Genomic DNA, 115,343 nt, shown 5'->3' with positions numbered 1-115,343 from the left:
GTCGGCCACACCGAGCAAATCCTCGTTCACCTGGAACGGCCGGAACGGCCGGACCCTGTCGAGCCCGTCATTCTCCTGCCCCATCGAGGTCCACGCATCGGTGACGAGCACATCGGCACCGGCGGAGGCGGCCCGCGGGTCAGCGCTCACCGTCACCGAAGCGCCGGTGTTCGCGGCGATCCGCTCGGCCTCGCTGACGTACTTGACATGCGGCGCAAACCCATCGGGCGCCGCGATCGTCACGTGGATGCCGGCGGTGACTCCACCGACCATCAGTGAATGCGCCATGTTGTTCGCGCCGTCACCCAGATACGTCAGTCGCAACCCGGCCAGCGAACCTTTGCGCTCGGCCAGTGTCTGCAGATCCGCGAGCACCTGGCATGGATGAAAATCGTCAGACAGGGCGTTCACGATCGGCACCGTGGATCCGGAGGCCATGGCCGTCAAGCGTTCCTGTGCGTAGGTGCGCCACACGATGGCTTCCACGTAGCGGGACAGCACCTGCCCGGTGTCCTTGAGGGTCTCCTCGCGGCCCAACTGGGTGGTACGGCTGTCAACCACCACGGCGTGCCCGCCCAGCTGCGCGATGCCCATCTCGAAAGAGAAGCGGGTTCGGGTGGAGTTCTTCTCGAAGATGACGGCGACCCCATGCGGTCCCTCAAGCGGCCGCCGCGAAAACGGTGCCTTCTTGAGCTCGGCGGCCAACGTGAGGACTTCTGCCTGCTCGGCCGGCGACAGATCGTCGTCCCGCAGGAAATGGCGAATTGACCTCGAATTACTCATGCCAGCTCCTGTCTTGCTGCGGTGTCGAGGATCCCGGGCAGCGCGGCGACGAACTCCTCGATCTGTTCGTCGCTGATGATCAGCGGTGGTGCCAGACGCAGCACATCGGGTGCGGCGGCGTTCAGAAGGAACCCGGCCTCGCGTGCGGCGGTCTCGGCGGCCTTGGCGCGTTCTTCCTTGAGCACAATGCCCAGGAGCAGACCGGCCCCACGGACTCCCGCGACCAAGGGATGGTTCAAACCTTCGATGGCGTGGCTGAACGTTTTTCCTGCCGCGGCTGCGTGGTCGATGAGGTTCTGCTCATCGAGGACCCGCAAGACCGCCAGGGCCGCCGCGGCACAGACGGGATTGCCGCCGAACGTGCTGCCGTGCAGACCCGGAGTGAGCAGCTCCGCCGCTGCCCCGGTCGCGATGCAGGCCCCGATGGGTAGTCCGCCGCCCAGTCCCTTGGCCAGTGTGACGATATCGGGCGTGATACCCGCTTGTTGGTGCGCGAAAAACGTTCCGGTACGACCAATTCCGGTTTGCACCTCGTCAAGTACCAGTAGCGCGCCGTGGCGGGCGGTGATCTCGCGCACTCGGGCGAGGTAGCCCTCCGGTGGAACAACCACTCCGCCTTCGCCCATGATCGGCTCCAGGAAGACCGCGGCGGTCTCACCATCGACCACTGCCTCGACGGCGGCCAGGTCGCCGTAGGGTACGTGAACCACCCCCGCCGGCAACGGCTCGAACGGGGCCCGCTTGGTCGGCTGGCCGGTGAGCGCGAGCGATCCCATGGTGCGGCCGTGGAATGCGCCTTCGGCCGCTATGACTTTCGTGCGTCCGGTGAGCCGGGTCAGCTTGAACGCGGCCTCGTTGGCTTCGGTGCCCGAGTTGCAAAGAAACACTCTGCCAGGAACGCCCAGTCGTGCGACGAGCGCTTCGGAGAGTTCGATGCCGGGGCCCGTCGCGTACAGATTCGAGGTGTGGCCGAGTGTGGAGAGCTGGTGTGTGACGGCGTCGATGACGGTCTGGTTGCGGTGGCCCAATACGTTGACGGCAATGCCGCCCAACAGATCCAGGTACCGCTTGCCGTCGACATCGGTGACGACGGCACCGTCGCCCTCGGCGAGGACGACCGGCGGTGTGCCGTAGTTGTTCATCATGACGTGTTCCCAGCGCTGCTGAGTCTCACTGGTGTTGCTCATGATTGGCTCCTGACGATTGTCCCGACGCCCTCGTCGGTGAATAGTTCGACCAAGACACAATGCTCGACGCGTCCGTCGATGATGTGGGCGCTGGGCACTCCACCGTCCACCGCGCGCAGACATGCCTCGACCTTGGGAATCATGCCCGACTCCAGCGTGGGAAGGAGCCCGCGCAGATCCTCGGCCGCTATGGCGGTGACCAGCGACTCCCGATTCGGCCAGTCGGTGTACAGACCTTCGATATCGGTGAGCATCAGGAGACGCTCTGCGCCAAGGGCTTCGGCAAGCGCGCCCGCCGCGGTGTCGGCATTGAGGTTGTGCACCACGCCGTCTGAGTCGGGAGCAAGGGTGGACACCACCGGGATGCGTCCGGCATCGATCAGGTCAAGGATCGCTTCCGGATTTACCTGTGCCACGTCACCGACCAGTCCGATATCGGTCTCGACGCCATCTACGGTCGCGGTGCGCCGCACGGCCGTGAACAGCCGCGCGTCCTCGCCGGTGATCCCCACTGCGTACGGCCCGTGGCTGTTGATCAACCCGACGAGCTCACGGCCGACCTGGCCGAACAGCACCATGCGTGCGATGTCCAGTACTTCCGGCGTGGTAACCCGGAAACCGCCCTTGAACTCGCCGGACACGCCAAGCTTTTTCAGCATCGAGGTGATCTGCGGGCCGCCGCCGTGCACGACGACGGGATGGACACCGCAGTTGCGCAGGAACACCATGTCTTCGGCGAAGGCCGTCTTGAGCGCGTCGTCGGTCATGGCGTTACCGCCGTACTTGATCACGACAATGGCGCCGTGCAGCTTCTTGAGCCATGGCAGTGCCTCGGCCAGTACGCGCGCCTTTTTCGGGGCCTTCATGCGGCTGCCTTCATGAGCTGTACGCCGAATTCTCTTCGACGTAGGCATGGGAGAGATCAGTGGTCCGGATGGTTGCCGTCTGATCCCCGTCGCCGAGGTCTATGAGCACTTCGACATCCGGGCCGGACAAATCGATATCGCGGGCGCCTGGGACGCCAGTGCCGTTGGCGCATACCAGGTTTCCGTTGAACGATACGGTGACGCGATCGGGGTCGAGGTCTATCGGCGCCATCCCCACCGCTGCGAGCACCCGGCCCCAGTTGGGGTCGGAGCCGAACAGGGCAGTCTTGACAAGGCTGTCGCGAGCGACCGTCCGGGCGGTGGCGACAGCGTCGTCCTCGCTGGCAGCGCCGGTGACGGTGATCAGGATCCGTTTGGTGACACCCTCGGCATCGGACTGCAGCTGCGCGGCCAGGTCATCACAGACCCGGATCACCGCGGCGGCGAACTCCTGCGCATCGGGCGTGATCTCGCTTGCTCCGGAGGCCAGGAGGAGCACCGTGTCGTTGGTGGAACAGCTGCCATCGACGTCGAGCCGGTCGAAGGTGCGTGCGCTCGCCGCCCGCAACGCGGAATCCAGCTGAGCGGCGGGCACCGCGGCGTCGGTCGTGACGACCACAAGCATGGTCGCCAGCGAGGGCGCCAGCATGCCCGCGCCTTTGGCCATGCCACCCACTGTCCAGCCGTCTTTGTGGTGCAGCGCAGCCTCTTTGGGCACGGTATCGGTGGTCATGATGGCGTGCGCGGCATCGGTGCCGCCGCCCAGCCCCCCGGCCAGCTCATGCACGATTTCCCGTACCCCGGCCAGTACCTTGTCCATGGGCAACCGGTCGCCGATAAGCCCGGTGGAGCACACGGCGACCTCAATTGCCCCGGTGTCGGTGCCCCAGTCGCTGAGAGTCTTTGCAACCTCTTCTGCAGTGGCGTGGCTGTCCTGAAATCCGAGTGGTCCGGTGCAAGCATTCGCTCCGCCGGAATTGAGAATGACGGCGCGCAGACGGCCCGTAGTGAGCACCTGCTGTGACCAAAGCACCGGTGCGGCCTTCACCTTATTGCGGGTGAATACTCCCGCCGCGGCGTAATCGGGTCCCTCATTGAAAACCAGGGCAAGATCTCGCCTACCGGACGCCTTGATACCGGCGGCGATTCCGGCCGCCTTGAAACCTGCGGGTGCGGTGACGCCCTGCGTGCGCACCAGTGGTGACGTCGCATCGGGCGTGGATGAGCCGCTTGCGCGAAGACCATCGGTCACGGTGCCACCCCCACGATGGTCAGGCCATCGCCCTCGGGCCAACCGAGGGCCAGGTTCATGGATTGAATCGCCGCACCGGCGGTGCCCTTCACCAGGTTGTCGATGGCTGCGATTGCCACCAGCACGCCCGCATCGGCGTCGACTGCGAGGCCGATGTGTGCGGCGTTGCTTCCCGATACCGCCTTGGTGGTGGGCAGCTGCCCTTCGGGGAGTACATGGATGAACGGCTCGTCGCGATATGCCTCCTCGTACGCCTCTCGGATCTCAGCCAGGGTTGCCGTGGTCGGCGCCGTGCATGTGGCAAGAATGCCGCGGGGCATGGGGATGAGCACGGGGGTGAAGGAGACCGTCACCGGCCTGCCCGACGGATGATTCAGTCCCTGAGCGATTTCCGGGGTGTGCCGATGCGCACCGGCGATGTTGTACGCGCGTGCGGATCCCATGACCTCGGAGGCCAACAGGTCGGCCTTGGCGGCGCGTCCGGCGCCCGTGGTGCCGCTCACCGCCACCACGTTGATCGTGGGCTCCACGAGGCCCGCCGCCACCGCAGGGGACAACGCCAACAATGCTGCCGTCGGATAGCAGCCCGGAACTGCCACGCGCTTTGTGCCGTGCAGAGCATCACGCTTGCCTGGAAGCTCGGGCAACCCATACGGCCAGCTACCGGCATGCTTTGAGCCGTAGTAGCGCTGCCATGCGGCAGCGTCGGTCAGCCGAAAGTCTGCACCGCAGTCGATGATGATGGTGTGCGCCCCCAGTTCGTCGGCGATTTTGGCGGAGGAGCCGTGTGGCAGCGCGAGGAACACCACGTCATGCCCTCGCAACAGCTTGGGGTCGGTGGGCTGTAGTTTGTGGTCAGCCAAAGGTGTCAGATTCGGGTGGTGCTCGATGAGGCCGCTGCCGGCATTCGAACCGGCGGTCAGTACACCGATACGCAGGCGGCCCGCAGCGTATGCCGGATGCGAGAGCAGCAGGCGCAAGATTTCACCGCCGGCGTATCCGCTGGCACCGGCAACCGCGACCGAGAACCCAGTAGTCATGAAGCCAATTCTGTATCATTATGCAGGCAAGCGCAAATGTATTCGACGAATCGTGGTGGACTCGTGGTCAACCTCAACTTGAGCTAAACGGTGTAATACCCGGTTCCCACAGCTACGGTGGAAGTAGCTGGCGAATAGCGCCAGCGGTCGATAACGAGCGAGAACGAATACGAGAAGGGAGCCTTCCATGTCGGATCGTGCCGATCGTCAGCGCCAGGAGCAGCACCGCGAGCAGGCTGACCAGCGCCGGGGACAGTAAGACCTGCTAGGCGCGTTGGGTTGCCCCGACGCGCTCGGCCGCAGAGGCCACCGCCGTGATCCGTGCGGCGGTGGCCTCGTCTTCTGTGAGGGTGCGGTCAGCCGCCCGGAAGCGTAGCCGGAAGTTCAACGATTTGTTGCCCTCGCCAACTTGCGGTCCGGTGTAGACCTCCACGAGCCGCACATCTTCGATCAGGTCACCCGCCCCGTCGCGCAATGCCTCCGTCACCGCATCGGCGGGCACCGTCTCGGCGACTACCAACGACACATCCTGGAGAACCGCCGGAAACGGCGAAATCCTTGGCGCAGGCAGCGGATTAGTGACGGGAAGTGCGTCGAGGCTCAATTCCAGAGCGCACGTGCGCTTGGGCAGTCCCAGGCGTTCGATCACCGCCGGATGCAGCTCACCGGCATGTCCGACAACCTGGCCGTCGGCCACGATCTCTGCGCAACGCCCTGGGTGCCAAGGCAATTCGTTGCCGGCACGCAGGGAAAGGTCCACATAAGCGGCCCGCCCGATGATCCTTGCCGCCTCCAGCGCATCGGTGGCATCTGCGGCGCGTCCACGCCCCCACGGCCCACTGGGTTCGCGCGCGCCGGTCAGTACCAGTGCCACATGGACCGGCTGCGCGGGCAAGGATTCGAGCAGTGCCTCCAGCTCGGCCTCGGAGGGGCGATTAGTCACGTCGAGCAGCGGGATCGCCCGGGTCGCCTCCGTTGGCCGTACGACCTGACCAATGGTGAACAGTGCGACATCGTGGGTTCCGCGAGAAATATTGCGCGACAACGCCTCGAGCACACCAGGTAAGAGGGTGCTGGCCAGCTCGGGTCGATCGGATTCCAGCGGGTTGAGAACCTTTGTGGTACGTCGTCGCGCATCGTCGCCATCCAGGCCCCATGCGTCGAATACCCCTGCAGGCAGGAAGGGCATCGGCAAGATTTCGGTATATCCGCTGAGTGCCAACGACTTCCCCACCGCGCGGCGCCGGCGTTGCGTTGGTGTGAGACCGCCGCCCTGCGGCGCTGCCGGCAGAATCGACGGGATGTCCTCCAAGCCTTCGAGTCGCAGCACCTCCTCAACCAGGTCTGCACCCTCAACAATGTCGGGGCGCCAGCTCGGCGGTATCACCCGCAGTGTGTCGCCCTCCGCAACCACCTCGGCGCCGATCTGACGGAGCCGGTGCTCTACCACCCCGTCGGCGTAGTCGACTCCGGCGAGGCGTGCGGGCAGGTCAGTGGCAATGACAATCTCTGGCTTAGCCTCGCTGTCGGCGGACCAGTCCGTGAGTTCGGCGGGCGTGCTGCCGCCGGCGATGTCGCGCAGCAGAGATGCGCAACGGTCAAGCGCAGCAATAGATATCGCAGGATCCACGGAACGCTCGTAACGGCGCCCCGCTTCGCTGTGCAGGTGCAGCCGTCGTTGGGTCCGCAGCACCGCGGCCGGATCCCAGACCGCCGCTTCCAGGAGCACGTCAGTGGAGTCGTCTCGCATCTCGGTGCTGCCGGCGCCCATCACTCCGCCGATGGCGGTGACACCAGCGTCGTCCGTGATCAGGACGTCGCCGGGTTCAAGTTTGCGTTCTACGTCGTCGAGGGTGAGTACCGTTTCGCCGGGCGTGGCGAACCGCACCCGGAAATCCCCGCTGATCCGGCCGTTATCGTGCGCGTGCATGGGATGCCCGATTTCGAGCATCACGTAGTTGGTGGCGTCAACCGCCGGCGAGATGGCCCGGATTCCGCAGAGCATCAGCCGTCGCTGCAGCCACCATGGCGATACCGCCGTCGGATCGATGCCGACTACCGGACGCAACCCGAAGCGCTTGACTCCGGTCCCGGCATCGATATGCACGGGCAGCGACGGCCCATCGGCCGGAAGTGGCTGAACTGCAGCGGGGTCCACGAATTCCAGGTCGTACGCACAGGCGAGATCGCGTGCTAGCCCGCGAACGGATAGACAGTATCCGCGATCGGGAGTAATCGACAGATCGAAGATGGCATCGTCCAGTCCGACCACCTCGATGGCATCGGCCCCGGGCTCGGCGGTCCCCGGTGGCAGCACCAGAATGCCTGCTGATTCCGAACCGAGACCGAGCTCGGCCGTCGAGCAGATCATCCCGTCGGAGGTGTGCCCGTAGGTCTTTCGTGTCGCGATGGTGAAGTCACCGGGCAGCGTGACGCCTGGAAGTGCCACCACCACGAGGTCATCGACTGCGAAGTTAGCGGCGCCACAGACGATTTCACGAGGCTCGGCTTCGCCAACATCGACCAGGCAGAAACGGATCGGCTTCTTGAACTCGGTGAGTTCGGTGATCTGGGCGACTTTTCCGATCACGAGCGGCCCCGTAACCGGGCCCGGCACAACGACTTCCTCCACCTCGTGGCCAATGCGGATGAGAGTCTCCTCGATACCCGCAGGAGTGGCGGAGAATTCCGGCGCACCAGTGCGTAGGACCTCGAGAAGCCAGCTGTAGGGAACGCGCATCAGGCACTCACCCCGAACGGAAGGCTGAAGCGCACGTCGCCCTCGATCATGTCGCGCATATCGGGTAGGCCGTTGCGGAACTGCAGCGTGCGTTCCAGCCCCATGCCGAACGCGAAACCGCTGTATTCGTCCGGGTCAATACCGCTGGCTCGCAGGACATTCGGATTTACCATGCCGCAGCCGCCCCATTCGACCCAGCCGGCGCCACCCTTCTTGTTCTCGAACCAGACGTCCACCTCGGCGGAGGGTTCGGTGAATGGGAAGAAGTGCGGCCGCATCCGGGTGTGTGCCTGCGCCCCGAACATTGCCCGGGCGAATGCATCAAGGATGCCCTTGAGGTTGGCCAGGGTGAGCCCGCGGTCCACGGCGAGCCCTTCGACCTGATGGAAGGCGGGCAGATGGGTTGCATCGATCTCGTCGGTGCGGAAGGCGCGCCCCAGCGAGATCACGTAGACGGGCAGTTCGCGCGCCAATAGGGTTCGGACCTGAACTGGTGAGGTGTGTGTGCGCAGCACCTGGCGGGAGTCCTCGGGAGCGATGTAGAAGGTGTCCTGTGTGCTGCGCGCCGGGTGGTCGGGCAGGAAGTTGAGGGCATCGAAGTTGAAGTGCTCGGTTTCCACCTCGGGGCCATCGGCCACCTCCCACCCCATCGCGACGAAGGTGTCCGCGATGTGTTCGGAGAGAATCGTGATCGGATGCCGCGCGCCGATGGCCTGCCGTGTCGAGGGCAACGTCACATCGATGCGTTCGGCTACGAGTACCGCGGCGTCACGCTCGGCGCGCAGTACGTCCAGCCTGACGTCATACGCCTGTTGTGCCTGCGTACGCGCCGCGTTGACGAGCTTTCCGGCCTCGGCCCGTTGATCCTTCGGCAGCCCGCCGAGCGCCTGACGTGCCAGCGCCAAGGGCGACTTCTCCCCCAAATGGTCGATCTTCGCCTGCGCGAGCGCGTCCAGGTCGCGCGCGGCGTCGAATGCCACGCGAGCAGCATCGACGGCGCTCGTCAGAGTTCTCTCTGATGGATCCTGCGAGTGATCGGCCACGGATGCCGATCATAGGGTAAGCCGGGTTAACCACCTTCCGGTCATGCCCGGCGGGCGTCACCGTAGCCGCTTAGTGTCGACAGCGTGAATGGCGAAGCAGTGCGCCGCTGGATCTTCGAAAAACATTGCCACCCGGTGAGTGCGTGGTCGCGTTGGGCGACTACACCGCTGTTGCTCGTTCCGGTCTGGGCCCGGCAGTGGCGGTGGGCAATCCCGATCGGTATCTGGCTCGCGATCAACCCCGTCGTGACGTCGCCACCCCGAGACGACAGGTCGTTCGCCACGCGCGCCATCCGCGGCGAAGAGATCTGGATGACCTACCTCGGATACCGCCCTCACCGCGCTGAGCCTCCTCGGCAGCGCCGCGCTGGTTTCGGGGCTGGCGGCCGCCTGGCGGCGTTCGTGGGCCGGGGCGGCAGCGGGCACTTCGATATCGATGGTGATCACGCTGCTGGCCTGGCATCGCTACGCCCGGATTTGGGAGACAACGCCGACCCGACGGTAATGTCCGATTTCCGCTAGCGCGGTGGCGAGGACGCGGGCATGCTCGGATACATGGAACTTCACGCGGAGGCTTGTTACCGGGCCGTACAGTCCCGCGACACGCGATTCGACGGACAGTTCTACACGGCGGTTCGCACCACGGGAATCTACTGCCGGCCATCCTGCCCGGCCATCACACCGAAACGACAGAATGTCTCGTTCCATCCCACCGCTGCCTCCGCGCAGGCTGCGGGCTATCGGGCCTGCCGGCGGTGTCTGCCGGACGCGGCGCCGGGATCGCCATTGTGGAACATCAAGTCCGACTTAGCTGTCCGCGCGATGCGCTTGATCGGTGACGGTGTGGTCGAGCGCGAAGGGGTGGACGGGCTGTCTCGTGCCCTTGGGTACTCGAGCCGCCAACTCAACAGGGTTCTGCTGGCCGAGCTCGGCGCGAGCCCACTGGCCCTGGCACGGGCGAACCGGGCCACCACCGCGCGTCTGCTGATTCAGCGGACCGAGCTCGCGATGTCCGATATTGCCTTTGCAGCAGGGTTTTCCAGTATCCGGCAGTTCAACGACACGATCGCGGCGGTGTTCGCGACGACGCCATCAAAGCTGCGGACCGAGCTGCCGCGCCGAGATAACGTCGCGTCGGCCCCGATACCTGGCGGGGTCAGCCTCAAACTCCCTCTGCGGCAACCCCATAACGTCGCATGGTCTATCTGGCTGCTGGAGCATCACTGCGCACGCGGTGTCGAAGACTTTTCCGAAGGACGGTATACCCGGGCACTACGGATGCCTCATGGTCCGGTCGTCGCGACCCTGACGGTGGCCGCAGACCAGGTGCGGGCGGACCTGCAGCTCACGGATATGCGCGACCTGGCACCCGCCGTGGCGCGCCTGCGTCACCTTCTTGACCTCGACGCCGATCCCGCGGCGGTCGACGACGCCTTACGGTCGCATCCGGCGCTGGCTCCCCTCGTCGCTGAGGCTCCTGGGATCAGGGTGCCCGGGACGGTGGACGGGGCAGAGCTGCTGTTGCGCACCATGATCGGTCAGCAGATCTCAGTTTCCGCGGCCAACACGGCGACGGCAAACCTGGTCGCCGCGCTCGGCGAGGAAGTGACCGACACGACGGGGCGGGTGACTCACCTCTTTCCCACGGCCGAATCTGTTGCTGCGGCGGGCGCAGGCGTCATGGTCGGCCCCGCAGCGCGGATCGGCGCAATCGTCGGAGCTGCGGACAGACTTGCCACGGGCAAATTGGAGTTGCATCAGGGCATGACCGCCACCGACATGCGCCGGCAGCTGTTGGAAATCAAGGGAATCGGACCCTGGACCGCAGACTATGTGGTGATGCGTCGGCTCGCTGATCCCGATGTCCTACTCGAGCACGACCTCGTGCTACGCCGCGGCGCGTTGACCGAAGGCATCGACCTCGCGGTTGCCCGCGGCTGCTCGCCATGGCGTTCCTATGTATCTATGCACCTGTGGCGCAAGGGAATCGCCGCGCAGACACGTCCCCACACCCGCAAGCGAAAAGGAACCTCATGAGCGACTACACGACTCTGGCCACCCCGGTAGGACCATTCACCGCCATCGTCGACGGATCGGGCGCGGTCCTGGCATCGGGCTGGACAGACTCCCCCGACATGCTGCGCTCGCTGATTCATCCGGCTTTACGACCGCAGATACTCAGCCGCAAACGTGACCTTGGGAAAGTCAGCCAAGCTGTCACGGACTACCACGCGGGCGATCTGGCTGCGATCGACTCGATCCCCGTCACTCAGCAGTCCGGAGACTTCCTGATGCATGCCTGGGACGTGCTGCGCGACGTCGGCCCGGACGTGCCCATCACCTACAGCGAGTTCGCCGCGCGCGCTGGGCGACCGGCCGCCATCCGCGCGGCCGCCAGCGCATGTGCGCGTAACGCGGCGGCGCTGTTCGTCCCGTGTCACCGGGTGTATCGGGTCGGCGGCGCGCTGGGAGGCTTCCGCTATGGGCTTCCCATCAAGCGATGGCTACTTGATCATGAGGCTCCCGCCGCAACCTGACCCACTGGGTGACGAGTACGGCCGCTAGCGCGGTGGGCACCGCCACGGCAAGGGTCTGGCCATCTTCGGAGAACATCACGAGGGCGAAGAGTCCGCCGAATCCTAGGAGCACCGACCGAAGCACGGACCAGCGCGGCGCGCGCAGGGAAAGCGTGTGCGCGGCGAGGATGCCGAGTAGAAGTGCGGTGAGGTGCCCCACCTCGGTGAAGGTCTGGTTGCACGCGATGGACACGGCGCCCACCGAGATCCAACCTGCCGTCCACGAGCTGCGCCAACGCGGCGGGATCGATGCCGTGAGCGCCCCGACAACGGCGGCCGTTCCATAACTCATCCCCACGTCGCTGGCTCTTGCGATGGATATCGGGGCCCAGTGCATCCAGATTGCCAGCGCCGTTCCGACTCCGACGATGAGGGTGGCGCCTATATGTCCGAGTGCGAAGGTCAACGCCAAACGCCCGCTGCGCCATTGAAGCTCAGCCAGGGCGAGGATGCAGATCAAACCGGGAAGCCATAAATAGATCGGCCCCGCATCGGTGACAAAGGCGCTACCGATGAGCGTCCCCAACCGCCCCTGATGCAGGTTGTGCAGATTGGTACTCGCATGCGCGACGACTCGATCTTGCATGCGTGGCCCCTCCACAACCAGCACGGTGGCCACCGCGACCAGCGCGACCGCATAAGCGATCGTCACTCGTAGCCGGACTAGCGCGGCCCAGACGCTCCGCATGACCCATGATCGCACCGTCTAGATGCGACCGTCATCCCCCGCGGCTGGCAGTTCCCTGCGAGTTTCGAGCAGATACATCTTCATGTTCTCGGGGACGCCCGCGGGTCTACTGGAGAAGAGCGGTCGACGGACGGGCGTGGGTGTAAGGCCAAGGTGATCGAGAAGCACCAGGGGCACCTGGGCAAGGGCGGGTTGCGAGATCGCGAGACCGCCCTTGGTGGCGCTCTCCATGACGCGGGCCGCGATGTTCACGTCGACGCCGAGCCAGTCCGATCCGATGCGCTGGGGCGTCCCGGTGTGGATACCGATCCGCATCAGCGGCGTATATCCCTGGATTTCAACGTTTCTCAATGCCTCGCGGGCAGGAAGGACAGCACGTAGGGCCGTCACCGGGTCGTCGAAGACAGCCATGATGCCGTCGCCCATCCGCTTGACCACCTGGCCTCCCGCGTTGAGCATGGGTGGCTCAGCGACCGACGCCACGCGGCGCAGCAGTTTCAGGGTTGCCTCGTCGCCGGCTTCCAGTGCCCACCCCGAGAATCCGACGAGGTCGGTGAAGACCAGCGTGACCTCGCGATTGGCCGGTTGCTTGCTGACCTTCTCGGTGAAGGCCTGCCAGATCTGCAAGGCGCCGAACCCGAATTCGCGGAACGCGGTGTCCCTGTCGGTCACCAACCGATCGGCCGCACGTGCCACTGCGCTCGCTCCACCAAAACCGCTCGTTGACAACGGATCACCGAAAAATGGGTCGCCGGGCAGTGAGCGCCGTGCGCGGCGTACCGCCGCCACGACGGTCGGATCCCGATCCATCTTGCGAAACCAGCTACCGGCTGTGCGTGACGCGCGGGCGATGTGGCGAGACGCGGGCTCGGTGGGATCGGAGTCTTCCGCCGGCGCAGCGTTCTCTGACGACTCCAGGGCGGGGTCATGCCGCACGGGCCCACGGGTGCGGCCTCGCCTGCGCTTACGGAATCCAGAGTCGTGCTCACGGTCCGGTTCGGCATCGAGGCCTGACGGCTCGACATCCACCGCATCAGCCTATGTGCTGGGGTGTGCGGCGGCAATCTTGTCGTTGCCAGTGTCGGTATGACCGGGCTCGTCTCCTCAACTGCCTGGTCGCATTCGGTCGGTGCTGGTAGCGGCGGCGTGGAGCTGTGGACACGGCTGGCAAACGGTTCTCAACCCCCTGGACGCGCTCGTGGAAACGTTGGTTGTGGCATTATCGTGCGTGATAGGCGCCACATCGGAGGGGTGCCGATGACATCCGCCACTGCTCGTCGAGGTGCTCGCCAGTCTGCACACGAGTGCTCGTCGCAAGGCCGACCTCTCGCCGAACGCCAGCATGAAATCGATCGGGACGACGCACCGCGACCCCTGGGCCCAGATTCGCTGACATCGAATTACTTCGAAGTGCTTCGCCGATCTGCGCACCGGACTGCTCGGTGTGTGGATCGGCTACATCCAAAACACGTACCCGGAGTTGGGCGCCGGTGTCGAGGATCATCCGATCCTGCTGCGCGAACGGCCCGGACATTCCAGAAGTGCTCCTGCGACTGTTTGGCAAAGTGGTGCAGTTTGTGTTCAGTCCCCTGCCGGACGACATCCGGTTACATCCGCGCGCGGCATCGGCGTACAAACGCGCGCGGGGAAAGTCGCCGCCCGACGCACCCTTTGTCGACGCGCCGAAGATCATTGCTCCACCCAGAGACAGGCGCGGGCTGCCCATGCATTACGTACCGCCGATCCCGCCGAAGTCACTGACCGCTCCTGAGGGTGATCCGGGCCGGCCGCGAGGTCGCGTAACACCTGTTTACGCAGCTTTTACAGGGCATTTCTATGGCGTAGGCCACATTTTCGGGCATGGAGTTTCTGTCGACTGACAGACGAAATCGGGTCGTCCGGACAACGGGTTTACCCCGCTGTGAGCGGCTCGACATGCGGTGTTCACCAGGTGATTAGCCAGCGCACCAACCTGTTCGGACAGCCTGTCTTTTGTTGATGGTTGGCGTCCAGCAACGCGGCATCAACTCACCGTGAACGAAACCCGGGAGTGAGCACTCTTGTCCCACAAGGCGATTCCTGGGAACAACCTGTGAGTTTTAATCTGCGGCGGGGTTTTTGCAGGCGTATCTTTCCGTCAGCCCAGATAACGGACTTATCACACCGACCGGTAATCGACGACGCCGCTATAGCTCCCAAACTCAGATACATGTTCACCACCATTCACATCCGCAAGAGGAAACGAGGCACTCAGATGGCAGTACGTAAGCGAGTCGGCGCGGTCGTGGCGCTGTTCACCGCGATCTGTACCTTGGCTACGGCTCCGGCTCAGGCCGATCCCGTCACCATGGCGCCGCAGACGTACACCAAGGTAAGTCGTGACGGGTGGACTCTGATGATCCGAATCGACCACGAAACCATCAACTCGGTACCCAACCTGGCCGAGGCCTCCAACTCCCGGGAGGCGTTCGTGACCTTCGACGCGACGGCCATCGCCACCGGAGGATCCGCGCCCATTACCGACAGCTTGTTCATCGCGGGATATCAACTGGGTTGTCAGACAGATGTTTCCAGCGGTCTGCAGATCGGTGGCACCGGCGGTCTGGCGGGATCTGTCGGCTACAGTGGCGGTCCGTCCGTCGGCGGTTCGGGCGGTCTGGCCGGGTTTGTGCAGACCATCCTCCAGCCCGGTGTGATCACCGACCTCCCCCTGGCCAACATGGCATTGAGTGACAGCGGAAAGGCGATGCTCGATGTCGACAATCTGCACATCAAGGCCGACGCGTGCGGTGGCGATGTCACCATCCGCTCGTATGTCTATCTGCGGATCTCGACCGCTTCGGCGCATACTGAGTTCGCCATCTACGGCGACCCGATGAAGATCTAAGAAGGAGGTCCCGATGCCGAAGAGAAAGATCGCTGTCACGGTGGCCGGAGTGGCGGGAGCCCTGGCTCTTGGTGGGTTCGCCGCCCCCACGGCCGCCGCCGACCCGCCCGGTATCCCCTTCGTGCCTGGCGTTCCCGCGCCGCTGCCCGCGACCCCGGGAAGTTACACGTACATCTACAACAACTTCCCGGCGGTAGCGCCGGCCACGGTGGATGCGCGCGGCGTGAAGATCGCCGCCAACGCCGATCCCGCGGCCGGTGCTGCCGGACTACCGGGCAGCAAGTTGGGCAATGCGGCTCATCCCGCCAACGTGCTGACCTCGTCCAGTACGCGATATGGCATTCAGGGCGGCGCGACGCCCGCCGCTCCCGCCAGCACTACCGGTGTGCAGTTCGGTGCGGGGAACGAGAATCCCGCGCTGGAGGATCCACATGGGGAGCCGCCGCAGAGCGCGGCCGGAATCGAGGCGACCGCCCCGACGGTGATGCCGGGAGCGCCTACGCCTCCGGTTCTGGAGTCGCCGGATGGTCAACCGCCGAAACCGGCGGAGGAGCCGGCCGCCGGTTAGCCCTGGATCAATATCAACAGATCAACGTCAACAATGAGCCCCCCTGCCCGCAGGGGGGCTCATTGTTGACGACTTCTTGTTGACACGGTCGCTTGACGAAACAGAGCGAGTGACGGGACTCGAACCCGTGTGAACGGCTTTGCAGGCCGGTGCCTAGCCTCTCAGCCACACCCGCGTCGAGCACCGATGATGCCGAACAGCGGTGCGCGACACGAGTGTTGGACTCAGGCTGATCTCAGCACAGGCTATCCGGCGAGGCCGGAGTAGTTCGCACCGGTGAGCTCCACCGACTTCTCCCACAACCGGGCGGCCAGCTGCGGATCGCGGGCCTCTTTGTTACGCGGCGCACGCTTCACCGGACCGCGCATACCTTGCAGCTGGGTGGGCCCGAGGTAATCATCGGGCTGTACATCGGGCATGGTTGCCGCGTACAGCTCGCCTTCGGCCCCCTGGCGCTCGTCCTGCAGCACCAGGCCCATCCCGAAGTAGAAGGCCTTCTGCAGCCCGGGCAGATTCGGGATCATCGAATCGAACAGGTTTGTGGCGGCCACGCCCGGGTGCACATTGACCGACAACAGTGGGGATCCGGCTGCGGCCGCCTTGCGGGCCAGCTCCGAGCCGAACAGCATGCACGCGAGCTTCGAGGCCCGGTAGGCGGTCAGACGGTTGTACGGGCGCCGCGTGAAGTTCAGATCGTCGACGTCCAGGTTGTTGCGCCCCTGCGCATGCGCAATGCTGCCCAGCGAGATGACTCGCGGTGCGTCGGCGGCGAGCAAGGAGGGCAGCAGGGCGTCGGTAAGCACGAAGTGGCCCAGATGGTTGACGCCAATCTGCGTCTCGAACCCTTCGGCGGTGCGCCGCAGTGGGATTGCCATCAGACCCGCGTTGTTGAGCAGCACGTCGACCTTGGGTGCCTGAGTGCGGATGGCGTCCGCGGCGGATCGCACGGAGGCGAGGCTGGTGAGGTCGAGCTCCACGAGCGCATGGTCGGCCTTCGGTCCGAGTGAGCGCACCTTGTCCAGCGCCGCCCGCCCCGTCTCCTGGTTGCGGCAGGCCAGCACGACGCGTGCGCCCGCGCGGGCTAGAGCCTCGGCGGCGACGAGGCCCAGGCCATTGTTCGCGCCGGTGATGACGTGTGTCTTACTGGTCTGGTCGGGAACATCCGACTCACGAAAGTGCCTGATCTGCAGGGGTGCGGGCATTAGGTTCCTCGATCCGTGGAAGTTACTAGTACTCGTCGTTACGGCTTTGTCGGATAGTACTGGAGGCTATTGACCGCGATGCATCCGCGCCGTGGCGTACAGACAAATCGACGCGGCGCTGGCCAGATTGAGGCTTTCGGCTCCCCCGCGCATCGGGATGCTGATCCGGTGTGTCGCCAGGGCAGCCGTGGCGCGGTCGAGGCCGTGCGCTTCGTTTCCGAAGATCCAGGCGCAGGCACCCGCGAGTACCGGATCGGCATCGTCGAGCAGCAGCTCGCCGTCGAGCGTGGTGGCTAGCACCGCCCCACCTCGCGTGGTGAGGTCCTCGGCGATCGCCGCCGCGTCTCCCTCGGGAACGACCGGGACATTGAAGATGCTGCCTGCCGAGGCGCGCAGGCTCTTGCCGTTGAACGGGTCGACGCTGTTTCCTGCTAGTACGACGGCATCGGCGCCCATCGCGTCGGCGACGCGGATCAGGGTGCCCGCGTTGCCCGGTTCCGAGATATCAACGGCGACAACGACAAACCGTGGTGAAAGCGCGACGATCCGAGACCACTCTGCCGCAATGGAACGGCACTCGGCTACCAGTCCGACCGGAGTCACGGTGTCGGACAATGCCTTCGCGGCCCGCTCGGTCACCAGGCGGACGGGAGCGTCAACCAACAGGTCGGCATATCGCTCCACTGCGGCCTCGGTGGCGAAGATGCGTTCTACCGTGTCGGACCGCAGCGCGGCCTCGACCAGATTGGCACCTTCCGCCAGAAAAAGACCGGCCCGCCGACGGGCGGCGGGCCGGTGCAGTTTGACCGCATCGATCACTGTTTGTGATCGCTCAGTCAGGGCCGAGATGCTCAGGCGGCTTCCCCGGCCGGAGCATTGACGTCCTCAGGCAACGCGGCCTTGGCGACCTCGACCAGCGCGGTGAACGCGGCCGCATCGCTGACGGCCAGCTCGGCGAGGTTCTTGCGGTCGACCTCGACTCCCGCGATCTTCAGGCCCTGGATGAGGCGGTTGTAGGTGATGTCGTTGGCGCGAGCAGCGGCGTTGATACGCGAGATCCACAGCTTGCGGAACTCGCCCTTACGGGCGCGACGGTCCCGGTATGCGTAGGTCAGCGAGTGCAGCTGCTGCTCCTTGGCCTTGCGGTACAGGCGCGACCGCTGACCGCGGTAGCCCTTCGAGGCCTTCAGGATTGTCCGGCGCTTCTTCTGGGCGTTGACGGCCCTTTTCACGCGTGCCATAAGTCTTCCTTATTAGTGATTTCTAGTGATGCAGTGTGGTGCTCTGTATTGGGGTGGTCGTGAACGCGGCTGCTAGCCGGTCAGCATCTTCTTGACGCGCTTGGTGTCGTTCTCTGCAACCACCGCGCGGCCGTCGAGACGACGGGTCCGACTGGTGGGCTTGTGCTCCAGGAGGTGACGACGGTTCGCCTTCTGGCGCACGATCTTTCCGCTTCCGGTGGTGCGGAAGCGCTTCGACGCACCGCTGTGGGTCTTGGCCTTGGGCATCTTGGTGTTCCCTGTTCCTTTGTTTTCCGGTACTAGGTCTGTTCGGTGGGCGCTTGCTCGGCCGGTGGGGCCGCTTGGGCTGGGGCCGGCCCTGCAGGAGTCTCTGCCTGCTGAGCTGCCTTGGCCCGGGTCTTCGCACCCCGGTGCGGCGCCAGCACCATCGTCATATTGCGGCCGTCCTGCTTCGCGGAGGTCTCCACGAAGCCGAATTCGGCGACGTCCGCGCCGAGCCGCTGCAACAGCCGGTAGCCCAGTTCAGGCCTCGACTGTTCGCGTCCGCGGAACATGATCGTCACCTTGACCTTGGATCCGGCTTCCAAGAAGCGCACTACGTGGCCCTTCTTGGTTTCGTAGTCGTGATCGTCGATCTTCGGCCGAAGCTTTTGTTCCTTGACAACGGTCTGCTGCTGGTTCTTGCGAGACTCGCGCTCCTTCAGAGCCGTCTCGTATTTGAACTTGCCGTAGTCCATGATTTTGCAGACCGGAGGCCTGGCATCTGGGGCTACCTCGACAAGGTCGAGATCGGCGTCTGCGGCGACGCGAAGCGCATCTTCGATCCGCACGATGCCGACCTGCTCGCCTTTCGGGCCGATCAAGCGGACTTCGGGTACGCGGATGCGTTCGTTGATGCGGGTCTCAGTGCTGATGTGGCCTCCCTGGCTCGTCCTCTACTGTCGTGACCGCAACACGGATCGACAGGGACACAAGCGGGGTCCATCAGCGCTCTGCTCATTACGAACAGAAAAGCCCTGCTCATGGCAGGGCCCGTAGCCGACCGGTCACGACGACATGCGCCGTTCTGCAGATCGCAGAACAACCACCCGAAGGTGGCTGGACCGGACCGCTGTACCGATTGGCCAGCGGTGGGAGCGGGACTCCACTTGATGTCCCCGACGGAGCCGGGAACGGTCGCGCATGAAAGTCTAGCAGCCGTGACCGATGACCTTGACCATGATCATCACGACGAGCCCCTGACGGAGTCGATCCGCGAGCTCGCCGATATCCCGGCGATCGAGGTGATTACCAAGGCCATCGTGATGCTGATGAGTTCTAGCGCCGAAAAACTTGGCCTGTCCTCCCCCGATCCCGAGGAAAGCCCGCATCGCGACCTGGACGAGGCACGTCGGCTGATCACCGCACTGGCAGGTCTGGTGGCGGCCTCCGTGGAATACCTGGGGCCGCACGCCGCACCGATCCGTGACGGATTGCAGAGTCTGCAGAAGGCATTCCGCGAAGCCAGCGCGGTCCCGGATGAACCCGGCCAGGGGCCCGGCGAGAAGTACTTGCGCTGAGCGTCAGTGAACTCCCAGGTGCACGGCCTATCCTCGCTAGGTGACATCTGAGGTTTCTGTCTCACCGCCACTAGCCGGCCCGGGAATTGGCAAGACTCCCAAGCCAATTCCCTCGCCCACCTCGACACTGCACTGGGTGCCGACCTTCTTCGGGTGGCTTGTCGGGGTCTTCGCGGCGATGATCTTCCTGTCGAGCATCTCGCCGACCATCCGGCACCTGACGCAGGTTCCCCGAGCGTTTATCGATGAGTATCTGTTCGACTGGCCGGATACCAGCCTCGCCTGGGCCTTCGTACTGTCACTGCTGGCGGCGGCACTTGCGGTGCGCAAGAGCATCGCGTGGTGGATCCTACTGATCAACCTGACGGTGCTGTCGGCGCTCAACATCGGCGGCTTCATCCAGCACCGCGACGCCGTCGAGATCCTGGGGCTGGTGCTCCACGGCGGCACGATCATCCTGCTCATCCTCGCGCGTCGTGAGTTCTATGCCAAGGTGCGCCGCGGTGCGACGGTGAAGGCCGTTGCCGTGCTCATCGGCGGTTTAGCCTTCGGAACACTCATTGCCTGGAGCCTCACCGAGATGTTCCCGGGGACCTTGGCACGATCCGATCGTTTTTGGTGGGCGCTCAACCGTGTGGCCGGGTTCTCCCTTGCGGGCCATGAGTTCTTCGATGGGCACCCGCATCTGTTCCTCAACTGGCTCTTCGGTCTGTTTGGGGCGCTGGCACTGATGTCCGCCGCGGTGGTGCTGTTCCGCTCCCAGCGTGCGGTCAACGCGCTGACTGGCGATGACGAATCCCTGATTCGTGGGCTGCTGGATCGGTACGGGCAAGACGATTCCCTCGGATACTTCGCGACACGCCGCGACAAGGCGGTGATCTTCGCGCCCAATGGCCGTGCGGCCGTGACATATCGCGTGGAGGTCGGCGTCTGCCTGGTCAGCGCGGACCCGATCGGGGACAAAACGGCATGGGGTCAGGCCATTGCGGCGTGGCTGCAGGTATGCCAGGCATACGGCTGGGCACCTGCGGTGATGGGCGCGAGCGCCGAAGGAGCGCTCGCCTATCGCGAACACGGCTTGAATGCACTCGAGCTCGGCGACGAGGCCATCCTGTATCCCCGCTCGTTCTCCATATCGGGTCCGCACATGGCGGCGGTCCGCCAAGCGGTCAACCGTGCCCGGCGTTCTGGGCTGTCGGTGCGCATCCGCCGCCATCGCGAACTAACGCCCGAGGAGATGAAACAGATCATCGCCAACGCCGATATGTGGCGTGACGGCGACACCGAGCGTGGATTCTCCATGGCCCTCGGCCGGTTGGGGGATTCCACCGACGGCGATTGCCTGTTGGTGGAGGCGGTCGACTCCGACGGCAACGCCGTCGCCATGCTGTCGTTGGTGCCCTGGGGAACCAATGGCGTTTCCCTCGAACTCATGCGCCGTTCGCGCCAATCACCCAATGGCACCATCGAATTGATGGTCACCGAGCTCCTGTTGCGGGCCGAGGCCATGGGTATTGCCCGGGTTTCTCTCAATTTCGTGATGTTCCGCTCGGTGTACTCGGACGGCTCCCGTATCGGCGCGGGCCCGGTGCTGAGGCTGTGGCGCTCGGTGTTGGTGTTCTTCTCCCGGTGGTGGCAGCTGGAAACGCTGTACCGATCCAATGTGAAGTACCAGCCCGAATGGGTGCCCCGGTTCGCCTGCTACGAGGATGCCCGGCTCATCCCCCGGATCGGCATCGCCTCGGTGATCGCCGAGGGATTCCTGGTCTTGCCGTTCGGAAATCGCGACAAGCCAAGGCATACCGGCCAATACAGCGCCGTGCCGCAGGCCATCGTGGCTACTGGACTACTGCACCATGATGGCACTGCCCCAGACTCGCCACCACAGCCGACGGTGCAGCAGCGGGTGCCCGAGCAGGTCAAGGTGCGACTCGGCAAGCTTGCCGCCTTGCGGGAGCGGGGAATCGACGCATACCCGGTCGGCTCGCCGCCCACCCACACCGTGGCCGAGGCGCTGGCCGCCGTGGACGGTACCGAGGTGGTCGTCAGCGGTCGTCTGCTGCGGATCCGCGACTACGGCGGTGTGCTCTTCGCGCAACTGCGCGACTGGTCGGCAGGGGTGCAGCTGCTCATCGACGATCCGCTCCTGCATGAAGAGTTCACCGCCGCCCTCGACCTGGGCGACCTGGTGGAGGCCACCGGTGTCATGGGTAAGTCGCACAACGGCACTCGCTCTGTGCTGGTGCGGTCGTGGCGAATCATCGGCAAGTGCCTGCACCCCCTGCCCGATAAGCGCAAGGGCCTTACCGACCCCGAGGCAAGGGTGCGTGCGCGATACCTTGACCTAGCAGTCAACCCAGAGGCCCGAGACCAGATCGTGGCGCGGAGTGCGATCGTCACCTCGTTGCGCAACACCCTGCTGTCACAGGGGTTCCTGGAGGTCGAGACCCCCATCTTGCAGCAGGTGCACGGTGGAGCCAACGCTCGTCCGTTTCTGACGCATATCAACGCCTACAACTTGGACCTGTATCTGCGCATTGCGCCGGAGCTCTATCTCAAGCGACTCTGCGTGGGCGGCGTGGAAAGGGTCTTCGAGCTGGGCCGGGCCTTCCGCAATGAGGGTGTGGACTTCAGCCACAATCCCGAATTCACCCTGCTGGAGGCGTACCAGGCCCATGCCGATTATCTGACCTGGGCCGGCACCACCCAACAGCTGATCCAGAATGCCGCGAAGGCAGCGCACGGCAGCGAAGTGGTGATGCGGGCGGGTGGAGAAGGCGGGGAAGGGAAGCTGGCCCCCGTTGACATCAGCGGCGAGTGGCCGATCATTCCGGTGCACCAGGCAGTCTCGCAGGCTCTCGGCGAACAGATCGATGCGACAACGGAAGTGCCTACGCTGCAACGGTTCTGCCGATCGGCGGAGGTACAGTTCAATCCGAGGTGGGATTCCGGACACCTGGTGCTAGAGCTCTACGAACGGCTTGTCGAGAAGCGCACCACCACACCCACGTTCTACAGCGACTTCCCGGTCTCGGTGTCGCCGCTGACCCGCCCGCACCGAAGCACCGACGGGCTCGCCGAGCGGTGGGACCTGGTGGCCTGGGGTGTCGAGCTCGGCACCGCCTACACCGAGTTGACCGACCCGGTGGAGCAGCGTCGACGCCTGTACGAACAGTCGCTTCTCGCGGCGGGTGGTGACGCCGAGGCGATGGAACTCGACGAGGACTTCCTGCGTGCGATGGAGTACGCGATGGCGCCGACCGGAGGTATGGGTCTGGGAGTCGACCGCGTGGTCATGCTCATCACCGGGCGCAGCATTCGCGAGACGTTGCCGTTCCCGCTGGCCAAGCCCCGGTAACCACGGTGAAGCTGTTCGGATTCCGTGGCCGGACACGTCGGAAACCTGACAGACAATTCACAGGTAACTAGGCCATCATAGGTGCCGTGTCCGGTCATGACATCTCGTTGTTACATGGAAGCTTTCCTGTCTCCATGCAGGTCATTGCCGGTTTTGCACTAGTCATCGCGATAGGGATGCGCACGCGCCGGTGGTTTCAGCGCTGGTTACCCGTCGCGGTAGCCGTCGGTGCCACCCTCGCCACGTGGGCCTATTGGTACATCAGCTCCGAGGGCTGGGCCGACAGAGGAAACCCCGCACCGCTCATGCTGTGGGTGTGGATCGCGCTCATCGGTGTGGCCACCACGGTTCTGGTGGTGGGCTGGGGCACGGCGCAGTGGTGGCGTCGCGCGGTGGCGATCACCGCGGTGCCGCTCACCGTCCTTTCCGGATCACTGATGCTGAATCAGTGGACGGGATACGTGCGCAGCGTCCAGTCCGGGTGGGCACAACTGACCGCCGGCCCGCTGCCCAACCAGGCCGATATGGCCACGGTCACCGCCGCTCGTGAGGAGCGCCGCGGACCGACGATGACCAAGGGCAAGCTCGTACCGGTGGATGTCCCAGCCGATGCCAGCGGATTTCGCCACCGCCAGGAGATCGTCTACCTGCCGCCGGCCTGGTTCGACTCCACCCGCACCCAGCTACCGGCGATCATGATGATCGGCGGAGAGTTCAACACTCCGAGTGATTGGGTCCGCAGCGGGAACGCGGTCGAGGCGGCGGATGCCTTCGCCAGCCAGCACGGCGGGAACGCGCCGGTCATGGTGTTCGTCGACGCGGGCGGCTCGTTCAACAATGACACCGAATGTGTGAACGGTCCGCGCGGTAACTCCGCCGACCATCTCACGAAGGACGTCGTCCCGTTCATGGTGTCTCGCTTCGGCGTCAGCCCGCGGCCACAGAACTGGGGGGTGGTGGGCTGGTCTATGGGTGGTACGTGCGCGGTAACGCTTGCCGTCAAACACCCCGAATTGTTCAGCGCCTTCGAGGACATCGCCGGCGATATGTCGCCGAACACCGGGAACAAGACACAGACCATCGCTCGTCTTTTCGGGGGTGATACCTCGGCATGGGAGCAGTTCGATCCGGCAACCGTGATGTCCCGTCATGGACGGTATGTGAACACCGCCGGATGGTTCGACGTCAACGGATTACACCGAGCAGGATCCGGGGCGATCACCAGTGCCGGAGCGGTCCCGGGAGCCTCGGCATCCGTTCCGCTGAGCGATCAGGATCGCGCCGCCCACCGCCTGTGCGAGATCGGTGCGGCGCAAGGGATCTCATGCACTGTGCAGCACAAGCCCGGCGAACACAAGTGGCCCTTCGCACAGACTGCGTTCACATCGGCACTCCCCTGGATGGCGGGCCGGATCGGCACACCGACGGTGCCCGATGTGCCGTTGCCACGCTAGCCCCGCAGAGTAGCGTCGAGCGGTATGTCCGATACTCCTGATCCGGGATACACCGACAGCGGCGTGCCGACCTTTGAGTCGGTGCGCGAAAAGATCGAAACCCGATCCGGCACGGCTGCGGGGTCCGCAGAGTTGGACGCCGAAAGCGATGAGGGCCGTGCGGTGGAGCAGCAATTCGAGGCCCGGGCCCGGGCGGCCGCCGAGCGGCTCGAGGAAATCCGTAGGTCGATGCGTGAGGAAGCTAGCCCGTCGCGGCCCGACGGGCAATCGCCTGCTCACGAATGAGGCTGCGCCGGACCTTGCCTGAGTCCTCACGCAGCGGCTCCGCGACAAATTCAATGGTGCGTGGAACCTTGTACCGGACAATCTCGTCGAGCAGATAGTCGCGCAGCTGGTCTTCGGTCACACTGCCCTCGGCGTGTACCACCGCGTGCACGATCTGCCCGAGGTCGTCGTCGGGTAGGCCTACGACGACGCTGTCGACCACTCCGGGGTAGCCGTTCATGATGGATTCCACTTCCGCGGGAAACACATTCGCTCCGCCTGTCACGATCAGGTCGGTACGGCGATCACTCATATAGAGGTAGCCATCGTCATCAAGCCACCCGAGATCACCGATGGATTCCCAGGTCCCGACCCGCTTGATCTCAGCGCCAAGGTACTTATAGGGCGTGGGCGTGCCCTCCCACGGGCGCATGAAGATCTCCCCCACTTCCCCGGCCGGCAGCGGGTTCCCCTCCTCGTCCAGGATCGTCAGTTCGCCCAGTGCAGGCTTACCGACGGAGCCGCGATGGGCCAGCCATTCCTGTCCGGTGATGATGGTTCCGCCGATGGCCTCGGTGCCCGCATACAGCTCCCAAATCACCTCGGGGCCCAGCAGGTCGATCCATGCCTGTTTCAGCCATACCGGGCACGGAGCTGCCATGTGCCACAGCACCCGAATGGTGGACAAGTCGAATCGACCGGGGTGCTCACGTACCTCACGCAATATCCGCGACATCATCGTGGGCACCACCTGCAACCAGGTGACTTTGTGGGTGTCGATCAGTTCGAGCGCCCGCAGCGCGTCGAACTTCGGCTGCACGATCAGATGATGCCCCAGGAGCAGACCGTATGACGAAAACATCAGCGGCGCATTGTGATACAGCGGACCAGCGACGAGCTGGACATCTCCCGGCAGCATGCCCATGATCTCACCTGCGGCCGGGCCGGTGATGGCCGCGGGACTGGGAGCGAGGATGATCTTGGGTCGGCCGGTACTGCCTCCGGACGTGGGTGCCTTCCAGGCCGGCGATACCACCTCCGGCAATGGCCCACCGGTGCGGTCTTCGGCCAGGGGTTCGAATCCCGCTGGCACACAGACTCGATCGGGATGATCGGCCGGATCGACCCCCACCACCAGAGCGGAGTCGGCAAGCTCGACGATTGCCCGGCGTTCTGCGAGCGGCAACCGCCAAGACACCGGTTGTGGGGTGGCACCGAGCTTCCACACTGCGATTTGGGCCGCGAAGAACTCCACCGAGTTGGGCAACCCGATGGTGACGAGGTCGCCCTGCCGAACACCGAGACGTTGATACGCGTACGCCAACGCGGTGGCACGCCGCTCCAATTCCGCCCTGCTGACCGATTCGGTACCGCAGGTGATCGCCGGGGCATCGGGCGACGCTTCCGCAAGGTTGGTGAGGATGCGAACGAACGGTTCACCAACTGCCGCGTCAGTCATGAATGCCACCCTAGACCGGCGTGACAACCTTCCTGGTACGCGGTTTGGCAGGCGGCTTTCCGGCGGTCTTGGACGGGGCCTTCGCCGGAGTCCTACCGTTCCGGACGGGCTTGGGCAACAGGTCCGCCAAGAACTCGCCGGTATAGCTGCCCGCGGTCTGTGCCACCGACTCGGGTGCGCCCTGTGCCACCACAGTGCCGCCGCCGGACCCGCCCTCGGGACCCATGTCGATGACCCAGTCCGACGTCTTGACCACATCGAGGTTGTGCTCGATCACGATGACGGTGTTGCCCTTGTCCACCAAGCCGTTGATCACGGTGAGCAGCTTGCGGATGTCCTCGAAATGAAGGCCGGTGGTGGGCTCGTCGAGGATGTACACGGTCTTGCCCGTCGAGCGCTTCTGCAGCTCGGCGGCCAGCTTGACGCGCTGCGCCTCGCCGCCGGAGAGCGTCGGAGCCGGCTGCCCCAGCCGCACATAACCCAGGCCGACCTCCACCAGCGTGTTCAGATACCGGTGGATAGAGGTGATGGGCTCGAAGAATTCGGCGGCTTCCTCGATGGGCATGTCCAGCACCTGAGCGATGGTCTTGCCCTTGTAGTGGACCTCGAGCGTTTCCCGGTTGTAGCGCGCGCCGTGGCACACCTCGCACGGCACGTACACATCGGGCAGAAAGTTCATCTCGATCTTGATGGTGCCGTCGCCCGTGCAGGCCTCGCAGCGACCGCCCTTGACGTTGAAGGAGAACCGGCCTGGTTGATAACCACGCACCTTGGCCTCGGTGGTCGCCGCGAACAGCGTGCGAATCTTGTCGAAGACCCCGGTATAGGTCGCCGGATTGGAGCGGGGTGTACGCCCGATCGGCGATTGGTCGACTCGCACGAGCTTGTCGACTTGGTCCAAACCAGTCACTCGCGTGTGCCGCCCGGGCACCTGGCGTGCACCGTTGAGCTTATTGGCCAACACGGTGGCGAGGATGTCGTTGACCAGTGTCGACTTCCCCGAACCCGACACGCCGGTAACCGAGGTCAGCACCCCGAGTGGGAAGGAGACGTCTATGTCCTTGAGGTTGTGCTCGCGCGCGCCGACCACGGTGACCTGACGCTTGGAGTCGATGGCGCGGCGCATCAGCGGCAGCGGAATGCTTTCCGCACCAGAAAGATACGAGCCGGTGACGGAATTCTTGTTCTTCAGCAGCTCGGCATAGGTGCCGCTGTGGACTACCTGCCCCCCGTGCTCCCCTGCGGCCGGGCCGATGTCGACGATCCAGTCGGCATGTTTGATGGTGTCCTCGTCGTGCTCCACGACGATCAACGTGTTGCCGAGATCCCTGAGACGCGTGAGCGTTTCGATGAGTCGTCGGTTATCGCGCTGGTGCAGACCGATCGACGGCTCGTCGAGTACATAAAGCACACCCACCAGCCCGGAGCCGATCTGAGTAGCCAGACGGATGCGCTGTGCCTCGCCACCGGACAACGTGCCCGCAGCGCGTGACAACGACAAGTACTGAAGGCCCACGTCCAGCAGAAATCCCAACCGGAACTGTACTTCCTTGAGAACCTGCCCGGCGATGGCTTGTTCACGGTGCCCGAGTGTCAATGTGTTGAGGAACTGCGCGCATTCGGCGATGGACAGGTCACAGACCTGTGCGATCGATTTGGCCCCGTGCTCACCGGCGGTCAAGGTGACGGAGAGGATCTCCGGCTTCAGGCGGGTGCCGTTGCACTCGGGGCACGGAATGTCGCGCATGAAACCCTCATAGCGTTCCTTCGCCCATTCCGACTCGGTCTGCTCCATGCGCCGCTGAAGAAACGCCAGTACGCCTTCGAATTCCGCGTAGTAGGAACGCGTGCGGCCGTACCGGTTCTTGTATCTGACATGGACCTGCTCGGAAGAGCCATCCAGAAGCGCCTTCTTGGCCGCTGCCGGAAGTTTCTTCCAGGGGGTGTTCACGTCGAACCCGAGGGCGTCGCCGAGCCCCGCCATGAGCCGGACGAAGTAGTCGGCGTTCTGCCCCATCGACCAGGGTGCGATGGCACCCTCGGCGAGGGTCATGTCCGGGTCGGGCACCACCAGGTCGGGGTCGACTTCCTTCTTGATCCCCAGGCCCGTGCACTCGGGGCAGGCGCCGTAGGGCGAGTTAAAGGAAAACGATCGTGGCTCAAGATCGTCCACGGCGAGCGGGTGGCCATTGGGGCAGGCGAGTTTCTCGGAGAACCTGCGCTCGCGCTGCGGCGAGTCCTCGTCGGCATCGGGAAACTCAAGCACCACGATGCCATCGGCAAGGCGCAGGGCGGTCTCCACCGAGTCCGTCAGGCGCTGCTTGGCGCTGTTCTTGACGGCAAGACGGTCGATGACCACCTCGATGTCGTGCTTCTCCTGCTTCTTGAGCTTGGGCGGATCGGTCAGCGAATGCACCACGCCGTCAACCCGAATACGGCTGTATCCCTGGGAGTTCAGCTGCTCGAAAAGGTCGACGAACTCGCCTTTGCGCGTGCGCACCACGGGAGCGAGCACCTGGAACCGCAGGCCCTCCTCCATATCGAGCACCTGATCGACGATCTGCTGCGGGGTCTGCTTGGCAATCTTCTCCCCGCATACCGGGCAATGCGGTGTGCCGGCCCGCGCGTACAGCAGGCGTAGGTAGTCATAGACCTCGGTGATCGTGCCCACGGTGGATCGCGGGTTGCGGTTGGTGGACTTCTGGTCGATGGATACCGCGGGAGAGAGCCCCTCGATGAAATCGACATCGGGCTTGTCCATCTGTCCCAGGAACTGGCGGGCGTACGCGGACAGCGATTCGACGTACCTGCGTTGCCCCTCGGCGAAGATGGTGTCGAAGGCCAGGCTCGACTTCCCGGATCCGGAGAGACCCGTGAAGACGATGAGGCTGTCCCGGGGTAGGTCAAGGTCAATACCGCGCAGGTTGTGTTCACGCGCGCCCCGCACGATCAGACGGTCGGCCACCTGTCTCCTTTCACACTGCCCCATGTGCAGGTGTTTTCGCATAGCTCAGCGGCTGTCATCCCATGTGGAATCGGAGCCGGCTGAGTCGTCGACTCCATGCTAGGACGAGGCACCGACAACCCTCGCCCCGCTGGGGGCCACTACGGTAAAACCATGACCTCCATCACCATCGATGACGACTATTCCGGCCACATTGCGCCGGGCTCCGGCGTGGCTCGTCGCACCGTGGACGGCGCAACCATCATCAAGGCCTCGGTGGGGCCGATGGACAACAACGCATACATCGTCACATGCACAAACACCGGCAAGTCACTGCTGATCGACGCGGCCAATGATGCCGAACGGTTGGCCACCCTGCTGGACGAGAACGCCCCGAACATCGAGCTCATCGTCACCACGCATCAACACTTTGATCATTGGCAGGCCCTCGAGGCGATTGTCGACAAGACCCAATCCCCCAGCGCCGCGCATGATTTAGATGCTGGACCGCTTCCTGTGCCGCCGACGACGCTACTGGCGGGGGGCGATAGCTTCGACATCGGCGACCTGCACTTCGACGTGATTCACCTGCGCGGACACACGCCGGGCTCGGTGGCGCTGGCGTTCACCGCCGCCGGTGTGACCCACCTGTTCACCGGGGATTCGCTCTTCCCAGGGGGTGTCGGAAAGACCTTCAGTCCCGAAGACTTCAACCAGCTGCTCGACGATGTCGGTGAGCGTCTCTTCGGCGCGTACACCGATTCCACGGTCGTCTACCCCGGACATGGAGACGACACCACCTTGGGTGCGGAGCGTGGATCACTCGGCGAATGGCGCGAACGAGGCTGGTAGACCCGCCCCGTTCGCGCGCGCCGGATCTCAGGTGGTGTGAACGATCAGCACGTCGCACTTGGAGCGGCGCGCCACATCCGAGGGAACCGAACCCAGCAGGCGTCCGGCGATGGTGTTCAGACCGACATTGCCGACGACCAGCAGATCAGCCTTGGAATCCAGCACCAGGTCCAGCAGCGCATCCACCGGCGCTCCCTCGATCGAGCGCTCTTCCACGCTCGTCGCGCCCGCCGCTCCGGCACGCTCGCGGGCGGTGCGCAGGATGTCGTAGACGGGTGCCTTGCCGGTCACCTTGTACGCGTCATCCTTGAGTACGTCGGCCGAGTGGGGGTTGTTCTCCGGGAAGTACGCGGTCGCGACGATGAGCTTGGCACCGGCAGCGCCCGCGATGGCTCCAGCGCGGTCGACCGCCCGGTACGACGAATCCGATCCGTCGGTACCGACAACGACAGTGCTGTATGCACTCATGAAAGGTCCTCCAGTTCCATTTGACCAGGCCAGATGAGATTAGCCGGGAAGAGCCCCGGCCATGCGCCATTTGGCTGATTGTGTCGGGCTATGCGCGTGATTTTCCCTCGCCGGATGCGCGTGCAGGTATGGCCTGCGCCTCAATCCGGCTATGAGGACGATCACGCGTCATTACGTCACGCGGTCATGCGCCGTTGGAGTAGAGCCTGATGACTTGATAGAGAAATGCCCGCCCGTCGTACAGGGATTTCACCTGGATTCGTTCATCCAGGCCGTGCGCGTGGGTCTCCCCGGGCTGGGCGAATATGCCGCTGAGGCCGTATACCGGGGTTTCCCCGAAGTAGATGGCATCGGTTGCCCCGGTAGACATGGTCGGGACCAGCGGCACGCCTGGCCACATGGATCCGGCGACGGCTTTGATGGGATCGAGGATCTGCGGCGTCAGCGGCGGAACACTCGCGACATTGGTGCGGAACGCCTCGGTGGGCTTCACCGTGATCTTGGGGTCGTTGACGGCCTTCACGATGGCACCTTGAACGGCCTCTTGAACGGACCCGGTGCCGCTGCCGGGCAGTATCCGGCAGTTCACATTCGCGGTGGCGCGTTGCGGTAGCGCATTGTTGGCGTGTCCGCCTTCGATTTTCGTGGGGACGCAGGTGGTGCGCAGCATCGCGTTGTACAGCGGGTTTCTGGACAGCACCGATGCCGCCGCCGGATCGTGCGGATTGGCGACAATTGCCGACATCGCTCGACCGACCTCACCCGGTTGCAGCGCTGCCTGTGCCGTGAAATACGCCCGGGTCACGTCGTTGAGCTGGACCGGAAATGCCGCGGTGGCGAGCCGGCCCAGGCCGGCGCTGAGTGCCTGTATCGCGTTGAACGGTCGGGGCTGGCTACTGTGTCCCCCCTCGTCGGTGACCTCAAGGGTGAAGTCCTGGTAGATCTTCTGGCCCGCCTGGATTTCCAGCAGGATGGGCTGGTTGGCCTCGTCGAGGTCGCCGCCCGCGCCTTCGTTGACGACAAATTCGGCGTCAACGAGTTCGGGCCGATTTTGATGGAGCCATTCAGCACCGTTGACCTGCCCACCACCTTCTTCACCGCAGGTGAGTGCCACGCGAATCGGGCGTTTCGGCACGAAGTTCTCTGCGCGGTAACGCATGAGGCTGTCCACGAAGATCGCGGCCATGGCCTTGTCGTCCTCGGCGCCGCGCGCATAGAAGTATCCGTTCTCCTCCACGAGGGTGAACGGATCACGCTTCCAGTCCTCACGTTTGGCTTCGACGACATCGATATGCGCCAGCAACAGAATGGGTTTGGCGCCCGTATCGGACCCGGCGAGCGTGGCGACCAATCCGCCGTCCTTGGGGTGATCGGGCGGGCTGAAGAGCACCAGGTCCTTGTCGGCGTATCCAGCGGACTTGAGACGATCGGCCATCTTTTGTGCGGCCGCGGTGCAACTCCCCTGCGATGCGGTCGTATTGGTCTCGATCAACTCCCGGTACAGATTGCGAAACGCGCCGCGATCGTCCGTGGTGGATGGAGCGCTACTTGCCGGTGAGCTCTGATTCTGCGATGTACCGCAGGAGGCCAGGGTGAGCACGGCGGCCGTGAGGGCGAGAATCCGATGCATGGCTTCGTTCATACACCCGTGCCGCTTACCGAGGGGCGCGAACCGTCGCCTCTTCTCGTTTATCTGTCACATCGGCCGTCCCTGCGGGATCGGTGCGGGAGCCAAAAACCCTGGAGGACAACGCAAGACCCGAGATCGCGATTGCCGCGAACCCTAGGAATAGCAGGTGGGCACCGCGCGTGGCCGATCCACCCACATTGACGAGCACTCCGGCCAACCCGGCACCGAAGGCTCCGGCGATCAGCTGCACGGTGCTGATGGCGGCTGCGGCCGCCCCACTTTCGGCCGGATCGAATGACACCGCCATCGCAGCGGCCGCCAGGTGCGGCCAGGCCATGCCAATACCGGCACCGGTCATCGCGAAACCGAGTGCCCACAGCGCGATCTCCCGGGCGCCGGCACCGTCACGCTGAAGCGCACCGGCCAGCACCAGCCCCGCGGCAACCACGAAGGGAGCGAACGTCACCACGCGTGCGACGGTCCTTGCCGTGGCCGACGCGCTGATCATTTCGCCGACGGTCCACCCGAATGCCAAGGTGGCGCCGAGGAATCCGGCGGCGACCGGGAGCAGGTGGCCGATACGCTGGCCAAAGAACGGAATGTATGTCTCGACCATCGAGGCCACCGCCAGCACTGCAATCGTCAGGTAGATCCACTTAAGCGGGTTGCGTGCGAAGACCGCTTTGGGGAGTACCCATGCCGTGGAGCGGCGATCGAGTGTAACGAACAGGATCACCAGAGCGGCTGCGGCGGCGATCAACCCCACCATCGTCGGCGGCGACGATTGGAGCCCAGCCACGGCCACCAGGCTGGCCGCTGACGTGAGCACGACCAGGGACCGTACCGGAATGCCGTGCCGGATAGCCTCGGTGTTCGCGCACTCCGATCGGGGCAACACGTAGGGCACCAAGGCTGCGATGCTCAGCGTGATCACCGTCAACGATGCGAACGCCCACCGCCACAACCCGAATTGGGCGAACAGCCCGCCGGCCGCGGGCCCCACGAAGGTGCCAATGCCCCACATGGCCGAAGTGAGCGCCGAGGCGCGTGTCCATAACCGCTGTGGCAGTGAAAGATTGATGACAGCATAGGCAAGCCCGGCCAATAGTCCACCCGCTGCACCCTGGACCGCGCGCCCGCCAAGCATGACCGGCATTCCGGGTGCCACCGCACATATGACGGTGCCGAGGGCGAACGCACCGAACGCGAGGAGATATGCGCCGCGCGGACCGGCCCAGCCGAGAAGTGGGCTCACCACGGTGGCGGCACTTACCGAGGCGATCAGATACAGCGTTGTCACCCACGCGTAGAAACGTTCTCCGCCGATATCGGCGACGGCACTCGGTAGCAGGCTGGTGGTGAGGTAAACGTTGGTTGCGTATAGCGCCACTCCACCGGCGAGTACTGTCACGATGCCGAGTTGCCGCCCGCACAACAGATCCCGCCAGCTGCCGGTCGCCAGGTCGTGGGTCATGCCGACACGCTATGGGCTAAAGTGCACTTGAGATCAAGGAGGCCCGATGAAGGACAAGGCCGAGCTGTTGCCAATCGGAGAGGTGGCCAGGCGTTCCGGAATCGCGGTATCCGCGGTGCGGTACTACGCCGATATCGGCCTGATCCCGGCCGAGCGCACGTCCGGCAACGCACGGGTGTTCCGCCGCCACGCGTTGCGCCGTATCTCACTGATCCGGGTCGCGACCGGATTCGGGATCCCGTTGTCGGAGGTTGCCGATGTGCTGTCGAGCCTGCCGGATGACCGGGCACCGAGTACCCGTGACTGGCAACGAATCTCGCGCCAGTGGCACACACATCTGGAAGAGCGCAAGAACGCCATCGCGGATATGCAAGAGAAGCTCACCGGGTGTATCGGCTGTGGGTGTTTGTCCATGACGAAGTGCACACTGTTCAATCCCGCCGATGTCCTTGCCGAGGACGGGTCGACCGGCGCACTCCTGCTTGCCGATCCGGGCTGATTACTTCAGGCCCGCTGCGTCCATACCGCGTAATTCCTTCTTCAGATCGGCGATCTCGTCGCGGAATCGCGCCGCCAGCTCGAACTGCAGATCGCGTGCGGCCGTCATCATCTGCTCGGTCATGTCCTTGATCAGATCGGCCAACTCCGCGCGGGGCATACTCTTGGTATCGCGGCCTTCGAATACCCCGGCACTCACCGCGCGACCGGGCTCGCCCTGTGCCCGCCGGCCGCGGCTGGAGTTGCGACCTGATCCCCCCACCGCCACTTCCTCGGTGTCTTCGGCTTCGCGGTACACCTGGTCGAGAATGTCAGCGATCTTCTTGCGTAACGGCTGTGGGTCTATCCCGTTTGCCTCGTTGTAGGCGACTTGCTTGGCACGTCGCCGATCGGTCTCGTCGATGGCTTCCTTCATCGAGTCCGTCATGGTGTCGGCGTACATGTGCACCTCACCGGACACGTTGCGCGCGGCGCGCCCGATGGTCTGAATCAGACTCCTGCTGGACCGCAGGAATCCCTCCTTGTCGGCGTCGAGAATGGCGACCAGTGACACTTCGGGCAGGTCCAGACCTTCCCTCAGGAGGTTGATACCGACGAGGACGTCGTACTCGCCGAGCCGGAGTTGACGCAGCAATTCCACCCGTCGCAGGGTGTCGACCTCCGAATGCAGGTAACGCACCCGAATACCCATCTCCAGCAGATAGTCGGTGAGGTCCTCGGCCATCTTCTTCGTCAGCGTCGTCACCAGCACGCGCTCATCGGCCTCGGTGCGTTGACGGATCGAGGCGATGAGATCGTCTATCTGCCCCTTGGTCGGTTTAACGACCACCTTCGGATCTACCAGTCCGGTGGGCCGGATCACCTGCTCGACGAACTCGCCGCCCGCGGCGCTGCGCTCGTAGTTCCCGGGCGTCGCAGACAGATATACGGTCTGTCCGATTCGCTGGGCGAATTCCTCCCAGGTAAGAGGACGGTTGTCCACCGCCGACGGCAACCGGAAGCCGAAGTCGACCAGATTCCGTTTACGCGACATGTCGCCCTCGTACATGGCGCCGATCTGCGGAACCGTCACATGCGACTCGTCGATGACCAGCAGAAAGTCGTCCGGAAAGTAGTCCAGCAGCGTGGCGGGCGGCGTGCCGGCGCCGCGCCCGTCGATATGACGCGAGTAGTTTTCGATACCCGAGCAGAAGCCAACATTGCGCATCATCTCGATGTCGTAGTTGGTGCGCATCCTCAGTCGCTGGGCCTCCAGCAGCTTGCCCTGGCCCTCCAGCTCGGACAAGCGCTCCTCGAGCTCCCGCTCGACACTAACCAGCGCCTTCTCCATCCGGTCCGGACCCGCCACATAATGTGTGGCCGGAAAGATCCGTAACGAATTGGTTTGACGCACAACGTCTCCGGTCAGCGGATGCAGATAGTAGAGCGCCTCCACCTCGTCACCGAAAAACTCGATGCGCACCGCCAGCTCCTCATACGAGGGAATGATCTCGACGGTATCGCCGCGGACCCGGAAGGTGCCGCGAGTGAATGCCACGTCATTGCGGTTGTACTGCATGTCGACCAGTAACCGCAGCAGCGCGTCCCGGGGCACTTCGAGCCCGATATCCAATTGCACAGAGCGATCCAAATAGGACTGCGGGGTACCCAGACCATAGATGCACGACACCGAGGCCACCACCACGACATCTCGCCGGGACAGCAGATTGGACGTTGCGGAGTGCCGCAAGCGCTCCACATCGTCGTTGATGGAGCTGTCCTTCTCGATATAGGTGTCGGTCTGAGCGATATACGCTTCCGGCTGGTAGTAGTCGTAGTACGACACGAAGTACTCGACCGCGTTGTGCGGCAGCATCTCCCGGAGCTCATTGGCCAGCTGCGCGGCGAGCGTCTTGTTCGGCGCCATGACGAGCGTCGGCCGTTGCAACCGCTCGATGAGCCAGGCCGTCGTCGCCGACTTGCCGGTACCCGTGGCACCCAGCAGCACCACATCCTTCTCCCCCGCCCGAACTCTGCGTTCAAGCTCGGCGATGGCGCCCGGCTGGTCACCCGCAGGCTCATACTCACTGACGACCTCGAATCGCGCATCGGCACGCAGGACGTCCGTGACCGGGCGGTACTCGGAATGCGCAACGATGGGGTGTTCTGTTGCGAAAGCCATGAGCCCAGAGTAAGCCGAGGGTCCGACATCCCTTCGCATACCAGTAAGGAAGGCAGGGAGGAAACCAGCGTGCACCCACCGAAACACGAGGTCTTCGACCTCGATGCGATGACGAACACCGACCCCAAGGGCATCGTGCGGTCGGTGGACGAGTACCGGGTGGAGCCGTGGGGGCTCTTCATGGCCCGCCCAACGCCCGGTCGCGCGCAGTTTCATTATCTGGAATCTTGGCTGCTCCCGACGCTGGGACTACGTGCGAACATCTTCCACTTCAGCCCGGGCCACGAGCGCGATCAGGACTTCTACCTCGATATCGGCGACTTCACCCCGGGGCCGTCACAATGGGTGGCCGTCGACCACTATCTTGACCTCGTGGTGCGCTGCGGACGCGAAACAGAATTGACGGATGTGGACGAGCTGCTCGAGGCCCATAAGGCAGGATTGTTATCCACTGCCACAACAGAACTCGCCGTCCGCCGGGCGGCCGCGGCCATCAGCGACCTGGCCAGGCATGGGCATGATCTAAACACATGGCTCGCCGCGGCCGGAATGCCGTTGACCTGGCGCGACCCGAACGGAGACGTCCATGTCTGAGAACATCCGCTGGGGAATCATCGGACCGGGCCGTATCGCGGGAAATGTGGCACGAGACTTCCCGCTGACGCCGGGAGCAGAGCTGGTGGCCGTTGCCTCCCGGTCGGCCCAGCGTGCCCGGGTCTTCGCTGAAGCACACCGAATTCCGCGGGCCCTCGGCTCCTATCGCGAGCTGCTCGCCGACCCCGATGTGGACGCCGTGTATATCGCCACCCCACATCCCCAACATCGGCAGGTCGCCATCGCGGCGCTCACCGCAGGTAAAGCGATCCTGGTCGAGAAGACCTTCACCGCCACCGTCTCCGGAGCGCAAGAGATCATCGATATCGCAAGGGCTCGTGGCGTTTTTGCGATGGAGGCGATGTGGACACGATTTCAGCCGGCGATCGTGGCGGCCAAGAACCTCGTCGATGACGGGGCCATCGGTGAGGTTCGGCAGGTCCAGGCGGACCTCGGGGTCGATCGCCCGTTCGATCCAGACGACCGATTGTTCAATCCCGCTCTGGGCGGCGGAGCACTCTTGGATCTCGGCGTTTACGTGGTCTCGCTGGCCCAGTACTTCCTCGGCGACCCGGCGGCAGTCGTGGCACACGGTTCGTTGTTCCCCACCGGGGTGGACGCCGAGGCCGGTCTGTTGCTGCGCTATGACGACGGACGCACCGCGACATTGCTGTGCTCACTCCTGCATCCCACGCCCGGCCAAGCACGCATCTTCGGTACCGAGGGCTGGATAGATATCCTCCCCCGTTTTCATCATCCGCGTGAGATTGTGTTGCACCGCAAGGGATCTGGCCCTGAACCCATCGTGAAACCGCCGGTTGGCGGCGGTTACAGTCACGAGCTCGCCGAGGTTACCGGGTGCCTGCTCGACGGCAGAGCGCAGAGCACGGTGATGCCGCTGGCCGACACGTTGGCGGTGCAGCGGGTCCTGAACACGGCCTGCGAACAACTCGGAGTGCATCACACCGAAGACCCTGCTGACCTGGAGTGATCGCGTTGCCGCGGCGTCTTGAGCGCCGGTAGGATGCCGGTATGCGTCCCCTCCTCCGAGGGCTGGGCGCTGCCGGGGCAGCGGCGGTCACGCTCGCGCTCACGTCAGTACCAGCCTCCGCCGCCGAGCTGCACAACATCAGCTACATCGCCCGTGTCGACGGGCTCGGCCGCGGTATCTCCGTGACGTTCAAGACCGACCCGGTGGACCGGCGGACCGAGCAACCCCGGCTGGGGCCGGGCGAGACCTGGGAGGTGAACCTGGTGATGGATGACCCCGCGCAGGCCGGGATGACCGTTCGGGTGCTGCCTCCCTATGGCGTCGGGTTGCACTGTGAAGTGCAGGTCGACGATGTGGTAGTCGATTCCCAGGACCTGACGGTGCCCCCCGCGCTGGGGATTTTCAACGGGCCCGTCAACGACACCGTCACCTGCGGTCACTTCAACGCGTAACCCCGAGTCGAATGAGTCACTTTCGCACCCCGGACCTGCACAAAAACCGCTACAATGGCGCCATGCGCCTGAACTCCATTCGTAGCAATATTCGCGGTCCGTTCCGCGCTGCCGGAATTGCGATAGTCACCGCGGGAATCGCCGCGAGCACATTCCCCGCGATTGCGTCGGCAGACTCGACCGATGACTACCCAATTCCCCGCCGAATGCTGAAGACCACGTGTACAGCCGAACAGTATCTGGCCGCCGTCCGCGATTACGACCCGATCTACTACACGCGGTACATGATCGACAAGAACAACAAACCCGATTATGTGCAGCAGGCGACGATCGACCGGATTCATGAGTTCTTCGCGAAGGATTACACGGGCCGCCGTGCCGAGTCCGAAGTCTTCGCGGTGAACTACCCGCCCGAGGCTCTCACCTCTCAGTGGCCCAACTGGGGCAAGATCTTCTTCAACAACAAGGGTGTCGTTGCCAAGGGCACCGAGAATTGCAGCAAATACCCCTCCGACATGTCTGTGTGGGACGGACCCTAACCAGACGCGCAGAAGACAAAACGCCCCGCGGTGGTCACGCCGTCGGGGCGTTTTTCTGTCTGTGTGTCGATGCTGTATGGACACCCGCAAACAGTTCGGCCCCCATGCGCGGAGCATGGGGGCCGAACTGTACTAGCCGTTAGACCGGAGGTCTTGGGAACTCCGTGGTGACCGCATCGTCATGTGCGGAGCGCGGACCAACCGGAACCGGAGCCGGCGGTGGCGGAACCTGCTGTTCGACTGGCACCGGCGGCGGTGGCGGATCGGTTGCGTACTTGCTCACCTTCATGGGCCACCAGAACCACCGTCCCATCAGGGCGGCGATCGCGGGTGTCATGAATGCCCGGATGATGAAGGTGTCGAAGAGCAGCCCGAGACAGATTGCCGATCCCGCTTGGCCGATCGCAATCAGATCACTGGTGATCATCGAACCCATGGTGAACGCGAATACCAGACCGGCCTGGGTGGCCACACTTCCCGATCCACCGACACCTCGAAGGATCGCCGTGTTCAGCCCGCCATGCAGCTCTTCCTTGAATCTGGACACGAGTAGCAGGTTGTAGTCCGATCCGACCGCCAACAAGATGATGACGGTGAACGGCAGCACGAACCAGTGCAGTTGCAACCCAAGGATGTGCTGCCACAGCAACACCGACAAACCAAAGGATGCACCGAGCGATACCGCGATGGTCCCGACGATCGTGAACGCCGCCACCATGCTTCGCGTGATGACCAGCATGATGACGAAGATCAGGCACAGCGACGCGATGACCGCGATCATCAGGTCGTACTTCACCATCTCGCCGATGTCGTGATACGTCGGCGCCGTACCCCCCAGATAGAGCTTGGCCTCGTCCAGCGGGGTGCCCTTGATGGCGTTCTTGGCAGCCTTGAGTTCGACTTCCGTGTTGGCCAGCGACTCGTTGCTGGCGTAGTCGCCCTCGTGCGTGATGATGAACTGCGCAGCCTTACCGTCGGGTGACATCATCAGCTTGACGCCCTTCTTGAAGTCTTCGTTATCGAAGGCTTCCGGCGGCAAGTAGAAGAAGTCGTCATTCTTCGCCTCGTCGAACGCTTGACCCATCACCGTCGCGGTGTCGGTCATGCGATCCATTTGGGTGATCATGCCGTTCATCGTGCTGTACATGGTCAGCATGGTGTTTCGCATGTTCTTGGTGATGGCGATCATCGGCGGCAGCTGTTCCACCATCTGTGGCATCAGCCTGTCCATATTGGTTATGTCCTTGAGCAATCCCTGCATGCTCTCGGCGAGTTTATCGATGCCATCAATGGTGTCGAATAGCGAGCGCATGGACCAGCACATTGGGATGTCGAAGCAATGCTTATCCCAGTAGAAATAGTTGCGCAACGGACGGAATTGATCGTCGAAATTGGCAATGTTGTCCCGCATTTGATTGGTAACGCTGATCATGTCAGGAGTGGTCACGGTCGCCATATTGTGCGTGACACCGACCAGCTCTTTCATAATGCTGTACATGCGTTCCATGATGGCGATCATCGAACCCATATCGTCGGCCATCTTCAACATGTCCGACATGCTGTTCTTCAGGTAATTCATGTTCTCGGTCATCGATACCGATTGCATACTCACCTGGAACGGCACGGAACTGTGGTCGATGGGCGCACCCATCGGTCGCGTCATGCTCTGCACCTTGTTGATGCCCTCGGTGCGGAAGACGTTCTTGGCGATCCTGTCCAGCACCAACATATTGGCGGGGGTCCGAAGATCCTTGTCGGCCTCCACGATCAGGATGTCCGGGTTCATTCTCGCCTTCGAGAAGTGCCGGTCAGAAGCCTGGAACCCTTGAATCGACGGCAGGCCGGTCGGGATGTAATACCGGTCGTTGTAGTTCACCGAGTACGTCGGCAGGATGCCCAATCCGACGATCGCAATGATCATCGTGACCGCCAGGATGGGGCCGGGCCAGCGCACGATGGCGGTGCCGATCTTGCGCCATCCCCGGCTCTTGATGGTGCGCTTGGACTCGAGCAGTCCGAACTTTGTCGCTATCAGGATCACCGCGGGTCCGATGGTGAGCGACGCGGCCACTACCACCAGCATGCCGATCGCACACGGCACGCCCAGCGACTCAAAGTACGGAAGCCGGGTGAACTTCAGGCAGAACGTTGCGCCGGCGATGGTGAGACCGGAACCCAAGATCACATGCGAGACACTGTGATACATGATGTAGAAGGATTCGAGGCGATCCTTACCCTCGGCCCGCAGCTCGTGATAGCGCCCGATTTGGAAGATCGCATAGTCGGTCCCGGCCGCGATGGCCAACGAGGTCAGCAAGTTCACCGCGAACGTCGATAGGCCAATGATTTCGGCATTGCCGAGGATCGCGACCACGCCACGAGCAGCGCCCAGTTCGACGAACACCATGAACAAGATGAGCAGCACCGTCGTAATGGACCGGTAGATGAGCAGCAGCATTACCGCAATGACGATGAAGGTGATACCCGTCATCTTGAGCATGCTCTTGTCGCCGGCGTCGTTCATATCCATCGTCAGTGCGGCCTGACCGGTGACGAAGACCTTGAGCCCGTCGGGATACGTGCCGTTCTTCTTGCTCTCGTCGATGAGCTTGGCGACGATGTCCTGGACCGCCGTGACGGATTCCTTGCCGTCCGTCGTGCCTTGGTCCCCACGGAGATTCAGCTGAACGTAAGCGGATTTCTCATCGACGCTCTGCGCGCCACCTGCGGTGATGCGGTCACCCCAGAAGTCCTGGGCGTATTCCACATGCTTGGTATCGGCACGTAGCCGTTTGACCAACTCGCGGTAGAACGTGTGCGCCTTGTCGTTCATATCGGTAGAGAACTTGGTATCGCTCTCCAGCAGGACCATGACCATGCTGTCGTCCTTGAACTGCTGGAACAGCTCACCTTGGCGCTTGATGGCCTGATATGACGGTGCGTCCTTGGACGCCAACGACACCGAGTGCTCTTTGCCGACCTCTTCGAGCTGCGGCACGACCACGTTGACGATGACGGTCAATACCAGCCAGGCAAGAATGATCGGCACCGAGAAGGTGTGAATGAACCGCGCTATGCGCGAAGGCTTTTGGGTTGCGCCAGTCGTGGTAGCGCTATGTGTGCTCATGCGGATTTCACCATGCAGAAGACTTGGGCATTGCGGTTGGACACCGTCTGTTCGTCCTTAACCTCGCCGTTGGACAGGATGCGGCAGCCGATTTCATCGCTATCCCCCATCGCGACGACATTGGCGAAGACAGAAGTCATCGTCGTCGTGATGGTCAGCGTCCACGGCAGTGTGGTGAATTGGGCGCGCTGCGGCTGCGCCCGGTCATCGAGATAGTTGACCTCGCCCTTTGTTCCCGCGGGACCGAAGATTTCGTAGACGATGTCCTTCGGGATGATGTTCTTCGAATCATCCTTGATACCGATCGCCGAATTGATGTTGGTCGAGCCGAATATGCCGTGAAGCCGGTAGACGCCGAACGCGGCAGCCGAGATCACCACCAGAACGACGAGCGGGACCCATACCCGCGCCAATACCTTGAAAATGGTTCAATCCCCTTCACCCGTGTGGCCCGGGGGCCAACAACTCGACTTTGCCTATCGCGTCCGGCTGTGCAGTGTCCGCGATTCGCGCGCAAATAGTTACCAGCCAGTACGACACCGTGTTGTTTTTGCGGGGACAGCGAGCATCCGGGGTGCCCGGTCACAACATCCGTTCATCCCACTCGGCTCCGCTCATGCCCGTTTTCTCAGTAATTCGTAAGGGATACTACATACGTTTGTCAGGGAACTGTACATGTGTCATCAGTCACAACTTGCACATTTCCTCCCCTGAGCACCCGAAATAGCTTAGTTAGCTACAAGCGGATGTCAACAACCGGTGACACGGATCTATTCCCCGCTTCTTTTCGTCGATGTTACGAAAGCGCCAGCTCGCACATTCACATCGGTGACTGACCTGAGAATCGCACCAGCTGATAGACCTAGCCAGTGTTTGCCATCGCTATCATTGCGCGGACCGCCCGGCGCGGGCTCGCGTGCCCTAAACGAACACACGCCCCGCTCGTGTCGCGACGGGTCAACGTGATCAATACTCACCGGATCGGGCGGGCGTGTCCTTCGCCACACTGTGAGACATTTGTCCACTAGCAACGCGGTGCGCGCCGCCACGAGCCATCGACAGCAGCGAATACAGCAAATAAATTTGGCGCCTCGTAGGCCGCCCGGCGCCCCACGGCGATAATTCGGGAGATCAGACCATTCACCAGCGCGAGTTACCGCGCCCCGACACCAACTCTGGTGACACACCTGTCCATGCGCGACACGTGCCTCACCGCAGGCAATGCACCGGCTAGCGAACGACCGTGCGGTTAGACCGAGGGCCTCGGGAATTCGGTCGTCACCGGGTCATCCTCGTGTCCCGAACCGACCGGTGCCGGTTGCGGAGGTGGCGGCGCGGCCGCTGGTGACTGAGGCGTCCTCGGGGGTGGCAACGGCCGGGTGCGCACGTTCAGCGGCCACCAGAACCAACGGCCCAGGATGGTCGCGATGGCGGGGGTCATGAAGGAGCGCACGATGAGGGTGTCGAACAACAGGCCCAGCGCGATCGTCGTGCCGACCTGCCCGATGATGCGCAGGTCGCTGACCACCATCACGGCCATCGTGAAGGCGAACACCAGGCCGGCGGAGGTCACCACACTGCCGGTACCGCCCATCGAGCGGATGATGCCGGTTTTCAGCCCGCCAGGTAGCTCTTCCTTGAGCCGGGAGACCAATAGCAGGTTGTAGTCGGAGCCCACCGCGAGCAGGACGATGATGGCCATCTGCATGACGAGCCAGTGCAATTCGATGCCGAGTATGTACTGCCAGATGATGACCGACAAACCGAATGACGCGCCGAGCGACAACGCGACCGTGCCCACGATCACCAGCGAGGCCACGAAACTTCGCGTGATGAGCAGCATGATGAGGAAGATCAGGCACAGCGCGGAGATGCCGGCGATCATCAGGTCGTATCGGGCGCCGTCGGCCATGTCTTTGAACACGGCTGCAGTGCCACCCAGCTCGATCTTGGCGTCCTCCAGGGGCGTGCCCTTGACCGCCTCGATCGCGGCCTGCTTGATGGGCTCGACGTGCGCAAGGCCTTCGGGCGTAGCGGGATCGCCACGATGCGAGATGATCATCCGGACCGCCTTGCCGTCCGGCGACAGGAAGGATTTCAGGCCGCGCTTGAAATCTGCGTTATCGAAGATCTCGGGCGGCAGATAGAACGAGTCGTCGTTCTTGGCGGCATCGAACGCCTTACCCATGGCGGTCGAGTTCTGGCTCATCTCGTCCATTTGGTTGTAGAAGCCGGACATGGTGCTGTGCTGCGTCAGCATCATCTTCTGCATGTCTTCCATGATCGGGACCATCGCCGACATGTCCGAGACCATCTTGGGCATCAGCTGGTCCATGCGCTCCATGTTGACCACCATGCCGTCCATGGTTTCCGTCATTTCATCGATCTTGTCGAGGGTGTCGAAGATCGAGCGCATGGCCCAGCACATGGGGATGTCGAAGCAGTGCTTCTCCCAGTACAGGTAGTTGCGTATCGGACGGAACCAGTCGTCGAAGTTCGAGATGCTGTCCCGCATCTCATGGATGGTGCCCTGCAGGGTGTGCATATCGCCGACGAGCGAGTGCGTGATGCCCGCCATCGTGGTCATGTTGGCCAGGGTCCGCTTCATGATGACGACGTTTTCGCCCATCTTGTCGGCCTGAACCTTCATATCGGCCATGCGGTCCTTCATCAGCTTCATGTTCTGCAGCTGGCCCACACTCTGCATGCTGATGAGAAACGGGATGGAGCTGTGCTCGATCGGCGTGCCCTGCGGCCGCGTAATGGCTTGCACACGAGCGATTCCGGGAACCCGGAACACGGCCTTGGCGACCTTGTCGATCACCAGGAAGTCCGCCGAGTTCCGCATATCGTGATCGGCCTCGATGAGAAGCATTTCCGGATTCATCCGCGCCTGTGAGAAGTGCCGGTCCGCGGCCTGGAAGCCGGCGTTGGCGGGGATCTCCTTGGGGATGTACTTCTTGTCGTCGTAGCTGGTCCGATATCCGGGCAGTGCCGCCAGACCGATGATGGCGATCGACAGTGCGGCCGCGAGGACCGGTCCGGGCCAGCGCACGATCGTGGTCCCGATCTTGCGCCAGGCGCGAATTCTCATGGCGCGCTTGGGCTCGAACAATCCGAAACGGCTGCCGATGGTGATCAGCGCCGGCCCCAGAGTGAGGGACACCAGCACACCCACGAGCAGGCCGACGGAGCATGGCACACCCAGTGTCTGGAAGTACGGCATACGCGTGAAGCTCAAGCAGTACATGGCGCCGGCGATGGTCATACCCGAGCCCAGGATGACGTGTGCCGTGCCATGGAACATCTCGTAGTACGCGGACTCTTTATCGGAACCCATCGCCCGGGCTTCCTGATATCGCCCGATCAAGAAGATGGCGTAGTCGGTTCCGGCCGCGATGGAGAGCATCACGAGCAAGTTGACCGCGAAGGTAGACAGCCCGATGATCTCGGTATTGCCAAGGAAGGCGATGACTCCCCGTGCCGCGGAAAGCTGGATGCCCACCAGCATGAAGACCATGATCACGGTGAAGATCGACCGGTAGAAGAACAGCAGCATCACCACGATCACCAGGAAGGTGAGCCCCGTGATGAGCTTGAGACTGCCGTCACCGGCGTGGTTCATATCGGTCTGCAAGGCGCCGGGGCCGGTGACGTACACCGTGAGCCCGTCGGGAAGCTTGGCGCCGTCCTTTGTCCAGTCCCCTTCGAGCTGTTGGACGATCTTGCGCGCGGCCTCGGTGGACTCGTTGGACAGAGTCTCGCCCATGTTGCCGGCGAGGTTCACCTGGACATAGGTGGCCTTGCCGTCGGTGCTTTGCGCACCGGCCTCGGTGAGCGGATCACCCCAGAAGTCCTGAACGTGCTGAACGTGTTTGGTGTCGGCGCGCAGTCGCGTCACCATCTCGTCGTAAAACTTGTGCGAGCCCGGGCCGAGTCGTTCCTGCCCTTCGAGCACCACCATGACGACGCTGTCGGAGTCGGACTCCTTGAACATCTTGCCCATGTTCTTCATCGCCTGCATCGCCGGCGCGCTCTGCGGGCTGAGTGAGACGGTGTGCTCCTTGCCGACCTGCTCCAACTGTGGAACAAACGTGTTCAAGGCAAAGACGATGGCCAGCCAGCCGATGACGATGGGTATCGCCAGGCGCCGAATCCATTTGGCGATGAAGGTTGGTTCGCCTGCGCCGTGTGCCCCGCTCATGCGGACTTCACAAAGCAGTAGACGTAGGCGCTCACCTCGTTGGTATACCTTTCATCTTTTTTCTCGCCATTGGCCGTGATGCGGCACCCCAGTTCATCGGCATTGCGGGTTTGGGCCAGGATGTTTCCCGTCATCGACGGTGCCGTCGTAACGATCTCAATCGACCACGGTAGGACCGCACCGTTGATCTGATGCGGTTCGCCCTCTTTGTCGATGTAGTTGATGTCCGCGATGGTTCCGGGCGGGCCGTAGATGTCGTAGACCACGTGCTTGGGCTTGGAGTTGTTTTTGTCGTCGGTCATGCTGCCGGCGTAGGTGGGCAGCTGATGAGAGCCGAAGATGCCGCGAATCCGCCATACCGCGAAGCCTGCGATGGCGAGGACGAGCACCATCACCACCGGGATCCAAGCCCGCTTCAATGCGCTGAGAATCGTAAAACCCCTTCACCCGTTGGCGTTTCGCAAGGCGACGCCACCTACTGGCCCGAACCTGGCTCAACTACTGATCGGATATCCACACCCGTCCACCCCTATTGCCAAGGGCGGCGCAGCAATCGCCGCGTGATGATTGCTTCGAGCCTGCGATGTCCGGGTGCGTGCACCCGTACGTTTCCCGAAGTAAACCATGCCTAAGTGCGGAACAGTCGACTCCCTTCCAGCGCGTTCATCAGGATCTTTAACGCATATCACGTGCGTAACGCACGCTACCGGGTGGTTCGCAACGTCGCAAATCACACGCCGTGCGTTATCCTCGGCACGTGGCGCAACTGACATTTCAGCGCGCCCGTACCGACGAAAAGAAGCGTCAGCGGGCGGCGGCGATCGTGGAAGCCGCACGGTCCCTCGCCGTGGAATCCGGTGTCACCTCGGTGACGCTGACCGCCGTCGCCAATCGCGCCGGGGTCCACTACTCCGCGGTTCGGCGCTACTTCAGCTCGCACAAGGAAGTGCTGTTGCACCTGGCCGCAGAGGGTTGGACCCGCTGGTCGGACACGGTGTGCGCTGCGCTGGCCAAGCCCGGCCCCGGCTCCCCCGCCCGTGTGGCGGAGGCGCTCGTGGAGGGGCTCGTCGGTGACCCACTGTTTTGTGATCTCCTGGCGAACCAGCATCTTCATCTCGAACACGAGGTCGATGTCGAGCGCGTTGCTGAGGTCAAGCAGATCAGCAACGCCGCGGTGATGGCGATCGCCGAATCGATCGAACAAACGCTGCCCGAGATCGGGCGTAAGGGTTCACTGGACATCTTGGTCGCAGCATTCTCGCTGGCCGCCATGCTGTGGCAGGTCGCACACCCGCCCGAGGGACTTGACCATGACTATCAGAACGAACCGGGTGTCCCGCCGGACTGGAGTCTGGACTTCGAGCCCGCGCTGACGAGGCTATTGACGGCAACCTGTGTCGGTATCGTCGCGGGGCCGCACTGAATTCAGCTCGTCGCGGGCGTCCAGCCGGCCTCATCGGCCCACGCCAGCGCACGCGGATATGCCTGTGCGAACCAGGGCTCCTTGGCCTCCACATAGGCGGCCGTATCTTGCGGGTTCTTCTCCGCCATCTGCTCCGCGCGGCGTTTGACCTCCAGATATTCCGCCCGTACCCGCGGATCGGCGCACAGCCAATCCCGGAAGATCAACGCGTAACGCTGACCAGGCCAACCATCGACTCGCAGGTGGACATGCGCGAGCCGGCCTGGATCGGCGGATGCGTGAAAACGCTTGCCCCAGAGCGCCGTATCGCCCCCGTGTGGGTTGTCCCCCGTAATCCTGTCCAGCCGGGGCAGCCCGATATCGGCCAGTGGGTCTGCAAGAGCATCCGCTATCTCGAGGGATTCAACCGTCACCTGGATATCGATGACGTCCTTGGCGTCCAACCCAGGCACTGCGGTGGAGCCGATATGGTCGATGCGCAATGCCTTCGGTCCGCAGGCCACCGACAAGCGATTGACGATGCGTTGCGCCTGTGCAGGCCAGGTGGGATCGGCGGGGACCAGCACCGGATTGGCGCGCACCCGCTGGCGGGTCCTCAGGTTGGCCTCGTACGGCAGTAGTCGGACGGTCCAAAGATCCCGGACCGTCTGTGCGAGTACTTCGCTGTCGCCCGAGTTATCCAGCCACACATCGGCGATTGCGCGGCGTTGTTCATCGCTGGCCTGCGCGGCGACACGTGCACGGGCGTCCTGTTCGTCCATGCCCCGATGTGTGATGAGTCGTGCCACACGCGTCTCGATTTCGGCGTGGACAACTACCACCAGGTGATAGAAGGGCGCCAACGAGTTCTCGGTGAGCAACGGAATGTCTTCCACCACAATGGCATCCGCGCCCGCCGAGGCCATCAGTTCTGCTCGGCGGGCTCCGACCAACGGATGCACTATCCCATTGAGAGTGGCGCGGTGTGTGTCATCCTGGAATGCGATGGCAGCCAACGCAGGGCGATCCAGCGCGCCGTCGGGCCGCAGGATCGAGGCACCGAAGGCTGCCACCAGTGCTGTCAGGCCGGGAGTTCCCGGTTCGACCACCTCCCGCGCGATGACATCGCTGTCCACGATGAACGCACCGCACTCCGCGAGTGTCCGTGACACCGTGGACTTTCCCGCGCCGATTCCTCCGGTCAGGCCAATCCGCAACATGTCGGCAGTCTGTCACAGGCTCAGCGCCGTCTGATCACCAGCACCGACGAGTCGATACGGGGTGGCGGGCGGAAAGCGCTTCGCGGCAATGTGATTCCCGCCTGGAATGTCCAGTGGCGGGAGCGCGAGCGCGCCACGTGCTTGCTGACTGTGCCGCGTTGCAGCACCAGATCGGCCGCCGTCAGCCGCGATCCCGGTCTCAGCATGCTTCGCACAAGTGCACTGCTGATCCCATAGGGAGGGCTCGACACCACCCGGAACGGACGATGCGGCCAGTGGAAGGACAGGGCGTCGACCTCGGCGACACGTACATCGTCGTCCACGAAGCGGGTCCGCAGGCGCTCCGCGCGCCCGGGATGCAGTTCGACCGCAATCACTCGCGCACCCGCGGCGACCAGATGCGCGGTGAGCGCGCCACACCCGGCGCCGATGTCGATAACGAATTCACCTGGGCGAACACCCGCTTCCGCGACCACATGCGCGGCCCAGTCGTCAGTGAGCGGGTGCCAGCCCCACTGTCGCCGCGACCGTTGCCCGGACACGGCGCGACACCATCATGAATAGGCTCATGTTCTTCAAGATATCGGGCTGCGCAACCGATTTTCGTACATACGAAAGGGGCCCCGGTGGATAACCGGGGCCCCTTCGTTCAGAACACCTACTTAGGCGTTGCCTGCCAGCTTCTCGCGCAGCGCGGCGAGCTGCTCGTCGTTGGCGAGCGAGCCACCCTGCGAACCCGAATCATCGGATCGGGACGAGCTGGAGGAACCGTTCGCCACGGCTGCGGCCTCCGCTTCGGCGGCGGCGGCGGACTTCTCCATCTGAATGGTGTGCATCTTGTGGCGACGCTCGGCCTCGGCGTACCGGGCCTCCCACTCTTCACGCTGCTTGTCGAAGCCCTCGAGCCACTCGTTCGTCTCGGAGTCGAAGCCCTCCGGGAAGATGTAGTTGCCGGCCTCGTCGTAGCTGTCGGCCATGCCGTACTTCGAGGGGTCGAATTCCTCGGTGTAGTCCTCGTTTGCCTGCTTGAGGCTCAGCGAGATGCGGCGACGCTCCAGGTCGATGTCGATGACCTTGACCATTGCGTCGTCACCGACACCCACGACCTGATCCGGCACCTCGACGTGGCGCTCGGACAGCTCGGAGATGTGCACCAGGCCCTCGATGCCCTCCTCGACACGGACAAACGCACCGAACGGCACCAGCTTGGTGACCTTGCCGGGCACGATCTGGCCGATGGCGTGGGTACGAGCGAAGTGACGCCACGGGTCTTCCTGGGTTGCCTTGAGCGACAAAGAAACCCGCTCACGGTCCATGTCGACGTCGAGAACCTCGACGGTGACCTCGTCGCCCACCTGAACCACCTCGGACGGATGGTCGATGTGCTTCCAGGACAGCTCGGACACGTGAACCAGGCCGTCAACCCCTCCGAGATCGACGAACGCGCCGAAGTTGACGATCGAGGACACGACACCCTTGCGGATGGCGCCCTTGGTGAGCTGGTTCAAGAACTCGCTGCGCACCTCGGACTGGGTCTGCTCCAGCCAGGCGCGGCGGCTCAGCACCACATTGTTGCGGTTGCGGTCGAGCTCGATGATCTTGGCCTCGATCTCCTTGCCGATGTACGGCTGGAGATCGCGGACACGACGCATCTCAACCAGCGATGCGGGCAGGAACCCGCGCAGGCCGATGTCGAGGATCAGGCCGCCCTTGACGACCTCGATGACGGTGCCCTTGACGGCCTCGTCCTTCTCCTTGAGCTCCTCGATCGTGCCCCAAGCCCGCTCGTACTGAGCGCGCTTCTTGGACAGGATCAGGCGGCCTTCCTTGTCCTCCTTGGTGAGGACAAGGGCCTCGACCTCGTCGCCCACGGAAACGACCTCGTTGGGGTCGACATCGTGCTTAATCGACAGTTCGCGGGACGGGATGACACCTTCGGTCTTGTAACCGATGTCAAGAAGAACTTCGTCGCGGTCAACCTTGACGATGGTCCCTTCGACGATGTCGCCATCGTTGAAGTACTTGATCGTCTTGTCGATAGCGGCGAGAAAATCCTCGGCCGAGCCGATGTCGTTGACGGCTACTTGCGGCGAGGTGACGGTGGGACTTGGCATGTGTTGGGTTGCTCCGGACAGGTTGTGTAGTAGGGACAGTTCTGCCGCAGCTAGCTTCAGCTGCGGGCGTGCTTCGACCTCCGCACGTGCGGCAGAGATGCCGTCCACCTTACTTGACTGCCCTCCACCAGGACAAACCCGGTCCACTCCCGTACCGCACGCGCACGGCGGTTACCGCACCCACACGTGAGCTCGCAGCTACTCTTCGGTGGTGTCCTACGCGCCCCCGCCCGCACCCCTGCCACCTCTGCCCGGATTTCCCCAGCGGATCAAGAAAGTGGGGGCGCCTATCGGCGTCATTATCGCGCTTGCGCTGGTAACGGGACTAATCCTGACTGGACTGCTTGTCTCCAATCCGGTGGGCGCGATGATCGGACTGATCCTGTCGAGCATCGCGATCGGGGTTGTCGTCCTCTGCTATCTATGGCTGGACAGGTGGGAGCCGGAGCCCTCAAGGCTCCTTGTACTGGCCTTTGTCTGGGGTGCGTCGCTGGCTGTCGTCGTCTCGATAGTCCTCGAATTGGCCTTCGGCTCTGTTTTCGACCCCAACGGCGGCACTACCTTCGGGGCGGTCGCCATTCGGGCACCCTTCATCGAAGAGGCGGCCAAGGGCGCCTTTCTGCTACTGATGCTGACGGGCCGCCGTCGTCACGAGCTGAACTCGCTCACCGATTGCCTTGTGTACGCGGGCATCACCGCCGCCGGGTTCGCGTGGCTGGAAGACATCGCCTACATCGGCAGCGGCAACACCGTCGGCGAGTCGGTGCTGACCGCGATCCTGCGGCTGGGTTTGGGCCCCTTCGCTCACTCGTTGTTCACCACCATGACCGGAATCGGCGTCTATTACTCGATGCGGCAACGCAACGTCGTCGCGAAATTTCTCTGCATTGCGGTCGGTTACCTCGCGGCCGTCCTCATGCACGGCCTCTGGAACGGCTCGTCGTTCCTCGGATTCGAGGGTTACGTCGCCGTATACGTGCTGTGGATGGTCCCGATCTTTGTGCTGATGATCGTGGTCGGAGTGCGCAGCCGACGTAAGGAACAGCATGTAGTCGCGGAGAAGCTGCCCGGGATGGTGGCGGCAGGATTGGTGACCCCCAACGAGGCCACCTGGCTGGGCTCGATCAAGGACCGCAAGCACGCCATCGCGGAGGCCAAACGAATCGGCGGGGCGCCGAGCGGCACCGCGGCGAAGAACTTCGCGGCCCAGGTGGTGGAACTGGCATTCGTACGCGATCGCATCGAACGAGGCTCCCGCGACCCGCGAGATGTCGTTATGCAGACCGAGGAGGCGTACGCGGTCATGGCCGCTCGGACCGCCGCTCCGGTCTTACAGGCACTCTCGGGTTATCGCGCTCCCGTCACGGGGTAGCGTTATCACTGGTGTTGTCTAGTCAAAGGCGATCAGGAGCATCATGGCCGACATCTCGGAGCACGACCTGCTTGACGTTCTCATCGTGGGCGCCGGAATATCCGGCGTCAACGCCGCCGTCAGATTGAGCGCGGCGGGCCGCAGTTTTCATATCGTTGAGCGTCGCGAACGTATCGGCGGAACCTGGGACCTGTTCCGGTACCCGGGGATTCGCTCCGATAGTGACATCTACACACTCAGCTTCGGATACCACCCGTGGCACGAACGCAACACGATCGCCGACGGTGCCGACATCCGCGATTACCTCGAGAACGCCGCCCGCGATTACGGCGTCGACAGCCACATCACCTTCTCCGCCAAGGTGACTGGAGCTGACTTCGGCACCGATACCGATACGTGGTCGGTGCGCGTGGACACTCCTACGGGCCCGACGACCTACCGTGCCCGATTCCTCTATCTATGCACCGGCTACTACAACTACGACGACGGCTACACCCCGCCGTTCCCAGGCATCTCCGATTTCTCCGGACAACTGATCCATCCCCAGCATTGGCCGGAGGATCTGGACTGCTCCGGCAAGGAGGTGACGGTCATCGGCAGCGGCGCGACGGCAGTCACGCTGGTTCCCTCATTGGCGCGTGCCGGCGCGAAGGTCAGCATGTTGCAGCGCTCTCCCAGCTACGTCTACCCGATCGATCGAGCTGATCGGGTCGTCGGCATGGTTCGGAAAGTGCTTCCGCCCAAACTTGTTCAGCATTTCGCGCGGATCTGGCTGGGCGGGTTCAGCTGGGTCATGTACCACGTCTGCCGCAGGGCGCCAGGATTCGCGAAATGGTTCATTAGGCGACGGATTTCCAAGCGGCTACCCGCCGATTATCCGGTCGACGTTCACTTCAAGCCGCGGTACAACCCATGGGATCAACGGGTATGCGCCGACACCGATGGGGATCTTTTCGAGGCCATCAGCGCCGGCGGTGTCCGCATGGTCACCGACACCATCGACTCCTTCACGCCGTCGGGCATCCGGCTGGGGTCGGGGGAAGAACTGCGCGCCGACGTCATCATCACCGCGACGGGCCTCAACCTCCAGATATTCGGCGGTATCGCGCTGAGCGTGGACGGCTCCCCCATCGATTCCCCGAATCGGTTCATCTACAAGGGATATCTGATCGAGGGCGTGCCGAACGCCGCATGGAGCGTGGGCTACACCAATGCGTCGTGGACGCTGCGTGCCGATCTGAGTGCACGGGCGGTCGTGCGACTTCTCGACTATATGGATCGCCTCGGTTACACCCACGCGTATCCGGACCGGCACGGTGAAGACCTCGAAGCCCGGCCGTTCTTCAATCTGTCATCCGGCTACGTCAGTCGCGGCGAGGACCATATGCCACGTTCTGGAGTGAAGGGCCCGTGGGCGATCCGGCACAACTATGTACTGGATCTTCTTGCTTTCCACCGTGATCGAATGGATGAGAACATGCGATTCGGTACTGCGAAAGCGAAGGCCGTAACCTCGGCCGCCTAGCTGCTGGGCCCGATCTCCGCATCATCCCGGCCAGGATCCGCTTCTCGTTGTCGTGGATCGCCTTCTGCACTGCGGTAACGGTTTTGCGGCCGCTGGCGGTCAAGGACAACAGATTGCTGCGCCGGCCGCGGGGATCGGGCTGACGGTTGATCATCTTCCGGTCTGCAGGCCAGCGAGGTGCAACGACTGATTGGACTCGGCGCGGCCGCGTCGAGTGGCCGCCTCCAGCGGGAGCCGATGTCATCGCTCTTGAGGATCCGGAAGGCAACCGATTCGATATCCTACAGCGGAGCTAAAGCACTTGCGCCACAGTGGTTTCTGCTGTCACAAACTCGGTGGTTTGTCGGTGGGTGTGGTTAGTATTCGAACATGCGTTCGATCGGGGTGTTGGAGGCGGCGGTGGATGCCGTGTGCTCTGACGCCTTCGATGAGCTCAACAATCCTGAACTGCTCTCTGTGCTCGCTCGTCTTGAGGTGGCTCAGCGCAGGCTCATGTCCGTCTCGCACAACGGTGTAGCGCAGTTGGTGCGGCACAGCTCCCCGGTGGAGTTGGGTGGCACCTCGCATGCGGACGTTTTGTCGCGGCGGTTGCATATCAGTAGAAGCGCGGCGCGGCGCCGGATCGTCGATGCCGAACAGTTGGCGCCGCGCCAAGCGTTGACCGGTGAAGAGTTGGAGCCGCAGCTGCCGAATGTGGCCGCCGCCCTTCAGAGGGGCGAGGTGGGTGAGGAGCATGTGCGGATCATTCGGCAGTTCTTCGATCGGCTGCCGGTGGTGGTGGATGCCCCGACCCGCCAGGCCGCCGAACAACAGCTGGCCCAGATGGCTGTCCAGTTCCGTCCCGAGGCGCTGCGGGCCGGCGCCGAGCAGATGATGGTCTTGTTGAATCCAGACGGGCAGTTTTCCGAGGTGGATCGGGCACGGCGCCGGGGTGTGACGATCGGGCAGCAAGGATTCGACGGCATGTCGGCTATCAGCGGCCTGTTGGATCCGGAAACCCGCGCCTATCTGGATGCGGTGTTCGCCAAACTCGCCGCACCCGGCGTGTGCAACCCCACCGACCAAACACCACTGGTAGACGGGGAGATATCCCCCGAGACTGCCGAACACGATCACCGCACCTCAGCCCAACGCAACCACGACGCGCTGCGCACCAGCCTGCGCACCACCCTGACCACCGGGCAACTGGGTTCGCACCACGGACTACCGGTCACCGTCGTGATCACCACCACTCTCACAGAACTGCAATCGGGTGCCGGGATCGCGGTCACCGGCGCCGGCACCCGGCTGCCGATGCGCGATCTGATCCGCATGGCCACCCACGCCCACCACTACCTCACCATCTTCAACGACGACGGCCGCCCGCTGTATCTCGGACGTTCTAAACGCATCGCCAGCCCCGAGCAGCGCATCGTCTTGCACGCCAGGGACCGCGGCTGCACCCACCCCGGCTGCACCGTGCCCGGATACCTCTGCCAAGCCCACCACATCACCAACTGGGCGCAAGGCGGCCCCACCAACATCGACAACCTCACCTACGCCTGCGGACCCCACCACCGCCTCCTCAACCACGGCTGGACCACCCGAAAACACACCAACGGCACCACCCAATGGATACCCCCACCACAACTCGTTCGCGCGTAGCGTCCGGGGTATGACGCAGGTTGTGCACACTCCGGACGTACACCGGCGCCGGGATTCAGTGGGCCGCGGCATCCCAGCTGCGGCCATATCCCACCGAAACCTCAAGGGGCACATCGAGCGGATAGGCCGAACCCATGGTTTCGCGTACCAACGCCTCCAGCGCGTCCCGTTCGCCTTCGGCCACTTCGAAGAGCAGCTCATCATGTACTTGAAGGAGCATGCGCGACTTTAATCCTTTGTCTCGCAGTACTTTATCGGTGGCGATCATCGCGACCTTGATGATGTCGGCGGCGCTCCCCTGGATCGGCGCGTTGAGCGCCGCGCGTTCGGCCGCCTCGCGCCGCAGGCGGTCGCCACTGTCCAGATCGGGCAAGTAGCGGCGCCGGCCGAGCACGGTCGAGGTGTATCCATCCTTGCGAGCCTGATCCACCACGGCGTGCAGGTAGTCGCGAACGCCGCCGAACCGCGAGAAGTACTGATCCATCTGCTCTTTGGCCTCGTCATTGGAGATCTTGAGCTGGGTGGCCAGTCCGTAGGCCGACAAACCGTAGGCCAAACCGTAGGACATCGCCTTGACACGACGGCGCAACTCACCGGTGACCTCGTCGATCGGCACCCCGAATGCCCGGGCCGCCACGAACGAGTGCAAGTCCTCACCGGTGTTGAATGCTTCGATAAGACCCTCGTCGGCCGACAGATGCGCCATGATGCGCATCTCGATCTGGCTGTAGTCAACGGTCATCAACTCGGAGTAGCCTCCACCGACCACGAAGCCATCGCGGATCTCACGCCCCGCCTCGGTGCGCACCGGGATGTTCTGCAGATTTGGCTCCGTCGACGACAACCGGCCCGTGGCCGCGATCGTCTGGTTGAAGGTGGTGTGAATACGTCCATCCGCGGCAACGGACTTCAGCAGCCCGTCGACGGTGACCTTCAGTCTGGTGACGTCACGGTGAGTGAGGAGGTGCTCAAGAAACGGGTGCCCCGTCTTGTCGAAGAGCGTTTGCAATGCGTCCGCATCGGTCGTATAGCCCGTCTTGGTCTTCTTGGTCTTCGGCATGCCGAGCTCGTCAAACAACACCACTTGGAGCTGCTTGGGAGAGCCCAGGTTGATCTGCTTCCCGATCACCGCATAGGCGGCGTCGGCGGCCTCCCGGATACCGGTAGCGAATTGGTTCTGCAGGGAGGTCAGGTGGTCGATGTCGACCGCGATGCCGACTGCTTCCAATCCCGCCAGTACCCGCAGGACGGGTAGTTCCATCTCGGTGAGCAATGCCGCCGACTCGATGCGTTCGAGTTCGACGTCGAGCGCATCGGCGAGGTCGATGACGGCACGGGCACGCAGCATCTGGGCCTGGGATTGCTTGGCTCCGGCGGCGCCATCTTCGTCGAGTAGCGAAAGCTGTTGTTCTCCAGTGTCTTCAGCGCGCAGCTCACGGCGCAGGTATCGCAATGAGAGGTCATCGAGCGCGAAGCTGCGCTGCCCGGGGCGCACCAGGTAGGCGGCGAGAGCGGTATCGGAGGTGACGCCGGCGAGTGGCCACCCGCGCCCGGACAGGGCGTGCATGGCCTGCTTGGCCTCATGCAGGGCCTTGGGGCGATCCTCATCGGCGAGCCACTCGGCCAGAGCCGCCTCGTCCCCGGGTGTGACCGTCGTGGTGTCGATGTACGCACCATCTCCGTCGGCGGACGCGATCGCCACGGCCGTGGCATCGCCGTCATAGGGCGTATATGCCCCGACCACCGCGAGGCCGCTACGGCGGCCATCGGCCGTGTGTGCAGTAAGCCAATCGGCGACAGTTCCCGGTTCCAGCGCCTGCCCCACCAGCTGGAATCCCTCGTCTACTTCGGGCTCCACGGCCTCCAGGGTCTCGAACAACCTGTCGCGCAGTACCCGGAATTCGAGGTCATCGAACAGTCGGTGTATCTGGTCGCGGTCCCAGGGCGCCAAGGCGAGCTGCGCAGGCATATACGGAAGCGGCACCGTCCGCACCAGATCGGTGAGCTCGCGGTTCAGGACCACCGAGCTCAGGTTCGCGCGCAGTGAGTCGCCGACCTTTCCGCGTACGGTGTCGGCCTTGTCGATCAGCTCCTGGAGCGATCCGTATTCGAGGATCCACTTGCTGGCGGTCTTCTCGCCGACACCGGGGATCCCCGGCAGGTTGTCACTGGGGTCGCCCCGCAGCGCCGCGAAATCGGGGTACTGGGTGGGTGTCAACCCGTACTTCTCAACCACTGCCTCCGGCGTGAACCGGGTGAGGTCGCTGACACCCTTGCGCGGATACAGCACCGTCACGTCCTCGTTGACGAGTTGCAGTGCGTCGCGATCTCCGGTGACCACGAACACCTTGAAACCCTCGGCCTGCCCCTGGGTGGCCAGGGTGGCGATGATGTCGTCGGCCTCGAACCCTTCCTCGGCGAGCACCGTGATGCCGAGGGCCTGCAGCACTTCCTTCGTGATGTCGATCTGCCCGCGGAACTCGTCGGGCGTGGCCGAACGGGTGGCCTTGTACTCGGGGTACCGCTCGGAGCGGAATGTTTTGCGGGACACGTCGAAGGCGGCCGCCACGTGCGTAGGCGCCTCATCGCGCAGCAGGTTGATCAACATCGAGGTGAACCCGTACACCGCGTTGGTGGTCAGGCCGGACTGTGTCTTGAAGTTCTCGGCCGGAAGCGCATAAAACGCCCGGAACGCCAGCGAGTTACCGTCGAGCAGCAGGAGGGTCGGCTGTTTGGTCGCGGTCTTGGTTACAGGCGCAGTCACAGTCCTACCCTAGGCAACCGGTGCGACAGCGTTTACTACCCCGACGCCTACCCCGATCCGTAGGACCGGGTGATGATTTCCAAGTAGTGACCCGACGGGTCCCGGAAGTACACCCCGCGCCCGCCGTCGTTGTGGTTGATCTCGCCCGGATGTTGTGCCCGCGGATCCGCCCAATGCTCGAGACCGCGATCAGTAATGCGGCCGTAGATTGCGTCAAAGTCGTCCTCGCCGACCAGGAAGGCGTAGTGCTGTGGGGTGATGTCGTCGTTCCCGATGGTCGCGAAGTCGAGATTGCCGCCGTGCTGGAGGGCGACATTGAGAAACGGACCGAATTCCTGCGCGGAGGGCAATCCGAAGATCTCGGTGAAGAAGCGCGCGGACACGTCGCGGTCCCGTGAATGAATGATGGTGTGGTTGAACGCGATACCCATGGAACCCTCGCTACTTCGCCATCGATACGTTGTCAAGGCTGGCGTCGAAGAGTGCCCGGTGGCTGCGAATCACCTCGTGATGGCCGCGTGCCCAGAGAACCAGCGCGGCGGAGATGCTGTGCAGGTCGAGTCCCAACGGCGTCAGTGCGTATTCCACCCGCGGTGGCACCTCGGCGAATGCGGTGCGGGTGACGAGGCCGTCACGGCGCAACAGCATCAGCGTGCGGGTGAGCATGCGCTGCGAAATGCCCGGCACAGCCGCGTGAAGCTCGGTGTATCGGCGGGGGCCATCGTGCAGCGTCGCGATGATCAGCACGCTCCATTTATCGCCGACGCGGTCCAGGACCTCGCGGATGAATTCACCCTCGGCTCGCTCCATGCCGGCGCAAATACTCGGCAAAGCAGGGTGGGCCGAGGTTCTGTCGAGTTCCGTCACTACGCACATCCTTGTTCGCCAGCGCACACGCGTGTGCCTTTTGTATGAGGTCTAAAACTTCTTCATGATGGCGCTACACACATATCAGAAGAAATGATATGACCTGGAGGTTTACGATGGACAGAACCATGCTCGTGCTCGGGGCCGGCACTGGCACCGGTGCAGCGGTGGCTCGGCGGTTTGGCCGTCAAGGTTTCCATGTTGCGGTGGTGGGCCGCCGACGTGCACCGCTCGACGCCTTGGTCGCAGATCTCGCCGCAGAAGGAACAACGGCCACCGCGTTGCCTGCGGATCTCACCGATGAGCTCCGCGTAGCGGAGCTCCTTACGACGGTAACCTCCGCACTGCCGCCGATTGAGGCCATGTACTACGGCCCCTCGTCGCCGGTGGCGTTCACACCTGCCCGCCAACTCACCGTGGCAGAGGCCGACCGCTACTGGGGGCTGCTGGTGCGCCCGTTGATTCACGCGGCGTCCGCGGTACTTCCCGGAATGGTCGAGCGGGGACGTGGGGCGATCTTGGCCACCATTGGCGGTACCGGAGCCAGAGCCATGCCCGATATGAGCGGGCCCGGCCCGGCGGCGGCCGCGGCACGAAATTATCTGCAGGGGCTACATTCTGAAGTGGCACCGCACGGTGTGTACGTCGGGTTGTTGACCATCGGTGCGCTCATTCTCGGTAGCGAGATGGCCGCCGTGACACCCCTCGACGGCCGCGGATTCCCGACGGTCGAATCGGCCGCGCTGGCCGAGCACTTGTGGGAGATGTCGGCCGTTCGGAACACCTTCGAGAATCTCGTGCCGACGGACTCCGCATTCAGGCCATGATCGGCGACAGACGGGACACAAAACTGACACACGTTTCAATTCGCTCATGAGCATGGGTAATCTGACCGGGTGCCTACAGACCAAGCCCCCGCCGTCGACGGCTGGTTCGATACCGACGAATCCGGCCAGCCACACTTGATCGGCGGGAAGTGCACACAGTGCGCCACCATCGTGTTTCCGCCGCGCGCCAACAACTGCCCCAATCCGGCCTGTGACAGCGATGTCCTGGATCAGGTGCCGCTGTCATCTCGTGGCACCGTCTGGAGCTACACCGAGAACCAGTACGCACCGCCGCCCCCGTATCCGGCGTCCGACCCGTACGAGCCGTACGCGATCGCCGCAGTTGAACTGGTAGCCGAGGGCATCATCGTGCTCGGCAAGGTGGTCGCGGGCACTGGCGCTGCAGACCTGAAGGTGGGCCAGACGGTGGAACTCGCACTGGAACCGCTCTACACCGACGACAAGGGCGTGCAGCGTCTGGTCTACGCATGGAAGAAGGTCTCGGCATGAGTCGCACCCCGGATCCCGTCTACATCCTCGGCGCAGGCATGCACCCGTGGGGTAAATGGGGACGTGACTTCACCGAGTACGGCGTCGCCGCGGCCCGTACGGCGTTGCAGGACGCCGCATTAGATTGGCGCCAAATTCAATTCGTCGCCGGAGCGGACACCATTCGCAACGGTTACCCAGGCTTCATCGCCGGCTCTACCTTCGCCCAGAAGCTGGGATGGAACGGCGTGCCGATCAGCTCGACGTATGCCGCCTGCGCCAGCGGCTCGCAGGCCCTGCAGAGTGCCCGCGCGCAGATTCTCGCCGGCTTCTGCGATGTGGCCTTGGTAATCGGGGCCGACACCACGCCGAAGGGCTTCTTCGCACCGGTGGGCGGCGAGCGCAAGGCCGACCCGGATTGGCAGCGTTTCCACCTCATCGGTGCCACCAACCCGGTGTACTTCGCGATGCTCGCGCGGCGCCGGATGGATCTCTACGGCGCGACGGCCGAAGATTTCGCCCAGGTGAAGGTCAAGAACTCCCGACACGGCCTGAACAACCCGAACGCCCGGTTCCGCAAGGAGTCCTCCGTGGAGGACGTGTTGGCCAGCCCCGTCGTGTCGGACCCGTTGCGGCTGCTGGACATCTGCGCGACCAGTGACGGGGCCGCGGCCCTGATCGTGGCCAGCGCCGATTTCGTGAAGAAGCATCTCGGCTCGGTCGAGGGCGTGCCATCGGTGCGCGCGGTCGCCACCATCACCCCCAAGTATCCGCAGCATCTTCCCGAACTCCCGGATATCGCCACCGATTCCACTGCGGTGGTGCCGGCGCCCGAGCGTGTGTTCAAGGATCAGATCGTCGACGCCGCCTACGCCGAAGCCGGTATCGGCCCCGAGGACGTCAGCCTCGCCGAGGTATACGACCTCTCGACGGCCCTGGAACTGGACTGGTACGAGCACCTGGGCCTGTGCCCCAGGGGCGAGGGCGAGCAGCTGTTGCGTAGCGGCGCCACCACGGTCGGCGGACGGATTCCGGTGAATGCCTCCGGCGGCTTGGCCTGCTTCGGTGAGGCCATCCCGGCCCAGGCCATCGCGCAGGTCTGCGAGCTGACCTGGCAGCTGCGCGGGCAGGCCGGTGATCGGCAGGTCGAGGGTGCGCGGGTCGGCATCACCGCCAATCAGGGCCTGTTCGGCAACGGTTCGTCGGTCATCGTCGCGCGCTAGTCGCGCGCCGTGGTGATCATGAGGCGTTAGCCTCAGGCGATGGAACGACAGTTCCACGCGTACGGCCCGTCGCACTGGGTGATTCTTGCCGTATTCGTGCTCGGCGCAGTGCTGTTGGTCTCGTGCGGGCACAGCCTCACCGAGGTCCGCGCGCGCCTGCTTGGACGTACGCTCGGCGCCGCGGCGGCGATCACCTATGCCGTCATCCTCATCGCCGGATGTATCCCCGTGCGCATCAATGTCTCAGTGCCCCTGCGGCTGACCGACCTGGCGACCGTCGTGGCGGCGTACGCGCTATGGTCCCAACGGCATTGGACGTATGCGTTGACGTATTACTGGGGACTGGTACTCAGCAGCCAGGCGCTGATCTCCCCTGTGCTGACCGGCCCCGACTTCCCGAACTACAGGTTCCTCGGGTTCTGGTCGATACATCTACTCGTCGTGTGGGCGGCGATCTATCTCACCTGGGGCCGGGGCATGCGTCCCACGTGGCGTAGCTATCGCCTCACCGTCGCTGTCACGTTGTCCTGGGTCACTCTCACCATGGCGTTCAACGCTATCGCCGGGTCGAATTATGGCTTCCTCAACGAGAAACCCTCAACGGCAAGTCTTTTAGATCTGATGGGCCCGTGGCCCTGGTACGTCGTCTCGGCGACCGTGTTGGTCCTGGCGGTCTGGGCACTGATGACCTGGCCGTGGGAGCGATCCGCGGGTAAAACGGGCGAAGGTCAGACGACACCGAGATAGGCGGACCGCACGCTATCGTCCTGCAGCAATTCTCGTCCGGCGCCCGATCGAACGACCGAACCGGTCTCCAGAATGTAGGCGTGATCCGAACGGCTCAGCGCCTGCTGTGCGTTCTGCTCGACCAGGACCACCGTCGTCCCGGAGGCGTTGATCTCCTCGATGATGTTGAAGATCTTCGTGATCAACAACGGCGCCAGACCCATGGACGGCTCATCGAGCAAGAGAATTTTGGGCCTGGCCATCAGGGCTCGGCCAATGGACAGCATCTGTTGCTCGCCGCCGGAGAGCGTGCCGCCCTCTTGGTGCCGACGTTCGGCGAGCCGCGGGAACAACGCGTTGATCCAGTCGAGGCGTTCCCGGCGTTCCGCCCGCGACTTGAATTTCCGCCCATAGCAACCCATTTCGAGGTTATCGGCGACAGTCATGCCGGGAAATATTCCCCGGCCTTCGGGTGCTTGGACGATTCCCGCCTTGACGCGCTTGTGCGCCTTCATCTTCGAGATGTCCTGGCCTTCGAAGAAGATGGTCCCGGCACTGAGCGGAACCAGGCCGGAGATGGCGCGCATGGTGGTCGACTTGCCGGCACCGTTGGAACCGAGCAGGGTGACCAGCTCACCCTCCCGGACGTCGAGGGACAGCGTACGAACCGCCTGGATCGGGCCGTAGTGGACCCCGACGTTGGTGAGTTTCAGCTGTACGGGAGGCACTTACCTCTCGCTTTCGGTGTCGGGCGCAGCCGAATCGAGCCAACCAGGTCCGGGCCCGGGCCCGTGGAATTCCTCATCGGCCACTCCTAGGTACGCCTCGATCACCGCCGGGTCGTTTCTGACCTCGGCGGGCAGGCCGTCAGCGATCTTCCTGCCGAATTCGAGCACGACGATGCGGTCGGTGACGCCCATGACCAGCTTCATATCGTGTTCGATGAGCAACACGGTGTATCCGTAGTCGCGAATGCGCTGAATCAGCTCGATCAGCGATTCCTTCTCGCTGGGTGTGAACCCGGCGGCCGGCTCGTCCAGACAGAGCAGTTTCGGCTCGGTGGCCAGCGCCCGCGCGATCTCGAGCCTGCGCTGGCTGCCGTATGGGAGGTCCTTGGCCTTGATGTCGGCGACATCGGCGATGCCGACGAAGTCGAGCAGCCCCAAGCCGACGTCGACGGCATAGTGTTCCTCGCGACGGTGCCGCGGTGTGCGCAGTAGCGCCCCCAGAACCGAGGTCTTGTGCCGGGCATCCGTACCTACCGCGACATTCTCCAAGGCGGTCATCTCGCCGAACAGCCGGATGTTCTGGAAGGTGCGGGCGATCCCGCGCCGGGTTATCTGGTGCCGCCGCAGTCTGCGCATCGGTTTCCCGTCGAACACGATGCTGCCCGATGTCGGCTTGTACACGCCGGTGATGGCGTTGAAGCAGGTCGTCTTGCCGGCGCCGTTGGGACCGACCAGGCCGAGGATCTCTCCACGCCGGATGTCGAAGCTCACTCCGTCGAGGGCTTGCAGACCACCGAATTTGAGCGTCAGTTCCTTGACCTCGAGCAGCACCTCAGCGTCGGCGGAATCGGTTGTGTCGTCACGATCCTCCGCAAGGTTCACCTCGGTTTCGGATGCGGTGGCCTCGACATCGTCGTGCTCGTTCCCGGGGACGACCTTCTCGTACTCGGTCATGCCGGCGCCTCGGCTTCCTCGGGCTTCTTGGCGCCAATCCGCTCAGATGCCTTGCGCCAGTACGCCATCAGCTTCTGTTGCGCCGGGAACAAACCCTGCGGCCGGAAGATCATCAGTACAACCAGCGCCAACCCGAAGAATAGATACTTCAAATTGCCAAGGTCTACGCCCTGCACCTGCACGCCAAGAAGGCGGTTCGGCAGGTACACGATGATGAACGCGCCGAAAATCACGCCCAGTTTGTTGCCCTGACCACCGAGTACCACGGCGCACAGGAACAGCATCGAGTTGATGATGTTGAAGGTGGGCGATGCCACGTACTGGACCTGGCCCGCGTACAGGGCGCCGGACAATCCGCCGATGCTGGCACCAATCACGAAGGCCCACAACTTGAACCGAAACGTGGGGACCCCCATCATCTCGGCGGCATCCTCATCCTCCCGAATGGCCACCCATGAGCGGCCAACTCGGCTGCGCTCCAGATTGCCCATCAGTATCAGCACCACCGCGATCAGGGAGAGTCCGAGCCAGTACCACCACACGCCATAGTTCAGGTGACCACCCGAATTGCCGCTGGAGAAGACACCGCCACGGACGTACTGCTCCCCCACATGCGGATACGCGATCTTGTGTAGACCGCGCGGCCCGTTGGTGACTTCCAGATTGTCGGCGAGCAGCCGGATGATCTCGCCGAATCCCAGCGTGACGATGGCCAGATAGTCGCCCCGAAGGCGCAATGTGGGTGTGCCCAGCACCAGGCCGAAGAAGGCGGTGATCGCCACGGCGATGGGCAGACACGACAACCATGCCCAGCTAGAACTGAAGAAGGCCGATGTCCCCATGCGGTTCCACGGACTGTCGGGGCTGGTGAGCAACGCCACCGTGTACGCGCCGATGGCGTAGAAACCGACATACCCCAGGTCAAGCAAGCCCGCCTGCCCCACAACGACATTCAGGCCTATCGCAATCAGCGCCACCATCGCGAACTGGGCCATCACCGGGCCGAAGGCGGTGTTGGGAGTGTCCAGGAACGGGATCTTCCACACCGGTAGAAGCGCCATGAGTGCGAATCCGATGATCCCGTATGCCCACTGGACCGGGCGGGCCAGCTCGGACCACCACCGGCGTATCGAGTCGCCCGGTGCCAGAGCGCGCGCGGCCGTCATGCCTTCGCCCGCCCGAGACTCTCACCGAGAATGCCGGTGGGACGGAACATGAGGACCAGCACCAGCAGGACAAATGCCACCACGTCGCGCCATTGTGTGCCGAACACTGCTTGCCCGTAGTTCTCCATCACGCCCAGGAGTAGGCCGCCCAGTAGCGCACCGCGCAGATTGCCGATACCGCCGAGCACCGCAGCCGAGAAGGCCTTGATCCCCAACAGGAATCCGCCCGAATAGATGATGCCCTGCGGCACCTTCAGCGTGTACAAAAGCGCGGCCGCCCCGGCCAGCAGTCCACCGATGATGAACGTCGTCATGATGATGCGTTCGCGGGAAACACCCATCAGCGTCGCCGTCGTCGGATCCTGCGCGACCGCCCGAATGCCGCGCCCGAACTTGGTGTGGTTGATCGCGATATCGGTCAGCAGGGCCAGCGCCAGAGCCGCCGCCACCACGACGACGGTGACGTTGGTGAGCGTGGCCTGGAATGGAATGTGGTGGCCGCCTACATCGAAGGGACCAAAGGTCCAGACCGGCCTGGGTGTCACCAGGCGAATTGGCTGCTGCGCATTGCTGCCGCCGTAACCCTTCAGGATCTTCGGCAGCACGAAATGCACGAATTCCTGGATGACGAAGGACATTCCGATGGCGGTGATGAGGAATGTCAGTGGCCGCGCGCCGCGGCGACGCAGCGGGCGGTAGGCGACCGCCTCCAGCCCCAACGCCGTGGTGGCCGACACCGCCATCGCGATGAGCATCGCGACACCGAGGTAGAGCACGGTGAGCGATACGCCCTTGTTGTAGGCATTACCTCCGGGTGCGAAGCCGAGCACGACATCCAGGGCGAAATACGCCCCAAACATGCCCAGCATGAACACTTCGGAGTGCGCGAAGTTGATGAGGCGTAATACCCCGAAGACGAGCGTGTAGCCGACCGCAACCAACGCATAGATGGCGCCCCACGCCAAACCGTCGATCGTCAGCTGACCGATGCTGTTCCACAGTCCGTGCAGATCGAATGAAATTGTGCCGGCCTGCACACCTGTCTGTGCCATCCACCCCGAAATCATTTGCGGCTGAGCCTAGTCCCCTCGTACGTCCTATGTGACCTTATACACCCAGATAAGCGTCGAGGTTAGCTCGCCGTTCTCGTTCCACTTGTACTCACGCGCCACGCCCTGCCCCTGGTAGTTCCTGACCCAATCAAGCAATCCCGCCCGGGTACTCTTTCCGGCGTCGATTCCCTTGACCAAGATCGTCGCCAGGTCGTACCCCTCGGTGCTGTACGTCCCTGGTTCCTGCGAGAACTTAGCGGTGTATTCCTTGGCGAAAGTGTCCGAAGCGGGCCCGCACGGGCAGGACAGCAACGCGTCCTTGGCGGAATCGCCCGCCTGCTTGACGAATTCCATGTCCTTGGTGCCGTCCGCGGACACGAATGTCGCGGTCACTCCGGCGTTACGCAGCTGCTGCACCAGCGGGGCCGCGTCCGCGTAGTAGCCGCCGAAGAACACGGCATCCGGTGTGGCGTTCTTGAGCGCAGTGATCGCCGCGGAGAAGTCCTTGTCCCCCTTCTTCACCGAAGCGTTGCAGTCGGTTCCGAGTGTCCCGCGTACCGCGTTGGCGAGCCCAGAACCGTAGTCCGTGCTGTCGTCGACAACGCAGACCTTCTTGTACCCGAGCGTCTTCTTGAGGTAGTTGGCAACGGCGGGTCCCTGCACCCCGTCGTTGGCCAGGCCACGGAAGAACGTCTTCCAGCCCTGCTGGGTGAGCGTCACGTTCGTGGCCGAGGCGGTCGTGGAGACCAGACCGGCCTCACTGAAGATCTGGCCCGTCGACTTGGTTTCCCCAGAGAACGCCGGCCCGATCAGTCCGATGATGGTCGGGTCGCCGATGATTTGCGGGGCAATGTTGCTGGCGTTCTGCGGCAGCCCCTCTGTGTCGAATTCACGGAGCTTGATCTGGCATCCGGGATTAGCGGCGTTGTGCTTGTCGATGGCCAGTTTCGCACCGTCGAGGATGTTGATCCCCAGCGCCGCGTCGGGGCCGTTGAGCGCACCGGCCATTGCCAGGGAAATGTTGGCGCACTGCGCCTTTCCATCACCTGCGGGATCAGCCGCCGACTTCACATTGGACGCGGGCACCTCGGACCCGTCCTGCGCGATCTGCACCAAGGGCGAGATCTTCAGGCTGGTCTGATTTGAATCGTCCGACTGAGTGCCGGCATGACAACCGGCCAGGGCCAGGGTCACCGCGCCCAGCATGATCACTCTCGCGCGTGCACGCACGATTACCTCCGGATGGCTGGGGCTGACAGGACGAAACGAAAACGCTGATCAGAAAACATAGCCAACCGCCGGGCAGCGCGCAGTGCTTACCCGAGTTTCAGCTCGGCGCGTCGGTATCGAGTGTTTCCAGCACCACTTCGGCAACCCGCTTCATGGTGGTGCGACGGTCCATCGCGGCGCGCTGGATCCATTTGAATGCCTCGGGTTCGGTGAGGCCCTGGGTGGACTGCAGGACGCCCTTGGCGCGCTCGACAAGCTTGCGGGTCTCCAGCCGGTCGGCCAGGGTCTGAACTTCCTTCTCCAGCGCGGTGAGCTCGCCGAAACGGCTCACGGCGACCTCGATGGCCGGCACCAGGTCGGTCTTGGAGAACGGCTTCACCAGGTAGGCCATGGCGCCGGCGTCGCGGGCCTTCTCGACGAGGTCGCGCTGGCTGAATGCGGTGAGGATCACGATCGGTGCGATGCGCTTGGCGGCGATTTCCGACGCGGCGTCGATGCCATCGCGACGCGGCATCTTCACGTCCATGATCACCAGATCCGGGTTGAGCTGCTCGGCGAGGTCGACGGCTTCTTGGCCGTCTCCGGCCTGACCTACCACGTCATAGCCCTCCTCGTGAAGCATCTCGACCAGGTCGAGGCGGATGAGGGCTTCGTCTTCGGCGACGAGCACGCGGCGGGCGGGTGCCGCCGGTTCGGTGTTCTGAGGGCCGGTCATGGCGACCATTGTGACGCATGTGGTCGCATGTACGGCGATACCCTGGTGAAAGTGATGTACCCCATCCCTTAAGGTTGGAGATCGCGCGACTGGCCGCTGGTCATCAAAACGGCAGTAATGCGAGGCCCTCGTATCCCAACTGGCAGAGGAAACGGATTCAAAACCCGTGCAGTGTGAGTTCGAATCTCACCGAGGGCACCACGAACTGCCAACATCATGTTTGATTCGTGCATGAATCGAGCAACTGTCTGCGTGCTGACGCTTGTGGTGTGTGCCTCTGCGGTCGCGGCGTGCCAGACATCGTCGGGTATCACCCGGATATCGGAAACGTCGTCAACTGCCACGACGAAGACCTACACCGCGTCGACCGTCCCCAGGTCCACATCCATCTCGCCAACCACCAATGCAGCTGCGGACGACCCCGTCAAGCGCATCCGCGATACGTTCCGAAGCCTGCAAGACCCCGTGATCGCCGCCACCATGGACGGAACCGGCAGCTATGAGATCCCGGTGCCTCCCCAACCGTCGGCGTCAAAACCGGCTGCGTACATCGCGGCGCTCTGCACCGGTGGCCCGGCAGTGAACATCGCTCTCGACGGCACTCCGGTCCCCGGCGGCGGCATGTGTGGGGACGATCCCGGCAAGCCCGGAATTATCGTGATGCTCCTCGCCGTCAAGGCTGACCCGGCAGCTCCACACACCATCAAGGTGCAGGGAGCGGCCGACCAGCACAGTTGGGTATCGATGGCCTACGGCCAGATGTACTAGCCAGCAGCGCAGCGTTTAGCCGACGTCAGTACAGGTGACCCCGGGGTTGTCGCAATCGGCACCGGTCTCGCCGGGTGCGCTGACCCAGCCGCCGTCGTCGTCATGTCCGGGGGCAATATTGGATTCGGGTGGGTTGTTGTCGGAACCACAGACCACCCAAGCATTCTCACACTGAGCACCCGCGCCACCGGGCAGGTAACCCCAGCCGCTGTTTCCGTCGTTGCCCGGCTGATCGACCAAGGACCCGTGTGAGGGTGAGTTGGGCGCGCCCGGAACCGGCGGTGCCGGAGATGGGTCAGCCGACGCCACCACTGCTCCAAATCCGACGAAGGCGGCAGCCAGGACGCCAGCTGCAGGCGCCACGACAAGACGAGTGAATGAGTTCATGGGCACCTCTTCAAAGGGCGGATAAATACAGGACAAATGTACTCCCACACACAGCTTTTGCAGATGATCTTGGTAGGAACCGCACACCATGTCTAACCCCCGCCGATGCCGCACGCGATACCTCGTCGCGTGCTAATACTGGCAATCATGACCCTCGCCACACTCGTCGACATCCACGAGATCACCGAGCTCAAATACCGCTATGCCCGCACCCTGGACAACAAGTTATGGGACGAGTTCGCTGACACACTCACCGAGGATGTTCAGGCGACGTACGGGACCGCGGTACACGGTGCACCCCTCGAGTTCACCTCGCGCACAGGTGTTGTCGACTACATGCGGTCATCGCTGACGACCGATATCACCAGCGTGCACACCATGAGTCATCCGGAGATCCAGGTCGACGGTGACACCGCGACCGGCAGCTGGGCCATGAGTGATGTCGTCATCGTGCCGGCGCACAGCGTCCTCATCACCGGGACCTCGTACTACACCGACCGCTACCGCCGTGACGCGGACGGGACATGGCGGATCAGCTACATCTCCTATTACCGCCTCTACGAGGCCATGCAAAACACCAAGGACATCGGGTTCAACCTGATTGCGAACCGCTGGTCGCAGTAGCGCCGGGAACCGGGTACCCTATCGCCGGGTCTGGAGACATCCGTACTCCACATAGCTGGCTAAGGAGGGACCGGTGCGCTGCCGCCTATGCGACTCGACGGAGCTGCTCAGCGTCGTCGATCTGGGTGCCACGCCACCCTGCCAGAAGTTTCTGCACGCCGACGAGCTGGATCTACCGGAGCCCACCTATCCTCTGCACCTGAGGCTGTGCCGGGATTGCATGTTGCTGCAAATTCCCGCCCTCATTAGCCCCGAAGACAACTTCACCGAGTACGCGTATTTTTCGTCGTACTCGGACAGCTGGGTCGACCATGCGCGCTCCTATGTCACCAACGCCGTCGCACGACTGGGACTTTCTCCTGAGCGCGCCGAAGACTTCGTTGTCGAGGTGGCCAGCAACGACGGCTACCTCCTTCAGCACGCGGTCACCGAGGGAATCCGCTGCCTCGGTATCGAGCCCTCGGTGAATGTCGGGCACGCCGCGCGTGACAAGGGCGTTCCGACGCTGACGGCCTTCCTCGACGAGGACACCGCGGCCCGCGTCCGCGCGGAATACGGTCCCGCCCGCCTGGTCGCCGCGAATAACGTGTACGCACACATCCCCGATCTACGCGGGTTCACACGTGCCCTGCGCGGGCTGGTCGCCGATGACGGCTGGGTGAGTATCGAGGTACATCACGCACTCAACCTCATCGAGCTCGGCCAGTTCGACACGATCTACCATGAGCACTTCCAGTACTACACCGTGCTGGCGGCCCAAAGAGCGCTTGCTGTAGGCGATCTCGAAGTGGTTGATGTTGAACTCCTTGATACGCACGGTGGTTCGATAAGGGTCTGGGCACGCCCTCGCGAGTGCCGGCCCGAGATCGCACCATCGGTGGCCGAGGTCTTGGAGCTGGAACGGCGGGCGGGTCTGCACGAACTGTCTGGCTATGAACGATTCCGTGCGACGACCGAACGAATCCGCTTGGAACTCCTGCAGTTTCTCCTTACCTGTAAGGCCGAAGGCAAGACCGTCGTCGGCTACGGTGCACCCGGCAAGGGCAATACCCTGCTGAACTACTGCGGCATCCGCACCGACCTTCTTGCCTATACCGTCGACCGGAATCCTTATAAACAGGGCATGTTCAGTCCTGGCACCCGGATCCCGGTGTACTCCCCCGAGCGTATCGACGAAGACAAACCCGATGTGGTGCTTGTGCTCCCATGGAACCTGGAAGCCGAAATCACCAATCAATTGCGACATGTCGGCGAATGGGGCGGAAAGCTTGTCTATCCCCTGCCCCGGCTGCATGTCGTGGAACCGCACGTTGAGCCCGAAGGAGCATCGGTATGAAGGTCGTGCTTTTCTGCGGCGGCTTCGGAATGCGCATGCGCAATGACGCAGGCGATGTGATCCCCAAGCCCCTCCAGATGGTCGGCCCGCGGCCGCTCATCTGGCACGTGATGAAATACTATGCGTACCACGGGCATAAAGAATTCATCCTGTGTCTGGGTTACGGTGCCGAAGCCATCAAGGACTTCTTTCTGGGCTACAACGAGGCACAGTCCAACGATTTCGTCCTGGCCGAAGGTCAGGTGCGGCTGTTGAAATCGGATATCGCGGATTGGACGATTACCTTCGCCGACACCGGCGCCGAATCGCCCATCGGTGAACGGCTTCGACGCGTCCGCCACCACCTCGGCGACGATCGCTACTTCCTAGCCAACTACGCCGACGTTCTCACCAACGCTCCCCTTGATGATCTGGTGGCCAAGTTCCAGGATTCCGGAGCTGCCGCGTCCATGCTGCTGGTTCCGCCGCAATCGTCCTTCCACACCGTGGATGTGAACGAGGGTGGATCCATCACCGATATCACCGCGGTCTCCAAGCTCGACATGTGGGAGAACGGTGGCTACTTCGTCCTCTCCCAGGATGTCTTCGACTATCTGCCCGCAGGCGGCGACCTGGTCGAGGATGCCTGCGGGTCGCTGGCGAAAGAGGGCAGGATGTTCGGCTACAAGTTCAGCGGGTTCTGGAAGCCGGCCGACACCTTCAAGGAACGTGCCGAGCTCGACGAGGGTTATCGCAAGGGCGTGCGCCCGTGGATGGTCTGGGAGCAGGAGCCCGCCACCACGTGATTGAACTCAGCACCGGATCTGTTGATGAAATCGCGCTCCTGGCAGCGCATTGCGACGATATCGCGATCGGTATGGGCGGCACGCTGCTGACCATGGCCACCCGCCGGCCCGGCTTGCGCGTGCGGGCCCTCGCACTGACCGGCGGTGGAACCGAGCGGGAGTCCGAGGAGCGGGCCGCGCTGGCGGCGCTGTGTCCCGGCGCGGAAGTGGCTGTCGATGTACTCGACTTCCCCGACGGACGAGCCCCCGCGCATTGGAACCAGATCAAGGACGCACTGGCGGCCTTTCGCCGTGAGTCCGCGGCCTCGGTGGTCTTTGCTCCGCAGCGCCACGACGCCCATCAGGACCACCGGCTGCTGGCGACCCTGGCACCCACCGAATTTCGCGATCATCTGATCCTCGGCTATGAGATCGTCAAGTGGGAGACCGACACCCCGACACCAACGGTGTTTCAGCCGCTCAGCGATGAGATCGCGCGCAGCAAGGCCGATCTCATCTACACGCACTATCCATCGCAGCGACCGCATGATTGGTTTGACCACGAGACATTTCTCGCCTTGGCACGCGTGCGCGGTGTGCAGTGCCGCCACCGGTATGCCGAAGCATTTGTATTGGAGAAGGCCACGATCTCGCTAGGAGCAGCGCAGTGAAGGTTCTCATCACCGGTCATCAGGGCTATCTCGGTACCGTGATGTCGCAGATGGCGGCCGAGGCCGGTCACGACGTGGTTGGTCTGGATTCAGGACTATTCGCCGATTGTGTGCTGGGCCCGGCGCTCGTGGAATCGCCGTCCATTGCGGTCGACCTTCGCGATGTCACGGTCGATCAACTGGCCGGCTTCGATGCGGTGATCCACTTGGCAGCGCTCTCGAACGATCCGCTCGGCGCGCTGGCGCCGGATCTTACCTACGACATCAATCATCACGCCTCTGTGCGGCTGGCACAGCTGGCCAAGGACGCCGGAGTGGGCCGCTACCTCTATGCCTCGACGTGTTCGGTGTACGGGTCGGCAGGCGATGATCTGGTCACCGAGAACGCTCCCCTGAAACCCTTGACTCCGTACGCGGAGAGCAAGGTTCGCGTCGAGGACGATGTCGCGGCGATCGCCGACTCCGGTTTCTCCCCGGTGTTCCTGCGCAATGCCACAGCATTCGGATACTCACCCAGGCTTCGCGCCGATATCGTGCTGAACAACCTCGTCGGCAACGCCGTGATCACCGGTGAGGTCCGGGTACTCTCCGACGGAACACCCTGGCGCCCTTTGGTACACGCCCGCGATATCGGCTCCGCGTTCCTCGAGTGCCTCACGGCACCTGCGGACGTGATTCACTGTGCGGCGTTCAACGTCGGCACCGAGGAGAACAACCAGACGGTCGCACAGATCGCAGCGGCGGCCGTCTCCGCCGTACCCAACTCGATCCTGACCATCACGGGCGAGACGGGCGCAGATCCTCGCTCCTATCGCGTCGACTTCTCCGCGATCCGGGCCGCACTGCCCGGTTACCACGCGCAATGGTCGATCGAGGCGGGAGCTCGAGAGCTCTACGAGCAGTGCGTGGCCGGCAACCTCACCGAATCGATGTTCCGCCAATCCTTCACGCGGCTCGCCCATCTGAAGAGTCTGCGCGAATCGGGAGCAGTGGACGACACTCTGCGACCGGTCGCCCGGTGAGCCGGTCAGCGTCCGGTCAACGCGGCCCAACTGCCGGCGGCAGCATCCTTGGCGCTGATGGCGGTGACCGGAAGCGGCCAGTCGATGCCGAGCTGGGGATCGTCATGGGCGACCGAGACATCCTCGGCGGGGTCGTGCGGCCGGTCGATGCGATAGCAGAGGTCGGCCCACTCTGTCAGCGCCTGATGGCCATGCAATATGCCGGCCGGGACGAATAGGTGCCTGAAGGTGGAATCGTCGAGAGTGAAGCTCTGCCAGCGCCCGAAGGTCGGTGACTGGGGGCGCGCGTCGACCAGCACATCGAAGACGGCGCCGCGCGCGCAGCGGATGAGCTTACTTTCCCCCTTGCCGGAACGTCCATGTAGACCGCGCAATACGCCCTGGTGCGAACGTGATTGGGAATCCTGCAGAAAGCCGGAGGCCCGCACCGCCGCACCGGTCGCAAGGTGGTACTCGTCGAAAGTCGTAGCGTCGAACGTCCGGGTGAAGAACCCGCGATCGTCCTGGTGTGGCGTGGGCTCCATCAGCAGTACGCCGTCGATTTCGGTGGTGTGGATGCGCACTCCGCCATACTGCCGTACCGCGGAAAGATTGTGGCGCCAACGGTGATGAGGTGTCGTTATTGTCGGGGCCAGCGGCTGCGCCGGGTGTTGGACCTGGGCGCCGTACCCGCGGCCGATCACTTCCCCGCCGCTTCCAGTGCACCCGCGCAGGACGCTCTCCATCCGCTGGCGATGATGCTATGCACGGACTGTGCGCTCGCACAGCTCGAGATCGACGACACCGACACCGAGGAGCCACGGGCCGTGGAGCCCCAAGCCCTGCGGGACCAGGCTGCCGATGCGGTCGACCGAGTGGAGGCCGCCGGGCTCCTCACCGGACGCACCGTGCACGAGTTCACCAGTCCTCATGGTGGCAGCTGGCTGGACCTCCTTGTTCCCAAGGGTTTTGAGATCGCATCCGCTGAGCCCGCAGACCTGGTGCTGGACAGCTTTGGCATGATGCATGACCGGGATCAGGCCGACGCGATCGGTATGCGCGCCCGCCGCACCAGCGTCGAGGGCGTGCTGCTTCTTCAATTCCATTCGATAGCGACGATCTTGAGGTCGGGTCAGTGGAACTCGCTGCGGCACGGACATTTTGCGTACTACTCCCTGACCGTGCTGCGCCGGATGCTCGCCGATGTGGGCATGTCCGTGGTGGCGGTATGGGAGTTCGACTTGTACGGCGGCACCCTGCTGGTGGCGGCGCGGCATGGTGAGCACCCGGCCCCGCCTTCCGTGGAGCAGATCCTTGAGCAGGAGCAGGCACAGGACGCTGAGAATTCGGGCGGCTTCGTCCAGTTGCAGCATGAAGTGGACGAGCAGGTGCAGCGCCTCACCCACTGGCTTGACGAGCGGCGTGCCTCCGGACAGACGGTATATGCGTATGGGGCACCGTCCCGGGCGGTGGCGCTGTTTCACCGGGCAGGATTGACCACGAAATCGGTGGTGGCGGTCGCCGATGCGTCTCCCGCCAAACAGGGGCGCCGTATGCCCGGAACCGATATTCCGATCGTGTCACCCGCCGATCTGGTGACCGCCGATCCGGCCCACGTGCTGCTGACCCTGCCGGATCTGTATGCGGAGGTACGCCTGCGCTTTCCGGAGCTGGAAGGCCGTTGGATGACCGGGCTGTGTTAACGCAGTAACGCAGTCGCGAGCGCCGGACTGAACTGTCCCCCGGGTGCGTCGGGGGCGGCGCCACAGCGGCCGTTCGAGCTGCCCGGCGCGAGAATCCAGAGGTTCATGTCGAGACCGTCGGGGCGCCCCAGCACCGCGGGCGGTGTCCCGAGGATGCGGCCGGCCGGGTTGCACCAGTCGAAATTCCAGGCCGGGTTGCCGTTCTGCGAGGTGTCGACGACATAGCGTGGATCGGGGACATCGAACCACTGTTGCAGTGCCGCCCTGATCCGCTGGGCGTACGCCGTGATCTCGGACGTCGGGGCGAAGGATGAGACGTTGACCGCGTACCCCACGCGATCGGAGATGCCGACCTTCACGAGCAGGGCCGCCATCCGCTCGGGAGTCACCGAACCCGACGAGGTTCCGGCGTCGACGTAGACGCGCGTGTTGGCGTTGCGCGCCGAGAACGTATCCACCACATACCTCAGCGAACCGACTCGTTCGTCAAAATCAGTGCCCTCCAGTGATTGTCGATCGGCGAACCACAAGGCATCCGGCTCGACGATCAGCACCAGCCGGGTGTCCCCCACGAGCGCGGACACCCGGTCGACCCAGGCCCGATACACCCCTGGCGTGACAGCGTGCTGAGGTCCCGAGAAGCCGTCGTCACGATCCGGGATGTTGTACAGCACCAATTGCGCGGTGCCGTCGGCATCTCGTGCCCGGGTGACGATGTCGCCGATGTTTCGGCTGTCGTCCTCACCGTTGCCGGTCGCCCACATCGCGATCGGATACCGGGCGATCCGATCCCCGATTGCCGCCGCCCGCGGATCATCCGGGTGATCGTGTACCCACCACTGCACATCAAGAGCGTTCGGCACGAGCGGGCCGGTATCGAGCCGAGGCGCCGCGGCGTCCGCGGCGACCGGGTAGTCAAACTTGCTGGAGTCGCGTGCCAGTGCCATCGCAGCTATCAGGAACAACACGATGAGCACCACCGTGGACAGCCGCTGCGGACGGCGGTCCCACTCCACTGCCGCACCGGTCACAGCGGGGAACGATACCTACCTGTTGAGCTCTACACTTGGCCCGTGCCCCGCACCGATCCAGCACCCGCGCCCGTGCGCGTCCTGGCCATCGGTCCGGCCCCGGCAAGTCCCGAGAGCCGCGGAGGCATGGCAACCGTCATGGCGCATATGGCGGCATTGACTGACCCGGCAGTGGCGGTGCGGGTGGTGCCCACCTATGTGGATGCTGCGCGGTGGCGTTGGTTGTGGGTCGGCATCAGCGGAATGATCGTGTCGTCATGGTTGGTCCTCACGGGGCGCGTCGACATCCTTCACGTCCATCTCGGCCATGGCGGCAGTGTGGCCCGCAAAGCCATGCCCCTGTGGGCCGCACGTGTCCGTGGGATACCGGCACTCATTCATGCCCACAGCTTCGACTTCGCCGGGTGGTACCGCGAGCAGCGAGGCGCGGTGCGAGGTGGTGTGCGATGGGGATTACGCGCCGACCGGTGGATCATCCTGGGGCGCGACCTGGCCGATGAGTACACCGCGTGTCTGAAACTCGATCCTTCGCGGGTGTCAGTACTGCGCAATCCGGTGCACATCCCCGAACAGACCGCGTCTACCCGCGGCGAGATCCTGACGGCGGTAAGCCTGGGCAGGCTCGGTCACCGCAAGGGCACCTACGACGTCATCCGGGCTGCGCCTTTACTGGCACCGGAGATTCGCGCAGCACTGCACATCCACCTTGCCGGCGATGGTGAAGTGAAACAGGCGCGCGCCGCGGTCGCTTCGGCGGATGTCGCGGATGTGATCACCGTGCACGGCTGGCTCGATGCGGCGGCGGGCGCCGAATTGCTCAGTGGTGCAGATATCTTCGTACTCCCGAGCTATGCGGAGGGCCTGCCGATGGCGCTGTTGGAGGCCATGGCCTCGGCAGTCGCCGTGATCACCTCGCCGGTCGGATCCATTGCCGAGGTCGTGCGCGATGGAGAGAACGGCCTGCTGGTGGCGCCCGGCGATATCGATGCCCTGGCCGCGGCCCTTAGTCGGCTGACCACAGATCAACAGGAGCGTCGCAGACTGGCGGCCGCCGGGCGTGAGACGGTGCGCGGTCTGGACATCGCCGACTGGGAAGCGCAGCTAGTGCGGATATGGAAGTCGCTCGCAGATCGCTAAGAGCCTGGCCGCGGCGTGATCTGCGGTGAAGTTCCGCGCGTAATGCTCCCGCGCCGCCCCGCCGAGGCCTGCGGCAACCACGGGATCGGCGTGCCGGTCGAACGCCGCGGTGAGACCGGAGGCGTCATCACGACCCAAGGCGACCTCGCCGGGCGGCTGAAATTCGGCCAATGCGCCCTCGGTGGAGACGATGACATTGACCCCCAGCTGCATGGAGAGCGTCTGCACGCCGCTCTGGGAGGCCTGCCGATAGTGCACAACCGAGGCCTTGGCCCCTGACAGTGGTTGCAACACTTCGCTGTAGCTGTATGGACCACGGATCCACTGCACCGATTCCGGTAGGGCGCCCCTGATGTCGCCGTCACCGATCAGCACCAGATGGTCGCCGCGCCAGGCCGGACCCGCGACATGGGCCTCCCACGCACGCAGGATGAGGTCAACGTTCTTGTATCCGTTGAGCCGCCCGATCAGAACGAAGTCCCGACGTCCGTCCGCATGAACAAAGGGCGGTACACGGTGCGGATCAAGATCACTCGTCAGCGGAACCACCGCGACCGGGGATGAAGCGTGCGCGGTGATGTGCCGCGCCACATAGTCGCTGAATGCCACGCGATGCGCCGCGTTCGCCTCCCACCGCCGAAACACCCCACGCCGCCATCGCGACACCTCCTCGGAGGCGTCGTGCGGACGATCGTCATGGACGAGCAACAGGCGCGGCCGTCCTGCGCCGAACATCTGCCAACGGGGATCGCGGACTAGTTCGGTGATCACCACGTCGGGCCGGAACGCCCTGACTTTCGGCACGGCGCGGACCCACGATGCCCATCCGACAGGATCCTTGAGCGAGGGCTCCAGCACCAGCTCATAGTCCCGTGCCGGACCGGACTCCGGGTGCTGATCGGAGGTCACCAACAGCACCGACGCGCCCTGAGCGCGCAGGGCCGCGGCGTGCACGCGTGCCAGCGGGCGCATCCACGGCGACAGCCAGAGAATTCTCATCTAGCCTCAGTCCTTGAACACCGCGGTAAAGGCCTGCTCGTACGAGTCAGCCATCGTCTCGATCGTGTACAGGTCGCGCATTCGGGCAAAGCCGTTGCGTCCCAAGCTTGTCAAACGCTCGGGAGCGGCAAGGACGTTCCTGAGTGCGGCGCGCCACGACGCTACATCGATGGGGTCGACCACCACGCCGCTGCCCTCGTCGAGCATGTCGGGGACCGAGCACACCGCAGAGCCGATAACCGGTACGGCGCGTGCCATCGCTTCGAGGATCACCAGCGGAAAGGCCTCGCTTCGGCTGGGCACGCACAGCACATCGCAATCAGCCAGCGCATGCTCAGGTCCCGGAGACCAACCCCGCCACTGCACACGGTCGCGCACTGCCTCAGGAGTGAGCGCTTCCAGCCGTTCGCGGTCGGGTCCGTCTCCGAAAATGGATAGCTGCCAATCATATTCGGCGAGTCCGGCCAGCGCCTCCACCAGCAGATGCGGATTCTTGTGTTCGACAATGCGGGACAGCATCACGAAATGCAACGGGCCGCTCGGTGTTCTGCGCCCGGGCGCGCTCTCGGGAAGGTCGCGACGGCGGACAACGCCATTGGGGGCGGTGAAGAAACGTGTACCTACCCGTTGATGCGCCGACACCTCATCCCAGTGTCTGCGCGATAGTGCGATAAAGCCATCGGCCCGGCTCATCGCCGTTGCGAGTGGCGCCGAGTATGTACCGGTCTCCAACGTGGGCGGGATATGCGCCGCCACAAGCCATTTGCGATGCCGTCCGGCCGCGCGCCAGAGCGTCGCGGATCCGGTCTCGGTGTTGGTGTCTCCCGACACCAGGACCGCGGGTCCGGGGGCGGTCTCAAAGGTGGGACACCACCAGGGCTGGCGCACCACACGCACAGTCGGCGGGATCTCGGCCACCAACGGACCGAGCCGCTGCATGCACGCGATGGTTACCGAGTAGCCACGCCGGTCCAATTCGGTGGCCAGCAATACGTGCTGGCGTTCGGCTCCCCCATACACCAGCCGATTCGTGGTCAAGATTACTTGCGGGCGCGCCGCGCCGGTTCTGATCCGCGTCATGCGCGCGCGCCGGGCCCCGGGCTGCACCCGGTCCAGCACGGATGTCCCGGCCAGATAAAGATCGGCCGTGCGCGCTCCCTTCGAATGTTCAAGTGTCAGCGCAATATTGGCCCTCAGCAGATCATCGGAGCGGATGCTGCGCTGCCGATCTCCGGCGACGGTCCCCTTGGCGCTGTGCGTGACGCCGGGCTCATCGACAAGAACCAGCCGCCATCCCGCTGACCGCGCACGGAGCTGCCAGTCGGCTTCCTCGCCATAGAGGAAGAACTCCTCATCGAAGCCGCCAATCTCATTCCAGGCCCGCCGGTTGACCATGAGGCAGGCGCCCGTGAGATATCCGTCCACCTCGGTGGGGCGCGTCCCGTACAGCTCCGAGATGGCGCGGCCGCGCCAGGCCGGCGCATAACCCGCGCGTGACACCAGCGCCCGCAGCAAGTTGGGTGCGCGATGGCCGTTATCCCACGGGGACTCGCCGGGAAGGGGGATGGCGGGGGCTATCGGCGGCGCGGCCGCGGCCACCCCCGCATCGATCGCGACCCGGGCACGGGTCTGCGTGAGCGGCCCCGTCACAATCGCATCGGGGTTCAGTAGCAGCAGATGTGCGCCCGGCGCGAAGTCGGCCAATCTGTTCACCGCGGAGGCAAATCCGAGATTGTGTCCCGTGCCGTGCCAGTGCACGTCCGGGTAGGTCGCCCGAACCGCCTCCATCCCCGGGTAGTCCGGTCCGGAGTTATCCCACACGTGCACCGGCAGATCGCCGAGATGTTCGTGACAGGACCGCAGGCAGTCCTCGAGCAGATCCGGTCGGCGGTACGCCACGATGCATACCGCGATCCCCCCGTGTACCTCACCGGCCCGAGGGGCCGGCAAGTAGGCCCGGTTGAGCTCCTTGTGCCTTTTCCTAGCCATGGCGATCACCCATCAGAGGGCTCCTTGCGGAGCATTTCCCGAACATCTCGCAGGTGTACGGGGCCCGCCCACAGGGTCACCACCACATACACCCCGGCGGCGATGGCGGCGGCGATCAACTCGTGCATCCACTGCGCGGCAAGCAGGAGCGTGCCCACTGCCGCCGCCGTTGGTATGGCCAACCGCAGCAAGAACATCCACGGCGTGCGATAGGCCGTACAGGTGCTCAGCCTGATGGTGGCGGCAACCAAACCCACTACCTCGCTGGTCACCAGCGCGATAGCCGCACCCAGAGAGCCCAGGTGAGGGATGAGGGCAACGTTGAGAACGATGTTGCCGGCGAGATTGAAGACATTGAGGCGCAGCAGAAACGATTGATGATGCGCCGCGAACAGAGCCTGACTGACGGTGCCGGTCAGGAAGGTCAAGCCGACCGCGACCAGGAGCAACGGCATCACCAGGTTCGATTTGTCCACGAACTGTTCGGTACCCAGGAGCGCGACCAGATCGCGGCCCACGAAGAAGCCGACGACCGCGACCGGAACCGCGATGGCCAGCATCAATCCCATGGAACGCTCGATGAACGCCGCGAAGCGCTCACGCGAGGACGCGAACAGTCCCGTCATCGTGGACAGGGTGGCGCCCAAGAAGAAGTTCCCCACCAGCGACAGGGTGAACGCGGTCTGGTACGCCAGGCCATAGCGGCCGACCTCTGCGGGTGTGCTCAAGAGACTGAGTATCACGCCATCGATGCGCCAGTAGAGGACGCCGATGATGAGCACCATTGTCTGCGGCAGGCTTTCGCGTACGAGGACCCAGGTCTCTTTCGCGGACACGACGATTCGCAGCGGGGTGATCCGATGTGCCGCGATGGCTTGTATCACCAGCAGCGTGGCCGGTGCCGCCACCTGGGGCAACGCATACCAAACGTGCGCCGCGCCAACGGTTACCAGGATGATCGTGATCACGAGCATGGCTACCCGCGATAGCGTGTCCGCCAGCGCCACCGCGGAGAACCGGACCGAGGACATGAATATCGGGTTGAGGCAGCTCGACAATGTGGTCAGGGTGAGGCTCGCGCTGACGATCAGCAGCATCGACTGCACTTCTGGCTGATCCGCGTAGATCAGCCAGCCCGATAGGGCGGCCACGGCGGCAAGCGGGAGGCAATAGCTGAGTGAGAAGGCCAGATTGATACCGACCAACCGCTCCAGGCTTCCGGAACCCGCGGAGACACGTCGGACTATCACCACACCGATACCCAGCTCCGTCAGGCTGGTCCACAGCCCGATGAAGAAGATCGCGGAATTGAGATGCCCGTAGGACTCCGGGCCCAGCGCACGCGTAGTCAGCGCGATCGCGACGATGGACGTGATCGTCCCCAGTATGCGGCCACCCAGCTGCCATGCGATAGCACTGGCAATGCGCCGTCCAGATGCCGGCTCGGTAACAGGTGATCCATCAGTGCGCTCCGGCGTCATGTGCTACCTTGCGCCGACACGGGATGGGAACAATGCAACGACGACTGCACGCGTATGTGGCTTTGCCGCACGGCGTTTCGGCTTCGCAATGGGAGGTCAGGAACGGCGCCGATGAGGTGCCGGACCGGGCGCCGTACGGACTGCATCGATTGGCCAACTACGGCGTGACGCCGACATTCAGCGAGTTCTCGTTCGGGCGCCGCCTCGAGCGCGTGGCCGGTCACATTCGTTATCGCACCGGTGATCTGGAAATCCTGGAGGTCGTAGCCGACAGGGCGGCACGACGTGCGAGCGATGTCGTCTTCTGTTACGACGAGCGCACCGGCGTACCCGCGGCGGCCGCGGCGTCCATCCGGATGAGCCCACCGGTGGTGACCGGAGTGGGGTGGCTCACCGAGCCCGCAGACTTTCCGCCCGTTCATCGCGGACTGGCGCGCCACGCGCTGGCCCGTAGCGCGGCGGTTTTTTCGCAGTCCCCCCCTCAGGTCGAACTGCTGTCGCGTGCCTGGGGTGTCGACGATTCGCGGCTGCATTTCGCACCCGTGGGTATCGATACCGATTTCTATCGGGTGCAACCCTGGGCGAGCACGGCCACTCCCCTGGTCGTGAGCGCGGGCGAGGATGTTCACCGGGATCACGCGCTCCTTGTCCAGGCGGTTCTGACCGCCCGTGAACGTTGCCCAGGCCTCACACTCGAGTTGGCTACCGCGCTGCCGGTCAGCGCGCCGCCCGAGGTGGTCACGCTGCATACCGAGCGTCTCTACGGACGAATGCGCGATCTGTATCGCCGATCCACTGTGGTGGCGATCGCGGTACGCCCCGATGTGATTACCGGCTCTGGCCTGACGGTCGCCCTGGAGGCTATGGCCAGCGGGCGCCCGGTGGTGATGACGGACAATCCAGGGATAGCGCATTACGTCCGGCACAACGTCGACGGCGTTCTGGTACCACCGGGCGACCCCGACGCCTTCGCCCGGGCCATTGCGGAGCTGGCGTGCGATCCCGACCGCGCCCGCGCCCTCGGACAGGCGGGGGCACAGCGGGTGCGGGCGGAGTTCAGCTCCGAACGAATGGCTGAGCATTTTGCGAGCATTATCCATGGGGTTTAGCTACGACGCCTGCCAGGACCGTGCGGGGCCGACCGTGGCCTTCCGTAACCGCACGACGGACGCCGGCCCCTGTACCAGGTACCGCCGGGCCATGCGCCGTGGTTCACGGCCCAACCGATAGGACCACTCCAGTCCGCAGCGCTGCATCCATTCCGGCGCCCGCGTGACGGCACCGGCAAGAAAGTCCGCGGATGCGCCGAAGGCCAGCAGCACCGCGGCACCGGTGGTCACACCATGACCCGCAATCCACAGCTCCTGCAAAGGTTTTCCGAGCCCCACCACCAGCACGTCGGTGCCGGCGGCGGCGATGTCACCCGCCAGGGCCGCGCTGCGACCCGGGTCGGTGAGATCGACGCGATCGGGTGCCCACCAACCCGCGATCTCGAGGCCCGGATAGCGTTCGTCGAGCACCGCGCGCAGCCGGTCATGCATCTGCGGCAGTCCACCCAGGAATCCGACGCGCTGACCGGTGCGCGTCGCCTGGTCGAGAACCAGCGGCAACAGGTCGGCTCCGGTAATCCGCGGCCAGCTCCGCCGCGTCCTGAGGCGGGCACGCGCGACGATCGGTGCCCCGTCGGCAAGCATCAACCAGTCCAGCTGCGGCCCGAGCTCCGCGCAGTCCGGATTCGCACGCCCAGCGCCGAAGTGATGCAGATGGTCTAAGTTCACCGAGCCGACCACCAGCGGACGATCAGCAGACGCTGAGACACGCTGCGCCACGGCGGCGAGGACATCCCGGACAGAGCAAAGATCCACCGTCACCTGGGAGATCGTCACCCTCACCGGCGAGCCCAGTGCTTCTGTCGACACGGCGGACAGCCTAGCGTCGTTGATTCCATACAGCGGGCAAGTGTGGGTTATCCTCGTGACCAATAACGCTGGTTATGGGACGGCGCGGCTGCTGCGAATAGTCCGGACGATAGCGAGAGTCGGAGCGCCCGTGAACGTCAACGACCTGGTCAGGCGGATCTTGAACCGGCGAATTGCGCTGCTCGTGGTGGCCCTGTTGGTGTGCGGCGCGGGTGCATATGGATACACCACGGGAGTCACCGTTCGCGCGTCCACGGCCTCAGCTGTCGTCATACCGCCGCCCACATACTCCTCGACCGGTGACACCCTGGGCGCAAACCCCATGCTGAACCTCTCGCCGGAGAAGGCGCAGCTCGCCGGCATCCTCGCCACATCGATGTCCAGCCAGCCCGCGCAGGCCGCCATCGCGGCCGCCGCCCCGGGCGTGGACTACAAGGTCTCCAACACCATTGACCTGGGACCGAGCAATCAACAGCCGTCGCCTCAGGTATCGATTCTGGTGCTGTGCAGCGCCACATCCGACTGCCAGGCAGGTGCTGCGGCGCTCCTGGACGTTGCTCGCGACAATCTGGTGAAGCTCCAGGTGGGCGCGTCCGTCTCACCCGAGAACTGGGCCAGCCTCACGGTTCTGCAAGAACCCACCGCACCCGTCGTCATGTCCAACAGCGCGATCAAATCGGCAGGCTCCATGGCGGTCGCCGCACTGCTGGCGGGACTCATCGGGCTCCTGGTGTATGACGCGGTTGCGGCACGTCGTCGCAAAGAAAAACCTGCCGCCGCTCCGACCAAGACCAAGGCCCCGGCGAAGACTCCGACCACACCCACAACGGACGAGCCGTCCGCCGCCGCCACACCGATCGAGGAGCCGGCGCAGGCGGACGCGGGCGGCAATGGTCACGCAGTGGCAAATAAGCAGAAGGCCGTGATCATCGATGATGATCTGGACAACGTCGAGATCGACGACGAGGCACTTGCCCAAGTAGTGCTGAACTGGACCCCGCCCCGACTCACCGATTTCCGTAGCTGGCGTGACGACAAGCCTTCCTCGGACCGATAGCCCACGCGCCGTGGTGTCCGGCCGCCGGCTGGATACCGTCATATTTACGGCTGCGGCATTGATCGTGCTGCTGAGCACCCGGCAGGTGTACGCGGTCTACGCGTTGAAGGGACTGAGCCCCGCCCAGGTCGCACTGGTTCTCACCGGCGCGCTGGGTGCCTATTGGGTGCTATCGGGGCGTCGTCTTACCCTCGGCGCACAAGGGCTTTCGATCGCTCTCCTTGCCTCCTTGCTGACGACGGTGGTGTCGTTCAATGTCGTGACCACGCGGGTCCTGCCGCACCTCGCGCTGATTCAGGCCGGACAGGGCATCGCCGCCTTCGCGGTGACGGTGACCGCGCTCGTCGGCTTCGTCTTTCTCTTCGCCGCTCATCCCGAGAGCTCCGCGCGCACCATCGAGATCTTGTTGAAGGCGCTTGTCATCGGCGGTGCCATCACGGCGGCCCTGGCTCTCGTGCAGTTCGCGACCGGCCTCGACGTCGCGGCCATGATCCGGATTCCCGGCATCATGAAATTCGGCGATACGGGTGTCGCGCACGAGATTGTCCGTGAAGGTGTCGTCCGCGCGCAGGGTGCTGCAGCCCATGCCCTGGAGCTCAGTGCGGTGCTGACCACGATCGCCCCCGTCGGGGTGGCGCTCGTGTACAGCGCCAAGGCTGCAGGCAGAAAGACCTGGCCATGGGCCGCACTGACCATCATGGTGATGGCGGGCTCCGTGGTGACGGTTTCTCGTTCGGCCTTCATCGGATTGGCAGCGGCCATCCTCGTGATGTCGTGGCGCTGGCCGGTACGCCGACTCGTCGGGCTGGCGTGCGCCGCCGTGAGCGCGGCGGCTGTCGCCGCGGTGAGCGGGCTCGGCGTCTTCGACGCGATCGTCAGTACCTTCATGGGCAGCGCTGACGATCCGTCGCTGCAATCCCGCGCCCGTGGCATCGATTACGTGATGTCGCATTGGACAGAGCACTTCTGGCTGGGACAAGGATCGTTCACGTATCCGCTCGGGCCCGAGCAGCCAGTTCTCGACAACGAATACCTCAGCCGCCTCATCGAAGGCGGCATCTTGGGCTTGTTGACCCTGATCGTCCTGATGATCACGGCGATCATGTACGCCGCCGGCGCACGCAATCGCTGCCACGATGCACCCACCACAGAGTTGATCAACGGCGTACTGGGCGGACTCGTCGCGCTCACCGTCGTCGGCTCGGTGCTGGATATATCCGCTTTCCAACAAATTTCGATGATCCGGTGGCTGCTGATCGTGCTCGCGGGCGCGGCATGGGCGCTGATCCAACGCGACCAGGAAGTAGCGACGTGACGCACCGGGGATTCGATCAGTCGAACGCATGGCAGGCCCGGCTTCACGATACGGTGCCGGGAGGCGCACACACCTACGCGCGCGGCGCCGACCAATACCCCGTGGGCATGGCGCCGGTGCTGACCCATGGATCCGGTGCACACGTGTGGGATGTCGACGGCAATTCCTATGTCGAATACGGCATGGGGCTGCGTGCCATAACCCTCGGCCACGCGTATGGTCCCGTCGTCGAGTCCGTTCGCCAAACCCTGGACCGGGGAGTGAGCTTCAGCCGCCCAACGGTGTTAGAAGCAGAGGCGGCCGAGGATTTCCTGCACACCGTACCGACCGCCGAGATGGTCAAGTTCGCGAAGAACGGCTCGGACGTGACCACCGCGGCCATCCGTCTTGCCCGCGCCGTGACCGGACGTACGGTAGTCGCGGCCTGCCAGCAGCCGTTCTTCTCGACCGACGACTGGTTCATCGGCACCACCGAGATGAACGCGGGCATCCCGAAAACAGCGACGAATGACATAGTCCGATTCAACTACAACGATCTCACCACTCTGGCAACACTTTTCGACCGGCATCCGGGCGAGATCGCCTGCGTCATCATGGAGGCGGCCAGCGCGGCGGCCGAGCCCGACCCCGGATACCTGGAATCCGTGCGGGCGCTCTGCACCGACCATGGCGCGCTCCTAGTGTTCGACGAAATCATCACCGGATTCCGGTGGTCCCGAGCGGGCGCCCAGGCGGTCTACGGGGTGACCCCGGATCTATCGTGCTGGGGCAAGGCGATGGGTAATGGTTTTGCGATCGCCGCACTTGCCGGAAAACGGGAGTACATGGAGCGCGGTGGCCTGCGGACGGACGATCCCCGGACATTTCTGTTGTCCACCACCAATGGACCGGAGGCGGTGGGACTGGCCGCGTTTCGCGCGGTGGTCCGGTCCTATCGTGACGACGCCCCGGTCCGCGCGATGGAGGCCGCGGGCCGTAGTCTCGCCGATGGCGTCACCGAGATCGCTACGGAACTCGGTGTGGGCCAATATATCCGGATCGTTGGCCGCTCGTCGTGCCTCACCTTTACCAGCCTCGATCCAGACGGGCAGCCGTCACAGGCCTATCGCGCATTGCTGTTGCAGGAACTTCTGCGCCGTGGTGTGCTGGGGCAATCTTTTGTGATATCCGCCGCACACACCGCGTCCGATATCGAGTTGACCCTCGACGCCGTCCGGGGCGCCGCCGAGCTGTACCGGCGGGCTCTCGATGCGGGTAGTACCGACGGCTTCCTGCTAGGCCCGCCTGTTGCGCCGGCGTTACGCTCATACGCCGCACCCCGGCGGATCCCCTAACGTCGCCCTTCTTGTGGGTTCACGCGTTTACCGCCCCGCGTTCGTCTCACTGGCGTATTAGTAGATGTGGCCCGTATCGCGTTGATCTCAGATAGCAACTACTACTACGCTGCGTCGTAGGAGGTGGCGATGGACGCCCTGGATGTATCCCGATGGCAGTTCGGCATCACCACCGTGTACCACTTCATCTTGGTGCCGTTGACCATTGGACTGGCACCGCTTCTGGCCATCATGCAGACGGCATGGGTGGTCACCGGCAACAACGCCTGGTACCGGCTCACCCGCTTCTTCGGCAAGCTGTTTCTCATCAACTTCGCGTTGGGTGTGGCCACCGGCATCGTGCAGGAGTTCCAGTTTGGGATGAACTGGAGCGAGTACTCCCGCTTCGTGGGTGACGTGTTCGGCGCTCCGCTTGCTCTCGAAGGGCTCGTGGCCTTCTTCTTGGAGTCAACCTTCCTGGGTTTATGGATATTTGGATGGACGCGCCTGCCCAAGCTGGTGCACCTGGGATGTATCTGGATGGTGGCGATCGGGGTCAATGCCTCGGCCTTCTTCATCATCGCCGCGAACTCGTTCATGCAGCACCCGGTTGGTGCCGTCTACAACCCGGAGACTGGCCGGGCCGAGCTGACCAGCATCACCGAGCTCCTTACCAACAACACGGCCCTGGCCGCATTCCCGCACACCGTCGCCGGATCCTTGCTTACCGCAGGAACATTCGTTGCCGGCATCTGCGGTTGGTGGATGGTCCGCTCACACAAGCTCGGCACTCTGGAGGATGCGCGCACGATGTACCGGCCCGCCGCAATCGGCGCGTGTGCGGTCATGATCCTGTCCGGAGTCGCGCTGGCGGTCACTGGGGACGTCCAGGGCAAGCTGATGTTCCAGCAGCAGCCCATGAAAATGGCCTCGGCCGAATCCCTGTGTTACACCGAGAAAGACCCCAAGTTCTCGGTGTTAACGGTGGGTACCCACAACAACTGCGCCAGCGTCATACATGCCATTTCGGTGCCCTATGTCCTGCCGTTCCTGGCCGAAGGGAAGTTCACCGACGTCACCCTCAAGGGCGTGGAAGACCTGCAGAAGGAATACGAGCAGAAATTCGGGCCGCGCAACTATCGCCCGAATCTCTTTGTCACCTACTGGGCCTTTCGCGCGATGATCGGTCTGGCAGCGGGATCAGCCGTGCTGGCGTTGGCCGGACTGTGGGTCACCCGTCGCGGACGGATCCCCAGTCAGCGCTGGTTCGCCTGGCTCTCGATCCTGGCCATTCCCACGCCCTTCCTGGCGAACAGCGCCGGGTGGGTGTTCACCGAGATGGGGCGACAACCCTGGGTGGTTGCCCCCAATCCCACAGGGGTGGAACAGATCCGGCTTACCGTGGACGTGGCGGTCTCCCACCATTCCGCGGCGACGGTGTGGCTGTCCCTCATCACGTTCACCCTGCTTTACGGCGCGCTGGGGGTGGTGTGGTTCTGGCTCATCCGCCGATACACCATCGAAGGTCCGCTTGAACACGACACCGAGCCCGCTTCGCCCGTCACCGACGACGACAGCCTGAAACCGCTGTCCTTCGCCTATTAGCCCAACCTGTCGAGTAAGGAGGTTCCGAACATGAATCCGACAACATTGCAACAGTTCTGGTTCATCGTCGTGGCGGCGCTATTTCTCGGCTTCCTCGTACTCGAAGGTTTTGACTTCGGCGTCGGAATGCTCATGCATCCGCTGGGCCGCGGTGACGATCGCCGGCGACGTGCCGTCCTGAACACCATCGGGCCGGTATGGGATGGCAACGAGGTCTGGCTCATCACCGCGGGCGGCGCGATGTTCGCAGCCTTTCCGGACTGGTATGCGACAGTGTTCTCCGGCCTATACCTTCCGCTGCTGCTCATTCTCGTGGCCATGATCGTCAGGATCGTCGCCATCGAATGGCGAGGGAAGATCGACGACCCCGGATGGCGTGCTCGCTGCGACCTCGGGATAGCCATCGGATCCTGGATACCCGCCCTGCTGTGGGGTGTGGCGTTCTCGTCACTACTTGCCGGGCTTTCGGTGGACGGCGCCAAGCAGCTCAGCCTCACGCTCGGCGACGTGCTCAGGCCGTATGTCCTCCTGGGTGGCGTTGTTTTCGTGGGGCTCTTTGCCTTTCACGGGGCACTGTTCATCTCGCTCAAGACCGCGGGCGCGGTCCGCGACGACGCCGTCTCCATAGCGCGCACACTGGCGATTCCCGTAATTGCCGCTGCGGGTGGATACGGATTATGGACGCAGCTCGCCTACGGCAAGAGCTGGACGTGGATCGCGCTCGCGATAGCAGCGTTGTCGCTGGTGGCGGCAGCGGCCGCGTCACGAGTCTCTCGCGACGGCTGGGCCTTCGCCTGCACATGTCTGACGGTGGTCGCGGTCGTCGTCCTGTTGTTCGGCTCCCTGTACCCCAATCTCATTGTCTCCAGCCTTGATCCGGCTTACAACCTGACAGTGACATCCGCGTCGTCAAGCCCGTACACACTCCGGGTGATGAGCTGGGCGGCGGCGGTCACAGCTCCCGTTGTGCTGATCTACCAAGGCTGGACATATTGGGTGTTCCGGCAGCGCATCTCGGCGGACCAGATTCCAGATCCGGTCGGGTTACCCGTGCGATGACGACATCGCGCAGTGCTCCGGTCGATCCACGACTGTGGCGCCGCAGCGCCCCCGCCCGCCGCTACCTGATCCTGACGGTGCTGTGCGAGCTGGCGATGACGGCCTGCACGCTCGCGATCGCGGTGGTTCTGGCACGCGCCCTTGCCCGGCTGATCGCCGATCCCGCGTCGCGTGACATGGCCCATATGGCACAGCCCCTCACCATCCTGGCCGTGCTCTGGATTCTCCGGGCCGCGGCCCAGGGTGTGCAGACCCGGTTCAGCGAGCGAGGTGCGGCCGGCGTCATCGCTGACCTGGATGACCAGCTGTTGACCACCATTGCCGGGGCACAGCCGCGTGAGCTGGAACGGTGTCGGGACGCGGCCACGACGGTATTGACCCGGGGACTGGACGATCTGCGCCCCTACTTCGCCGGTTACCTGCCCGCAGTGCTCAGTGCCGCGATCGTGACGCCCACCGCGGCGGTGGTGATCGCACTATCCGATATCCGATCGGCCATCATCGTCGCGATCACCCTGCCGCTGATACCGATCTTCATGATCCTCATCGGCATGCTCACCCGGGATCGTGCAGAGGCCGCACTGAACGCCTCGACTGCCGTCACTGGTCAGATTCTGGATTTGATAGCCGGCATCCCGACCCTTCGTGCGCTCGGACGCACCGCGACGCCACTGCGCCGCATCACCGAACTCGGTGCTTCTCAGCGTCATTCCGTAATGGCCACGCTCCGGGTGGCGTTCTTGTCGGCGATGGTGCTCGAAATGATCGCGACCCTCAGCGTCGCGCTCATCGCGGTGAGTATCGGCATGCGCTTGGTCTTCGGACACCTCGATCTCACCACCGCGCTGACAGTCCTGATTTTGGCGCCCGAGGTGTACTGGCCGATGCGGCGCGTCGGAATCCAATTCCACAGCGCCGCCGATGGTAAGGCCGCCGCGGACAAGACCTTCGAACTTCTCGACACCATCGGCCCCTCCGCTTCCGATGACGGAACAGAGACACCGCACCTACGGCCGCTGATCGAGCTGCACGCCGTCAGCGTGACAGACCGAAACGGTTATGCACCATGGGAATTGACCGCGACAATCCGGCCCGGCGCCGTTACGGTACTCACCGGCCACAATGGCGCCGGAAAGTCGACAGTGCTGCATGCGATTACCGGCCTCACCACACCCGCGCAGGGCGAGGTTCTCGTGGACGGGATATCGCTTGATCAGATCCAGCGCGACACGTGGTGGTCGATGATCGGATGGCTGCCCCAACGCCCCGTGCTCCTACCCGGCACAATCCGCGAGAACTTAGAAATATTCGGGCCGCTGAACGATCTCGAATCCGCGCTTGCCGACAGCCAGTTCGATAGCACCCTGGTGACACTGCGAGACGGATTGGATACCCGCCTCGGTGCGGGCGGTGCAGGGCTATCACTGGGTGAGCGTCAGCGACTGTGCCTGGCCCGCACGCTCGGCACCAATCGGATGATCCTGTTGCTTGACGAACCCACGGCGCACCTGGACGCCGATACCGAGGCCTCCGTGCTGGCCGCACTGGTCACCCGCGCCCGCCGCGGCGCCACGGTGGTGCTGGTGGGTCATCGCGCGCCTGTTCTGGCCGCCGCCGACGACGTATTCACCGTGCAGGCAAGACATGCCGCGCATCTCTGATCCGTTACGGCACTGGCTGATCGCACTGCGGGTGCGGCCGGCGCGGCTGGCCGTCGCCGTGACATATGGTGTGCTGGCCATGGGGAGTGCACTGGCGCTTGCCGGTTTGTCGGCGTGGTTGATCACCCGGGCTTGGCAGATGCCACCGGTTCTCGATCTGTCCGTGGCTGTCGTTGCGGTGCGCGCACTGGGTATTTCCCGTGGTATCTGGCGCTACTGCGAACGGCTGGCCGGTCACGATATCGCGTTACGGGGCGCGGCCACCGTCCGTACGCATGTGTACGCACGCCTGATCGGCGGTTCGGCCGGCTCGCTGCGCAAGGGTGCGGTGCTCGATCGCATCGGCGCAGACATCGACGAGCTTGCAGAGACCGTCGTACGCAGCGTCATCCCGGCCGCGGTGGCCGGGGTGCTCGGCGTCACGGCCACCGTGACCGTTGCGCTGATATCGATACCTGCCGCAGCCATCTTGGCGTGTGCCCTACTGGTCGCCGATGTGCTGGCACCGGCGTTGGCGTCCCGCGCAGCCCGTGCACGGGAGACACGCGGTGCCCGGGCACGCGCCCTGCAGGCCGAGATGACGGTCGAGATCCTCGATCATGCCCCCGAACTGCGAGTCACAGGCCTTCTCCCCCGTCGGCTCGACGTGGCGCGCCAACGCCGCACAGACTGGGCCGCGGCACAGGACGCCGCCGCCGCTCCTGCCGCATGGTCGGCGGCGGCGCCCGTTCTTGCCGTCGGAGCTGCCGTGGTCGGGGCCTTGGCAGCAGCGATCGAGCTAGCCGGCCACATCGCACCCACGACTCTTGCCATCCTCGTGCTGTTGCCGCTCGCCGCGTTCGAGGCCTCCACCGCGCTGCCCGCGGCGGCCATCGGGATCGCCCGTTCGCGGGCATCGGCGCGTCACCTGCAAGAGCTGGCGGCCGGAGAGGGCTGCGCATCCGCGCCGATCGATGTGATGCCGAACAGCGGCACGGCCGGCTTATCGCTCGAATGCGTCCAACTGTGTTGGCGCAGCGGTCGTTCGACGTCGGGCCCACTGTCGTTCCGGCTGCCGGCGGGCGCTCGGATGGCGGTCACCGGTGCCAGCGGTATCGGCAAGACATCACTGCTGACAACACTCGCCGGCCTCGCACCGCCGGCCTCTGGTGCCATCCGGCTGGGCGGCGAGGCATACGGGGGCATCACGCCTGCGGAGCTGCCCTCGTTCATCAAGTTTTTCGCCGAGGACGCGCACCTTTTCGCGACCACGGTGCGCGACAACCTTCTTATCGCGCGGGGTAATGCCGCCGATGGCGAACTGATGGACGCGCTGTCCGACGTGGGTCTCGGGCCCTGGATCGAGTCGTTGCCGCAGGGTCTGGATACGGTGTTGACCGCAGGTGCGGCCTCGGTGTCGGGCGGGCAACGCCGACGGCTGCTGCTCGCCCGGGCACTGTTATCCGACGTGCCTGTGCTGCTGTTGGACGAACCCACTGAACATCTGGACGGACATTCCGCCGAGACGTTTCTGCGGGAGTTGTTGGACGCCAAGAGCTCACTGCTTGCGGGGCGGACGGTCCTGGTGGCGACCCACCATCTGCCCGATTCAGTAACCTGCCTGCGCATCCAACTCGGCGATACAGTGCAGGTATGACGGAAACGCCGCCTCCGCCCCCGCCGTACCAGCCGCCGGGCGGGTACCCCGCCTATCCGTACCCTTACGGGGCGCCTGGAATGCCGGTTCCCCCACCGGCTCCCCAGAACGGCTTCGGGGTGGGGGCACTGGTCGTCGGAATCATCGCCATTCTCTTGTCGTGCACCGTCTTCGGCGGATTTCTCGGCGGGCTCGTCGCGGTGGGCCTCGGTATCGTGGGCGTGCGCAGGGTCAAGCGCGCGGAGGCAAACAACCGTGGCGTGGCGATCTCCGGCATCGCGCTCGGTAGCCTGGCCATACTGCTGTCCACGCTCCTTGTGGTCTTCACCTTGGTTTTCATGAAGTCGGCCGGTTTGAGCGACTTCATCGGATGCATCTCTGCTGCGAAGGGTGATCAAACCAAGACCACCCAATGCCAGAACGACTTCGAGAAACGAATGAATCAGAAGGCCGGTACGCCCGCCACCTGATCCCTACGTAACAGGCGGATCGGCTGGCAGCAGATGCTCGCCGGCACGATCAGTGGCCAGGCTGAGCGATGAGATGTACTGCTTCGCACCGTCTGGTCCGGGCTTGGCGGAAGCGACCATGTCGGGACGCTCGAACTCGATTCCGCTGACCGCGCAATGAAGCAACGCATCCGAAGGGTTCCCGTACTCGTCGTACATCGGCAGGTCGATACCGTCATTGGTGCGACGCAGGTAGTACTTGCCGCGCGTCGCGACCGCAAGGATGGGCGGCAGCACAAAGGCGATCACGACGGCCACGATCGGCGAGTAGGGACGAATGGCCTCTCCGAATACTCCGAAGAAGACCAGAATCGAGATGCCGGCCGAGAGCAGCATGGAGACGAATCCGACCGGATTGACGTCGTAGAGCATGCCGCGCCGGAACTCAGGTTCCTTGGGCGACAGCTTCAGAACGTATTTGTTGATCGCGATATCGGTCGCCACCGTCACCACCCAAGCCATACCGCAATTGGCGTAGAACCCCAGAATGGTGTTGAGGAAGTCGAACATGTTGGCTTCCATCAGCACCAGCGCGATCAGCAGGTTGAACAGCACGAACACCAATCGGCCCGGATAGTGCTTGGTGATGCGGGTGAACGAATTGGTCCAGGCCAACGAACCCGAGTAGGCGTTGGTGACATTGATCTTGATCTGGCTGATGACCACCAGAATCACGGCCAACGTGATGGCCAGCCAGTGCGGCATCATGTTCTGGTAGATCTCCAGGAACTGATGCACCGGCTGGTTGGCTACCGCGGCACCGCCCGCGACGTTGGCGATGAGATATACCGCCAGGAAGAGCCCGATCACCTGCTTGATGGCCCCGAACAGCACCCAGCCGGGTCCCGCCAACAACATTGCCGTCCACCAGCGGCGGCTGTTTTCGGGCGTCTTGGGCGGCATGAACCGCAGATAGTCGATCTGTTCGGCGATCTGCGCTATCAGGGACAGACACACGCCGGCGGCGAGCATGATCGACCCCAGGTTGACCCCCTGCGCCTCCTTGCCTCCGTAGGCGAAGAAGGTGCCGATCGAATCCGGATGGCGCACCACGAGATACACGAACGGGATGACCATCATGACCAACCACAACGGGGTAGTCCACACCTGGAGCACCGAGAGCGCCTTCATCCCGTAGATGACCAGCGGAATGATGATGATCGTGGACACCGCATATCCGATGGGTAGCGGTACGCCGAGCCCCAGTTTGAGGCCCTGAGCCATGATCGAGCCCTCGAGCGCGAAAAATATGAATGTGAACGTCGCATAGATGATGTTCGTGACAATGCTGCCGTAGTAGCCGAATCCGCTTCCGCGCGTGATTAAATCGAGATCGATATTGTAGCGGGCGGCGTAGTAGGACACCGGGATTCCAGTCAGGATGATGATGACCGCAAAAACCCCGATGCCCCACAACGCATTTCCGGTGCCGTAGGACATTCCGATATTGGCACCGATCGCGAAGTCCGCCAGGTAAGCGATGCCACCCAGAGCGGTCACCCCCACCACCGCAGGGCTCCACCGGCGGAAACGCCGCGGCGCGAATCGAAGGGTGTAGTCCTCCAATGTCTCCCGCAGGGCCGCACTTTCCGCGGCATCGTGGGTGGACGGAGCAGACGAAACGGGTGCGGAGGCAGTCGTATCGAGAGTGTCGGTCACGCGGACAGCCTGTCGATCGCCCAAGTCGTGCGCGTTTTCCCGACGTTAATCTCCTGTTACGCAGGCTCCCCAGCAGGTGTTTTCGGGCGCAACCGTGGGTTGAATTCCAGGCTCAGCAACGCGAATGCGACCAGCGGCAGTGTGGACATCTGCACGAGCACGTAGCGCCGGTCACCCAACGCGTGGAACTTGCGCAGGTATCGGTACAGGGACTCCAGCGCGATGAGCGGGTCGAGCAGATGAATCGCCGAGTAGCAGAGCTCCTGCACCCGGGTGCGGTCCTTCTCAGCGAAGATTTCCGGGAATGCCGCGAACGCCAGTGACAGGCGGCGGGCGCCTTCAGTCTTCGCGATCGCGATCATGTCGATCGTCAGTCGCTCGTCAATGCCGTTGGGCGCACCGGGGCGCCGCCACGGCACGTCGAGCGACACATCGGTGCCGCCCCCAGTGGTCGCATAGCGGTGAAATCCTTGCACCACGCCATGACTGTCGCGGGCAATGATCAGCCTGATGCCGGGATAACGGCCGAGTAACGCGCCGTCGAGAATCATCGAGAAGCCACGCTCGAAACGACCTCCATGCGAAAGTTCCATCACGTGTTGAAGTTCGTTGCGCAGTGCGCCATCGACAGAGCGCTCGTCGACTATCTCGGTGGTGACCCCCGAGTTGTGCGTGCGCTGCATGCCTTGGCGCAGATTCCGATACTTGCGACCCGCCATGTCAAAGGTTTGCACGTCGACGACGACATCGCGACCCACTGCCATGGCGTGTAACGGATGCCCCACGGCGCCCGCGTCAGTCCACAGCGGCAGGCGGCGTTCACTGCACCCCAGGACTGCGATGCGCCAGCCATGAGAGCGACACATGGCCGCAAAGTCGCGCACCAGGGACGGAAACCTGGATTCGTCTCCGATCGGGTCTCCCCCGACCACGGCGAATCCGGCGCGTGTCCGATACGCGATTGCCGCGGTGCGATCCGTATTGAAGTAGTAGGACTTGAGGGAGTGCATGGCAAAGGCGGCCAACGGGTCGTCACTGGTTCTGGCCACCAGCGCGCCAATCTCGGCCAAGGCCTCGGGCTGCGCCGGCGCCGATGTCGGCCACATCAGGATGAGGCCGGCGGCGGCCATCAGCGCATCGCCGGTGCGCTCGAACTGCAGGACACCGGCTCCCAACGCCATCAGCACGGCTGTCCCCGCCCACGCCGCGTGACCGTAGGTGACCGGTCGTCCCAGGAAAATGCCTCGGGCGATGAACCCGACGCAGAACAGAACGGTGAGCGGCCATAAGATTTCGTCGAAATCGGGTTGCTTCGGGTACCCGGAATGGGCAACCAATAACACCAGCCATCCCGCGGCAAACAGAACCGCAACAGCGCTTACGAAGCGCGCCCGCCGCGAATCACTGTGAACTGCAATGCGTTCGGCGATGCGCACATGAGTGGTAACGGCTGACGGTTCCAGCATTCCGCCACCTCCCACAGTCGCCCTGCACGGACCTTCAGGATACTCCCGTGGCTACCAGCGGTCGGAGGGATCGCTCTTCCCGATGGCAAACCAGAGGATCGGGCCGAAGATCGGGAACACGAGCACGATGATGGCCCACGGCAGCTTCTCGCCGTTCGGCTTCGCCGGGTCCTTGATGATGGAAATGATGGTGACAACAGTGAGAATCAGCACCAGCAGAGAAAGGATTCGAATCATGACCGCCCCGGGAAGTATTTGACAATGCCTTCCTGGATGGTACTGGCCAGCAACGCTCCTTCGCGATCGAAATAGCGTCCCGCCCCCATTCCGCGGCCTGCCGAGGCAACCGGCGACTCGGTGGCGTAGAGCACCCAGTCATCGAACCGCAGCGGACGGTGAAACCACACACTGTGGTTGATGGTGGCGGCGAAAATCCGGTCGTAACCCCAGGACAGCCCGTGGGTGGTGATGATCGAATCCAGCACCGTGGTGTCCGACGAGTAGACCAGTGCCGCACTGTGCAGTACCGGGTCATCGGGTAGCGGCGAGTGAGTCTTCATCCACACCCGATTGTGTTCCAGCCGTTCAGATTTGGCCTTGAGTACCCATGCCGGGTCGTTATCGTAGCGCCATTCGATGGGTTTGAGCGCAGCCACGAACATCGGCACGGTCTGCTCGTAGCCGACCAGGTGCTCGTCGATGCTCGGGAGAGTTTCGGGATCGGCCACCACGGGCGGCTTGACCGCATGCTCCAGCCCCGGAGAGTCCTTCAAGTACGACACCAGCGCAGAGGACAGCAGGAGGTCGCCCTGGACCGCGTCGACGCGGCGATTGGCGAAACTGCGCTCGTCCCGCAATCGCAGCACCCGGAATTCGATATCCTGCGCCGGGTCGCCACCGTTGATGAAATGGGTCGAGACGGCCGCCAGTGAAAGCTTCTCCGAGACGGTACGTCCGGAGGCCACGACGGACTGCGCCATCAGCTGCCCGCCGAAGGTGCGGGGCGGATTTACTGTGGGGTGACCGCCGACGAACAGGTCGGTCTCGGGGTTCTTCAGCTCCAGCAGCGCGAGTAGCTGTGCGAAATCAGGTGCGTTGCTGATGCTGATCCTCTTCCCTAGTGTTCCCTAGTGGTCGTCCTCGCCGATCCGGTGTACGTGGATCAGATTGGTCGAGCCTACTGTCCCCGGCGGAGCGCCCGCGACGATCACCACCAGATCTCCCCGCTGATAGCGCTCCATCGCCAGCAATGCCGTGTCGACCTGTTGGATCATGCCATCGGTGGTATCCATCACCGGGACAATGAAGGTTTCGGTTCCCCAGGTGAGCGCCAGCTGGCTACGCACTTCGGGCAGCGGCGTGAATGCCAGCACCGGCAGCGGGGTGTGCAGCCGAGCGAGCCGCCGCACGGTGTCACCGGATTGGGTGAACGCGACGAGTGCCTTGGCATTCAGTCGTTCGCCGATATCGCGCGCGGCGTACGAGATGACGCCGCGTTTCGTACGCGGCACGTGAGTCAACGGCGGCGCGCTCACCGAATGGCTCTCGATCTTGGACACGATGCGGGCCATAGTCCGCACCGCCTCCATGGGGTACTTGCCGACCGAGGTCTCCCCCGAGAGCATCACGGCATCCGCACCATCGAGGACTGCGTTGGCGACATCCGAGGCCTCGGCACGTGTCGGCCGCGAGTTCTCGATCATCGACTCGAGCATCTGGGTCGCCACGATGACCGGGCGGGCGTTCTCGCGCGCGATCTGGATCGCGCGCTTCTGCACAATCGGCACATCTTCGAGCGGCAGTTCGACGCCGAGGTCGCCACGGGCGACCATGATGGCGTCGAATGCCAGCACGATGGCCTCGAGGTTGGCGACGGCCTCCGGCTTCTCCAGTTTGGCGATCACCGGCACGCGACGTCCGACCCGGTCCATGATGGCGTGCACCAGTTCCACATCGCCGGGTGACCGCACAAATGACAGCGCGATGAGATCCACCCCGAGGCGCAGTGCGAATTCGAGGTCCGCGATGTCCTTCTCGGAGAGTGCGGGCACCGACACATTCATCCCTGGTAGTGACAGGCCCTTGTTATTGCTCACCGGGCCGCCCTCAGTGACCCGGCAGACCACGTCGTTGCCTTCGATGGCCTCGACGGTCAACCCGACCTTGCCGTCATCGACCAGAAGCCTGTCGCCAACGGCAGCATCGACAGCCAACTGCTTATACGTGGTCGAGACCCGATCCGGGGTACCCACGATGTCCTCGACAGTGATCCTGACCTGTTCGCCCGTCGCCCAGTGAGTGGATCCGGTGGCGAACCGGCCCAGCCGGATCTTGGGACCCTGTAGGTCCGCCAGGACACCAACCGCTCGCCCGGTCTCGTCGGATGCCTTACGCACCCAGCGGTAGTTCTGCTCATGGTCGGCGTGCTCGCCGTGGCTGAAATTGAGTCGCGCGACGTCCATCCCGGATTCGACGAGCTCGCGCACAAGCTCAGCAGAACCGGTCGCAGGACCGAGGGTGCAAACAATCTTTCCGCGTCTCGTCACGACTTTTGAGCATAGTCGTGGTGGTACCTACTCACGAGTCAGTGCGAGCACGATTCACTCAGCGGTTACCTTGACCGTTTTACGTTGTCAGGACGCCAATTTCAGACCGATGATGCCGGCGACGATCAGTCCCAGGCTGAGCAGTCGCCAGACGTTGGCCGAATCGCCGAACAACACGATGCCCAGGATCGCGGTGCCGACGGCACCAACTCCCACCCAAATGGCATATGCGGTGCCCACCGGCAGGCTCTTCATCGCAATGCCGAGCATCGCGATGCTGATGACCATCGAGCCGATAGTGCCGACGGTCGGCCACAGGCGGGTGAAACCTTCGGTGTACTTCAGGCCGATAGCCCAGCCCACCTCGAGTAGACCCGCGAGAATAAGGATCAGCCAAACCACCAGAGATACCTCCGCATTTCGGTGAGGCCGTCCCCTGGCGAAGAATTACCGGGCCGTCCCGGTCATCGCGATTCTCTCACACGTCAATCCCGAAGTTGGCGGCCGTTCTTATCGCTCACCTTGCCGCCGAAAATTAGCACCGCATCGACGACTGCCCAGATGATTGCCACGATTCCGAACGTCACCAAGCCGATCAGCAGCTGAACAACGCCCAACAGCGTCTGCCCCAGATAGATCCGGCCAAAGCCCAAGAATCCGACCAGGCCCAACAGTTGCAACAGGCCTGCGACCAGCTTCGACTTATCCGAGTACGGCGCTCCAGTGGCCGGGTCGCGCCCATACGGCGCGGCCGGATCCACATAAGAGGGTGGATATGGAATACCAGGCGGAGGCGACATCGGCGGAGGTGTTCCGAAAGGAGGCGGAGTGCTCTCGGTCATTTCTCCACAATGCCAGAATTTTCGCCGGCCTCGTCGGACGGTGCATCCGCGCCATCGTCCACCGGGTCTTTTGTGCCGTCTTCTTCCACGGCCTCCGAGTCTTCCGGGGCATGATCAGTGCCCTCGGTGTCCTTGGTGTCCTTGGTGTCCTTGGTGTCCTTGGTGTGCTCGGTGTCCTCGGGCTCCTCAGACTCCTCAGACTCCTCCGTCAGCGCCGGGGTGGCGCCCAGGGTGGCCGGGTCCTCACGGCCCTTGGGGGCCAGCAGGATGTAAGCGATCGCGGCGAGGAACACCACCGTCGAGGTGAAGGAGTTGACGCGAATCCCGCCGAACTGCGTCGCCGGATCCACGCGCATCAACTCGACCCAGAAGCGTCCCACGCAGTACGCCGCAACGTACATCGCGAACAGACGCCCATGCCCGATCTTGAAGCGCCGGTCCACGAAGATCAGCAGCCCGAAAACGAGGACGTTCCACAACAATTCGTACAGAAAGGTCGGGTGGACGACTTGGGCAACCTCGCCGGTGGACACCCCATTGAGGTTGAGGACGTCAACCGTGCCGTCGGCCGAACGCCGGTAGAACAGCTCCAGCCCCCACGGCAGCGTGGTGGGGCCACCGGTGAGTTCCTGGTTGAAGTAGTTACCCAACCTGCCAATAGCCTGGGCCAGCACAATTCCGGGCGCGATCGCGTCGCCGAACGCGGGCAAGGAAATTCCCCGACGGCGGCAGGCAATCCAGGCACCGACGGCTCCGAGGGCGACGGCGCCCCAGATGCCGAGACCGCCTTCCCATACCGCGATCGCCTTGGCCAGTCCCTTACCGTGCGGACCGAAGTAGGTCTGCCAGTCGGTCAAAACGTGATAGAGACGTCCACCGACCAACCCAAAAGGCACTGCCCACAACGCGATGTCGTAGATGACGCCGCGTTCACCGCCGCGTTGCTCCCATCGGCGATCCCCGATGACCAGCGCGACGATGATGCCCGCGATGATGCACAGTGCGTAGGCGCGGATCGGGATCGGTCCCAGATGCCAGACCCCCTGGGGCGGGCTGGGGATGTATGCCAGATTCACGACTGTCACGGTGTTGTCCTTGTTGTCCCCGAGGTTGTCCTCGAGCTGATGCCCTTCCGCACTCCGGTGGCCAACTCTTCCGTCAGGGTACGCACAGCGGTCGCACCGTGTGGGGCGGCCGCCACCAGGGCCGAGCCGACGATGACACCGTCGGCGTACGCGGCGATCTCTGCCGCTTGCGCGCCCGATCGCACGCCGAGGCCGACCCCCACCGGAATATCGGAGACTTCGCGAACCCTGCTCACCAGGGCGGGTGCCGCGTTCGACACCGCATCGCGAGCGCCCGTGACGCCCATGGTGGAGGCCGCGTAGACGAATCCCCGGCATGCGCCGATCGTCATCTCGAGTCTCTCCGGCGTAGATGATGGCGCGACCAGGAAGATGCGATCGAGATCGTGCGCGTCCGAGGCCGCGATCCAATCCTGCGCCTCGTCGGGGATCAGATCGGGCGTGATGATCCCGAGGCCTCCCGCCGCCGCGAGGTCACGCGAGAACGCGTCAACTCCATACCGCAGCACCGGATTCCAGTACGACATGACAACGGCGTGCCCGCCCGCATCGGTAATTGCGCGGACCGTGGTGAAGACGTCTGTCACCCGAACTCCGTTGGTGAGCGCGGTTTCCGCGGCAGCCGCGATCATCGGGCCGTCCATCATCGGATCCGAGTAGGCGATCCCCACCTCGATGATGTCGCAACCACCGTGCACCAGCGTGGTCATGAGTTCGATCGAGGTGTCCAGGTCGGGATATCCATTGGGTAGGTACCCGATCAACGCGGCACGCCCCTCGGCGCGGCACGTGTCGAAGACTTCGGTCAGGCGGCCGGGCTGCGTCATGACCTCGTTCCATCCTGGTCAGTGCCGTTCTCGTCGCCGTTCTCGTCGCCGTTCTCGTCCAAGAGGTCGAACCACTTGGCCGCGGTCTCAACGTCCTTGTCGCCGCGCCCCGACAGGTTCACCACGATGATCGCGCCGTCTCCCAGCTCCGCTCCGAGTTTGAGTGCGCCCGCGACCGCATGCGCCGATTCGATCGCCGGAATGATTCCTTCGGCGCGTGAGAGCAACAGGAAGGCGTCCATGGCCTCGCTGTCGGTAACCGGACGATAGTCGGCACGTCCGATTTCGCGCAGCCAGGCATGCTCGGGTCCCACCCCTGGGTAATCCAAACCCGCCGAGATCGAATGGGATTCGATGGTTTGACCGTCTTCGTCCTGCAGCAGATAAGAGTAGGAGCCTTGGAAGGCGCCCGGTGTTCCGCCGGTGAATGTGGCGGCGTGCCTTCCGGTTTCGACACCATCACCGGCGGCCTCGTATCCGACCAACCGGACTGCCGGATCGTCGATGAAGGCATGGAAGATACCGATCGCGTTCGAGCCGCCGCCGACGCACGCCACGACCGCATCCGGCAATCTGCCCACCTGATCCAGTACCTGCGCCCGCGCCTCCATGCCGATAATGCGCTGAAAATCCCGGACCATCACCGGGAAGGGATGGGGGCCTGCGGCGGTACCGAAGCAGTAGTAGGTGTTGTGCGCATTGGTCACCCAGTCACGCATGGCGTCGTTGATGGCGTCCTTGAGGGTCTTCGACCCCGACTCCACGGACACCACCGTCGATCCCAACAGCCGCATGCGTGCGACGTTGAGCGCCTGACGTGCGGTGTCCACGGCACCCATGTAGATCACGCATTCGAGGCCGAGAAGCGCACACGCGGTAGCGGTGGCGACACCGTGCTGCCCCGCGCCCGTTTCCGCGATGATGCGGGTCTTGCCCATCTGCTTGGCCAGGAGAACCTGACCGAGAACGTTATTGATCTTGTGGGAACCGGTGTGGTTCAGGTCTTCTCGCTTGAGCAGGATTCGCGCACCGCCCGCATGGGTGCTGAGGCGGGCGGCCTCGTACAGCGGCGACGGGCGGCCCACGTAATGCGTCTGCAAGCGGTCGAGTTCCTCAAGGAAGGAGCGGTCGGATCTGACCTTCTCGTACGCGGCCGTGACTTCCTCAATGACGGCCATGAGCGCCTCGGCCACGTATCGGCCGCCGTATGGGCCGAAATGTCCACGACCATCGGGATCATGTGCGGTGGGCTCGGCGATCGCAGCACTCATCTGCGGCAGGCCGGAGTTCTTCGTGCTGGATGAGCCGCTTGCGCGAAGACTGTCAGACGTGGATGAGCCGCTTGCGCGAAGACTGTCAGACGTGGATGAGCCGCTTGCGCGAAGACCGTCAGACGTGGATGAGCCGCTTGCGCGAAGACTGTCAGACATCGACTAGCGGGCCGGTTTGGGGCAGGACGGATGTGTGCCCGCAGTCACCAAATCGGCGACGGCTCCCCGAGGATCGCCACTGGTAACCAATCCCTCACCAACCAGAACGGCGTCGGCGCCGGCACCGGCGTAAGCCAGTAGATCGGCGGTTCCGCGAATCCCCGACTCGGCGATACGGATCACGCCGCTGGGCAGTCCCGGCGCGATGCGGGAGAAGCAATCCCGGTCGATCTCAAGAGTTTTCAGGTCGCGCGCGTTGACACCGATGACCGATGCGCCAGCGGACAGCGCACGATCGGCTTCTTCTTCGGTGTGCACCTCGACCAGCGCGGTCATCCCGAGGGACTCGGTGCGGTCGAGCAGGGAAACAAGTGCGGTCTGTTCGAGCGCCGCGACGATCAGCAGGATCAGGTCGGCGCCATGTGCGCGCGCCTCGTGGATCTGATACGGGCCGACAACAAAGTCCTTGCGCAGCACGGGAACTGATACGGCGGCACGCACCGAGTCGAGATCATCGAGGCTTCCATGAAACCGCCGGCCCTCGGTGAGCACGCTGATGATCCGCGCTCCCCCGTCCTCGTAGGCCTTCGCAAGCTCGGCGGGATCACTGATGTCCGCGAGCGCACCGCGCGACGGGCTGGCCCGCTTTACCTCGGCGATCACGGCGATACCCGCCACGCGCAGAGCAGCCATCACATCGAGTGGCTTGGGTGCAGCTTTGGCCGCCGCCTTCACTGTGGCGAGATCGACAACGGCTTCGCGAGCCGCGACATCGGCGCGCACGCCGTCAAGGATCGAATCGAGTACGGTTCCCGAACTCATGACCTCGACGATTCCCTTCTTGCGGCGCCCCCGCGCCTGCGCACTCGAACTTCACAGAAGGGTAGCCGCTGTGGGGCCACACACGAAAACCGGGTCAGGTAGGGCCTGAGGAACCCTCGGCCTGTCCGAGGGTGGGATCGTTCCCGTCGTCCAAGCTGTCCCACATCACCCGCTCGCTCTGCTTCTTGTCTCCCGGATCTGCGCCGTCAGTGCGCCGGGCCGCCGGGGTCTGGTACTTGGTGTCCACGGCCCCCTGTGCGGCCCGCAGGAGCGTCATGGCGGCCAACACCGCCACTGCCGCGGCGACCACCGTGATCGTGGCTCCGCCGGAGAGCCGATCGGCGCCGATCAAGGTGGACACCGGAATGTTCTTGACGTCCGCGGCGCGGGGCCCTGCATCTCGAATCGCCCAGAGGCTGACTCCGAGATAGGCCGCACCCGCTCCGATGACCGCCACAAGGACAGCCAAGACTCGCAGCGCCCATCCGCGGATGGCAAGGGTGGCGATGGCCGCCGCCACCAAGGCGACTGCCAGCGGAAACAGGGCAGCCGACCAGTCAGCACCCGACACCAGGATCGTTCGGGGCTCACCCAAACCGTCGAATGACCGCAGGCGAACCCAGGTGAGCTTCGAAGCCCCCCACAACCCAGCTGCTGCGATCAGAAGCAGGCCGGCGCCCCTGAGGAGCCGCTTCCGGCCCGGATTCCGCTGAGCCGGGTCAGACATCCGCGGCGCCCGTGAGGGTTTCGGCGGCGGCGATCGCGTTGAGCACCGCGGTGGCCTTGTTCCGGGCCTCGTTGTATTCGTACTCGCCCGTCGAGTCGGCCACCACGCCCCCGCCTGCCTGCACATAGGCGCGACCGTCTTTGAACAGCGCGGTTCGGATCGCGATGGCGAAATCGGCATTTCCGGCGAAGTCCAGGTATCCCAGTACGCCCCCGTAGAGTCCGCGGCGAGTGAGCTCGACCTCCTCGATGAGCTCCATGGCGCGCACCTTTGGTGCCCCGGACAGCGTTCCGGCCGGGAAACACGCGGTGATGGCGTCCAGTGCGGTCTTTCCGTCCGCGAGCGATCCAGACACCGTCGACACCAGGTGCATGACGTGGCTGTAGCGCTCGATGTGGCTGTAATCGCTGACCTTCACGGTGCCCGGGGTGCAGACGCGTCCAAGATCGTTACGGCCCAGATCGACCAGCATCAGGTGCTCAGAGAGTTCCTTCTCGTCCGCGAGCAGATCCTTGGCGAGCAGGGTGTCTTCCTCATCGGTGGCGCCGCGCCAGCGTGTGCCGGCGATCGGATGAGTGGTGGCCGTTCCGTCTTTGACGGTGACAAGCGCTTCCGGACTCGATCCGACGACCGAAAACGCAGTCCCACCATCGGAATCCGGCGCATGGAGCAGATACATGTACGGGCTGGGGTTGGTGACCCGAAGGATTCGGTACACCTCCAGCGGGTCGACGTCGGTCTCCATTTCGAAGCGCATGCTCGGCACCACCTGGAACGCCTCGCCTGCTTCGATATCGCCGACCAGCTTGTCGACAATCGCGCTGTACTCCTCCACGGTCCGCTGGCTGCGATACGCGGGTGCCGGACGGTCGAAGTGGGCGACCGTGGAAGGCAGCGGCTGACCCAGGGCCGCCGTCATGACGTCCAGCCGCGCGACCGCGCCGTCATAGGCCTCGGCCACACGTTCGGGGGTGTCATCCCAGTTGACCGCGTTGGCGATGAGCGTGATGGTGCCCTCGTGGTGGTCAACGGCCGCCATATCGGTGGCAAGCAGGAGCAACAGATCCGGCAACCCGAGATCGTCGGTGGTCTGCTGCGGAAGTCGCTCCAGCCGGCGCACGATGTCGTAGGCCAAGAAGCCGACCATGCCTCCGGACAACGGCGGGAGGTCCGACAGCGTCTCGCCTGCCAGCAGGTCCATCGTGGCCCGCAACGCGTCGAGAGGATCACCCCCGACGGGAGCCCCCTCGGGGGTGGCCCCCAGCCAGGCGGCCTGTCCATCCCGGACGGTCAGCGCCGAGGGCGATCCCGCACCGATGAACGACCACCGCGACCATGACCGCCCGTTCTCCGCCGATTCGAGCAGGAAGGTGCCCGGGCGGTTGGCGCCCAGTTTTCGGTAAGCGGAGAGTGGAGTCTCGCTGTCTGCCAGTACTTTTCGAGTGACAGGCACCACCCGATGCACCGCCGCCAGGGCGTTGAACTCTTCCCTGGTCGTGGTCGCGGCGCCACTGACGGTGCTATGCATGGACGTCATTCTCCCAGACTCCCGCCAGCCGATTGGGCCGCGTTGCCGACGCGGACGGGCCGGCCCCGGATTCGTCTAACCCTCGTAGGACCGCAGGGACTCGACAAGACGCTCCAGTCCTCCCACGACGGCGTCGCGATCGTCGCCGAGTCCGGCGAGCGCCGCGGACTGGACAAGCAACCGCTCCGGGAAGTGCTCGTCAACCACTGCTCGTCCGCTATCGGTCATGCTGATGATGACGGCTCGCCGGTCATTGACGCTGGCCTCCCGAGTCACATATCCACGCTCCTCGAGTTTGCGTAGCGTTCGGCTCACCCAAGCTTGTGACACGCCAAGTTCTTCGGCGATGTGACGAGCGATGACCGGCCCTTTTCGGTAGCGCAGCACAATCAGAATGTCGTGTTCAGGCTCCGGGATGCACGCGGATGTGCACAAAGGTTCGATCGCGCGGGCGAGGAGACCAGAAGCACGCTTCAGCAAGCCGATGACCTCCATGGAGGCAGTGTCGAGATCGGGCCTGTTCTGCGACCAATCGCGCACAGTGACCGAACTCTCCTTGACCACCATCGCGTCCCTTCTTAGATCCTCTCGGCCGAGCGATGCCTACCTGGAAAACACTTGCCGACCTAAGGCTATCGAACTCTGTGCACCCTGCCCGGAAGCTCGGCAACATTCATGGCGACCGGCCCGCCGCGGTCTCGGTCACACTGACTAGACATCAATTACTTAACTTATATAGTATCCATCACGCATCCGTTCAGGACTTTGCCTGTGCTGTGACGACAGATCCGGGAACGAGCGACGTGGAACCTCGGCAGGTCAACGATGACCGGAACATCCTTGCAGCAAGAAACGAATAATGCTGCGAATACGTGCCGCCATGTCCGCATGCCCGAAGGCCCTACCTTAAGGACTGAAAGGTTTAGCTATGAATGTCTCCAGGAGCCGTCGCATACTCAATAAGATCTGGTTGCCGCTCCTATCCGTGGCGATACTTCTCACCGCAGGGCTGGCCATCAAGTTCGCACACGGGGTTTTCGGGTCGCAGGACCGTACACACAGCCCCGGAGGCAATTTCGCCGTCGTCCAGTTCAATCCCAAGAACATCGTCTACGAGGTGTTTGGCGACTACGGCGGCTGGGCGCGGGTGAGCTACTGGGACACCAACAACAGACCGGTCGATGTCCAGCCCACCGCATTGCCGTGGACGCACACGGAGACAACGGTGTTGACGACCGCGACCGGCGATATCACCGCACAGGTGGCGGGCCGAAATGTGGGCTGCCGCATCACCGTTGACGGATTAGTGCGCTCGGAACACACCGCAACTGGTGAGCACGCCGGTGTCTGGTGCCAGGTGCTGTCCGCATGAGCACACATTCCACGCAGAAGCCGTTCTTCGCCAGGACAATTCGCAAGTTCTCCATACTGGTGGTACTCGCCTGGGCCGCATTCACCGTGGTGATCAACACCGTGGTTCCGCAGCTCGAGCCGGTCACCGATGCGAACCAGGGCCCCCTGGTACCGCTCGACGCACCGTCGTCCAAGGCCCTGATTCACATTGGCGAATCGTTCCAGGAGTCCGACAGCAACAGCCTGGCTATGGTCATCCTGGAGGGCGATCACAAGCTCAACGACGCCGATCACGCGTTCTACGACACGCTGGCCGGCAAGCTGGAGAACGACAAGAAACACGTCCAGTATGTGATGAATCTGTGGGGTCAGGGGACCACCGCGGCAGGAGTGCAGAGCTCCGACGGGCAGGCCGCCTATACCCTCGTCCGGGTCGCCGGCGACCAGGGTTCGACGGTCTCCGATGAATCCATCCGCGCAGTCCGCGAGCTGGTCTCCGAGGTCCAGCCCCCCAACGGGGTCAAGGTGTACGTCTCCGGCTCGGCCCCGCTATCCACGGACATGCTTCAGGTGGGTAACCAAAGCATGATCCGCCTGATGTACGTGACGATCGCCATCATCACGGTGATGCTGCTCATCGTCTACCGATCCGTCGCCACCGCCCTGCTGACGCTGTTGGTGGTGATGGTTGAGTTATCTTGTGGGCGTGGCGTTGTCGCGTTCCTTGCTTATCACAAGCTCATCGGAATCTCGGTCTTCGCCTCGAACATCCTGGTGTCGTTGATCCTGGGCGCCGGGACCGACTATGCGATCTTCTTGATCGGCAGATACCAAGAGGCACGCCACGCGGGCGAGGATCGGGAGACAGCCTATTACTCTGCGGTGAAAGGCGTCTCGCACGTCATTCTCGGCTCCGGCCTGGCGATCGCTGGGGCGACATTCTGCCTTCAGTTCACACGTCTCAACTACTTCAACACCATGGGAATCCCATGCGCGGCGGCGACGCTCGTCGCGGTCGCGGCATCCCTCACCTTCGGGCCCGCGGTGCTGGCGCTGGGCAGCCGCTTCGGGGTTTTCGAGCCGAAAGTCAAGGCGAGTGCCGGCATTTGGCGCAAGGTGGGCACCGTCACTGTGCGTTGGCCGGGGCGGATTCTCGTGGTGAGCAGTGTTGTGGTGCTGATCGGATCGATCACGCTGCCGTCGTACCGCCCCAACTACAACGACCGGATATACATCGCCGATGATGTCCCGGCGAATCAGGGATACGCCGCGGCGGACAGGCACTTTCCGGTGAGCAAGCTCAACAGCGACATGCTCATGATCGAATCCGACCACGACATGCGTAATTCGACGGACATGATCGCGCTGGACAAGGTGGCGCGGGAGGTGTTCCACACGCCCGGTGTCGCCATGATTCAGAGCGTCACCAGGCCACTGGGCACACCGCTGGAGCATTCCTCGTTCACGTACACGATGGGGACCATGGGAACCAAGATCAACGAGATACTCCCGTTCCTTACGGACCTCACCGATCGGTTCACCGAAATGGCCGATATCACCGACCGGATGGCTGCCCTGATGCGCCAACAACAGGCGCTCACCGGACAGCAAGCGGGCGCGGCGCATATCACCGTCAAGGGTGCACAGGAGTTGAAGGACGTCACGGTGAGCATGCGGGACACCCTTGCCAATTTCGACGACCAGTTCCGGCCGCTGCGCAACTACTTCTACTGGGAGCCGCACTGCGCGGATATCCCGATGTGCTGGGCGATCAGGTCGCTGTTCGACATGACCGACCAGGTCGATTCGATGACCGATGCGGTCGACGACACCCTGAAGGCCGCGCTGATACAGGACGCGGTCACTCCGCAACTGGTTGAGGTCATCGGCAAGAGTGCCGCAGAGCTGGACAACATGAGAAAGGTGGTGCTCACCGAGCAGAGCACCATGCGGCCGATGCTCACCCAGCTGAACGAGCTGGGACGCCAGATGATGGACCTCGGACACGCATTCGACAGTTCCAAGAACGACGAGTTCTTCTACCTGCCACCGGAGGCCTTCGACAACCCGTACTTCCAGATCGACCTGAAATACTTCGTCTCACCGGACGGCAAATCCGCCCGCTACATGATCTACCACGACGGTGAGGCACTCAGCGAGGAAGGCATCGATCATGCGCAGGCCTACCTGCCCGCCGCCAAGGAGGCTCTCAAAGGTACGACGCTGGCCGGATCACGGGTCTATCTGGGCGGTGCGGCGGCAACTTACTGGGACATCCAGGACGCCACCAAGACCGACCTCCTGATTGCGGCGATCGCAGCGTTCGCGCTGATCTTCCTGGTGATGCTGCTGATCACCCGCAGCGTGGTGGCGGCACTGGTCATCGTCGGCACCGTGGCGTTTTCCTACTCGGGCGCCTTCGGCCTCTCGGTACTGGTGTGGCAGCACTTCCTCGGCATACCGCTGAGCTGGCTGAACCTGCCCATCACTTTCATCATCCTGGTGGCCGTGGGGTCGGACTACAACCTGTTGCTCATTTCCCGCTATCTGGAAGAAAGCAAGGCGGGGCTCAATACGGGCCTGATCAGGGCGGTGGCCAACTCCGGCAAGGTCGTCACCACCGCGGGCATCGTGTTCGCGACCACGATGATGGCCATGCTGTCCAGCGATCTGCTGTCGGTGGGTCAGCTTGGCTCCATCATCGGCCTTGGCCTGCTGCTGGACACGCTCATCGTGCGGTCATTCATCACCCCCGCCATTGCCCGGCTACTCGGGCCGTTGTTCTGGTGGCCCCGGATGATCCGGTCACGCCCGCTACCCGCCCGCTGATGTGACGGCACGCCCGGGACCGCATGTGCGCCCCGGGCGTGCCGAGCGGGGCACTCGATTCCTCGCGGGACGATGCCCGTGCCCCATTGCGAGAGTGCCGCGGAAACCTGTTGCGCCAGTGCAGCTCCCAACGCAACTCCCCATGTAACTCCCAGTGAAAATCCCACACCGCACCGCCGGGCAGAAACACCGTCACGTTCTTCGATGGCATGTCGCACCTCATCACGTCGAGCCGATATGTGGGCCTGTTCGCCCGCATCTCCCGGGCCTTCATGCTATCGAACATTTGTTCGACCGGTCAACGTCTCTAGCGTAAAGCGGTGGCTGATGAGTGCTTGTTCTGTGGGATTGTCTCCGGTGCCGTACCCGGCGTGCGAGTCGCGGAGGACGCCAAAACCTATGCGTTCATGGACATCAACCCCGGCTCAGACGGACATCTCCTGGTGGTTCCGAAGCAGCACAGCAAGGATCTGCTCGAGATACCGGCCGATGATCTGAGCGCCGTCACGTTGACCGCCCAGCGGATAGCCAAAGCCGTCGTTTCTGAACTCGGGGCCGATGGAGTGAACCTCCTGAATTGCTGCGGTGCGCACGCCTGGCAGACCGAGTTCCACTTTCATCTCCACGTGATCCCCCGGTATATCGACAAGTCCAAAGACCGGTTGGGACTGCCGTGGGCACCCGGTATCCGTGGTGAGATGCACGCGATCAGCGCCCTGGGAAACCGACTCTCCCACGCGCTGGCGTAGCGTTCGACTCATGAAACCTGGTGATCGTGTCGCCGACTTCGAACTTCCGGACCAGACCGGAACAACCCGCAGCCTTTCCGCGCTCCTGGCCGACGGACCCATTGTGCTGTTCTTCTATCCCGCCGCGAACACGCCCGGCTGCACCGCCGAGGCCTGCCATTTCCGGGATTTGGCAAGCGAATTCAAGGAAGTGGGCGCCTCGCGCGTCGGCATCAGCGTCGATTCGGTCGACAAGCAGGCCGACTTCGCCGACAAGCGCAAGTTCGACTACCCGCTGCTCTCGGACGAAGGCGGGGCGATCTCCACAGCGTTTGGCGTCAAGCGCGGACTGCTCGGCAAGCTGGCGCCGGTCAAGCGGACCACGTTCATCATTGATAAGGACAGCACCGTCCTGGCCGTGTTCGCGAGCGAGCTCAATATGAACGCGCACGCGGACAAGGCTCTAGAGTTCCTCCGCGCCCGCAAGTAGCACGCGCAACCTAACGCTCGTCACTCAAGAGTTCATCGGCATCGAAGCAGCTGTGCGCGCCGGTGTGGCACGCCGGTCCGGTCTGGTCGACTTCGAGCACCAGCGTGTCACCGTCACAGTCCAGCCGCACCGCGTGCACGTATTGGGTGTGACCCGATGTCTCGCCCTTGACCCACAGCCGCTGACGCGACCGCGAGAAGTAGGTGCCGCGTCGCGTCTCAAGCGTTTGCGCCAGGGCCTCGTCGTTCATCCAGGCGACCATCAACACCGTGCCGGTGCCGTGTTCCTGCACCACCGCGGTCACCAGGCCGGCAGAGTCACGCTTCAGGCGGTCGGCAATGGCCGGGTCGAGCTCGCTCATCGCACGGTGATCCCTTCTGCGGCCATGGCCGCTTTCACCTCGCCGATGGTCAGCTCGCGGAAATGAAAGACACTGGCCGCGAGCACCGCATCGGCGCCGGCCTTAACCGCCGGCGCGAAATGCGCAGCAGCGCCGGCCCCGCCACTGGCGATCACGGGAACGTCGACGGCGGCGCGCGCGGCCGTGATCATCGGAAGATCGAACCCCGCCTTGGTACCGTCGGCGTCCATGGAATTGAGCAGGATCTCCCCCACTCCCAGTTCAGCTCCGCGCGTTGTCCATTCGATGGCGTCGATCCCGGTGCCCTTGCGGCCCCCATGGGTAGTGACTTCCCATCCCGACGGAGTCGGCGTGTCACCCTCGCGGACCCGGCGCGCGTCCACGCTCAGCACGATGCACTGCGATCCGAACCGCTGTGCCAGCTCGGCCAGCAGTTCCGGGTGCGCGATGGCCGCGGTGTTGACGCCCACCTTGTCCGCACCGGCGCGCAGCAGCACGTTGACGTCTTCCACCGATCGCACACCGCCGCCCACCGTCAACGGAATGAACACCTGCTCGGCGGTGCGCCGCACCACATCCAGCATCGTGGCCCGGCCTGAGGACGAGGCCGTGACGTCAAGGAAGGTCAGTTCGTCGACGCCCTCGGCGTCATAGGCGGCGGCTAGCTCCACTGGGTCTCCTGCATCACGCAGGTTTTCGAAGTTCACACCCTTGACCACTCGACCATCGTCGACGTCGAGGCAGGCGATGACACGGGTAGCAACACTCATCGGTAGTCCTCCGGATCCCCGACCTCAGCCAGCACTTCCAGAATCTGCTCGTGCACGCCGGGCGCGGCCACCAGCACCGACGGCGATTCGGGGGTCCAAGGGTTGCCTCGGAGGTCCGTCGCATGACCGCCCGCGGCCTGTACCAGTGCGATACCGGCGGCGTGGTCCCACACGTGTGCGCCGAAACTCACCGCACCGCCCAGTATCCCGCCCGCGGTGAACGCCAAATCGATGCCGGTGCTGCCGTGCATACGTAGTCGTGACGTGATGCGGCTCAGCTTCTCCAGCACCGCCAGCCGATAGCGCCCCGGCACCCGGCCCTTCCAGTCGACATTGAAAGTGCCCAGCCCCACCGCCACATCCGCGAGATCGACTCGCGGCAACGGCGGCAACGGCACGCCGTTGCGCACCAAGGGGCCACCCGTGAAGCCGGTGTACTTGTCGCCCATGAACGGCAACCACGTCAGGCCGGCCACCGGTTCTCCATCGGAGAGCAGCCCCAGCAGAATCGCTGCCATCGGCGAACCTGCCGCGTAGTTCACAGTGCCGTCGATCGGGTCGACTACCCAGACCAGCCCGGAATCGACGGCCGGGCCACCGAATTCCTCACCGTGCACGCCGATTCCGGTGCGCTCGGTGAGCGCCTTCACCACCATCCGCTCGATGGCCAGGTCTTCCTCGGTGGCGAAGTCCTTGCCACCCTTGAAGACGACGCCATCGGCCCCGTGCCCGGCCACGAAACGCTGTGCCGCCACGTCCAGAATCGCGGACGCCTCAGAAATCAGCGCAGCCAGCTCCGCAGTCGTCGGCATATCAGGAAACGGCAGTCAACGCGTCGGGCAGGGTGAAACGGCCCGCGTAGAGGGCCTTTCCGACGATCGCGCCCTCGATACCGGCCCCGGTCAGTTCTGCGATGGCGCGCAGGTCATCAAGGCTCGAAACCCCGCCCGAGGCGATGACGGGCGCGTTCGCCACACCCGCGACCTGTGCCAACAGTTCGAGGTTCGGTCCGGTGAGGGTGCCGTCCTTCGTGACATCGGTAACCACGTAGCGCGAACACCCCTGTGAGCGCAGACGTTCCAGCACCTCCCAGAGGTCGCCGCCGTCGCTGACCCAGCCACGGCCGCGTAACCGGTGTTCGCCGTCCACAATTTGGACGTCGAGCCCCACCGCGACCCGTTCGCCATGCCGGGCGATGGCCGAGGCACACCATTCGGGGTCCTCCAGCGCGGCAGTGCCCAGATTAACTCGGGCGCAGCCGGTTGCGAGCGCCGCCGTCAACGATTCGTCGTCCCGGATGCCACCGGAGAGCTCCACTTTCACATCGAGCTCGCCGACCACCTGTGCCAGCAGCTCGCGGTTGGATCCGCGTCCGAAGGCGGCATCCAGGTCCACCAGGTGCACCCACTCGGCACCATCGTTCTGCCACGCCAGCGCCGCGTCACGCGGTGAGCCGTAGGTGGTTTCGCTGCCTGCCTTGCCCTGCACGAGGCGCACGGCCTGGCCATTGGCGACATCGACCGCCGGTAATAGAACGAGACTCAAGAGATTCCCTTCACCCAATTGCTCAACAACACGGCCCCCGCGTCGCCACTCTTCTCCGGATGGAACTGTGTGGCAGCAAGTGGCCCATTCTCCACCGCCGCGATAAACGGCACGTGATGGGTCGCCCATGTCACCAGCGGCTTCGCGATGGGCGACTCGACGGGTGTTTCCAGCTCCCATTTCTGCACCGCGTAGGAGTGCACGAAATAAAAGCGGGCATCGGCGTCCAGACCGGCGAACAGGTCCGACCC

107 protein-coding genes, 2 tRNA genes and 1 pseudogene (2 of these 110 only partly in view) are annotated in these 115,343 nt (G+C 63.8%); 46 read left to right on the top strand and 64 right to left on the bottom strand.

Translation table 11 applies throughout. The annotated features are described in order from the left end of the window. From argF to pheS, 7 genes are all read right to left on the bottom strand, one after another. Positions 1–783 carry the 5' portion of an ornithine carbamoyltransferase gene (argF, locus tag AC5Y5C_RS09590; protein ID WP_499971259.1) on the bottom strand. 159 nt of this gene lie to the left of the window's left edge, so only the first 783 of its 942 coding nucleotides appear in the window; it begins with the start codon at positions 781–783; the stop codon falls past the left edge of the window. Beyond that, positions 780–1,970, bottom strand: a complete 1,191-nt coding sequence (locus AC5Y5C_RS09585) for an acetylornithine transaminase (RefSeq protein ID WP_499971257.1) — start codon at positions 1,968–1,970, stop codon at positions 780–782. The genes argF and AC5Y5C_RS09585 overlap by 4 nt, the downstream gene beginning before the upstream one ends. Then, on the bottom strand, positions 1,967–2,836 hold the full coding sequence (argB, locus tag AC5Y5C_RS09580; RefSeq protein ID WP_499971255.1) for an acetylglutamate kinase: 870 nt from the start codon (positions 2,834–2,836) through the stop codon (positions 1,967–1,969). Before argB ends, AC5Y5C_RS09585 begins: the two co-directional genes overlap by 4 nt. 10 nt (positions 2,837–2,846) lie before the next feature. Further along, a complete protein-coding gene (argJ, locus tag AC5Y5C_RS09575; protein WP_499971253.1) occupies positions 2,847–4,088 on the bottom strand; it encodes a bifunctional glutamate N-acetyltransferase/amino-acid acetyltransferase ArgJ in 1,242 nt (413 codons plus the stop codon). Further along, positions 4,085–5,128: an N-acetyl-gamma-glutamyl-phosphate reductase gene (gene argC, locus AC5Y5C_RS09570; RefSeq protein ID WP_499971251.1), complete on the bottom strand. Its 1,044-nt coding sequence runs from the start codon at positions 5,126–5,128 to the stop codon at positions 4,085–4,087. The genes argJ and argC overlap by 4 nt, the downstream gene beginning before the upstream one ends. A gap of 265 nt (positions 5,129–5,393) precedes the next feature. Then, positions 5,394–7,868, bottom strand: a complete 2,475-nt coding sequence (gene pheT / locus AC5Y5C_RS09565) for a phenylalanine--tRNA ligase subunit beta (protein ID WP_499971249.1) — start codon at positions 7,866–7,868, stop codon at positions 5,394–5,396. Beyond that, positions 7,868–8,911, bottom strand: coding sequence for a phenylalanine--tRNA ligase subunit alpha (pheS, locus tag AC5Y5C_RS09560; protein WP_499971247.1), 1,044 nt, complete (start codon positions 8,909–8,911; stop codon positions 7,868–7,870). The genes pheT and pheS overlap by 1 nt, the downstream gene beginning before the upstream one ends. Before the next feature lie 84 nt (positions 8,912–8,995). On the opposite strand from pheS, the gene AC5Y5C_RS09555 reads away from it, so the two are divergent. From AC5Y5C_RS09555 to AC5Y5C_RS09545, 3 genes are read left to right on the top strand one after another with little or no spacing between them, the layout of a single operon-like run. Next, complete coding sequence (locus AC5Y5C_RS09555) at positions 8,996–9,433, top strand: DUF6653 family protein (protein ID WP_499971246.1); 438 nt, start codon at positions 8,996–8,998, stop codon at positions 9,431–9,433. Between the two features lie 33 nt (positions 9,434–9,466). Further along, positions 9,467–10,948 (top strand): Ada metal-binding domain-containing protein, encoded by a 1,482-nt coding sequence (locus tag AC5Y5C_RS09550; RefSeq protein WP_499971244.1) that lies wholly within the window; start codon positions 9,467–9,469, stop codon positions 10,946–10,948. Then, positions 10,945–11,448 (top strand): methylated-DNA--[protein]-cysteine S-methyltransferase, encoded by a 504-nt coding sequence (locus AC5Y5C_RS09545; protein ID WP_499971243.1) that lies wholly within the window; start codon positions 10,945–10,947, stop codon positions 11,446–11,448. Before AC5Y5C_RS09550 ends, AC5Y5C_RS09545 begins: the two co-directional genes overlap by 4 nt. Here the strand turns inward: AC5Y5C_RS09545 and AC5Y5C_RS09540 are convergent. From AC5Y5C_RS09540 to AC5Y5C_RS09530, 3 genes are all read right to left on the bottom strand, one after another. Beyond that, entirely contained in the window at positions 11,405–12,139 is a 735-nt protein-coding gene (locus AC5Y5C_RS09540; RefSeq protein ID WP_499971241.1) for a rhomboid-like protein, read from the bottom strand. The two genes, AC5Y5C_RS09545 and AC5Y5C_RS09540, sit on opposite strands and share 44 nt — an antisense overlap. A 54-nt stretch (positions 12,140–12,193) precedes the next feature. Beyond that, on the bottom strand, positions 12,194–13,204 hold the full coding sequence (locus tag AC5Y5C_RS09535) for an adenylate/guanylate cyclase domain-containing protein (RefSeq protein WP_499971239.1): 1,011 nt from the start codon (positions 13,202–13,204) through the stop codon (positions 12,194–12,196). A 190-nt stretch (positions 13,205–13,394) separates the two neighbouring features. Next, positions 13,395–13,709, bottom strand: a complete 315-nt coding sequence (locus tag AC5Y5C_RS09530; protein WP_499971910.1) for a hypothetical protein — start codon at positions 13,707–13,709, stop codon at positions 13,395–13,397. A gap of 4 nt (positions 13,710–13,713) precedes the next feature. On the opposite strand from AC5Y5C_RS09530, the pseudogene AC5Y5C_RS09525 reads away from it, so the two are divergent. From AC5Y5C_RS09525 to AC5Y5C_RS09515, 3 genes and pseudogenes are all read left to right on the top strand, one after another. Further along, a pseudogene (locus tag AC5Y5C_RS09525) lies at positions 13,714–14,055 on the top strand (hypothetical protein); the annotation flags it as partial. Between the two features lie 374 nt (positions 14,056–14,429). Beyond that, on the top strand, positions 14,430–15,062 hold the full coding sequence (locus tag AC5Y5C_RS09520; protein WP_499971238.1) for an MspA family porin: 633 nt from the start codon (positions 14,430–14,432) through the stop codon (positions 15,060–15,062). A 13-nt stretch (positions 15,063–15,075) separates the two neighbouring features. Then, positions 15,076–15,630: a hypothetical protein gene (locus AC5Y5C_RS09515; RefSeq protein ID WP_499971236.1), complete on the top strand. Its 555-nt coding sequence runs from the start codon at positions 15,076–15,078 to the stop codon at positions 15,628–15,630. Positions 15,631–15,734: 104 nt separating this feature from the next. Here AC5Y5C_RS09515 and AC5Y5C_RS09510 read toward each other — a convergent pair. The 6 genes from AC5Y5C_RS09510 to infC form a co-directional block, all read right to left on the bottom strand. Then, positions 15,735–15,805: transfer RNA gene (locus AC5Y5C_RS09510), tRNA-Cys, on the bottom strand. A 70-nt stretch (positions 15,806–15,875) separates the two neighbouring features. Beyond that, positions 15,876–16,832 (bottom strand): oxidoreductase, encoded by a 957-nt coding sequence (locus tag AC5Y5C_RS09505; RefSeq protein ID WP_499971234.1) that lies wholly within the window; start codon positions 16,830–16,832, stop codon positions 15,876–15,878. A 66-nt stretch (positions 16,833–16,898) separates the two neighbouring features. Then, positions 16,899–17,651, bottom strand: coding sequence for a TrmH family RNA methyltransferase (locus AC5Y5C_RS09500; protein ID WP_499971232.1), 753 nt, complete (start codon positions 17,649–17,651; stop codon positions 16,899–16,901). 32 nt (positions 17,652–17,683) lie between these two features. Next, positions 17,684–18,073, bottom strand: a complete 390-nt coding sequence (gene rplT / locus AC5Y5C_RS09495; protein WP_499971230.1) for a 50S ribosomal protein L20 — start codon at positions 18,071–18,073, stop codon at positions 17,684–17,686. Positions 18,074–18,145: 72 nt separating this feature from the next. Continuing rightward, on the bottom strand, positions 18,146–18,340 hold the full coding sequence (gene rpmI / locus AC5Y5C_RS09490) for a 50S ribosomal protein L35 (RefSeq protein ID WP_078326192.1): 195 nt from the start codon (positions 18,338–18,340) through the stop codon (positions 18,146–18,148). A 32-nt stretch (positions 18,341–18,372) separates the two neighbouring features. Then, complete coding sequence (infC, locus tag AC5Y5C_RS09485) at positions 18,373–18,987, bottom strand: translation initiation factor IF-3 (RefSeq protein ID WP_499971842.1); 615 nt, start codon at positions 18,985–18,987, stop codon at positions 18,373–18,375. A gap of 285 nt (positions 18,988–19,272) precedes the next feature. On the opposite strand from infC, the gene AC5Y5C_RS09480 reads away from it, so the two are divergent. From AC5Y5C_RS09480 to AC5Y5C_RS09465, 4 genes are all read left to right on the top strand, one after another. After that, positions 19,273–19,632, top strand: a complete 360-nt coding sequence (locus AC5Y5C_RS09480) for a DUF1844 domain-containing protein (protein WP_499971228.1) — start codon at positions 19,273–19,275, stop codon at positions 19,630–19,632. Between the two features lie 85 nt (positions 19,633–19,717). Next, the gene (gene lysX / locus AC5Y5C_RS09475) at positions 19,718–22,990 is read left to right on the top strand and encodes a bifunctional lysylphosphatidylglycerol synthetase/lysine--tRNA ligase LysX (protein ID WP_499971840.1); all 3,273 of its coding nucleotides are present in this window, start codon (positions 19,718–19,720) and stop codon (positions 22,988–22,990) included. Between the two features lie 77 nt (positions 22,991–23,067). Next, a complete protein-coding gene (locus AC5Y5C_RS09470; protein WP_499971838.1) occupies positions 23,068–24,444 on the top strand; it encodes an alpha/beta hydrolase in 1,377 nt (458 codons plus the stop codon). Between the two features lie 24 nt (positions 24,445–24,468). After that, the gene (locus AC5Y5C_RS09465) at positions 24,469–24,729 is read left to right on the top strand and encodes a hypothetical protein (RefSeq protein ID WP_499971226.1); all 261 of its coding nucleotides are present in this window, start codon (positions 24,469–24,471) and stop codon (positions 24,727–24,729) included. Here AC5Y5C_RS09465 and AC5Y5C_RS09460 read toward each other — a convergent pair. Both AC5Y5C_RS09460 and uvrA read right to left on the bottom strand, forming a co-directional pair. Then, positions 24,686–26,167 carry an AMP-binding protein gene (locus tag AC5Y5C_RS09460; RefSeq protein WP_499971224.1) on the bottom strand — a complete coding sequence of 494 codons (1,482 nt, stop codon included), beginning with the start codon at positions 26,165–26,167 and terminating at the stop codon, positions 24,686–24,688. The two genes, AC5Y5C_RS09465 and AC5Y5C_RS09460, sit on opposite strands and share 44 nt — an antisense overlap. Positions 26,168–26,177: 10 nt before the next feature. Then, positions 26,178–29,132: an excinuclease ABC subunit UvrA gene (gene uvrA / locus AC5Y5C_RS09455; RefSeq protein ID WP_499971222.1), complete on the bottom strand. Its 2,955-nt coding sequence runs from the start codon at positions 29,130–29,132 to the stop codon at positions 26,178–26,180. A 153-nt stretch (positions 29,133–29,285) separates the two neighbouring features. On the opposite strand from uvrA, the gene AC5Y5C_RS09450 reads away from it, so the two are divergent. Then, positions 29,286–29,963: an MBL fold metallo-hydrolase gene (locus AC5Y5C_RS09450; RefSeq protein ID WP_499971220.1), complete on the top strand. Its 678-nt coding sequence runs from the start codon at positions 29,286–29,288 to the stop codon at positions 29,961–29,963. Positions 29,964–29,990: 27 nt separating this feature from the next. Here AC5Y5C_RS09450 and AC5Y5C_RS09445 read toward each other — a convergent pair whose 3' ends face one another. From AC5Y5C_RS09445 to AC5Y5C_RS09435, 3 genes are all read right to left on the bottom strand, one after another. Continuing rightward, complete coding sequence (locus AC5Y5C_RS09445) at positions 29,991–30,431, bottom strand: universal stress protein (RefSeq protein WP_499971218.1); 441 nt, start codon at positions 30,429–30,431, stop codon at positions 29,991–29,993. A 184-nt stretch (positions 30,432–30,615) separates the two neighbouring features. Beyond that, positions 30,616–32,073: a M20/M25/M40 family metallo-hydrolase gene (locus AC5Y5C_RS09440; protein WP_499971216.1), complete on the bottom strand. Its 1,458-nt coding sequence runs from the start codon at positions 32,071–32,073 to the stop codon at positions 30,616–30,618. Between the two features lie 13 nt (positions 32,074–32,086). Then, a complete protein-coding gene (locus AC5Y5C_RS09435; RefSeq protein ID WP_499971214.1) occupies positions 32,087–33,535 on the bottom strand; it encodes an MFS transporter in 1,449 nt (482 codons plus the stop codon). A gap of 46 nt (positions 33,536–33,581) precedes the next feature. On the opposite strand from AC5Y5C_RS09435, the gene soxR reads away from it, so the two are divergent. Further along, on the top strand, positions 33,582–34,034 hold the full coding sequence (soxR, locus tag AC5Y5C_RS09430; protein WP_499971212.1) for a redox-sensitive transcriptional activator SoxR: 453 nt from the start codon (positions 33,582–33,584) through the stop codon (positions 34,032–34,034). Here soxR and uvrB read toward each other — a convergent pair whose 3' ends face one another. Beyond that, positions 34,035–36,194, bottom strand: a complete 2,160-nt coding sequence (gene uvrB, locus AC5Y5C_RS09425) for an excinuclease ABC subunit UvrB (RefSeq protein ID WP_499971210.1) — start codon at positions 36,192–36,194, stop codon at positions 34,035–34,037. It abuts the gene before it with no gap. Positions 36,195–36,263: 69 nt separating this feature from the next. Between uvrB and AC5Y5C_RS09420 the strand changes: the two genes are divergently transcribed. The 4 genes from AC5Y5C_RS09420 to AC5Y5C_RS09405 all read left to right on the top strand — a co-directional run bounded on the left by AC5Y5C_RS09420 (position 36,264) and on the right by AC5Y5C_RS09405 (position 38,770). Then, positions 36,264–36,788 (top strand): ribonuclease FAU-1 family protein, encoded by a 525-nt coding sequence (locus AC5Y5C_RS09420; protein ID WP_499971208.1) that lies wholly within the window; start codon positions 36,264–36,266, stop codon positions 36,786–36,788. Further along, complete coding sequence (locus AC5Y5C_RS09415; RefSeq protein ID WP_499971206.1) at positions 36,781–37,779, top strand: Gfo/Idh/MocA family protein; 999 nt, start codon at positions 36,781–36,783, stop codon at positions 37,777–37,779. The genes AC5Y5C_RS09420 and AC5Y5C_RS09415 overlap by 8 nt, the downstream gene beginning before the upstream one ends. A 41-nt stretch (positions 37,780–37,820) precedes the next feature. Next, positions 37,821–38,231, top strand: coding sequence for a hypothetical protein (locus AC5Y5C_RS09410; protein ID WP_499971205.1), 411 nt, complete (start codon positions 37,821–37,823; stop codon positions 38,229–38,231). Positions 38,232–38,293: 62 nt separating this feature from the next. Further along, entirely contained in the window at positions 38,294–38,770 is a 477-nt protein-coding gene (locus tag AC5Y5C_RS09405) for a DUF5078 domain-containing protein (RefSeq protein WP_078292696.1), read from the top strand. 139 nt (positions 38,771–38,909) lie between these two features. On the opposite strand, the gene AC5Y5C_RS09400 is transcribed toward AC5Y5C_RS09405, so the two are convergent. The 4 genes from AC5Y5C_RS09400 to AC5Y5C_RS09385 form a co-directional block, all read right to left on the bottom strand. After that, positions 38,910–41,897 (bottom strand): MMPL/RND family transporter, encoded by a 2,988-nt coding sequence (locus AC5Y5C_RS09400; protein WP_499971203.1) that lies wholly within the window; start codon positions 41,895–41,897, stop codon positions 38,910–38,912. Further along, positions 41,894–42,310 (bottom strand): MmpS family transport accessory protein, encoded by a 417-nt coding sequence (locus AC5Y5C_RS09395; protein WP_499971202.1) that lies wholly within the window; start codon positions 42,308–42,310, stop codon positions 41,894–41,896. The genes AC5Y5C_RS09400 and AC5Y5C_RS09395 overlap by 4 nt, the downstream gene beginning before the upstream one ends. A gap of 836 nt (positions 42,311–43,146) precedes the next feature. Continuing rightward, the gene (locus AC5Y5C_RS09390; protein WP_499971200.1) at positions 43,147–46,101 is read right to left on the bottom strand and encodes an MMPL/RND family transporter; all 2,955 of its coding nucleotides are present in this window, start codon (positions 46,099–46,101) and stop codon (positions 43,147–43,149) included. After that, positions 46,098–46,520: an MmpS family transport accessory protein gene (locus AC5Y5C_RS09385; protein WP_499971198.1), complete on the bottom strand. Its 423-nt coding sequence runs from the start codon at positions 46,518–46,520 to the stop codon at positions 46,098–46,100. The genes AC5Y5C_RS09390 and AC5Y5C_RS09385 overlap by 4 nt, the downstream gene beginning before the upstream one ends. Before the next feature lie 338 nt (positions 46,521–46,858). Here AC5Y5C_RS09385 and AC5Y5C_RS09380 point away from each other — a divergent pair, with 338 nt between their 5' ends. Beyond that, complete coding sequence (locus AC5Y5C_RS09380) at positions 46,859–47,524, top strand: TetR/AcrR family transcriptional regulator (RefSeq protein ID WP_499971196.1); 666 nt, start codon at positions 46,859–46,861, stop codon at positions 47,522–47,524. A 2-nt stretch (positions 47,525–47,526) separates the two neighbouring features. On the opposite strand, the gene coaE is transcribed toward AC5Y5C_RS09380, so the two are convergent. From coaE to rpsA, 3 genes are all read right to left on the bottom strand, one after another. Beyond that, the gene (coaE, locus tag AC5Y5C_RS09375; protein ID WP_499971194.1) at positions 47,527–48,723 is read right to left on the bottom strand and encodes a dephospho-CoA kinase; all 1,197 of its coding nucleotides are present in this window, start codon (positions 48,721–48,723) and stop codon (positions 47,527–47,529) included. 20 nt (positions 48,724–48,743) lie between these two features. After that, a complete protein-coding gene (locus tag AC5Y5C_RS09370; RefSeq protein WP_499971193.1) occupies positions 48,744–49,265 on the bottom strand; it encodes an rRNA adenine N-6-methyltransferase family protein in 522 nt (173 codons plus the stop codon). Positions 49,266–49,385: 120 nt separating this feature from the next. After that, a complete protein-coding gene (gene rpsA, locus AC5Y5C_RS09365; RefSeq protein WP_499971191.1) occupies positions 49,386–50,837 on the bottom strand; it encodes a 30S ribosomal protein S1 in 1,452 nt (483 codons plus the stop codon). A gap of 208 nt (positions 50,838–51,045) precedes the next feature. Here rpsA and AC5Y5C_RS09360 point away from each other — a divergent pair, with 208 nt between their 5' ends. From AC5Y5C_RS09360 to AC5Y5C_RS09350, 3 genes are all read left to right on the top strand, one after another. Further along, a complete protein-coding gene (locus tag AC5Y5C_RS09360; protein ID WP_499971189.1) occupies positions 51,046–52,209 on the top strand; it encodes a PrsW family intramembrane metalloprotease in 1,164 nt (387 codons plus the stop codon). 43 nt (positions 52,210–52,252) lie between these two features. After that, a complete protein-coding gene (locus AC5Y5C_RS09355; protein ID WP_499971187.1) occupies positions 52,253–53,734 on the top strand; it encodes a flavin-containing monooxygenase in 1,482 nt (493 codons plus the stop codon). Positions 53,735–54,103: 369 nt separating this feature from the next. Then, a complete protein-coding gene (locus AC5Y5C_RS09350) occupies positions 54,104–55,378 on the top strand; it encodes an HNH endonuclease signature motif containing protein (RefSeq protein WP_499971185.1) in 1,275 nt (424 codons plus the stop codon). 55 nt (positions 55,379–55,433) lie between these two features. Here the strand turns inward: AC5Y5C_RS09350 and polA are convergent, their stop codons facing one another. The 3 genes from polA to AC5Y5C_RS09335 are packed head-to-tail and all read right to left on the bottom strand — an operon-like array spanning position 55,434 to position 58,952. Further along, positions 55,434–58,142, bottom strand: coding sequence for a DNA polymerase I (gene polA, locus AC5Y5C_RS09345; protein ID WP_499971183.1), 2,709 nt, complete (start codon positions 58,140–58,142; stop codon positions 55,434–55,436). Positions 58,143–58,189: 47 nt separating this feature from the next. After that, positions 58,190–58,573 carry a VOC family protein gene (locus AC5Y5C_RS09340; RefSeq protein ID WP_499971181.1) on the bottom strand — a complete coding sequence of 128 codons (384 nt, stop codon included), beginning with the start codon at positions 58,571–58,573 and terminating at the stop codon, positions 58,190–58,192. Between the two features lie 10 nt (positions 58,574–58,583). Beyond that, complete coding sequence (locus AC5Y5C_RS09335) at positions 58,584–58,952, bottom strand: winged helix-turn-helix transcriptional regulator (protein WP_499971836.1); 369 nt, start codon at positions 58,950–58,952, stop codon at positions 58,584–58,586. A gap of 173 nt (positions 58,953–59,125) precedes the next feature. Here AC5Y5C_RS09335 and AC5Y5C_RS09330 point away from each other — a divergent pair, with 173 nt between their 5' ends. The 4 genes from AC5Y5C_RS09330 to AC5Y5C_RS09315 all read left to right on the top strand — a co-directional run bounded on the left by AC5Y5C_RS09330 (position 59,126) and on the right by AC5Y5C_RS09315 (position 62,295). Further along, entirely contained in the window at positions 59,126–59,836 is a 711-nt protein-coding gene (locus AC5Y5C_RS09330) for an SDR family NAD(P)-dependent oxidoreductase (RefSeq protein ID WP_499971179.1), read from the top strand. A 69-nt stretch (positions 59,837–59,905) separates the two neighbouring features. Beyond that, a complete protein-coding gene (locus tag AC5Y5C_RS09325; RefSeq protein WP_499971177.1) occupies positions 59,906–60,346 on the top strand; it encodes a Zn-ribbon domain-containing OB-fold protein in 441 nt (146 codons plus the stop codon). Beyond that, positions 60,343–61,548 carry a lipid-transfer protein gene (locus tag AC5Y5C_RS09320; RefSeq protein WP_499971176.1) on the top strand — a complete coding sequence of 402 codons (1,206 nt, stop codon included), beginning with the start codon at positions 60,343–60,345 and terminating at the stop codon, positions 61,546–61,548. Before AC5Y5C_RS09325 ends, AC5Y5C_RS09320 begins: the two co-directional genes overlap by 4 nt. Positions 61,549–61,587: 39 nt before the next feature. Beyond that, the gene (locus AC5Y5C_RS09315; RefSeq protein ID WP_499971174.1) at positions 61,588–62,295 is read left to right on the top strand and encodes a YwaF family protein; all 708 of its coding nucleotides are present in this window, start codon (positions 61,588–61,590) and stop codon (positions 62,293–62,295) included. On the opposite strand, the gene AC5Y5C_RS09310 is transcribed toward AC5Y5C_RS09315, so the two are convergent. The 6 genes from AC5Y5C_RS09310 to AC5Y5C_RS09285 form a co-directional block, all read right to left on the bottom strand. Beyond that, positions 62,277–63,002, bottom strand: a complete 726-nt coding sequence (locus AC5Y5C_RS09310) for an ABC transporter ATP-binding protein (protein ID WP_499971171.1) — start codon at positions 63,000–63,002, stop codon at positions 62,277–62,279. The genes AC5Y5C_RS09315 and AC5Y5C_RS09310 overlap by 19 nt on opposite strands. After that, positions 63,003–63,956 carry an ABC transporter ATP-binding protein gene (locus tag AC5Y5C_RS09305; RefSeq protein WP_499971169.1) on the bottom strand — a complete coding sequence of 318 codons (954 nt, stop codon included), beginning with the start codon at positions 63,954–63,956 and terminating at the stop codon, positions 63,003–63,005. It lies immediately after the preceding gene. After that, complete coding sequence (locus tag AC5Y5C_RS09300) at positions 63,953–65,122, bottom strand: branched-chain amino acid ABC transporter permease (protein WP_499971167.1); 1,170 nt, start codon at positions 65,120–65,122, stop codon at positions 63,953–63,955. Before AC5Y5C_RS09300 ends, AC5Y5C_RS09305 begins: the two co-directional genes overlap by 4 nt. Continuing rightward, on the bottom strand, positions 65,119–66,189 hold the full coding sequence (locus tag AC5Y5C_RS09295) for a branched-chain amino acid ABC transporter permease (protein WP_499971166.1): 1,071 nt from the start codon (positions 66,187–66,189) through the stop codon (positions 65,119–65,121). Before AC5Y5C_RS09295 ends, AC5Y5C_RS09300 begins: the two co-directional genes overlap by 4 nt. 30 nt (positions 66,190–66,219) lie before the next feature. Then, positions 66,220–67,404 (bottom strand): branched-chain amino acid ABC transporter substrate-binding protein, encoded by a 1,185-nt coding sequence (locus tag AC5Y5C_RS09290; protein WP_499971164.1) that lies wholly within the window; start codon positions 67,402–67,404, stop codon positions 66,220–66,222. 97 nt (positions 67,405–67,501) lie between these two features. Continuing rightward, the gene (locus AC5Y5C_RS09285) at positions 67,502–68,119 is read right to left on the bottom strand and encodes an ANTAR domain-containing response regulator (RefSeq protein ID WP_499971162.1); all 618 of its coding nucleotides are present in this window, start codon (positions 68,117–68,119) and stop codon (positions 67,502–67,504) included. A gap of 124 nt (positions 68,120–68,243) precedes the next feature. Here AC5Y5C_RS09285 and AC5Y5C_RS09280 point away from each other — a divergent pair. Further along, positions 68,244–68,320: transfer RNA gene (locus tag AC5Y5C_RS09280), tRNA-Leu, on the top strand. Between the two features lie 30 nt (positions 68,321–68,350). Further along, positions 68,351–68,887: a hypothetical protein gene (locus AC5Y5C_RS09275; protein ID WP_499971160.1), complete on the top strand. Its 537-nt coding sequence runs from the start codon at positions 68,351–68,353 to the stop codon at positions 68,885–68,887. A gap of 15 nt (positions 68,888–68,902) precedes the next feature. Here AC5Y5C_RS09275 and AC5Y5C_RS09270 read toward each other — a convergent pair whose 3' ends face one another. Further along, positions 68,903–69,274, bottom strand: a complete 372-nt coding sequence (locus AC5Y5C_RS09270; protein WP_499971159.1) for a hypothetical protein — start codon at positions 69,272–69,274, stop codon at positions 68,903–68,905. A 147-nt stretch (positions 69,275–69,421) separates the two neighbouring features. On the opposite strand from AC5Y5C_RS09270, the gene AC5Y5C_RS09265 reads away from it, so the two are divergent. From AC5Y5C_RS09265 to AC5Y5C_RS09245, 5 genes are all read left to right on the top strand, one after another. Beyond that, positions 69,422–69,898, top strand: a complete 477-nt coding sequence (locus tag AC5Y5C_RS09265; protein ID WP_499971157.1) for a nuclear transport factor 2 family protein — start codon at positions 69,422–69,424, stop codon at positions 69,896–69,898. A 73-nt stretch (positions 69,899–69,971) separates the two neighbouring features. Further along, entirely contained in the window at positions 69,972–71,234 is a 1,263-nt protein-coding gene (locus tag AC5Y5C_RS09260) for a methyltransferase domain-containing protein (RefSeq protein WP_499971155.1), read from the top strand. Continuing rightward, the gene (locus AC5Y5C_RS09255) at positions 71,231–72,019 is read left to right on the top strand and encodes a glycosyltransferase family protein (RefSeq protein ID WP_078326948.1); all 789 of its coding nucleotides are present in this window, start codon (positions 71,231–71,233) and stop codon (positions 72,017–72,019) included. The genes AC5Y5C_RS09260 and AC5Y5C_RS09255 overlap by 4 nt, the downstream gene beginning before the upstream one ends. Beyond that, on the top strand, positions 72,016–72,669 hold the full coding sequence (locus AC5Y5C_RS09250; RefSeq protein WP_499971152.1) for a PIG-L deacetylase family protein: 654 nt from the start codon (positions 72,016–72,018) through the stop codon (positions 72,667–72,669). The genes AC5Y5C_RS09255 and AC5Y5C_RS09250 overlap by 4 nt, the downstream gene beginning before the upstream one ends. Continuing rightward, positions 72,666–73,691 (top strand): NAD-dependent epimerase/dehydratase family protein, encoded by a 1,026-nt coding sequence (locus AC5Y5C_RS09245; RefSeq protein WP_499971150.1) that lies wholly within the window; start codon positions 72,666–72,668, stop codon positions 73,689–73,691. The genes AC5Y5C_RS09250 and AC5Y5C_RS09245 overlap by 4 nt, the downstream gene beginning before the upstream one ends. Before the next feature lie 5 nt (positions 73,692–73,696). Here AC5Y5C_RS09245 and AC5Y5C_RS09240 read toward each other — a convergent pair whose 3' ends face one another. Next, positions 73,697–74,254: a dTDP-4-dehydrorhamnose 3,5-epimerase family protein gene (locus AC5Y5C_RS09240; RefSeq protein ID WP_499971148.1), complete on the bottom strand. Its 558-nt coding sequence runs from the start codon at positions 74,252–74,254 to the stop codon at positions 73,697–73,699. Positions 74,255–74,299: 45 nt separating this feature from the next. Here AC5Y5C_RS09240 and AC5Y5C_RS09235 point away from each other — a divergent pair, with 45 nt between their 5' ends. Next, positions 74,300–75,373 (top strand): class I SAM-dependent methyltransferase, encoded by a 1,074-nt coding sequence (locus AC5Y5C_RS09235; protein ID WP_499971146.1) that lies wholly within the window; start codon positions 74,300–74,302, stop codon positions 75,371–75,373. Here AC5Y5C_RS09235 and AC5Y5C_RS09230 read toward each other — a convergent pair. Continuing rightward, positions 75,370–76,404 (bottom strand): glycoside hydrolase family 6 protein, encoded by a 1,035-nt coding sequence (locus AC5Y5C_RS09230; RefSeq protein WP_499971144.1) that lies wholly within the window; start codon positions 76,402–76,404, stop codon positions 75,370–75,372. The two genes, AC5Y5C_RS09235 and AC5Y5C_RS09230, sit on opposite strands and share 4 nt — an antisense overlap. A 42-nt stretch (positions 76,405–76,446) precedes the next feature. Between AC5Y5C_RS09230 and AC5Y5C_RS09225 the strand changes: the two genes are divergently transcribed. Continuing rightward, positions 76,447–77,541 carry a glycosyltransferase family 4 protein gene (locus AC5Y5C_RS09225; RefSeq protein WP_499971142.1) on the top strand — a complete coding sequence of 365 codons (1,095 nt, stop codon included), beginning with the start codon at positions 76,447–76,449 and terminating at the stop codon, positions 77,539–77,541. On the opposite strand, the gene AC5Y5C_RS09220 is transcribed toward AC5Y5C_RS09225, so the two are convergent. Genes AC5Y5C_RS09220 through AC5Y5C_RS09210 form a run of 3 tightly spaced genes read right to left on the bottom strand, consistent with a single transcriptional unit; the run spans position 77,506 to position 82,010 of the window. Beyond that, positions 77,506–78,534 (bottom strand): glycosyltransferase family 4 protein, encoded by a 1,029-nt coding sequence (locus AC5Y5C_RS09220; RefSeq protein ID WP_499971834.1) that lies wholly within the window; start codon positions 78,532–78,534, stop codon positions 77,506–77,508. The two genes, AC5Y5C_RS09225 and AC5Y5C_RS09220, sit on opposite strands and share 36 nt — an antisense overlap. Positions 78,535–78,546: 12 nt before the next feature. Beyond that, positions 78,547–80,529: a glycosyltransferase gene (locus AC5Y5C_RS09215; protein WP_499971140.1), complete on the bottom strand. Its 1,983-nt coding sequence runs from the start codon at positions 80,527–80,529 to the stop codon at positions 78,547–78,549. 5 nt (positions 80,530–80,534) lie between these two features. Then, positions 80,535–82,010: a flippase gene (locus AC5Y5C_RS09210; RefSeq protein ID WP_499971138.1), complete on the bottom strand. Its 1,476-nt coding sequence runs from the start codon at positions 82,008–82,010 to the stop codon at positions 80,535–80,537. Between the two features lie 32 nt (positions 82,011–82,042). Here AC5Y5C_RS09210 and AC5Y5C_RS09205 point away from each other — a divergent pair, with 32 nt between their 5' ends. Continuing rightward, the gene (locus tag AC5Y5C_RS09205) at positions 82,043–83,119 is read left to right on the top strand and encodes a glycosyltransferase family 4 protein (protein ID WP_134087506.1); all 1,077 of its coding nucleotides are present in this window, start codon (positions 82,043–82,045) and stop codon (positions 83,117–83,119) included. Here the strand turns inward: AC5Y5C_RS09205 and AC5Y5C_RS09200 are convergent, their stop codons facing one another. Next, positions 83,120–83,929, bottom strand: coding sequence for a WecB/TagA/CpsF family glycosyltransferase (locus AC5Y5C_RS09200; RefSeq protein ID WP_499971135.1), 810 nt, complete (start codon positions 83,927–83,929; stop codon positions 83,120–83,122). A gap of 130 nt (positions 83,930–84,059) precedes the next feature. Here AC5Y5C_RS09200 and AC5Y5C_RS09195 point away from each other — a divergent pair, with 130 nt between their 5' ends. The 8 genes from AC5Y5C_RS09195 to AC5Y5C_RS09160 all read left to right on the top strand — a co-directional run bounded on the left by AC5Y5C_RS09195 (position 84,060) and on the right by AC5Y5C_RS09160 (position 94,045). Then, complete coding sequence (locus AC5Y5C_RS09195; protein ID WP_499971134.1) at positions 84,060–84,986, top strand: hypothetical protein; 927 nt, start codon at positions 84,060–84,062, stop codon at positions 84,984–84,986. Beyond that, positions 84,958–86,301 (top strand): O-antigen ligase family protein, encoded by a 1,344-nt coding sequence (locus AC5Y5C_RS09190; RefSeq protein WP_499971133.1) that lies wholly within the window; start codon positions 84,958–84,960, stop codon positions 86,299–86,301. The genes AC5Y5C_RS09195 and AC5Y5C_RS09190 overlap by 29 nt, the downstream gene beginning before the upstream one ends. Next, on the top strand, positions 86,262–87,635 hold the full coding sequence (locus AC5Y5C_RS09185) for a glutamate-1-semialdehyde 2,1-aminomutase (RefSeq protein ID WP_499971832.1): 1,374 nt from the start codon (positions 86,262–86,264) through the stop codon (positions 87,633–87,635). Before AC5Y5C_RS09190 ends, AC5Y5C_RS09185 begins: the two co-directional genes overlap by 40 nt. A 129-nt stretch (positions 87,636–87,764) precedes the next feature. Beyond that, entirely contained in the window at positions 87,765–89,219 is a 1,455-nt protein-coding gene (locus AC5Y5C_RS09180; protein ID WP_499971131.1) for a cytochrome ubiquinol oxidase subunit I, read from the top strand. 30 nt (positions 89,220–89,249) lie between these two features. Beyond that, the gene (gene cydB / locus AC5Y5C_RS09175; protein ID WP_499971130.1) at positions 89,250–90,278 is read left to right on the top strand and encodes a cytochrome d ubiquinol oxidase subunit II; all 1,029 of its coding nucleotides are present in this window, start codon (positions 89,250–89,252) and stop codon (positions 90,276–90,278) included. Continuing rightward, entirely contained in the window at positions 90,275–91,939 is a 1,665-nt protein-coding gene (gene cydD, locus AC5Y5C_RS09170) for a thiol reductant ABC exporter subunit CydD (RefSeq protein WP_499971129.1), read from the top strand. Before cydB ends, cydD begins: the two co-directional genes overlap by 4 nt. Continuing rightward, a complete protein-coding gene (gene cydC, locus AC5Y5C_RS09165) occupies positions 91,923–93,575 on the top strand; it encodes a thiol reductant ABC exporter subunit CydC (protein ID WP_499971127.1) in 1,653 nt (550 codons plus the stop codon). Before cydD ends, cydC begins: the two co-directional genes overlap by 17 nt. Continuing rightward, positions 93,572–94,045 carry a DUF4190 domain-containing protein gene (locus AC5Y5C_RS09160; RefSeq protein WP_499971126.1) on the top strand — a complete coding sequence of 158 codons (474 nt, stop codon included), beginning with the start codon at positions 93,572–93,574 and terminating at the stop codon, positions 94,043–94,045. The genes cydC and AC5Y5C_RS09160 overlap by 4 nt, the downstream gene beginning before the upstream one ends. Positions 94,046–94,048: 3 nt before the next feature. Here AC5Y5C_RS09160 and AC5Y5C_RS09155 read toward each other — a convergent pair whose 3' ends face one another. The 14 genes from AC5Y5C_RS09155 to AC5Y5C_RS09090 form a co-directional block, all read right to left on the bottom strand. Next, the gene (locus AC5Y5C_RS09155; protein WP_499971125.1) at positions 94,049–95,743 is read right to left on the bottom strand and encodes a purine-cytosine permease family protein; all 1,695 of its coding nucleotides are present in this window, start codon (positions 95,741–95,743) and stop codon (positions 94,049–94,051) included. Between the two features lie 56 nt (positions 95,744–95,799). Further along, positions 95,800–97,209, bottom strand: a complete 1,410-nt coding sequence (locus AC5Y5C_RS09150) for a bifunctional lysylphosphatidylglycerol flippase/synthetase MprF (RefSeq protein WP_499971123.1) — start codon at positions 97,207–97,209, stop codon at positions 95,800–95,802. Positions 97,210–97,260: 51 nt separating this feature from the next. Further along, a complete protein-coding gene (locus tag AC5Y5C_RS09145) occupies positions 97,261–97,446 on the bottom strand; it encodes a PLD nuclease N-terminal domain-containing protein (protein WP_499971122.1) in 186 nt (61 codons plus the stop codon). Then, positions 97,443–98,312, bottom strand: a complete 870-nt coding sequence (locus AC5Y5C_RS09140; protein WP_499971830.1) for an acyl-CoA thioesterase II — start codon at positions 98,310–98,312, stop codon at positions 97,443–97,445. The genes AC5Y5C_RS09145 and AC5Y5C_RS09140 overlap by 4 nt, the downstream gene beginning before the upstream one ends. A gap of 24 nt (positions 98,313–98,336) precedes the next feature. After that, positions 98,337–99,755, bottom strand: a complete 1,419-nt coding sequence (gene pyk, locus AC5Y5C_RS09135) for a pyruvate kinase (RefSeq protein ID WP_499971120.1) — start codon at positions 99,753–99,755, stop codon at positions 98,337–98,339. An 87-nt stretch (positions 99,756–99,842) separates the two neighbouring features. Continuing rightward, positions 99,843–100,157, bottom strand: coding sequence for a quaternary ammonium compound efflux SMR transporter SugE (gene sugE / locus AC5Y5C_RS09130; protein ID WP_499971118.1), 315 nt, complete (start codon positions 100,155–100,157; stop codon positions 99,843–99,845). Between the two features lie 83 nt (positions 100,158–100,240). After that, a complete protein-coding gene (locus tag AC5Y5C_RS09125; RefSeq protein ID WP_499971116.1) occupies positions 100,241–100,597 on the bottom strand; it encodes an NINE protein in 357 nt (118 codons plus the stop codon). Further along, complete coding sequence (lgt, locus tag AC5Y5C_RS09120) at positions 100,594–101,682, bottom strand: prolipoprotein diacylglyceryl transferase (protein ID WP_499971115.1); 1,089 nt, start codon at positions 101,680–101,682, stop codon at positions 100,594–100,596. Before lgt ends, AC5Y5C_RS09125 begins: the two co-directional genes overlap by 4 nt. Further along, positions 101,679–102,509 (bottom strand): tryptophan synthase subunit alpha, encoded by an 831-nt coding sequence (gene trpA, locus AC5Y5C_RS09115; RefSeq protein ID WP_499971114.1) that lies wholly within the window; start codon positions 102,507–102,509, stop codon positions 101,679–101,681. Before trpA ends, lgt begins: the two co-directional genes overlap by 4 nt. Next, entirely contained in the window at positions 102,506–103,780 is a 1,275-nt protein-coding gene (trpB, locus tag AC5Y5C_RS09110) for a tryptophan synthase subunit beta (RefSeq protein ID WP_499971112.1), read from the bottom strand. The genes trpA and trpB overlap by 4 nt, the downstream gene beginning before the upstream one ends. Before the next feature lie 162 nt (positions 103,781–103,942). Further along, positions 103,943–104,761, bottom strand: a complete 819-nt coding sequence (gene trpC / locus AC5Y5C_RS09105) for an indole-3-glycerol phosphate synthase TrpC (protein ID WP_499971111.1) — start codon at positions 104,759–104,761, stop codon at positions 103,943–103,945. A gap of 94 nt (positions 104,762–104,855) precedes the next feature. Then, the gene (locus AC5Y5C_RS09100; protein WP_499971109.1) at positions 104,856–105,488 is read right to left on the bottom strand and encodes a TIGR02234 family membrane protein; all 633 of its coding nucleotides are present in this window, start codon (positions 105,486–105,488) and stop codon (positions 104,856–104,858) included. Beyond that, a complete protein-coding gene (locus tag AC5Y5C_RS09095) occupies positions 105,481–107,016 on the bottom strand; it encodes an anthranilate synthase component I (RefSeq protein WP_499971828.1) in 1,536 nt (511 codons plus the stop codon). Before AC5Y5C_RS09095 ends, AC5Y5C_RS09100 begins: the two co-directional genes overlap by 8 nt. A gap of 75 nt (positions 107,017–107,091) precedes the next feature. After that, complete coding sequence (locus AC5Y5C_RS09090; protein ID WP_499971107.1) at positions 107,092–107,583, bottom strand: MarR family winged helix-turn-helix transcriptional regulator; 492 nt, start codon at positions 107,581–107,583, stop codon at positions 107,092–107,094. A gap of 361 nt (positions 107,584–107,944) precedes the next feature. Between AC5Y5C_RS09090 and AC5Y5C_RS09085 the strand changes: the two genes are divergently transcribed. The 4 genes from AC5Y5C_RS09085 to AC5Y5C_RS09070 all read left to right on the top strand — a co-directional run bounded on the left by AC5Y5C_RS09085 (position 107,945) and on the right by AC5Y5C_RS09070 (position 112,416). Further along, a complete protein-coding gene (locus AC5Y5C_RS09085) occupies positions 107,945–108,388 on the top strand; it encodes an MmpS family transport accessory protein (RefSeq protein ID WP_499971105.1) in 444 nt (147 codons plus the stop codon). Next, on the top strand, positions 108,385–111,198 hold the full coding sequence (locus AC5Y5C_RS09080; protein WP_499971103.1) for an MMPL/RND family transporter: 2,814 nt from the start codon (positions 108,385–108,387) through the stop codon (positions 111,196–111,198). Before AC5Y5C_RS09085 ends, AC5Y5C_RS09080 begins: the two co-directional genes overlap by 4 nt. Positions 111,199–111,518: 320 nt before the next feature. After that, positions 111,519–111,947: an HIT family protein gene (locus AC5Y5C_RS09075; protein ID WP_499971101.1), complete on the top strand. Its 429-nt coding sequence runs from the start codon at positions 111,519–111,521 to the stop codon at positions 111,945–111,947. Between the two features lie 10 nt (positions 111,948–111,957). Next, positions 111,958–112,416: a peroxiredoxin gene (locus tag AC5Y5C_RS09070; protein ID WP_499971099.1), complete on the top strand. Its 459-nt coding sequence runs from the start codon at positions 111,958–111,960 to the stop codon at positions 112,414–112,416. Positions 112,417–112,426: 10 nt separating this feature from the next. Here AC5Y5C_RS09070 and hisI read toward each other — a convergent pair whose 3' ends face one another. The 5 genes in view from hisI to hisH are tightly spaced (at most 1 nt apart) and all read right to left on the bottom strand, a layout consistent with a single transcriptional unit that may run on beyond the window. Next, the gene (gene hisI / locus AC5Y5C_RS09065; RefSeq protein WP_499971097.1) at positions 112,427–112,777 is read right to left on the bottom strand and encodes a phosphoribosyl-AMP cyclohydrolase; all 351 of its coding nucleotides are present in this window, start codon (positions 112,775–112,777) and stop codon (positions 112,427–112,429) included. Further along, positions 112,774–113,547 carry an imidazole glycerol phosphate synthase subunit HisF gene (hisF, locus tag AC5Y5C_RS09060; RefSeq protein ID WP_499971095.1) on the bottom strand — a complete coding sequence of 258 codons (774 nt, stop codon included), beginning with the start codon at positions 113,545–113,547 and terminating at the stop codon, positions 112,774–112,776. Before hisF ends, hisI begins: the two co-directional genes overlap by 4 nt. Continuing rightward, positions 113,544–114,359, bottom strand: a complete 816-nt coding sequence (locus AC5Y5C_RS09055) for an inositol monophosphatase family protein (RefSeq protein WP_499971094.1) — start codon at positions 114,357–114,359, stop codon at positions 113,544–113,546. Before AC5Y5C_RS09055 ends, hisF begins: the two co-directional genes overlap by 4 nt. Position 114,360: 1 nt before the next feature. Further along, positions 114,361–115,092, bottom strand: a complete 732-nt coding sequence (gene priA, locus AC5Y5C_RS09050) for a bifunctional 1-(5-phosphoribosyl)-5-((5-phosphoribosylamino)methylideneamino)imidazole-4-carboxamide isomerase/phosphoribosylanthranilate isomerase PriA (RefSeq protein ID WP_499971092.1) — start codon at positions 115,090–115,092, stop codon at positions 114,361–114,363. Continuing rightward, positions 115,089–115,343 carry the 3' end of an imidazole glycerol phosphate synthase subunit HisH gene (hisH, locus tag AC5Y5C_RS09045; protein ID WP_499971091.1) on the bottom strand. The gene runs 396 nt beyond the window's last position, so only the last 255 of its 651 coding nucleotides appear in the window; its start codon lies off the right edge, out of view; its stop codon occupies positions 115,089–115,091. The genes priA and hisH overlap by 4 nt, the downstream gene beginning before the upstream one ends.

It is taken from the genome of Mycobacterium sp. NGS15 (assembly GCF_059813245.1).
The sequence above is the reverse complement of the archived record's forward strand: the minus strand, read 5'-3'. Positions and strand labels throughout refer to the sequence as shown.

Excerpts from the sequence above, each read along its gene's own strand:
- AC5Y5C_RS09505 (WP_499971234.1), bottom strand. The coding sequence starts at position 16,832 with ATGCCCGCACCCCTGCAGATCAGGCACTTTCGTGAGTCGGATGTTCCC.
- AC5Y5C_RS09205 (WP_134087506.1), top strand. The coding sequence starts at position 82,043 with ATGCAACGACGACTGCACGCGTATGTGGCTTTGCCGCACGGCGTTTCG.
- AC5Y5C_RS09440 (WP_499971216.1), bottom strand. The coding sequence starts at position 32,073 with ATGAACGAAGCCATGCATCGGATTCTCGCCCTCACGGCCGCCGTGCTC.
- AC5Y5C_RS09210 (WP_499971138.1), bottom strand. The coding sequence starts at position 82,010 with ATGACGCCGGAGCGCACTGATGGATCACCTGTTACCGAGCCGGCATCT.
- AC5Y5C_RS09530 (WP_499971910.1), bottom strand. The coding sequence starts at position 13,709 with ATGTCCGGGCCGTTCGCGCAGCAGGATCGGATGATCCTCGACACCGGC.
- AC5Y5C_RS09305 (WP_499971169.1), bottom strand. The coding sequence starts at position 63,956 with ATGACCGAGTACGAGAAGGTCGTCCCCGGGAACGAGCACGACGATGTC.
- AC5Y5C_RS09285 (WP_499971162.1), bottom strand. The coding sequence starts at position 68,119 with ATGACCGGCCCTCAGAACACCGAACCGGCGGCACCCGCCCGCCGCGTG.
- AC5Y5C_RS09465 (WP_499971226.1), top strand. The coding sequence starts at position 24,469 with ATGTCCGATACTCCTGATCCGGGATACACCGACAGCGGCGTGCCGACC.
- rplT (WP_499971230.1), bottom strand. The coding sequence starts at position 18,073 with ATGGCACGCGTGAAAAGGGCCGTCAACGCCCAGAAGAAGCGCCGGACA.
- AC5Y5C_RS09315 (WP_499971174.1), top strand. The coding sequence starts at position 61,588 with ATGGAACGACAGTTCCACGCGTACGGCCCGTCGCACTGGGTGATTCTT.
- AC5Y5C_RS09095 (WP_499971828.1), bottom strand. The coding sequence starts at position 107,016 with ATGCATAGCACCGTCAGTGGCGCCGCGACCACGACCAGGGAAGAGTTC.
- AC5Y5C_RS09435 (WP_499971214.1), bottom strand. The coding sequence starts at position 33,535 with ATGACCCACGACCTGGCGACCGGCAGCTGGCGGGATCTGTTGTGCGGG.
- AC5Y5C_RS09085 (WP_499971105.1), top strand. The coding sequence starts at position 107,945 with ATGAATGTCTCCAGGAGCCGTCGCATACTCAATAAGATCTGGTTGCCG.
- AC5Y5C_RS09450 (WP_499971220.1), top strand. The coding sequence starts at position 29,286 with ATGACCTCCATCACCATCGATGACGACTATTCCGGCCACATTGCGCCG.
- AC5Y5C_RS09235 (WP_499971146.1), top strand. The coding sequence starts at position 74,300 with ATGAGGTGTCGTTATTGTCGGGGCCAGCGGCTGCGCCGGGTGTTGGAC.
- cydD (WP_499971129.1), top strand. The coding sequence starts at position 90,275 with ATGACGACATCGCGCAGTGCTCCGGTCGATCCACGACTGTGGCGCCGC.
- AC5Y5C_RS09515 (WP_499971236.1), top strand. The coding sequence starts at position 15,076 with ATGCCGAAGAGAAAGATCGCTGTCACGGTGGCCGGAGTGGCGGGAGCC.
- AC5Y5C_RS09090 (WP_499971107.1), bottom strand. The coding sequence starts at position 107,583 with ATGGTGGTCAAGGAGAGTTCGGTCACTGTGCGCGATTGGTCGCAGAAC.
- AC5Y5C_RS09100 (WP_499971109.1), bottom strand. The coding sequence starts at position 105,488 with ATGTCTGACCCGGCTCAGCGGAATCCGGGCCGGAAGCGGCTCCTCAGG.
- AC5Y5C_RS09550 (WP_499971244.1), top strand. The coding sequence starts at position 9,467 with ATGGAACTTCACGCGGAGGCTTGTTACCGGGCCGTACAGTCCCGCGAC.
- AC5Y5C_RS09330 (WP_499971179.1), top strand. The coding sequence starts at position 59,126 with ATGGACAGAACCATGCTCGTGCTCGGGGCCGGCACTGGCACCGGTGCA.
- trpC (WP_499971111.1), bottom strand. The coding sequence starts at position 104,761 with ATGAGTTCGGGAACCGTACTCGATTCGATCCTTGACGGCGTGCGCGCC.
- AC5Y5C_RS09080 (WP_499971103.1), top strand. The coding sequence starts at position 108,385 with ATGAGCACACATTCCACGCAGAAGCCGTTCTTCGCCAGGACAATTCGC.
- argC (WP_499971251.1), bottom strand. The coding sequence starts at position 5,128 with ATGACTACTGGGTTCTCGGTCGCGGTTGCCGGTGCCAGCGGATACGCC.
- AC5Y5C_RS09520 (WP_499971238.1), top strand. The coding sequence starts at position 14,430 with ATGGCAGTACGTAAGCGAGTCGGCGCGGTCGTGGCGCTGTTCACCGCG.
- AC5Y5C_RS09270 (WP_499971159.1), bottom strand. The coding sequence starts at position 69,274 with ATGAACTCATTCACTCGTCTTGTCGTGGCGCCTGCAGCTGGCGTCCTG.
- AC5Y5C_RS09545 (WP_499971243.1), top strand. The coding sequence starts at position 10,945 with ATGAGCGACTACACGACTCTGGCCACCCCGGTAGGACCATTCACCGCC.
- AC5Y5C_RS09275 (WP_499971160.1), top strand. The coding sequence starts at position 68,351 with ATGAATCGAGCAACTGTCTGCGTGCTGACGCTTGTGGTGTGTGCCTCT.
- AC5Y5C_RS09415 (WP_499971206.1), top strand. The coding sequence starts at position 36,781 with ATGTCTGAGAACATCCGCTGGGGAATCATCGGACCGGGCCGTATCGCG.
- trpA (WP_499971114.1), bottom strand. The coding sequence starts at position 102,509 with ATGACGCAGCCCGGCCGCCTGACCGAAGTCTTCGACACGTGCCGCGCC.
- AC5Y5C_RS09400 (WP_499971203.1), bottom strand. The coding sequence starts at position 41,897 with ATGAGCACACATAGCGCTACCACGACTGGCGCAACCCAAAAGCCTTCG.
- AC5Y5C_RS09460 (WP_499971224.1), bottom strand. The coding sequence starts at position 26,167 with ATGACTGACGCGGCAGTTGGTGAACCGTTCGTTCGCATCCTCACCAAC.
- argB (WP_499971255.1), bottom strand. The coding sequence starts at position 2,836 with ATGAAGGCCCCGAAAAAGGCGCGCGTACTGGCCGAGGCACTGCCATGG.
- AC5Y5C_RS09125 (WP_499971116.1), bottom strand. The coding sequence starts at position 100,597 with ATGACCGAGAGCACTCCGCCTCCTTTCGGAACACCTCCGCCGATGTCG.
- AC5Y5C_RS09185 (WP_499971832.1), top strand. The coding sequence starts at position 86,262 with ATGGGCGCTGATCCAACGCGACCAGGAAGTAGCGACGTGACGCACCGG.
- AC5Y5C_RS09255 (WP_078326948.1), top strand. The coding sequence starts at position 71,231 with ATGAAGGTCGTGCTTTTCTGCGGCGGCTTCGGAATGCGCATGCGCAAT.
- soxR (WP_499971212.1), top strand. The coding sequence starts at position 33,582 with ATGAAGGACAAGGCCGAGCTGTTGCCAATCGGAGAGGTGGCCAGGCGT.
- AC5Y5C_RS09410 (WP_499971205.1), top strand. The coding sequence starts at position 37,821 with ATGCGTCCCCTCCTCCGAGGGCTGGGCGCTGCCGGGGCAGCGGCGGTC.
- AC5Y5C_RS09070 (WP_499971099.1), top strand. The coding sequence starts at position 111,958 with ATGAAACCTGGTGATCGTGTCGCCGACTTCGAACTTCCGGACCAGACC.
- AC5Y5C_RS09180 (WP_499971131.1), top strand. The coding sequence starts at position 87,765 with ATGGACGCCCTGGATGTATCCCGATGGCAGTTCGGCATCACCACCGTG.
- trpB (WP_499971112.1), bottom strand. The coding sequence starts at position 103,780 with ATGAGTGCTGCGATCGCCGAGCCCACCGCACATGATCCCGATGGTCGT.
- AC5Y5C_RS09295 (WP_499971166.1), bottom strand. The coding sequence starts at position 66,189 with ATGATTTCGGGGTGGATGGCACAGACAGGTGTGCAGGCCGGCACAATT.
- AC5Y5C_RS09340 (WP_499971181.1), bottom strand. The coding sequence starts at position 58,573 with ATGGGTATCGCGTTCAACCACACCATCATTCATTCACGGGACCGCGAC.
- uvrB (WP_499971210.1), bottom strand. The coding sequence starts at position 36,194 with ATGGCTTTCGCAACAGAACACCCCATCGTTGCGCATTCCGAGTACCGC.
- cydC (WP_499971127.1), top strand. The coding sequence starts at position 91,923 with ATGCCGCGCATCTCTGATCCGTTACGGCACTGGCTGATCGCACTGCGG.
- AC5Y5C_RS09335 (WP_499971836.1), bottom strand. The coding sequence starts at position 58,952 with ATGGAGCGAGCCGAGGGTGAATTCATCCGCGAGGTCCTGGACCGCGTC.
- AC5Y5C_RS09390 (WP_499971200.1), bottom strand. The coding sequence starts at position 46,101 with ATGAGCGGGGCACACGGCGCAGGCGAACCAACCTTCATCGCCAAATGG.
- AC5Y5C_RS09150 (WP_499971123.1), bottom strand. The coding sequence starts at position 97,209 with ATGCTGGAACCGTCAGCCGTTACCACTCATGTGCGCATCGCCGAACGC.
- rpsA (WP_499971191.1), bottom strand. The coding sequence starts at position 50,837 with ATGCCAAGTCCCACCGTCACCTCGCCGCAAGTAGCCGTCAACGACATC.
- coaE (WP_499971194.1), bottom strand. The coding sequence starts at position 48,723 with ATGTTGCGGATTGGCCTGACCGGAGGAATCGGCGCGGGAAAGTCCACG.
- AC5Y5C_RS09215 (WP_499971140.1), bottom strand. The coding sequence starts at position 80,529 with ATGGCTAGGAAAAGGCACAAGGAGCTCAACCGGGCCTACTTGCCGGCC.
- pheT (WP_499971249.1), bottom strand. The coding sequence starts at position 7,868 with ATGCGCGTTCCCTACAGCTGGCTTCTCGAGGTCCTACGCACTGGTGCG.
- hisF (WP_499971095.1), bottom strand. The coding sequence starts at position 113,547 with ATGAGTGTTGCTACCCGTGTCATCGCCTGCCTCGACGTCGACGATGGT.
- AC5Y5C_RS09445 (WP_499971218.1), bottom strand. The coding sequence starts at position 30,431 with ATGAGTGCATACAGCACTGTCGTTGTCGGTACCGACGGATCGGATTCG.
- AC5Y5C_RS09320 (WP_499971176.1), top strand. The coding sequence starts at position 60,343 with ATGAGTCGCACCCCGGATCCCGTCTACATCCTCGGCGCAGGCATGCAC.
- AC5Y5C_RS09405 (WP_078292696.1), top strand. The coding sequence starts at position 38,294 with ATGCGCCTGAACTCCATTCGTAGCAATATTCGCGGTCCGTTCCGCGCT.
- cydB (WP_499971130.1), top strand. The coding sequence starts at position 89,250 with ATGAATCCGACAACATTGCAACAGTTCTGGTTCATCGTCGTGGCGGCG.
- AC5Y5C_RS09265 (WP_499971157.1), top strand. The coding sequence starts at position 69,422 with ATGACCCTCGCCACACTCGTCGACATCCACGAGATCACCGAGCTCAAA.
- rpmI (WP_078326192.1), bottom strand. The coding sequence starts at position 18,340 with ATGCCCAAGGCCAAGACCCACAGCGGTGCGTCGAAGCGCTTCCGCACC.
- AC5Y5C_RS09145 (WP_499971122.1), bottom strand. The coding sequence starts at position 97,446 with ATGATTCGAATCCTTTCTCTGCTGGTGCTGATTCTCACTGTTGTCACC.
- hisI (WP_499971097.1), bottom strand. The coding sequence starts at position 112,777 with ATGAGCGAGCTCGACCCGGCCATTGCCGACCGCCTGAAGCGTGACTCT.
- AC5Y5C_RS09300 (WP_499971167.1), bottom strand. The coding sequence starts at position 65,122 with ATGACGGCCGCGCGCGCTCTGGCACCGGGCGACTCGATACGCCGGTGG.
- AC5Y5C_RS09055 (WP_499971094.1), bottom strand. The coding sequence starts at position 114,359 with ATGCCGACGACTGCGGAGCTGGCTGCGCTGATTTCTGAGGCGTCCGCG.
- AC5Y5C_RS09160 (WP_499971126.1), top strand. The coding sequence starts at position 93,572 with ATGACGGAAACGCCGCCTCCGCCCCCGCCGTACCAGCCGCCGGGCGGG.
- AC5Y5C_RS09355 (WP_499971187.1), top strand. The coding sequence starts at position 52,253 with ATGGCCGACATCTCGGAGCACGACCTGCTTGACGTTCTCATCGTGGGC.
- AC5Y5C_RS09585 (WP_499971257.1), bottom strand. The coding sequence starts at position 1,970 with ATGAGCAACACCAGTGAGACTCAGCAGCGCTGGGAACACGTCATGATG.
- AC5Y5C_RS09350 (WP_499971185.1), top strand. The coding sequence starts at position 54,104 with ATGCGTTCGATCGGGGTGTTGGAGGCGGCGGTGGATGCCGTGTGCTCT.